We start from the raw sequence: 114,913 nt of genomic DNA on the forward strand, positions 1-114,913 counted from the left end.
ATGCTTCGCCCAGCGACCGAAGTTTGCTGACGATGAGTGCACTAACGCGATTCTCCCACTGCGCCCGAGCTTGCCTTGCAACCGAATACTTTAAAAGTCCAATTCAGCGCTATTGAGTTCTTCGGCTACGGCGGGGCCGGACATCCGCAGTTCCGAATCCACTTGTCGCCGGAATCGCTTTGCTTCCTGAACAGTTTCATGCGGGACGCGGCCGGGCGTTCTCTCCAGATGGTTGTCTATGGACGGTTGTTGACCACCATCTTCGCGGGCCCGCCACTGACTTTTCCCCATTTCACTGCCACCGTGGCGGATGAGGCGCTGGCCGGAAAGTTACATGCGGTCGCACTTGGGCTCGTGCGGGTGCCGAGCTGTTCCCTCTCGTCAGCTTAGCCAATAGCTCCCATTTTTAGGTGCTCACTTTGCAACACTTGGTGTTCCTCTGGGGGAGAGGCGAGGTTTGTTGCCATGCCTTTGCCTTGATCTGCTGAACGCTTCATGCCTGCGACGCCGGTCTGAGGCCAGGGAGTTCTCCTGCCAGGGAGGGGCCAGCAACCGATGGTCGCCGTCGTGTTTTGTAGCAAAGCCTCGGCGCACCCTGCGGCAAACCCCTCTTTGCGGGGAAGGCAGACCACAGCAGCGGCCATTCCCCATGTGGTGCTGGCATCGGTCCCCTCTTCACACGATAGTGCAGCGACGCCTGCAGCTAACACACCCTATTGCTATCCACCGCCCCCAGTGCAATGCTCCTAGAGTGATGTAATTTCGGGCTCAATGAGCCGGATGGCGGAGCGCGACCATGACAGGAAGCATTGGGGTAGCGTTTCTTATCAGCATTAAGCAGCTTGCCGACAGATTCGCGAGTGGTGTAAGGAGTGCACTGCGGGAGTGATGTTGGAGGGCTCGTCCAGGCACGAACAACATGGGTAGTCAGCAATCGGACGATCGTCATTTCAACGTGGTCTTGGGCCTCTTTGATACCAGCTACACCGCAGAGGTCTGGCAAGAGTCGGTGGACGACTGGATCCTTCTTAGTGTGCGCCTCGAGTCCGGGAAAAGCGAAACGGTTCAGCGAACATCTTTTGCAACGTTGGAGGCCGCGCTGTTTGCAGCGGAGAACGTCGCTAAAAGTCTAATTGTTGGATAGCTGTCGGTAGTGAGGTTCTAGATGGCAGCAAAAGGCTTACTGCTGTGGGTGCACGTCAGGTTGCGGGTCCATGGCTACGCGTCGTTCATTCAGCCGGCCACGGTGTCAGTCGATCTAGGGCAAGAACAGGTTATGTCCTAACCAAAAAGCACGTCATCGATATCCGCTGACGCAGCCGAAGCTACAGCTGAAAGCCTTTGTGTCGTTCTGAAGCACTCAGCCCCCAGGCGCAGGCTTTGAGTCAAGCGTTACGACAAGCGGCCGCACACCCGAGAGACGATTCAGTGACGCTCCCTCGATCGACAGTTGGCTTCGCCCTAGGTCACTGGAGCGGCGCGGACGCCTGCAAAGATCCGGGACCGCCTAGCACGCCGGTTGGAAATCGTTTTACGAACTCCTCGAACCGCACTCGGCTAACCCCTTGCCGCGCCCCGCAGGTGTTGCACGTCAGGATGCCTGCGCCCCCCAGATCTACCAGGCCATTGCCCTCGGAGAGACTCGACACCGTAGAACAAGCGGCGCACTGCACTTCGACACAGCGTAGTGCTCGAATCGTCTCTGGACCGTCCGCCTCTGCGGAAACCGATCGGAGATGAAAGACACCGGTATTGGGCACGACACAATCCTCTTCAGTAACATTATCAGGCTTGGCAAGACTCTCCATGCGGGCTCAGCGGAACCAAGACCAGCGATGCCTAGTCTTTGCCAGTGGCCCGCGTGACTGTGGGAGTAGAGCCCTGAGAAATGATGCTCACGGCACGGTCACTCGCGCGTGAAGACAAAAGGTCAAGGCGCGCGCAGCTTCAGAGAGCAACGCACGCCGGAAAGGATTGAGCGGGCACCTGAGGGTCGCTTCTCTACCGATCACAGCGCTTGCCGCACCGAGTTGAGCAATTCATGCAAGGTGAATGGCTTGCGCAACAGGCCGGTGGCGGGTGGAAGATGCGAAGTGGCATCTGCATCTGCGCCCGCATAGCCCGTCACCAAGACAACGCGCAAGTCGTTCTGATTGGCCTGGGCCCGCTGCGCCAGCTCCCGGCCATCCATCCCCGGCAGGCTAAGGTCGGTGAGGAGCAGGTCGAAGCGGCCGTGTGTCTCGATGGCCGTCAGGGCCGTCTCGGCATTGCTGGCTGCGATAACGTCATAGCCGCTGGATTCGAGGATGTCTTGGGTCATCTCTCGAACCGCCTCATCGTCCTCCACGTAAAGGATCTTCGCAACGGGCTCGCTGGGCACCACTAAAACCTCCGGATGGGGATCGCCATTTTGTTGGTCGACACTTGCTGTCCAGGTGCTGGGTTGGCAATGACCTCTGGCAGCCGCACTTCTGGTGTAGCTTGGGATCTCGGATGGATCGCGTTGCAATCCGGACGTGCATCGTCCAAGCCCTAAGATACAACGACGTGACAGGAGACTTGCAAGCATCTGAGTCATGAGGCCCAGTCACATCGACCACTCGTTGCGCAGAAGTGGCATCATGGACCCACCCCGGGGTCCGCCAACCCCGGGTAGTCCTAAGTGATGCGATCACTTGCGATGCCGGGACTCACCGATGGCTTTGAGAGCGCGAGTGCTCCCTATTGTTGAGTCGACGCCCCCGCTTGGGGCACCGTCGTGACCGGTTCTTTCCTCAACGCGCATGTTGTTACGCAGACGGCCAACGTCAGCGATGCTCGTTTGTGCCTGCGCCAAGCGGAAGGCAGCACCGCATCTCCCTGAGGTCGAGCGGGCGGTAGGACGTCAATCCACAATGCGCTCGTTGCTAGCGCACGTGCAGGTGAACGAACGCCCGAACTTAGAAGGCTGGGCGCCCGTTGGTCGAAAGGTGCTTGCTCACCAAAGCATCTAGGCAAAAAATCCCCGACGAGGGATCTGGGTTCTCTAAATCAACGACGTCAAAGGGCGCCCAGGTGGCAGCGGCCACACGGGAGGTGTCCATGGTCGCGACGGAAATCATGTGCATCCCCCAGTAGGGAAAAAGACGCTGATGGACAGTGCCGCTGGCCAATTCCAGAAGCGCTGTGTGACTTCTCGACGCTTGGACCCTTGCATAGACGGCACTAACGCCGTCTTCAGGCCCTTCAAAGTATTGAAGGAATCGCTGGCCGTCAGACAGCAGCACGCCGGTGACTCCGGCTAAGCGGTTGAAGCGCTCCGCGTCGGCGGCCAAACGGACGGCCTGTTCTTCTGTGACACCTTCTGAACGTTCACTCGTATAGACGACAGCCCGTAAGGGCATAGCTGTTCCTAAAGATGAGCGCGTGGGGGGGCGCGTGAAGACTTTAGCAAACCGCCAACACCAATTGAGCTTTGAGTCTGAACGGTTAATTTTTCGCCTAGGGGCCCGGAGAGGGTAGGTTGAAGGGATGAAGCATGGAGAGAGCAATGGATCACATGGAGCAAGCGGGAATACGTTGGTTGAGCTTCCGTCTTCGAAACGGTCAGTCGATCGCTCCCGGGAAACTGAAAGAAGCCTGGTCAAACGCTGCGCAAACAAGCAGATGTGCTGTAAGGCGGGATAACGTGGTTGGAGGTGCGTGCGTCTACGGACTCTACGCGCCGGAACGCTTGGCTGCACCGCGCAGTGCCGAACTACGAATGCGGGAATTTTTATCCAACGAAGGCTACGTTTTCACCATGGGCACGATCCGCGGCGATGGAGCGCCGCCGGACGATGGGGCCAAGAAATAGTCTTCCCGCTGACCACGCCGGGTTCGCCGTTCCGAGGTCGACTTAACGCTTCAGCATAGCGCGTTGCTCGCCTTGGCCAAGGGCGTAAATTCACTCAGTGCTTCTGGAGTTAAGCGATGGCAACTAGGCGTGTCGTTAGCTGCGTCACCCTCTCACCGGAACCTTCTTCTCGCCTGGTGACGACAATCGGAGGGATGCATCCGCACGGGCGTCGGTGGTCTTTGTCTGCCGAGGCGGCGATTGCGGGTATTGACAGGGGCGAGTGGACCTTCCACATCGAGCTGGTCGCGGGCCTGGTGCCCCTCACTGTCGGGACGACAGAAGCTGGCGAACGATGCCTGACGATGGATTGCGGTCCAGCCGAGTGCGGCGACTTGCTCCTGTTGCCTGGATGTCCGGCGGCAGAAGCGTTCAACTGAGACGTCGGCAGGGCGGCGCCGAGACGCATGGTTCTGCGGAGCCAAGGCGGGACAGGCAAGGACGTTGGCCTTAAAATGGGACGGCTGAGCCTGGGTCGAGGTGAAGCGTAGCGCTCCTCCCCGCACCGGTGGGGACGATTAGGAGTGGAAGAGTGCCTTACGAAGCCCTTGAGACGATTTTCAGCCTGCGAGAGCAGATCCCGGGCTTCTGCTGCATCGTGGGCTGTCATGACTGCTGTGGTCCGGTGACAGTGTCGACCGACGAGATGGCGCGGCTGCCTCGCAAAAGCGACGCGGAGCGCGATGCGGCACTTTCTCAGTTGAGTTGCCCGCACTTGGGGGCGGGCGGGTGCCAGGTCTACCAGGAGCGGCCTCTGATCTGTCGGCTGTTCGGCACTACTCCGAACCTCCCGTGCCCGAACGGCCGCCGACCGGTCTACATGATCGAGGAAGATGTTGAGCAGCGCATCCACCAGTTGCTTCGCAGCACTCGCCAAGTCCTGCTGTGAGGTAAGGGCTCGTTGGTGCCAGCAGCCGGCTCGATGCCTAACGGGGCGTCCAGCTCAAGGTCGGAATCTGCGCCATCCGCGTCATGCTTCACTTGTCTAGTCGCTGCCGATGCCAGGGGCGTTTGGTTCTCCCGCTTCTGGACTCTTGCCCGCAGCCGAATCCGCCAAGGGCGGGGGCGGCGGGGGTTGCCGGTGGCAAAGCCAGAATGCAAACAGCGCCTCATCGACGCTTGGGATGACCCGGGTCCCTGAACGTGCTTCGGCTTCCAGAGTGTCGAGAAATGCCGATCCCGCCGTGAACTGCTTGACCGAAGGCGTGAACTGCTGCGCTGACGAGAAAAGGTCTGTCGAATTGATTCCGGATCCATCGCACAGCAAAGACAAGAAGACCGCCTTGCCTTCCTCCGTCATGCCGGTTACAGGTGGCTTAGATGGGTGAAGCCACATCAAGCCTAGCGAGGTCAGCTGGACCAGCCGAGCCGGTGAAGGACGAAATCCCTGAGCCGCCATGCTGAGGTCCGCCAGCAAATCCAGCCGTTTTTGAAGTTCCATGAGCTCACGCTCCGATCGCCTGCCACACCCGCAATGTGTCACCTCATGAAAGAGCATTCAAGCGGACGCCGACAGGGCGCCCCACCGAGGGGCAGGCGCCAGGTCGCCCGAGCTCAGGTTTGCAGCGCGGCTGGACGAAGATAAATCCAAAGCCCGATCGCACAAAGACCGACGATCGCCGAGGGCAGGAGCAGTGTGAGAAATCCCAATCGGTGGAAGGAGGTTGCTGCGACCATGCCCCCCGTTGAAAAGCCGAATAGCACAAGCGCCCACATGGCCAAACGGCGGCGGGGAACGGGATGTCCCCGACACACCTGGCCGAGCACGAGGCCAAAGTCGGTGAAGAAGCCCGTCAGATGGGTGCTGCGGATGGACGAGCCGCTGTAAAAGGACGTCATGGCGTTTTGCAACCCGCAACCCGCTGCGGCGAAACAGGCACCGAAGGCATTTTCACCGGCCAGCAGGGCTGCGGCAGCGATGAAGAGCATGGCTTCGACGGCGAGCAGTCCCACGTAGGCGCCAGAGAGGCTCCTGTCCCGAAGCAGCAAACCGGCGCCGAACGATCCAATCACGAAGCTGATAATCACTGCGAGCAGTTGTTGGGCATTGCCCCAGTTGCTGCTCTCGATGGCAATGCTTTGCAGGCTCACCGTGCCGGTCATGTGACTGAAGGCTTCATGTTCATACCCGAGGTAGCCCACCGCGTTCACCACCCCGGCAGCAAAAGCAAGCAGGCCAGTTCCTACCCAAACAACTCGCGGCACCTCTATGCCCACGTGACGACTCCTTTTCTATGAATTGGCGTGCGCCAACCGCCGGGCGGCCGGCAGGACGCATCCCCACCGAGCACCACAGGCCAAGGCGACTGGTGCTGCCTGCTGAGTATAGAATCTCCAGAGGCCCGCCTAGTGGGCCAAGTTGACCAGCTAGGAGATTGGGTGATGGATGCGTTGCCAAAGGCCATTGCGCTCGGGTGGGGCAAGCTCTACATGACCGTCCCCGAGTTTCGCGAGGCGTTTAGACACGCGATGTCGGCCATTGATCGTCTGCCACCCAAGCTGGTTGAGCGAGGGGGTGCGCTGGACTATCCGCCCCTACACCACGCATGTTTTGCGAGGTGAAGTGGAACTGGTCAGGGGCCTCCTGGAGGCAGGAATTGGTCCAAATTCTTACCCGTTCACCGAAGACGAAACGGACGAGCCTCCTCTAATATGGGTGATCACCGCAGACACCTTGGACACGGACACCAAGATCGCAGTGGCGTCCCTCCTGCTGGAGTTCGGGGCGGATGTTGGGGAGCGGGAGGCCCTGGCGTTCGCGATGCAGTCCTCGGACAAAGCCTTCGCAAACTATCTAAGGGATGCAACCCAGCGTTGACTGGGTCGTTCCGACACTCATATCCCCATCCGCAATGAGTGGTCTGCCATCCATCCCGCACTGTGTTTGGACGACTAGGAATGCCCGGACTCACCTGCGCCGAGTCGGAGTTGTGGACCAATTGTCGACCGCAGGAAGTAGGCAGCGCGGCGCAGCGTGAAGGCGACGACGATGCCGCGCTAACACCGCGTTGGCTGTTTTATCACCATTCCCTTAGCAACCCTTGCGGAGAATCCCAGCCACCTTGCTGGATTGGACCACGGTGGTGGTTCCCAGAATTTTTAAATCAAGCGTGGCCTGGTAGAGGCTAGCGAGGGGGGGGAACTTGATAGGCCGGTTCTTAATCACCGATGTGCAGGCGGACATGGTTGACTCGACGACCGTGCGATCGTTAAGAGCAGTAGGGGTGACGTGCAAGGCGTGTGGGCGCAGCGCTGTCCTCACCTTGAATCAAGGGCTGGAAGAGATCGACGGCGGAGGCGTGCTGACCTGCCCCGGATGTGGCTGCCGCCAAACGGTGAGCCGGAAGCGATTCGAAGACATGTTGGCTTCGCAGCTTCGGGGTCAGTCGCGAGAGGATTTGTGAGGCAAGCGCCGGACCCGAACGTCTAGAACAGGCGGGGTTCCTCAAGGATGAGAGGAGGGTGGATTGGGATCAGCGTCTACCGCTTGATGATTTGGGTTGGGCGGGCCACACTCGGGGCGCAACGGCCTAAGGATCTAGCAATGGCCCCAAGACCAGCCAGTGGGATTCGCCGAGTCACCTTGTCAGTCGGGCGTCATGTTTACACGTCCGAGATTTGGCGCGAAACGGAGACAAGCTGGGCTCTGCTAAAGGTGCAAGTCCACAGGGTCGGTGTGGTTGGCGGGATCGAGTTTCATGGAACCTCCTGTCTGGAGGTTCTTCGACGCGCGGAGGCGATTGCCATGGAAATCATCTCGTTTGAAGTCAAAGACTTGGATGACGAAACACGGCTGAGCCATCCGGGCCGGTTAACAGGCGGATGATCAACGCGCACTAGCCAGGCTTTCGCGTGGATATCGCCCTCCCTGCCACCTGGAAGTGCGCCCACGATCCAGGCACCCGCGGGCTGTGACGTTTGCAACGTAAACCTTTGGCATGGCAAAGCTTCTGCGCGGGCGCCCAGTGCCGGTCGCCGATTGCTGCTGTCCCGCGCCCGCAAGTCAGCGGGCAACGGGGGAGCGCACAGGCCAAGCCTCCGTTTAACGCTTGAACAAAAAGCCCCCTGGCGGTGCTCCGCTCGGCGCCGCGGGTGGGTTCCACAACGTGGGAGCAACCCGTGAGGGCGAATCGTTGGACAGCCCCCTGCCGTGGTGCTTGCCTTGCCTTCGACGGGGCTAATTTGGCCTGGGCGGTGCTCCGGCTTAGGCAAGAGGTGGATCGCCGACGCCGGTGGGGAACCTGGCCATGAAGTCCGCCAACATTTGGCCAGAGACGACTTGCCTGCAGGAGCAGTTAGGGCACTCAAGCAGCGCCCCTCCAGTGGGAAGATTCACCACGTCAGGCGGCGAGGTGCCCATAAAACTTCGGCGACACCGCCCGCACCGCGCGTGGACCCACTCCACCGTGAGTAAATCGGGCCCTGACTTGGGCGGGGCGGTTGCAATCGACCTCGAACAGGTAAAACTCATCGGTGTCTGGCACGATGGACTCTTGGTCTAGCGAGTGAACCTTTAGCTCCTGTTCCTCGAGCCAATACCGCCTTGTAGGTCGTGGCTAGTTCTAGGGGCCGCGTGGCGCGCGCTTCATGCTGGTTCTAAGTTTACCTCCACGGAAACCCGCCAGGGACAGCTCTGCACATCAAGGAACCGGCTCACCATCACCATTTATGAAGGAAAAGGCTGTTGCGTCCCTTAGCACCTACTGGGGCCCCGGGCCGGCGGCGCTGCCGGAGACGACAGCGCGAGAAACAGCGTTCGGTTTCATTTGTCCAGGACACCCCGGACGACCGTGGCGATGCGGCTGGGAACAATCGCTATCGCTTTGCTTCGGCGTCCTCCGCTGCAAGGGTCACCTTGGCAGTCCTATGGGCCTCGACGCTGCTTATCATTGCAGCGCAAGCCACTTGACGATCCTTCTGGCGGCGGCCCCCGTCCTCTTCAAACAGCTTCAGCTGACGCTTCAACTCGTTGACTTCCCTGTCCCGGGATGATGTGTAGGACGGGTCCGCCATTGTTCGCTTCGCCTGGATCAGCAGCTCCTGAGTTCCTGCTGCTCCGGTCTGGACAATGCCGTCCCATTCCTTGTCTGCTTCGAGTGCAAAAATCTTATGACGAAGGTCTGTTTTCTCAGCGGAGTCCCTCGACTCAAGGTCTTGTGCTTGACGACATTGGTCGCGGTCTTTGTTGGCTATCGCGGCGAGCTCGGTCACCTCTTGGCGAAGCTTTCGGTTTCCGTCGCAGCCTGCGAGGGTAATGGTGATCAAGGCGGTGGCTGCAACGAAGACGACGGTAGAGTGGGTAGACATCTTATCCTCGGAAAAAAAACAAGCGGCGACTGCTCAGGGGCGCGGACAATCTATTCCACCTGAGCTCTCGCAACAGACCCTCGTAGTTCCAGGTGAGGGGCGCTTATGCGGCAGGTGAAGCCACCGTGGGAGTCTCTTCGGTGATGAAGAGCTTCACCGCGATGTTTCCGACAGCGTTGGTGGTTGCCAAGTCCACTGCGCCACCGATCAGCCCCCGAGGATTGGCACCATCTTTCCGAGGTTGACCGCGCCGGTCGTTCCCGCCTTAGTCAAGAGGGGAAGCCCACAGCCTTGTTGATTCGGATCAGCGTGGCGCCAGTGACGCGATTGATGCTGGCCTGGGCCAACTTTTTGCCCACTTGAATCCCAACGTCTTTCAACACCTCCTTGGCGGCGTTGCCAGTGAGGCACGCATAGACGGTGGTCTTCACCTTATCGTCCTTGATGTCGTATCCGCCCATGTGGGCGATCGCGGCGATCGCGGCGATCATGCGAGCCTGGATGAAATAGACGCTGGCAAGGTTGGCAGGAATGGTCACAGGCACGACCAGCAGGCCGCCCAAACCGGTGACGAAGCCCGATGTTGCTGATTTCGCGTTCTGCCAGCGAACCAGTGAGTTGGCCTTGTCTTCCAAGGATCCCGGCTCTTTCATATAGCCCTCTGCCATCTCGATGGCCGAATCGAAGCCCGGCAAGCCCGTCATCGCTTTCTCATAAGCGAAGTCCAAGGCGTGCATGATCTTGCTTTCAGTCAATCCCGTTGCCACCGATACGTCCTTTGTTGGGTGCGATAGTTTCGGCCGGGCTAGCGCAGGCACGGTTTGATATCAATCAGCGAAGTGGTCATCCGTCAGGATCTGCTCAATGAGTAGCCGTAAGGGGGATACTTATGGTCTCCTCCGTGACACTGCTGGCATTGAAGTACCGGCTTCACTATCGGCAGTGCCCAGCGGAACTTATGGGGCTAAGTTCGTGAGAATGCCCGTCAGAACGTCCGTCGCATTCGCTTGGCTCGGCGGGTGCTTTAAAGCGACCTTGCCCCGGTAGGCCTCCCCTCAAGCCTGGCGGCTGCTCCACTGCGTTCCGGCCCGGCTACGCACCGCTGACGCGGTCCTCGCCTTGGGTGCGGAGAGACCCGAGCCCGGGGCCAACGGTTCGCGAGCAATCCGCTCTGTCAGCCGGAAACATCGCATGAACGACCAACAGCACTTTAACGCCGCCAACGCCGAGTTCCTCCATTGCTTCGGGTTGACCTTGGAGGACGCCGGGTTCGAGCCGGACCGGTTCTTCCACACCTACGGCGATTTGTCTCCCCGCGAAGCTGCCGTTCAAGCCGGCGAGGACTACGACCTGGACCGCGTGGACCTGGGGTGGCGATAGCCGCCCCAGTCATTCTTGAGTCGCTTGCGCAACCCATAAAAACCGCTGAGAAGCGTCTAGCCGCCATGAACCACTTGAGTGGCCCGGCATGCGGAGCTGGGGAGGTCTGATATGCGGTCCTTGTCGCAATGCCAAGGGTTTCTGTGGACAGCTTCGCGGATTCGACATTTAGTCAAATACCAACGGGTGGTTGCATCTTGCGAACGTCAGGTTTCGATCAAGGATGAATGTATGGAACATTCAGGCGGGAGGGTTTTATGGGGTTGTCGTATGAGTGGGCCAACAGATTTCGTCGATGTGTGGACGCGATGGATCAGCGTTGCGTTGACGCGCTGCGGGCAGTGGTCGAATCAAGAAGGGCGAGGGGTCTGGTAGCGGGAGGGGTGGTAGTCGTGTTGTTGGGTGTAGTGGCTTGGTCACTACGCCCACTGCCTGACGACGGGGAAGGACTCTCGCAGTTCTGTCGAAGCACTGCAGGTGGCAACACCTTTCGAGCGAACGCTTGTTACGACCGATTGCTGCCGGTGCTTGAAGAGGTCGTTGAGAGTCGCAAGGTCGGGTATGACGTTCAACAAATCGGTGAAGCCTGTTTGCGCGTTGCAGAACGCTCAGGCTGGGATGGCTGCTCGGTCACGGTGACGGGTCTGTTCTCAAGGAGCCGGACCACGGTTGAGTTTTCCAAGGGCGTTGCTGAGCCATTGGCTATAACGAAGCCTGGAGAGGAACAATGAATGGCCATCCATGCGATCCGCGTCAGAAGGCGTCGGAAATGGGGCTGTTTTGATGCCGCGTCTTATCAAGCCTCCATCACCGCAGCACCTTCCTAAGGTCATGCTTCCAGAGGCCATGCATCAAGCGCTCCAAGTGCAAGCCAGCACTGCTGGCGTGACCATCGCGGAAGCCGTGAGGCAGGTGCTGACCCGTGCCATTGCTAAACCTTTTTCCCAATCAAAACCGTTCGAGCCAGGTGCCCGCGTCGCGTTGGCTCCGGTGTCTGCGCCTGCGGACTTGGTGGGAAAGGTGAAGGCGAGGGCAGCGAGGGAGCAGGTCAGCGTTGCTGAGGTGGTGCGGCGTGCCTTGAACGATTTCTTGAACTTGAACGAGGGGAGAGAGTGATGAGTAACAACGTATCTTGCAAGCGTGGGCGTCTCACACTCTTCCATTGGGACGAGGAAGGCGCACCGGATGTGACTGATTCAACCCAGGAGCAGGCGGGGTCTGGAGGTGTGCTCAAGCACAAAGTCACATCGGAATGGCTGATCCCGTTCGTGAGGGAACACCTAAAGCTAAACCAAGAGCCTGTCACGGGCGATCAGGTTGCGGGGTTGGTTCGAGCCCTCCATGAGAACGATGCGGGCTTCTACAAGGCGAGCGATTACATGGAGCTGGCCGGGGTCTTGCTCCAGGAGCTGGTCAGGCACGACCGCACGCAGAGGCAGCGGGAGGGGTGGGATTGGTCGGTTTACAGTTACGAGCAGGTCGTAGGGATGATTGAGCGGGGTGTGTTGCTCGCAGGCATCCCGGAGGTCTCGACCCCATTCCTGCACAAGCATGTGCACCGTCGTGAGCCGACCAAAGAAGAGGCATTGTTCGCTTTGATCAAACGAGCTGTTCGCGAGGTGCTGGCAGAGAGCAAGGCGTAATGCGCCCCTGGCCGCGCTGCGCAACCCAGTGGGTGTTCGCCCCAGTCCTCGCCCTCCTGCTCACCGCTCCATCGCACGCCGAATCCCAGCTCACGGATGGCGAGAAGGCATCGGCCCACCTGGATTTCCGGATCACCATCCCCGCGGTGCTTCATCCCCAAGCACTCGACCCGCAAGAGCCGTTGCGCTGGGGCGTCCAGCGGCGGGTGGAGCATCTGCCCGATGCCCGGGAACAGGTGACCCTGGCCTGGCCGTGAGCCACAGCCCGGCGAAGAGAAAAGGGGCAGGTGCCCCTTAGTGCCGGACTTCAAGGAGCTGAGTTCGTAGCCTTTCGTCACCAACTGACGAGGCAACAACCCATGACGAACGCAACCCCGTTTTTCCCTTTGTCCACCGAGCAGCAGCACCACGCCATCGTGGGATTGGCCTGCCACGGCACCCCCGCCCCGGCCATCGCCGCCGCGGTGGAAGTGGAGTTGCTCACCGTGTGCGAGGTGCTCAACCGCGCCAATATTCAGCCGATCCTCCTTCCCCGCACGTTCCGCATTGAAAACATCGAGTGGGACACCGACGGCGAGGTGATTGAGCGGCTCCCGAGCGAAGGAACGATCACGGTCAAAGACTGGGAACACTGGGAGTTTTCTGACCCCGAAGGCGCCGAATACCGGGCCTTGAGCGAGTTCAGCGACCTGCACGGCTACTGCATGATCGGGAGCAAGGTCACCGAAGTCACGGGCGCCGCGTGGCCCACCACGCCGCAGGAAGCCGCTGGCCTGGTGGAGTCGGCAAACCGGATGGGGGAGTTGCGCATGGGCGATGGGCGCTATGCGTTGGTCACCCATGAAACGCTGGCGCATTGCTATCCCGAGCACCTGGCCAATCACAAGCGGGTGCTGGGGAATGACTTTCACGAGGATTGGGGCAACTGGAAGTTCATGGTCATCGACACGCAAGACGCGGCTGGGCTTCGCGTGATGACTAGCGACATTGTGGATCTCATCCCGCTGCTGCTCAAACTCCATAAAGATCGCGGGCACAAGGGTTTCATGGTTTTCGTTGCGATGCTGATCGCTATGGGGCTGAAGCGTCCGCAGGCCATGGAACATCGAAACGAGGTGTTCCATGTCTGATCTCATCCCGGGCATGAACCTCCCCGAGTTCCTGGCTCGCCGCGATCAGGTGTTGGACGGCTACCGGCGCGCCTTTGAGGCGTTGCTAGACGCCGACGAGCAGGCCAAGCGGGAGGGGCTTGATGACTTTCCGACGCTGGAAGGCTACAGCGCAGGCGAGGGACGGTTGTGGGAGCGCGTGAGCCAGGCCTTGGGTTGCGTCAATCGCCGGTATTCCAAGGAACGCGAGCCCGATCCGCGTCATGTCCTCATGGAGCGCATCACCCCAGCCGTGGACGCCGCGTGCTGGGCCCGGTTGATGGCCCTCTCCGGGCTGTGGTCCTTCATCGACAGCAAGCGTCGGACGGAATGGAACGAGGCGATTCGCCTGGGGGCTGGTTTGCACGGCACCCGCAAGGCGACCACGCCGCCCCCAACGCTCACCGCTGAAAACGTGGCTGCCACGTTTCAGGCCATCCACGAGCAGCGGGCGCAGATGCTCAACGAGGGCTTGCTGGCACTCTTCCGGGGATTGTCTTGGGACTACAAGTCCAACCTGCCCGTGCGCCTGGGTCCGAAGCTGATTCTGGACGGGCACTTCGAGGCGCAGGACCGTTCAAACAAGGGTTGGTATGCCTACAGCAGCAGCGCCGACAAGCTGGACGATCTGGTGCGGGCACTTTGCCTGGCCGATGGCAAGCCCGAGCCGGATTCCCGGAACGGCGCAAGCAGGTTTGCAAAAACCGAAGACATGACCGGCGCCCCTGGGGAACCGTATTTCGAGTTCCGCCGTTTCAAGAACGGCAACGCCCACGTCGTTTTCCACGAGCACGCCATGGGCCTGGTGGACAAGCTCAATGCCCGGATCGCGCAACTGGTGCCCGGGGCACTGCCGGCCCCCCGGTAGTCGCTTTACTTCCGTCGATTGCACGGTAAAACCTGGGGATGAACACACCAGCATCCCCCAGCATCACCCAGCTTCTCGACACCTTTGAGCCCGAGGCCTGGGCCTCGCCCCCAACCTCGATCATCGCTCACCACGTCCAACACACGTTGGGCGAAGGCGACCATCACCCCGCTCAGGTGCTCCAGGCGGCCGTGGCTTTCCTCCACCGGTCGGTGGAAGGCGTGGACGGATTTGGGGACCTGACGTGGATCGCAGGCCCCGCCGAGCAGGGCTGGCCTTGGGTGAAGCTGGAGCTGGATTACGACGGTGAGAAGGCCGAGCTGCTGATGCTGGGGCCCATCACCCCGGAGAGCGTGGATACAGCGCTTCACGACGAGCGCAACGAAGGCATCAGCGGGATCGTCCTGGACTACCTCGATGAGCAACTGGACGAGCAGGACCGCGCCGACACCCTTGCAGCCATCGCGATGGACGGGATGGCGTTTCGGGAGCGGCAGCACCACGCCGAGCACCTCCAGCAGACCTGCGGGCGGCAAGCCTTCCTGGAGGAGGCGTTGCAAACCGGCGATGAGAGGGTGTTGAACGCCGCGTTGGCGTTGGGTGCCGCGGTCAATGCGCCCCGTCTAAGGGGGCAACACAGCGCTGCATCAAGCCATTGAGAACGGGCACTCGGGCTTGGTGGCCCTATTGCTGGACGCAGGGGCTTGGCGGGAGAGCTTCAACCATGCAGGCATGACCCCGCTCCACCTCGCGTCCGCAAAAGGAGACACGGAGAGCTGCCTGCGGTTGATCGCCACGGGCGTGGAGGTATCCCTGAGTGACTTCCAGGGGCGAAGCCCCGTGTCGCTGGCCAAAGCGAAGGTAAAACCCGATCTGAGCCTTTGAGGGTTTACAGCGGCTTAGCAAAAGGGCAGGATCAGGGTTTAACCAACCACATGGGGAAACCATGGTTTTGACGCTCGAAGAAATCCGAAAGAAAAAGGCCGAGGCCGAGGCCTTGGTGGCAGAGATGGAAAGGGCTGAAGGCGACGCCCTGGCGGCTGAAGCCGGGGCAAGCTTTGCTGGGGTCTACGAGACCTTGGTTCAGTTCGGGCGGCACTACTCCACGAAGCAAAAGAACGATTTGCGGGCTTTGCTGGAGCAGCGCCCTGTGGCTCCTGCAAAGACGGGCGCCAGCCGTGCCCCGAAGTTCCAGATCCCCGATGGCACAACCTGGGCGGGCACCGGACGTCAGCCGAAGGCATTCCTGGCTTGGTCTCAGACCTCCGAAGGCAAGGCATGGAAGAAAAAGCACCCGGACCAAGAATGGCCGGCTCATCCCTTTAAGGCCTGATTGGCAGTTGAGAGTTGAGTGGAAGCCCCGGTCATCCGGGGCTTTTTTGTGGTCCATAGGGAAGGGAAGAAACAAGTCCCGAGCAAAAGCAGCTCAAGGCAAAAGCGTTGTGAAGGAATGGGCTCAGTGTCAGTAACGGGCCCAGTGCTCTTGACAATAGATGATGTAGTTCAAGGATTCTAAGGATCTGCTTTGAAGGCGTCAGATTTGATGTTTAGTCGATAAATCACAAGCAATATGTGTTGCGATTTTATTTGCCTGTCGTAGGTTGGGGTTGTAAGCCGTCAACCGCAACTGAGAGAGAAAAGAACATGGGATCGATAGAGCGCCGCCGCCGTTATTTTGCCTATGAGCGCCGCTCTGGGGGCACTTGCTACTGGAACAAGGAGATGCACGAGCACCTGCAGCGATACCCGCACACCATTGGCCACTACCAGCTCACGCGCTTTCTGGGCACGTCTGCATTGCTAACGCTTGAAGAAGCAGCTGCTCAAGCCTGGCTATCCAGAGCGAACCGGAGCAGCGCATGACGAGCCGCTACACGCTCTCACCCAAGCAAAAAGCCAGGCGTTTGGCAGAGACCATCCACGAGGTGTGGATCGATCCTGCCAGCAAAGGAGTCTTTCAGCGCTTGGCCGCAGCGCAAGGCCTAAGCATGCGCGCAGCGCTAATCCAGCTCTTAGAACAGCATGCACAGATTCGGGAACCGTTTTCCCCTCGACGTCCGAAGCCTTGGACGGCGGTGCCGGCGGACGAGCGCGTGCGCTACACCGCAGCGCTGCCAAGCGTTGATGTGGCTCCCGATGTCGCCATGGCCCTCCTCATCGATGCCAACCGAGCGGGCATTCGCCTGACCGAAGCGACGCGGCAGCTGGTGTGGCGATGTATCCGGTCAAGCACGTGAATCCATGCAGGCGGCTCTGCCGCCTTTTTTGTGCCTGGGGCTTTGCGGTTCACGGGGACCGAGGCCGTGGCCGGGGCGGAAGCCCAGGCCCAATCCTCTCTTTCCCATGCTGCTTCTAGAGGCGCGGCGAAGCCGCGTTCTTTCGATGCTTTTGAACCAAAGCAACGTCAAAGGCGGCTCAAAGAAAAAAGCGGTTGGGGAGGAAAGACCTGGTTAGCGCCTCGTCCTTCCGTAGGCGTTGGTAAGTGAATGTGAGGCTGTTCAATGTTTATTGGACTTCTGCTTTCCATCAGTCATTTTTTATCTTTAGTCAATATTTCGCAACGAAAATCTATTGCGAAAATATGGTTTTCTCATACCCTTAAATCAGAGAAGGGCGATGGTGCTCTTCAAGCAAAGGGAATCCCATGTTGACGTTTTTCGCTTTTTGCCTCCTGGTTGGCTTGATTGCTGGCATGGCCATCGCTGATCGATTGGGAGGGATTTGATGAAAGCCGAGCACTCCAAAAAGACTCAATCGACCACCAGTTCAGGCGCCGAAACAACCCTGGCACTTATGCGGTTCATGTTTGATGGGATTTCTGGCATGGGGGCTGCCAAGCTAGGGTGGGAGATGGTCACTGATTCCCGATCAACCTTTTCCGAAGTGGGCGTCGGAGCGATGCTCTGCTTAGCCCCGTTGCTCATCGTAGCGGTATGGGTGGGCTGCCTTTATGGCATAGCCCAGCACCTACAACTGATCTGAAACCTGAAACGCTGAAAAACGGAGGAAACCGACCGTGCGAAAAATCTTCAACAAACTGCTCAACATTGCCTTGTTCGGCATGGTCCTTTTCGCCTTGGATAAGGTGCCGGACCGCTTGGACCGTCTCACGCAAACCACCCAAAACTTGGTCAAGCAAGTTGGCTACTCGGGACCCATGGCAGACATCCCGTCGGGGGTTCCTGACGATTACGAGTTCTGATGAGCGCTACGTGGTCGAAAGCGGAGTTGGTCCGCCTGGCCTGGGCGGCACGCAGGGACAGCCTGGCACGAGGAGAGCTGCTCCAAGCCTTTCAAGCCGGGGCTGATTTATACGCGCCCCTATCCAGCGAGGATCTAGGTGACGACTTCTTTGCTGTGCCTGGCGATTGCGTGGCTGCGATTGTGATGCGCGAGCTTACGGGCGTTGAAGAGGCCAAAGAATGGCTGCGGGTGTTCAGTCGAGTCCGTGATTTGCAACTTGACCTTCCGGCGACCGCAGAAGCACCCAAAAGGCGCCGCTTTTGATGCGGAGACGTCTGTAGGCTGAATGCCCAAGGCCAGGACACTTGACTGCACCAACGGCCCCTTGAACTGTGCAGGTATTCAACCCGAGGGGAAAACCATGGCCTTCACCACCCAGTCGCTTCATCCGCCGACCGGTCCGGCCGGCATGATCCTTCCACTCCTGATTCTCGGACCCATCGGACTTCTTTTTTTGGGCGGCGGACAGGAGGCCATGCGGTCCAGCGCCTTACTCGGCTCGCTCTATTGCGCAGTGGGTCTGCTGATCTTCGGCTTTCTGGCGTTCTTCCTAGCCCTCCACGTTCGCGCTCAGCGGGTATGGGAGTGGCACGTTCGAACGGGAGGGGTGCCGCGTTTCCGAAAGCACGGATTCTTGAAAGGGGCGCTGCTGGGGGGAGGTTTTGGCTTTGTAGTAGTGGTTGCAGCCGCTTGGCTGGGCTTCTCGTATGCCGAGCATCCCGAGTTTGGTCAAGTTGCCACGGCTGCGTTCTACGGGGCTTGGCTGTATGGCGTATTCCTGAGCGTGGTGCTGGCCTTGGTGATGGGCTGGGCAAAGCGAGCCTGGGACCGAACAGCGATCCCTGCCGCTTACTGAGCAGTGGGTCCACGGCAGGTCAACGTCATGGCCTGATACACGGTTCTCGTTGGGTTGTAGAAGTTGCGATACCAACGATGGGCCATCGTCTGACCGACGTTGGTATCGTTGCATGCAGGCAACGCAAGTTGGCTTCCATACCCTTGCCCATTGGGAGTGCAGCCCGGTTCCCCTGTGCAGGTCACGTATGGAATGGACGCAAGCACCGTGCTGCTGGGCCACTCCCAGCGATAGGGGTTGTTCGTCTTCCCCACCAGGTCGGACGCGCAAGCTTGGCGGCACACGGCCAGCGTCGTGCCGCCACTGGTCCAGTTGTAGTCGCAGTAGTGCATGCCCATGTTTGAGACGCACTCGAACTCGTAGGAATAGGCGTAGTTGATGTTTCCAACGTCTCCCAACGTGTTGCATTGCTCCGCATAGCTTGCGGATTCGCTGATGTTCGCCGGCCAGTTCCCAGGAATCGGGGCTGGGGTCTCGATGCGGGTCACCGGCACGTTGTTTACTGCCCATTGCAGCCGTGCTGTCTCCGCTGGAGTGAGGCGAACCACCGCGTCCGGATACCAATACTGGATTGCTGAGGAGCCCGAGGGCAGCGGAAGATCCTCGTAATCTGAGGAATACCATGCCGCCACCTGGAGGCTCCCGTCGCTGCAGCGCGGGGCCGTAGAAACGCATGTGTTGATTGCCTTGCGAACGCTGCCGATATCCGACCATGCCGTCCAGCCGCCCACGTTGGGCACCGGGGCAGTCGTTCGCCCTGCCGGACAGGCGTAGGTCACATCCCGTGTGTGGACTTGCTCCCACTGCTGGGACACCGTTCCGGTCATGCCAGACGGGCAGGTGCCCGCACGCGTCACCCATTGGGTCTCCGTTTGCCGCTCAGTGCCTGGGCACGCTTGGCAGTTGCTCGCAATCGTTTTGGTTACGACAACAGGGCTTGCCCACGCCTCGGGATGCTCCCACGCCGCGTCGGTGTTGGGGTCAACGCCTCCATTCGGGCAGACAGTGCGGGTCCGAAGCGTTTCTGTCCCCCACGTGCCCGCTGAACAAGTGGCGGTTTGGGTTTGCGACTCCGCCTGCTGACAGATCTCCAACGCAGGCGGCAAGATCGGTGGAAGTTCGGACGGTGAGGGCTGGGGGACCAACGGGGTCGCTGCTGCAGGCGGAAGGGCAGGGACCGCAGGAGTCGCGGGAGGCAGCCCCGCAGGAGAGAGCGTGACGGGCGTTCCAGGGAGTGCATCGCCCACGGCGGGCGCGCCAGCCGCCGGGCCTGCCGGCGTCCCCGTCGGTGGATCAGGGAAGGGAGTGGACACGGGCGCAACCGGATCGATGACAGTAGCCACTGAACCTCCGCTTGCCAGCCCCGAGTAAAAAACCACCTCCAACACGTTCCCGCCTTCCTGACAGGCCGCGGCCAACGTTGGCACATCCAGCTGGCCTCCCGTGTTCCATTTCGCCGATGTCGCGTCCACACGAACGTCCTGGACGTATGCGTCTCCTGCTACTGCGCTGAGGAACGGCACGCAAGCTCGGCGGGGCACGCCGGAGAGCGCCACGGTGAAACTGTCTCCGAAGCGGCGAACCGTGGAGGGAGTGATGGCAATGGGACCGCCCCAGGCGTTGGTCAGCGCCGACACGGACGACGCTTTCCGGAAATCGACGGGCGCGAGGTTGTCCTCCACCACGCTTGAGGCACTCACGTTTCGAAACGTGCCCACAACGCCGTAAGAACGATCAATGGCGCTCGCCATCGCGCGGAGGTTCTCAACGTCCGTTGCCACATGCACCCGGGTTTGGACGCGGGGATAAAAGAACAACGCCGCTACGCCCATGGCTGCGGTAGCACCCAAGGCCAACAGCAACTCGACCAGGCCAAAGCCTGGGGCGGGCAAACGTGGGCGAGGGTGCGCATGCGGTGTCATGCACTTCAGAATGCGACGAAAACCGGTTTTGACAAGCCCTCGCGCGCTCTTGGATTTTAGTCAAAAATCTTTCAAATCAATGGGTTGACATCGGTTGGAGATGTGGTTGGATCGTGGTGTAGGAACGATTTAATGGATAAAGCGACCTACCCACAAAAAGAGAGTGAAGACATGAAGATCCATCCCGTAGAGCCCGCTAGCAACGACCTGACGCACTTCCAGCTCCACACCGCCATGCAGTTCCTGGACCGCACCAACGGGTTGAACCAACTGGCCGACAAGCACCGCCGAATCCAGCGCCTCGCCACCCGGGCCCGCCGTGAGCGACGCTGGAACAAGAAAGAGGAGCGTTTCGCATGAGCACCTTGACTATGACCTTGCTTTTAGTCGGCATCCTGAGCACTGCGGTGTTCTACCGCGACCTGGTCGCCAAACCCCTTGATGCCGGGCGTGCCCTGGTGCGCTTCTATCAACTGCCGGCTGAGCATCGCCAAGGAAGCGTTCTGCAAGAGGTTTCCAAGGTATGGTGGAACATCGTGCTGGTGCCTTTCTACGCGCTGGTAGCCTTGGTGCTCATCGGGGTTCTGGGAGGTGGGCAATGAGCGCCGGGACCGAAAGCCTGATCCGAGCCATTCAAATCAACGACGCTCTGGCGTTCTATGGGTGGCTGCACACACTCAAGGGGGCGCCCGACCTCGACGCTGGCGTGGCGGGCGATCCTGGGATCACACCGTTGGCCGTCGCGAGCGTCATGTATTCCAAGGCTATCCAGTCGGACCGGCTCCTGGCTGCGCGCTTGGCTGGGATGATTGAGGCGCTTTTGGACGCCGGGGCCAACCCGTTGGTCCGCGTCGGGGAGCGGTTCGTGGTTCGACGGGGACTCAGTGGAAAGCTAGAACGTCGTCAGGTCTCAGAAGGTCGGAGCGTCGCTGAGGTCTGTGGAGGCGTTCTGTGCCCGGCAATGCAGGCATGGTTCGCACGTCATACCGCAGATTTGATGAACACCCACCTTCACCGCTACCACCCAGCGTTCATCAAGACTCAGCAACCGGTCGCTGAAGAGATTTGAAGCACGTGCCGACGGCTGCTCGCCGCCGAAGAGCGTAGGGGACAAAAGGCAGAGAGGGCCACGGCTCCCCGCCGGGCCCAGGCTTCGCTGAACCCAAGACGTCTAAATGGCTAAAACCCTCTAGCTGCACGGGGCTTGCGGGATTAGGTTTGCAGCCTAGTGTGTTGCATGACCTACCCATAGAAGGAGCCAGTCTCATGCGTCTCGTTGTCTGTTGCTTCAAAGGGGGGGTGGGGCGCACCACGCTTTCGCTCAACCTCGCCGCCGCGTTCGCAGGCCAATCCCGCGTGCTTGTCAACGACCGTGACCCTCAGTGCGGATCGGTCGCGTGGTCTGCGATGAGCGATGGCGAGATCCCGTTCACCGTGAGCCGCGCTTCCTCGCCCGGGTTTGACCTGGAGATCCAGGACATGCCCCCCAGCGCACCTGTGAAGGATCAGTTGCCGGACGCCGACCTCTATATCGTCCCAACGCTGCTCGACGGGGGCAGCTACGTTGTATACCTGCGGACCATCGACACGCTGCGACGCCAAGGCAAGCCCTTCCTCCCGGTCGCCAACCGGGTCAACCTCAAGCGGGCGGAGCACCGCCGCCGGCTCGAAGACCCGAATCTTGCAGGGGCCATCGTCATCCGAGAACGCTCGGCGCTTGGGAGCTACTACGAGCTCGGCGAGACCGTGTTCACCATGCGCGGCGCGGGCGTGGCTAAGGCGCGGGAGGACATTTTGCGGGTAGGTCAGGCTATCCAAAAAAGGTTGGCCAACCCGGACCGGGGGCATGCATGATGGAGTTCCCAATGCTGCCCCTCCCGGACCTCATGGCTGCCAAGAAGACCCCTCCCAAGAGCGCTGTTGCCACGAAGGCCCCGGCTCGCAAAGACCTGTCCAAGGCCGCGAAAGTGGTCCACGCCAAGCCGCAGCGGGAATATGCGCCGCTCATCGAGCTAGGGCAGTTCTCTGAGGAGGAGCTCGCCGAGCTCATGGTGGCCGCGGGGGATGCGGCAGAGCGAAAGACCTACTTCGATTTCCAAGAGGAACGGCCCTACCTGCGGGACGGCCAGAAGGTCCACTTGGAGGTAGGGCGCGATTCAACGATGTTTGACTACCGCGACGAGAACGGGGCGCGTGTGGAGCGAACGATGGTCACCGTGCCGCCGAAGCTCCGCGAGCAGATCCAGGACGTCACCGGGGAAGAGCAGCCCATCGTTACGACAGCCATCATCGCGCTGGCGTCCTGGGCCTGTCATGAGCTCAAAAAGAGCAAGCGTCGCCTCGTCGTGACCACGGCAATCGACGACCTGGACCCGGTGCGGAAGCGGGTCAGGAAAGCCATCGTGGGGCGGGCGAGGAAACAACGGTAGCCGTGGGTTGGTAGTGAACGACAGGCGGCCATGGGCCGCCTTTTTTATGGCTGAGGGTGGGTGGAAAAAGCAACGTCAAAAGCGGCTCAGAGCAAAAGCGGCGTGGGAAAAAAAGCGGGTGGGGCCTCGGCTTCCGCCGGGCCCGGCGCTTGGCTGGAAATGTGAGGCGTTTCAGGGTTTTTGTGTTTTCTGCGGTTTCCCGTCAGTTTTGCGTTGTAGTCAGAAAAAGGTTGGGTTTTCCGGTTTACATTTTCCGGCCCTGTCGTAACCTGGATTCATAGGGGGGCAATACCGCTGGACTGAAAACCAAAAAGGTAGCCATCATGCAAAACAACACTTTCATCATCCAAGCCAACTACTCCAACGGAAACTGGGAGCCCATCGACAACGCGGAATACCCGACGCTCGCCGAAGCCGAGGCAGGTATGGAAGATCTTGAGCAGAACTTGGGCTGGCGCAACATGCGCATCGTGGATGAAACGCGTTTTGTCTGGGCCTACGGACAAGAGGGCGAGGAAGAGGAGGTTGCTTAACTCCTACGCCATCCAACCCGAGCAACCGGCTCCGCGCCGGTTGCCTACGGTCCGCATTGCCCCAGCCAAGGCCGCCCAGTTCCGGGCTCTGGCTCGCCAGAACGGGCTTACGCCCATCGCCGCCCTTGCTGCCCTGGTGGCCGCCCATTGCGACATCCGCCAGCCGTTCGGGCCCCGAGTCCGTGCCCAGCATGGGCCTGATGGGATGCGTTACGGCGCGATTTTGCCGGACCCGAAGGTGACCGAAAAGGTGGCCAAGGGCTTGGTGGAGGATGCCCGGAAAGCAGGGATCTCGTTGGGCGAGGCGATGCGGCAACTGGTGGAACGGTGCCTGGAGCAAAGCCAGTGAGCCGGATAGGGTGCTGGGCAAAGAGGCGGCCAGGGGGCTGCCTTTCTTTTGTCTGCTCCCCCGTCACCGCTCACCCCATACGCTCCGTGCATGGATCCCCTCACCACCCCAGACGGCCGCTACCTCATCGTCCGCGGGCGCCTCTGGCGCACGACCAACTCAGCCCTTAGCGAGCCAGAGAGGGCGCGTCTGGTCCACGAACTGATGGACTCGCGACGTGCCATCAAAGCAGCGAAGGCCAACGGGGATGGGGAGGCGCTGGTTGCTGCCCGGCGCGCCGTGGACAGCGCGAAGAGGGGATTGGGCGAACGTGGGCCGGTGTGGTGGATCGACGGGGATCGGGATTGGAACCGGCACTTGGTGAAGAGCTCCCCCTATGCGGGGTGGTTCTACCAACAAGCCAATGGCGAGGCGGAGGCCGGCGAGCTGTAGGATGTGGGCTCACACCGACTTCCGCCTCATGCGTCAGGGATGCTTTAGCCATGGCAAGGAACAAGCCCATCGATTTTCCCGTGCTCCTGGTCGAGTGCGACACAACTGGCGTGACGCGAGACGACCCGATCATTCACATCATGTGCGTGCTGGTCGATAAGGGGCAGGACGGCAACGCGCATCCTGCTGCCATTTATACCGGCTACCAGGAGGTGGCCAGGCCATCTTCGGAAGAGGCCTTCAAGGCACACGGCATCCCAAAGGAGCGGCTGAAAGGGGAGAGCCTCGACTTGGAGCAGATCCGTGGTCTAATCGCCCAAGCCGGCTCCATTGTTTCGAGGAGCCCACGGTTCAACGCTAAAAAACTTCACGCGCTAGTGCCCGAGTGCTTGGAGAAGCGTTGGTTCCCCTATCCCCACAGGATTCAGAACTGGCGCTGGGAGCATTTCCCGGCCGTGGCTCGCATGGCGATCATGTGTGGTGAGGTGGAGAACGACGGCTATGGAACCATCCATCACCTGTCCGAGCTCCTTAAAATCGAGGCAAGCTCATACGAGGTGGTGTTTGACGAGGACGGGCCGCCGACGCTGACCGTCAAGTTCGGGAGGCGCAAGGTCCTGGAATGCTTCCCAGAGGCCTTGCTGAAGTGTGTAGAAGGGGATCGGTTCCGTTTCCACGGGAAGGACGGCTACGACTTCATCACCGCCTACTGCGACTCGGGCGATGCCTACCGTGATCGCGCCTTCCGCTTGCAAACAACCCCCTCGAACCTGGCGCTGTCTGGCACATGGGCCTACTTGCAGAAGATCAAGGGCAACGAATACGTCATTGGTGCATAGGCCCGCATTCCGCGCCGAGCGTCAGCCCGGGCTCTCGTTTACCAAACGCGCCCAGGCAGTCTGTAGGGATCTAACCTGATCGGCCAACGCCTTGTATTCGTCCAGCGGCATAGGCTCTTCCAATCCGCGTTTCACACGGGCCAGGTATTTGCTCTTCCGAGACTGGGCTTCTCGGAAAAGGTGCTCCGCCTCCTCCAACCGGTCAGCCCGCTTTGCGGCCTGCAGCTGGGCCAGCCGGCGAACAGAATCCGGTTTCGTAGACAGCACGCGGGGAGCGTGAGGCAGCGCCTTCCCACCAGTCATCGGAATCCGCTTTTGATTCGTCACTGGGTCCATCGCCCGGTGGCGCCAGCACTCGCGCCAGTCCTCTACATCTAGCGGGCCACCGCCTGGCACGTCCAACTCCACAACGATCCCATGGGCATCAATGAGCGCCCACACGGCCCCCAAGAACGCGTCCGCCGGGAGCCGTAGAAGGGTCACCTGGCCTTCTGCCAACACCTCGGCACCGTCCCTCAGCCGTAACGCCAGCAGGGTCTCGCCGACAGCATGGGGATCCCCGGCACGGGTGCTCCAGCCCACCAGGCCGACACTCTCCCCATCCACCACACCGGACCATGCATAGACCCGGGAGCGGGGCTTGTCGAAACGAAAGCTCAGGTGGGACAGCAGCCGCTCGCGCTTCGAGTGCCGCGATAGAGGGGTGAAGTGGTTCTCTGCGTAGAGCAACGCGGAACGACGCCGCGCCAACAGCAAGGCCACCCGGTTAGGGGCCGCTGACGCTTGCCAGTCAGACCAGCTCACGACATCGCGCAGGCCCTTTGCAGCAGTGCAGGGACGGCAGGCAGGCACCCAGTTCTCCACCACGTTAGCGGGGCCGCCCAGTTGCGCGGGGACCAACGCGGCTGCGGTCCAAGACTTGGGAGACGACAGGTCCAGAGGATCGGAGCAGAAGGCGCAGGTGTTGCCGAACTCCGCCAAAACGGCATTGCGTTGCCACCCATTGGCCTTGCCTTCCAGCGGGGCGTCGGCTCGGGCGATGGCATCAAGGAAGGGGGCGAGCTCAAGCATGGGAAGTCCCCCAGCCGCTCAACGCAGACCCACCAAGCGGTTCGCAAAACGGAGGAAGAGGGGCGTTGCAGGGGCTTGAAAAAGATTCGACTAAAACGATTTGCCAAGCCTGTTGAACCAACCCAGTCAGCGCCGATCTCAAACAAAGAACCCGCTTCGCTGATCCGTTCTCAGGCCAGCACTCAACCCCCAACCGCAGATCGAATGCCGGGGCGCAGTGAACGAGAGCCGGGGCAGCCCGCTTGACTAAAACAGATTGGGTCAGCGCTCTCCAGGCACCCGAACCGACCGCAGGAACCCAAGCACTCGACCATCCGAACCCCCGAGCAGAGTTGACTAAAACGGATGGAGGCAGGGCTTTCCGAACACCCGAGCAGCGCGTCCGAACTCCAGCACACGCCATGCCAAACCCAAGGAATCGCTCAACGGAAATAGAGGGTGACAGGGAGGCGGGGACATGGGGGCTATCGGTGTTGCTGATACGGAAAGAGGCGGGGGGCTGATCGTTAGAGAGCAGGGTGAAGGGGTGCTGCGCTGGATGAACTGCAGGGGGAAAGTGAAACGGATTTGGGCGATGGAGTGAAGTGGGGGCGAGGGGCATTGGGGTCTCCGGGTAGTAAATGACTTCGGCTCTCCTTTACTTCTACCTGGGGAAATCGGAAGGGCAAGAGCGGCGAAGCGAAAACTGGGGGCGATTGCGAGAAACCGATTTGTCTCCCTAGTCACCGTTAAGGGCTTTCCGGGGGTGAAGGGAGAGTGGGGCATACACAAGTCGCACTGAAGTGTTTTTCCTGCTTGGCTAGAAACTCTGCGCGTTTCCAGCCTAAACGCCTTACTGCGCCTTGTGTTCGCTCTTGGCTAACAACCTGGCCAAAGATCGGATGAAAAAGTGCCAAGAAGCAAGCAAATCCAAACTATTTCGACTTAGCCCGCTTGCGCTTCCGAAAACTCCTGCTAATCCATGGGGTATGGATTTTCATTGCAGGGGGTTAAGTGGGTCGTCCGTCGCTTCTAACCAAGTCTTTCAACATCGCTCCCGATGAGTTGGAGAGCGCGCGGTATTGCGCGAAAGAGCAAGGCGTTTCGCTCAACAAATATTTGCGCCTTGCGGTGGTGGAGAAGAATCGAGGCGTGGTCCTGGGGCTTGAAGCGATGGACACGCTCAACGACATCAAAGCCACGGTGAGAGAAGCAGAAGCCCGAAACGCGCTCGCTCTCGAATGCCTGCTGGCGGACCTGAGGGCCGAGCACAGCTCAGCAATCCGGGACAACGAAAAAATGGTGATCGATGTCCTGAAGGGGTTTTCCCAGTTCCTTGCTCAGGCCGAACCAGATTCCCCGCAGGCGCCGGCACGCAAGGCGTCATCGGCTTCTCCTCCCTCTGAATCAAGCGCGAACTGGCAGCGTCACGCCAGCCGCTCCTAACCCCTTTCCCAACCACCTCATAAGGAGGCATACCCATGAAACGTTTCATTCTCGCAATCTCCATCGCCGCTTTGCTTGCACCCGGGCTTTCGTTCGCCCAGGAAGGCGCCCCGGCGGAGCCGCAAAAGAGCAACAAGCTGCGCATGTTCAAGGCCGGTGGCATCGGTTGCTTGGCCGGCGGTGGCCTAGCCTATCTGACCGGAAAGAAAGACAAGGCGGCAGCGGCATGTGCTGCCGGCGCCGTAGTGGGTGGCATTGCCAGCTACCGCGCCCAGGTCAAGGAAGCCCAGGAAGTGGCGGAGGCAGCCAGGGCCGCGGGCTTGGATGCACGGGTCCAGACCAAGGCGGTGGAGACCAAGGACGGCCAAGCCGAGGCGCTGGACAAGCTCGTCATCAAATACCCGCTCGCAGACATGAAGTCCCTGAATCCAGCTACGGCAAACACGCTCGACAAGCTGGCCGCGCTCCTGAAGGCGAGCAAGGAAAAGCTGACGGTCAGCTTCAGCGGTGCGGACACCGCCGTGTGCACGGTGCCCTTGGTTGAGCTGGCCAAACGGGGGGCGTTGGCAAACGCCACCGTCCAGGACGTCTGCGGGACCGGCGACTACGCCATCACCGTCAGCCCCATCCCTGACGTTCGTTGATGCCAGCGGTGGACCGGGGGCGCGAGCCCCTGGTCCAAATCTTTCTCAATCTCCTGGAGGAACCATGAGCAACAACCCATCCCCTGAAGAGCTCCGCCGCCTCCAAGAGTTGGCTGAAATGTTTGACGACGGCCCAGCAATGCCAGGGACGCCGAGCCCTGAGCAGTCCGCTCATTCGCCAGGCGCAAGCGAGGTCATGAACGCTGCCAAGCATTGGGGGCGCGTGTTCGGGAACAAGGCCAAAGAACTCTCAGAGAAGGCGGTCGAAAAATCCAAGGAAGCCCAGGACGCCATCGCACGCCGGGCAGCAGAGGCCAAGGGGAAGAAGGAAGCAGAGCGAGCGCAAAACGCCGCCGCCGCGATTCCAGCCGCTGCGCCAACCGAGCTGCTGCAGGTCGAACCCGAGGCGATTTCTCTACCTGTCGTGACGGAAACCATGGTCGAGTCGGAGGACGAGGCAGCGCGGCTCGAGCGACTGGCTCCGATGAAAGCCAATGCGAAAAAGGCAACCAAAGCGGTTCGTGAGAACCCCGCTGTCGCTGCATTGATCTACGACGGGATGGGCGCGCTCCCGCAGTTGTGCGACCTGCCCGATGAAGTGGTGGACCCCGTCCCCCCTTATCAGCAATCTCCATCCGTGCCCGAGAGTATTCCCCAGGGGGCGCCTGGCGCATCAGCAGTGCCGGACCATGCCCCCAACAACGGGCTGAGCCGGACGAAGGCTTGGCAAACCTTGGCCGGGGCTGCGCTTGTTGTCCTGGTGCTTGCTGGCGCTACGGCATGGTGGGTCACTCGCCACGATTCCGAAACGCCGACCGTGCCTGCGGCCACGTCAACCGCAGCGGCAATGCCCCCGGTTGTTGTCACCCCGAGCCAGGCTCCCGTCATTGATCCGCTGCCGGTGGCCGTGCCGATTGAGCGCGGGCCTGCGCCGATCAAAGACGCAAAGGCTGCGCCCCTGCCGGTCGCGATGCCCCCTGTTGAAGCACCGGCCGCAAAGCCCGCCCCCGTCGTCATTGCCGGTGCCAAGCCCACACCCAAGGTTTCGATGCCCCCGGTCCGGCAAGCAACAAAACCTAAGGCCTCCGTCGTTCCCGCGCCCCAGCCAAAACCCAATGAAACAGACGGATGGCAGGAAAAAGCCGAGGGCGACATGGACGCTTGGGCGAAGAAGGCGGGAATCAACTGATCCCCCTTGATCAAACGTAATGATCGGTTACAAATAAATAGAAGTCATTTAACTGGGAGGTTTTTATGTTGGGATGGTTTTTCTTGCCGTATCGAGGGGTGGGTGTTTCATTCACTTCCCGTTTCATGCGGTGGCATGGGGAAAAGTTCTTGGGACGCCCCGAGCAGTTGGGCTTAAAGAACGTCCTGGACGACGTAAAAACCACTTACTACGACTTGGCTGTTGATCGCCCCATCGAGTTGCACCATCACGACCTGAAAGCATGGTCTCGGGGCCAGCAGCAAGCCGAAGAGGCCCGGCAAGCCAGCAGGGCTGAGATTCCCAAGGCCACGTTCTTGGCGGTGATTGCGGTTTGCATGGGCTGCGCTCTGATTGCAGCGCCGTTTTCTGGGTCAAGTGGTTCCTCAGTAAACATTGGTTCTCCGATGGTTACTGGCCTTGTTGGGTCATTCAAGAAGAAGGCGGTAGACATATCCATAGACCCTTCCGAGTCTTCTGCGGCCCAAGCTGCTGCAAAGCCGAACAAAGGATTCTTTGGAGTCCTACAAGTAGAGCCGACCCCGGAAGAGGCCGCTGCGCTTCGCGCAGAGTGCGAGGAGAAATGGAAGGCCAATAACAATGACGGTCTGTCAGACGTTCGTCGTTGCGGCACGATTTGGACCGAAATAGCTAAAAAGGAGCTTAAACAACAATGAACATTTTCCGATTGCTGGATCTCGCCTACCAACTCAAACACCGCATCCTGCTTCGGCCAGCCCCTCAAGGGGTGGTGGAAGCCCTGCGCCTCAAAGCCGCAGCGAGCTACAAAAACGTGCAGGGCCAGGTCAATGCCCACAACCGCGTTTCCAGTCGCAGGCTGGTGGTCCCGGCAGGGCGGGAGAAGAATGCCATTGACTTGGGCGCGCAATACGACGCTGAGAGCGGGTGCTATGTCGTCCCAGAGTCAATGGATGAGAAGGACGAACGTTTCGCCATCTTCTGGCCATCGGCTCCATTGGATCTTCAGAGCCAAGAGGGGCGAGCGGAGCTGACGAAAGACGGCCGGCTGATCGAAAGTCGCGTGCTGCCCAGAGACAAGTTCCAAGGGGGCGACAGCACGGCGTTGTTCCTGATGTATGCAGCGCTTCCGATCCTCGGTGCGCTGATCTCAGCTCTCACGTCCATCCCCCGCGTTGGAATCCTGGGGTGGTTGCTGCTTCCCGCCGTGGTGCCCTACGTTCGAGCCATTCAACGCAGTGAAGGGGCTGCAGAAGCGTTGCGCTCCTTCATGCTCACCTTCGCACTGCCGCTCCTCGTCGTCAAAGGATTGGCGACCTCCGTGGGGTCCAGCAACATCGTGCTGGGCTTTGCCTTATCAGCGGTGACCCTCTTTTTGATGGTCGGCTTCCTCTATTGCTTGATTGCTCCCGTCCAGGACGATGAGGAAGCATGGGGGGGAAGGCTGGCCCGGCTGCGGGGGTTTGTTCTCTGGACTGGTGCCGCATTGGGGGCGTTGGCTCTGACGATGATGTTCTCGCCGTTGACCGGTGGCTTTGCCTGGTTCGCGTTGGCTGGTTCCTATGGGTTTGTTTACTACTCGCGGGACTACAAGGAGCGCACGCTGGCCCTTCAATCCCAAAGCGCACGGTTCAACCTGGGCAAGCAAGGCTTGATGGAGCGGGCCACATCGGAGGCGTTGGAAAGCCAAGTTCGGAAGGCCCTGGCCGACAAGACCCCATTCATTGCGTGGGGCACCGCCACAGGTCACTTGAAGAAGAAGGGCGCCAAGTTCTGCTACGACGCCGGATCGCCTGCTGGCATCAGCATCGATGACATGTTCATGCACGCAATGATTTGGGCGGAGAGCGGTATGGGGAAATCCTCCTACATCCGGTGGCTGATGGCCGAGATCCTCAAGTCAGGCTACCCGTGTTCGTTTGCTGTCTTCTGCGGCAAGGGCGCGTTGGCCGGAGAAGTCCGCGGCATGCTGGACTATGTGGTGGAAACCGGTGTGCACCTTGGCTTGATTGAAGGGCTGGACGCACAGGGCGTAAAAGCAGCACTGACCAACACGCGGATGGAAGACGACGAAACGGACATCTGGAAAGGCATGTCTGCGGACATCATCGACCATGCCACCGTCGTCCTGGAAGCGTTGCACCACCATGAGCTGAAGATGCGCTCTTTGGACGCCGCCGAAAAGCTGGGCCTGGAGCTTGAGATCGAAGGGTTGCTGCAGCAGCAAGATTTTGAAGTGGCCGCTGGCGGCGATGGCGTGGAGCTGGGTGCCCTGATCGCGGAACTGGAAAAGAAGGTGTCCTTGCGACAGAAAGAGCTGAACAAGGAACGCGAATGGCAATGGACGCTGGAGCGCTTGAACAAGGTTCTCATCGCCATCAACGACATTCGCACCACCCAAACCAGCAGCCTGCCCGGCGAAAGCTTGCTGGCCGCCGCCAACTTCCTGGGGCTGCAACCGCTGCACTTGGGGAACGACGAGGACTTCGCAGCTCGAAAGAAAGATTGGGAACTGCGCATGGAGACCGCACGGAAGACCATTCATCCGGATCTTCTCGTGGGTGGCTCGCTGCTCCAAATGTCGTTCGAGTTCGTGTTGAAGAAGTGGCCTACCTATCCCGCAGAGACGCGCGGCAGCTTTATGGCCAACGTGGACCGTCGAATCAATCCCCTAATGCGAGGAAAACATCTCGTGGATGAGAACGGCGTGCCTTGGAGCAGCATTGAGCGCGGTCAGGTTGATGTGGGCCAGATGCTGAAGGGCACCTCCATGGGCGTCAACCTGCCCGACACCCGTCACGGCACCGCTGGCGTGTTGGTGCAAAACCTCATCTGCCAACGTCTGAACAACGGCATCAAACTGCGAAATGAAGTCAGCGAGCAAGAGTGGCGCCAGCGTGGCGAGCTGCCAGTCATCCTCATCAAAGACGAGTGCCAGAACCTCATTGGGCGTGAAGATCAGATCATCCTGCCGATCTGCCGCTCAACGAAGATGGGTTGCATCTACGCCACCCAGAACGTGGACGGCATCCGCGTGAAGTTGCCTGGGGATTCGGCTGAACAGTTCCTGGGAAGCTTCCAGAACTACGCATTGGGCCGCACCACTCCGAAGAGCTACGAGTATGCGGCCAGCCGCTACGGCGTTGAGGAGATGACCGTGTTCAAGCAGAAGGCTGTTGGCCTGGACTACGCCGGCGGGATCGAGATGGCGTTGGACAACTCGTTGTTCGATCCCAACCACCCCATGGCCGCGGGCATGAAGCAACTTCGCAAAGCTGGCGCTGGGCGTCTTGTGGCGACCCACATTGACCCAGTTACCAAGATGCGCTGGACCGGTCAAAAGCTCACCGGGGTAAAAGCCGTCAAGGACATCGAAATCCCGGCGTCTGGCCACCGTGAGGCCCAACCGTTGTTCTCGCAAGCGGAGTTCACCGGTCTTCTGAACCAGCAGGGACGAACCATTCTTTGGTTCAACCGCGCCGGCGTTCGCCGAGCCGACGTCTGCACTACCCCCTTCCTGCCGCTCAGCCAAGTGGATGCAGTGATCGCGGAGATCAGGAAGGAGCGCGAGGCTCGTGCTGTAACCAACCCACCCCATCAAGAGGAGAACAAGCAATGAACAGCACTGACAAAGACCAAAAGTTCCGTGATCAGATGTCATCGAGCCAGGATCCCGCCGCTAAGAAGTGGACTGAACTGGACCACAAGGCGCAAGAGCAGAAGACCGAGGTCGACCGCATGGAGCGCTCCCTGGAGCGTCGCCTGGACCCGCAACGGTTGGTGATGTTGGAAGAGCGAGCGGCGGATTTGGCTCAACAGCGCCACGAGATGGAGGTGCGGGGGAGGCCAAATCTCTTCCTGGTGAAGCAACGGGCAGAGTATGACAAGCAGATGGGGGACCTTGAATCTGGTCTCAAGGAGACACGAAAGGACATTCGCAGTTGGCTGCAGCGATCAGAGCCAGCCGAGATCGCGAAGCACCAGGAGCGTATGGCAGGCAAGCAGGAAGAGCTCGCCAAAACCATTGAGCAGCGTCAGGGATCTGGCCAGATGCCTTCTGAGCGCGCAAAAGAAGAAGGGCAGCGCGAGGGGCCCCTGGAGACACCGCTGATGCGTCTCGATGAATGGCGCAAGCAACGTCAGCAGAGCGCAGACGTGCAGGTGGACTATCCGAGCTACGGGGCCGGAAAATGGGGCGGTGCCACCTTTGCCGCCACCGCCATGGCGGAGCAGAAGAAGATGCGCCTTCACGAAGAAGAGTTCGACTGGCAGAAACAAGATCGCGAGCGGCAGCCCAATGTTTTTCGACAATAAGCCGGTAACAGGGCACGGATCGAGGGCCCTTCGGGGCCCTTTTCTTTATTTGGATTTATAGGTTTTGGATGGGGCGATCTACCCATTAAAGCAAAATCAAAATCGGCTTGAAGCAAAAGCGTTGGGGGAGGGGTTTGACAAAGGCCAAAGCACGTCCATGCTAAAGGGATGAGCGAGCGAAAAAAACCTTGGCGAATAAAACCCCTTCGGCCCGACACCATCAACGCAAGGCTGGAACGCCCTTGCAGGCTGGCATTGGAGGCCTATGCCAGAAACCATGGGGTTTCGCTTTCAGAGGCAGTCAATCTCTTGTTGCTGAAAGCCTTGCCGCCACTCAAAGATCTTGACTAAAGAGTAAAACTGTCGAGCAGTCGATATTTTTTGGCTTGCCAATGTAATGACTTGTGTTTAACTGTAATGAGTTAACACAACCGGGGGAGGTCCCTATGTTTATTTTCGCTGACGCTTACGAATACGCTACGGACAACGTTGGAAACCTGTTGTTCACGCTGGGTGGGTTTTGTGTGGTGAGCTACGTGGCCGCAAACATCGTTGGCTTGATGGCATGATTGCCTGGATCCGTGCGGATCTAGAGCAAATGGACCTGCACAACGTCGTGTTTGTGCTTCAAGTCGCTTTTGTGGTCGGGACTGCGCTTTTCCTCAAGGTTTGCGGGTGATTGCCAAACCGGAAAAAACCAGTATGCAATGGTGATGGAACCCATCATCGAAAACGTAGCAGACCCAAACGGGGGTGATTTCTTGAATCGCCCCCATGAGTCGTTGGTCCACTCAATCATCCACCCTCTGACCCTTGCCCGGTTCTACGGCAAGCATCACGAACAGCTGGCCACCTCCAACCCCAGGCAAGCACTGACGTTGGCCGAGCAGTTCTGCCGTCAGGCCCAAGTCGCCGGCTTGGACACCTGCACGGATGTGGGGTTTGACTGGTTGATGACACCCAGCCGATTCTCCAATCGAGTCAACCTTGAGCTGGGTCAGGGCGGCCACGCTACGCTGGTCCAGGTCGAACCCGCCCTTTCTCCACACCAGTTGGACGCGACGATCCATGCGGGCGTCATGGGCCATAAACGGCTTGCCGAGGTTTACGCCTTGCTGCCAAGTGATCAACGGGACGGCCTACTGTCCGAGCTCCGCGACTCCCTCGAGCAGGTTCAAGCCAACCGCACCGCCGCCCATCGTCTCCAGGCCCTGCTCGCCCAATCCGAGCTGCCTTCGCCACCCCAACCGCGTTTGGACATTGCCAGGCTGCTGCAGCGCTTCGAGGTGCCCGAGCAGCAGGCCAAGACGACAGAGGAGCATCTCATCGCGACCTACGGGGACGCGTTGCCGCGGATGCATGGGAGCCAGGTGATTGCCGAAGCCCATGCGCGTTCTCCGCACTTGGGCCTCTACGGAGCGCCCTGGCAGACGTGGCTTTGCGAGCACACAACGACCGGAAACCTGGAGGGTGTCAATGCATGCTTGGGCATGAAAGCCGAGCCCAACGTCCCCAGCGCGAATGGGGACATGCCCCTTCACCTCGCAGCGCGCCATGGCCACCACCATATTGTCCGGCGTTTGGTTGAGGCGGGGGCGGATCCAGCCTTGGGTAACCCCCGTGGAGAAACACCGCTTCACGTAGCCGCTCAACACAAACATGCGCGTTGCTGCTTGGAGCTCATGGCTGCAGGGGCGGACCCGGGGCAGTTTGATCGTGAGGGGCGCAAACCGGGCGACGTGCACCGGGGAAGGGAGAAGGGACGTGAGCAAGCCTTCGGTCTATGACTGCTGGAGCTGGACGGTCCCATCGAGCATCGAGCCGAGCCGCGAAGTCCGATATTGGCCCCAGGCGTTGCTTTCTGGTTGGGTCATCGCCGCGCTGACCTACCCAGCCGCGCTCTGGCTTGGGTGGCAGGTGCCAAGCAGCCACTCCCTCATGACCTACAGCCAGGCGCTCACAGGTAGCGTCACAGCGCTGGGCAACCTTGCCACCGCGACCATTTCCCTGCGTGAGCCGGCCAGCGCGTTCTGGGAGGTCGCCCGCGAGCAGGCCACCTTCGACACACTGACGAGGATTGGAGTTGCGGCAGGGTTAGCTGGGTGGGCGGCTGCGTGGGTGACCCGTAGAGGCCTCATCCCGCGCTCAAGCACCTGGCACGTATCCGGTGCTCAACTGCTGCAAGGGAAAGAAGCCTTGGCTGAAGCGCGCCGTCGGTCACTCACGAAAAAGGAGCAGGCAGATGAGCTGCATGCCTTGTCGCTGCATCCCGATTGGGTGGTCAGCAAGAAGCTGTTGGCCCGACACATGTTCCTATACGGAAGCGTGGGCAGCGGTAAGAGTGTCATCTTGAAGCATCTGCTGGAACAGGTAGTGCGGCAAAAAAAGAAGGCCTTCATTTATGACATCAAGGGGGATTTCAGCTCGATCTTCAAGCGGCCGGTAATCGTCTGTCCCTTCGACAAACGAAGCTTGGTATGGGACGTTGGCCGTGACGTGGCGACGCAAACCCAGGCCGCGGCTTTCTCCCAATCGATCATCCAAAGTGAAGAAGGTTCTGGAGCGTTTTGGGCTTCAGCGGCCCAGGCGTTGCTAGAGGGGTGCGTGCGTGAGCTACAAGCCACGAAGGGCAAGGAGTGGGGGTGGTCAGAGCTGGCGGCCCTGGTTGCCCGTCCTGCTGAACAGATGTTTCAAGCTCTCTCGCTTTACTATCCGAGAGCCGCTGCGCTCATTTCCAACCCAGACAGCAACACCACTTCCAGCTGCATGGCCGTGCTCGCCAACGGCACTGCGGTCATCGAGCGCCTGGCCCTGGCTTGGCCGGAGCGCAAGCCTGACCGCATGTTCTCGATGCTGGATTGGATCAAGGACGATTACACGGGGCGCAAGCAGGTCATCGTTCAGTCAGGGCCGGACGAGGTGCTGACCAAGGCTTACATCAGCGCGATGATCAACTGCGCGGTGCCGGAAATCATTGGGCCGAGCCTGCCAGATGACGAGGCCGGGCGATTCCTGGGGTTCTTCTTCGATGAGCTCACCTCCGCCGGCAAGCTCAACATCGAGCCGTTGCTGGCACTGGGGCGCTCCAAAGGCGTAGTGGCCTGCATGGCTGTTCAGGACTGGAGCCAGGTTGAGAAGGTCTACGGCGACAAGACCGCGCAGGCGTTTTCTGGGTTGGTCGGCACACACATTGTTTGCCAGCTCCAGGTCGGTGAGACCCGGGAAAAAATCTCCCGGAACCTGGGCAAGCGGACCGTGGCTTGGCGCACTCACGACGACAAGGCAACCGTCCACGAGGAGTCGAAAGCCATTGTGGCGCCAGGTCGGCTCACGGACGACCTGGGCTTCCGCAAGGGCAAGGCCTACGGCACCGAGCGCTGGGGCATCCGTGCAATCGTCCAGACCGAGGGCGACTTGCTCCTGCTGGACTGGCCCGGTGTGAGCTACCCGAAGGTTCGAGAGGGGCAGAAGCGGGCTCGGTGGACGAAGCAGGGCGCTCGCGCGGTGGAGCAGAAACCCTTACCTCCGAGCGATGCTCAAAGTGACGCAGAGGTCCAGCGCGTGCTGAAGATGACAGCCTACCAGGCCAGCGCGGAACTTCAGAGACGCGGGGCAACGCCGCCCAAGCTTCGCGCCGTCAGTGACGATGAGCTGGAAGCCATCTTCCGCAAGTAATGGGGGTTGTGGAGTCGCTGGGTTTTGGTAGATCTGAAGGGATAGCCAGGACCTGGAGGACTCATGATCAACACCACACTGCTGAAGCGAAACGCCGGGGGAACCAAGGGTGGTTCCGCGTCGATTCACTACTTGTTGGCCCAGGAAAAGCTCTCTGAAGAAGCCGAGCAAGCAAGCATGGCCGTGGGCTACTACAGCCGTTCCGCACCCAGCAAAGAGGCGCAGTCAACGTTTTACGGCGGCATGGCCCAGCACCTGGGGTTGGCAGGCGTCCGCGCCACGGAAGAGCTGATGATTCCGCTGACGGATGGGTTCGACCCCAAGACCGGTCGAGCGCTATGCCACGGAGCCGGGGATCGCGGTCAGGTCAAAGTCCGCTTTGATAAGACGGGCAAGGCCCCGTTGCGCAACAAAGACGGATCGGTGGTGACGTATCTGGCCGGCGGACACCGGATCGGTTTTGACCTGACAATCAGCGCACCGTTGGATATCAGCGTGGCGTTTTCCCTGGCGTCCGACCCCGCAGAGCAAGAATCCATCCATGCCGCGCACCGCAACGCGGTTCAGCGGGCAATGCAATCCTTCGAAGCCATGTCCGAAACACGGCGCAACAAGGCCGGGAAAGACGTCATTGGGGTGGATGGGTTGATCTGGAGCAGCCATCACCACTACGCCTCCCGAGCCGATGAAGCGACCGGGGAGATGGGGCCAAATCTTCATACTCATAACTTGCTTTACAACCTCTCCCTCGGCGTCGATGGGGAAGAGGCCAGCCTCTCTGCTGAAGAAATCTACCGCTACCGAAAAGCCATGGATGAGGTCTACAAAACCGAGCTCTACGAGGGCATGAAGGCGCTGGGTTATGGGGTGGACCGAATCAGGGAGTTGGACGACGACGGCCAGGAAACCGGCCGCACCTATGCGCGCATCGCGGGTCTGGACGAAGAGGTCACGGATCGCTACGGCAACCGCCGCAAGGAAATCCTCGCTTACGCGGCCAAGCACAACGTGTCTAATCAGCAGGCCACGTTGGCCACGCGCAAAGACAAGGACGAGCCGCCTTACCGGGAGCTCATCGCGCACTGGCAGGACACGCTGAAAGGCTTCGACGTATCCACGGAAAGCCTAAAGCAGGCCAAGGGCAACGCGCACGAAATGGAGCAAAAATCCCCGGCAGAACTGCTGGAGCGGCTCCACGAGACGGACGCCATTTTCTGCGACCACAACCTCTTGGAGGTCCTGGGCCAGGAATACGCCGGCAGCGTCACCGTGCCAGAGCTCTACAGCTTGGTTGAAGCGTTCAAGAAGGAGCACGGCCTGGTGCTGGTCAACCCCATGCGCCTGCACGACGACGACAAGGGCGACTCGCTGGCAAGGCGGCATACCCAGGAGCGCTACTGCGCCCCGTGGATGCTTCAGATCGAACAGGAAGTGGTGGGTTTCGCGATTGACCGAGCCAAGGAAACCCATCACCACGTGCCCCAAGCCGACGTGGACCGGGTGGTGGAAGACTACGAGAAGGCCAAGGGCTTCCAACTCTCCAAAGAGCAGCGCCACGCGCTGGACCACATCACCCAGGGCAGCGGGGGCGTTTGCAATCTCTCGGGGCTCGCCGGAACCGGTAAAACGACGATCAGTGAGTGTTTTCGGGCAGCTTACGAAAGCCAAGGATTTGAGCTGCTGGGCGTCTGCGTTTCCAACGCCGCAGCCGAGAAGCTGGAGGCGGAAAGCGGAATGAGCAGCGTGTCCATGGCCCAAATGCTCTACGAGCTAGACGCAGGGAAGATGCAGTTCCGCAAAACCGATGTCATCGTGGTGGACGAGGCGGGCATGGTCGATGCGCGCAACACGCACAAGCTTTTCAGCTACGCGGCCAAGGCAGGGGCAAAGGTGATCATGCAGGGGGACGTGGAACAACTTCAGCCTATTGGCGCGGGCTCGGGCTTTCAGCTAACCAAGAGCGCTGTAGGCGATGCCAAACTCACCGAGATCCGACGCCAGGGAAAACAGGAAGACCGAGCCACCGCACTGTCGTTCTACGAAACGGACGAGCACGGCCAGATCATTGACCTGAAGAAGGCCAGCCGTTCCCGGGCGCAGACCCTCAACAAGGGCAACGCTATCAAGGCCCGGTTGCTCGACACCATCCGCGAAACGGCGACGGAGAAGGAAGCCCGCGAGCGCTTGTTGCACGAATACTTCGAAGACCCAACCCCGATGCAGGAGAAGTTGGTCATCGCTCACACCCGAGCCGACGTGGCCGCCCTCAATGCTGGCATCCGGGCTGGGTTGAAGGAGCGGGGAGAGCTGGACAAGGAAGAGGTGGTGATCGAAGCCCGGGAAAAAGGGCGAAAGTTCGATCTAACCCTGTCCAGAGGCGATCAGATTGTCTTCACTTCGAAGAACAAGGACCTGGGGGTCATCAACGGCACCCAGGCCGTGGTGGAGAACATCAAGCCTTCAAGGAAGGGCGGCTACGACATCACGGCTTCCATTCGCTCCGAGACGAAGGGGGACGGCCGGCGATTGACGTTCAATAGCCATGAAATGAAGGCTTTGACGCACTCGTATGCCGGGACGGTCCACAAGAGCCAGGGCCAGGGCAAGCGGGAGGTCTACCACTTGGTGGCGAACCTTGGGATGCTTGACACGCATTCGGCCCTGGTGGGTTTTACCCGGCTCACGAAGGGTTCCTACCGCATGTTTGCAACGTCCGAAGACGTGGAGCGGTTGAACGAGCGGCTAGGGCTGGAACGCTTGAAAGAGACCGTGCTGGACGCGGGCTCGGTCAAGGACACCAAAGCCGCACAACAGGAGCTGCCCGCAGGCATCTCCGAGCGTCCTCAAGCTCAACGCCCAGCCGCGCAGCGCAGCAGCGCCAAGGTGACGTTGGACGACTTGCTCAAGGAGCAGGGCGGGGAACACAAACAGAAGGCCTCCAATCGCCCAGGGAATCAGCGCAGCGGCGCGATGGTCAAGCTAGACGCCTTGCTGAAGGAGCACCAGAAGCAGAAGCAAGCGAAGTTAGCGGCGGCCAAGATGAGCGAATCCGAGCGCAAGGCACGCCAACTGCTGGAGGTGTTCGAGCAGGCGCGGGGCCGGAAGGTTCGACTCCCAGCACCCGGGGTTCAGTCGCCTGCCCAACAGCCCCGCCAGCGGCAGGGCCTTGAGCGGTAGCAGTCAGGCGCGGCCTTTTACGATGCGGTGGTTGAGTTGCGGGCGGACGAAGCTTGGCGGCGAAGACTTGTCCAAGGGCTGCACCCTGATCTGGTAAAGGCCGCTTTCGCACTTGCGAAGGAGGTCTGCCTCGTCCGTGACTTCAACCGTTCCATCCTTGGTGTTCCCTTGCTTTGCCACGCGGAAAGCGACGCGTCCCGTGTCCTTGTTCTTCATCGTCACGGGAACGACTTTCTTTCCATCGCCGCGGATCAGGTGGAAGGTCTGGGCAAAGCGGTCATCGGTGCTGCTGGTCATCGGGATGCTGTCCTTGGCGATGGGGGTTGGGGTTGGAGTGCTTGAAACGGTTTGGCGTGTGACCTTTGCGACGTCTACGACCGGTGCGGTTGCAGTCGGTGTCACAGGGTTTGAGCCGAGGGCCTGGAGTGCCAGCTGCAACTTGCGGCCCGAAGCTGATCCCATGTCTCCGCCGAGCCAGTGCTTGAACTCTCCGTTGGCGGGGCTCGGGTGCGCAGCGAAGACCCAGATCCGGCCCTGCGCAGTGAATGCCACCTCATTGATCTCTCGGTAGTCGGCGAACTGGTCTGCCATCAGGGCCTTGACGCCTTTGATGTAGGCATCCGTAGTTCCCAGCATCACGACCTTTTCGACACTGGCAGGCAGCGGGCTCAAGTGTTGTTCCACGCAGGAGCGCATGACCTGGCGGGTGAACGCTGCGGAGGCCGCCTTGGGCATGATGGTGCCGCTGGTGGTCAGCTTGCCGTCGATGTCCAGCGATAGGCCGCAGCGAATCAGCGACGCGGCACCCAGCCAACGGCTCGACGCCGAGAGGGCTTGATCAACAGATTCCGTTCCCAGGTCGATGCCCAGCGCATCCAGAACTTGGCGCAGGCGAGGACGCATCCCGGCGAAGGCAACCCCGTCGAAGTTGCCGGATTGAGAGGCGGAAATCTGGGTGGCGCCCTTGGAGAACCCCAGCACCAACACCTTGGGCTCGCTGGTGCCCCAGTAGCCTGGATTGGCGCGTAGATGCCATGGCCCCTCAACGCGCAAATCGCTGTTGGTAGAGTGGCAGTTTCGGCAAGCCTGCCATCCGTGTTGCAGTTTCATTGGAGCCCCCTGTTGTCCGTGAGGGCAATATATTTAGGGCACGGTTCGTAGGCGCGCAACAGATTTCTTTAGGCGCGTTTTAGGCGATACGAGTCGTTCTCATTTGGCCTGTTGGCTCAACGACCAATCCCCAGGGCCAGCAGAACAAGGCAGAGGATACCGGGGTAGACGAACCACCACTTGAACACCGTCCACCCAATCCCGCTGCTTCCCAATCTCGCGCTTCGAGCCGGCGTTGGCGCAGTCGCGGGCCACGTATAGGCAGTAGCCAACGACTTCATGTGTCCCGTCGTTCGGCGGCGCGGATCGCGGATGATGAGGCCTGGTGGTTTGCTGTAGATCCGCCAGCCCTTCTGAAAGGCTTTGTAGCGCCACGCGTATTCGTGCAGCTCCGCATCGGCTTGGGTGCCAGTCATGCTGGACAGTGGCACGAAGGAGAAGGGGCGACTATGCCAGCCTCCACGTGAACTCCGGTGCTGCTGTTCGCGCTGCTTCAGGTCAACGGTCTGCCCCACGTAGCAGCAGCCATTGCTGAAGAAGAGGGCATAGAGATACCTGGTTCGTGGCAGGTGTTTTTGATTGCGTTTCCAGTTCAAGGGCCCTCCATAAATGGATATACCCACATACCCATAAAAGAAAGGCGGGGTTCGTCAAGAGGCCCCACGAACAAGGGCCCCGAAGGGCCCTTGCCGAGACGATCACCTCCTCTTTTCGCCACGCAATCGTTATCAGCGCCCCAGGTTGATGCTCAACCCGAACCCGGCCACTGGCTTGTTCCCAGAGCCGAAGGAAACGCCCGCCGAGACACTGACCTTTTCCGAGACCCGAGCCCCCCAGCCAATGGACACCGCCGCCTCGCCACCGGAGAACCCAACGCCCGCGTTGAGGTTGACCTGGCCGACGGCAGCCCCGCCATTCGCCGCAGCAGCGGTTGCCATCTGGGTCATCGCGCCCATCTGGGCGCCCAGGGCATTGATGCGGCGATCCTGGTGGCGCAAGCGGCGGTCAGTGTCTGTCCACCGGTCGTTCCAAGCTTGCTGAGCGTCCCAAAACTGGCCGCCATTGACGGCATCGGTGGAGCCCCGCTCGATACGCCCACTGGCAACGTTGGTCACGCGCTGATTGCCTGCGTTGACGCCTGCCGTGGTGACCGAGGGACCGCCTTGAATCGTCATGCCTTGGGCGTTGACGGTGGTAGCGCCGACGCTCACCGATCCCGCGTCCGACAGCTGCACGTTATCGCTGACCGCAACGGTTTGGGTGCCGTCTGAGTTGTTGGTGACTTCGACGTTCTTGCCCGCCTTTGCAGTTGAGCCCGAGCCGGTCCCTGCGGTTCCGTCTACGCCATCGTTGCCAGCGGGCCCTTGGACCCCTGGCTCCCCTTTCAGGCTTGCCAGCCAATCTCGTTCATTGCCTTGGAAGCCGTTGGCCAAGGCCACCTCGTAGGCGCTTAAACCATCTGCGCCACGCGGGCCAGGCGTGCCCGAGCCGCTGCCTGGGTTTTGCTCAAGGGAGGTCACGCGCCCGTCCAGATCATCCAAGGCCGCTCCAACGGTTTGATGCGTGGCACCGCTGCGGAACTGATAAATGGGCGCGACAAAGTTGCCGTTGACGAACGTGGCGCCGCCGCCCAACGCTTGGGCCGCCTGACGGACCTGTCCGAGGTTTGCGACGTCGGTGTCCGAGGTGCCGGCGCGAACGTTGGTGATGCGACGAGTGCTCTGGCCCCCGTCCTCATAAATGGATCCCACGCTGACTTCGTCGCTGGCCCAGCAGCGGCTATGAGAGCCCAGGGCGACACAATCCTGGGCGCGAGCCTCAGCCCCAACGCCCAGTGCAAGTGACTGAAATGCATCGGCAACGGTGGACGAACCAATCGCAACCGCATGATTTCCGTTGGCTGGGCCTGATTCCCTTGAGCAATCGAGGCGTTGCCGCGCGAGCGGCTGAGGTATCCAAAGGACATGGACAGATCGCCGCTGGCTTGCGCCTGCACACCTTGAGCTACCGACTTAACGCCGGTCGCGACCGATTGTTGTCCAACTGCGACCGCATCTTCAGCACCAGCAAAACTCAAAGTGCCGATGGCAACAGTCCTCTCTGCCGCCGCATTCGCGGTCTGTCCAACGGCCATCGAGTTCTGGCCCGATGCTTGGGCGTTAGTGCCATATGCCTGCGCGTTCTCCCCAGAAGCGTTGGCCTGAATCCCGTTCGCGATGGCTCCGTTGCCCGTAGCAATCGCGTAGGCTCCTGTAGCAGTGGAGTTTGGTCCAGATGCCTGGGCGTATTCACCCGTTGCCGTTGAGTTAGGCCCTGATGCCGTTGCGCCCGTGCCCGTGGCGGTTTGAGCGTAAGCCGGCGCCACAAACAAAGCAGCGCCGATCAATGCGGATAAAATGGCTAGACGATGCGGAAACATTTAAACCCTCCCGAGTTTGGATTGATACTTAAATCCATAGCAGGTGATTTTGTTTGCGCAAGGCGATCAGGTGATCTTTTTCATCTTGTTAGGAAAGGTCGCCAAACATGCTCGTTTCGGTGTTTCCCATTGCCAAGCCAATGGCTTTGCGGTTCCCCAGGCCGCGCACGCCCAACCCGACCCATTGGGACACCACGTCGGTGGCAAGGCGCGTGCGAGGAGATAAGAAGCGGGTTCTAGCGGTGCCGCGAAGAGGGGGTGCTTTCGGCCTTGGCGATAAGCCAGCTTTGCCTGCCCGCATTCGGACTTGAGTTCCACGTGTGGGTAGTCCTTGGGGCTTGTCCACCGCCCGCCCCAGTTCAGGCCAACGATTTCTGACAGCTCCCCGAAGCGCAAGTAGCCGGCCATGACGTGCGGATCGTTCAAGTTCCAGCTTGGCTCCCCGTTGACGAACACGGCGGCATCCAAGGCCAAGCCGAAGTTATGGCAGCTGGAGAACGCCCCAACGCTGGTCACGCCGGACCCGGAGGCAAGCAGGGCAGCCTGGCGCTCGGGGGAGCGGTAGCCCTCAACAGGCCGCACATCAAACCCTTCCATGGACATCTGGATTTGGATGGATTCAACCTTTTCCCGCAGCGCTGGGGAAACCCCCTTCCACATCTTTTCGCTTTTCGGATGGAAGAGCCGGTAGATGGCGCCGTTCGGCTTAGGCGTTTGGTAAATCCGGGTGCTGCTGGGCTTGGGCTTGGGCTTGGGTTGAATGGTTGAACATCCGGCCAGGGCCAGACAAGCCAGAACGGCGGCGATGGTAAAACGGGGCTGCATGCTTTCCTCCCAGAAAGTTATGGATGCTTTCAGGGGTAGTGGATTTTTGGGAAAGCGCAAGAGGCGTGCATGAAAAAGCCCCCAGAATGGGTTTCCAGCATCCTGAGGGAGGAGGTCAGAAAGCCGGAGGCCTGGGGGCTTAGTGAGCGGGGAAGGAGTGAAACCCCGGCTCGGTTAAATCGATAGCATGCAAGCGGGATATGTCAATCCGTCGCTATCACTCGACAGAAGGAAAGGGGTGTAGCAGTGATGTAGCAACGGTGATCCTCAGCCCGCCATCCGCTAGAAAATATCTAATAAATACAAGTAGATGTGAACACGCGCCGCTGATGTCATCAGCGGGGTGTGTTCAGCGGGCTTCTGGGTCACGCGGGGTCCATCGGGCAGGGCAGGCCGGGAAGGCCGGGTAGTCCATTGTAGTTGAGGCAGCCCGGACGGGAGCGGCGCAAGAAACGATGGCAAACAGCGCGTGATGCGAAAAAACCGGAGCCGCAGACGAAAAAAAACCCGGGGCCCGTCACTCACGTAACGCGTGTGAGGAGGGGAGCTGATCCGGGTGTGCGTGTGCAGTGTAACCGAGTCACCTCTGCAACACGGTGATGCAGGGATGGGCGGAGAAGATATCCATGACAATCTGGAAGTAAATCTGGCCTTTTCCAGCGTCCAGCGCCTGCAACTGGGCGTCGATGACAGGGCTGTTGAACCTGTCGTTTCCGTCCAGCTTGGCCTTCAGCCATGCGCGGGTAGTTTCCTCGCCGAGAGCGTTGCGAGTCTGCTCGATGTCCTGCCAGATCACCGTCGCGCTTTCGTGCCCGGCCAACACGCCATAGCCGCCGTACAACATGTCATCCAGTGCATCCAGGCTGTGCCCCAGCTGCCAGTCTTCGCCGGCCATGAAGACCCGGTTGATCTCGGCATAGAAACTGGGGATGTCACTTACCGCGCTGCCTTGCAGCACCAGTACCAGTGGATCGGTGGTGGTCATTCAGTCCTGTCCCTCTATGCCTGGTCGGCACGACTCTAGCAGTGGCACCCCATCCGTCGAATCGCGGCGGCGTGGGGCATGTATATGGGAATTGCCAACGGTTATTTAAATGCGGCGATGCGACATGAAAGAGTGGGCTTCTATTCACGAACCCCTCCGGAGGCCGTTCTCCCATGTCCATCGCACGCTGCACGACGCCGTTCAAGGTAATCGGCACCACCGCACTGTCCGCCATGCTCCTGCTGGCCCCGCTGGTCTCCTCGGCCGAGGACCAGGCCTCGCCGCTGCGCACCTACCTGGCCGCCAAGCGCGAGGCCATCCAGGCCCAGTCGGCCAAGCCCGGCACGCCCACCGCGATCCACGCCAAGGTCACCGCCGAAAGCCGCTCCGGCGTACGCCGCCTGCGCATCGGGCCGACCGGGGAATTCCAGTACATCAGCGACAGCGGGCGCAACTACGCGGGTTACAACCTTGGCGCCGGCTCCTGGGATTCGCTGGTGGGCACGCTGGCCAGCTCGGTGGCAGATGAGTACATCGTGCAGGCGGCCGTGCAGGGCGTGCCGCTGGATGGCCTGGACGTGGTGTTCACCAGCATTCCCGAGCGCAAGAGCGAGACGCTGGCCTACCCCAACAATCTTTCCTATGTGGCCTACATCGATTCGCCGGCCACCGACGCCCAGCTGCAGGCGCTCAAGCGCGCGGTGCATGAGAATTCCTCGGCCATCGACCTGGTCACCCGTCCGCAGCAGGTCAGCCATGCCGATGTGGAATACATCCACAGCGCGGCCGAGCGCGACCCCAAACTGCCGCCGGGCCTGCGTGACTTCATCACCGAGGAGAAGCGCCCTGCGGTGCTCGCCAGGCAGGTGAAGCCGGGCGCCAAGGCCAAACCGGCCGAGCCGGAAACCCTGGTCGCGCGCGCCCACGTCGAGCCGCGTACCGGCCTGCGTCGGGTGTTCCTGGGCAAGGACGGTTACCACCAGCAGCTGCACGACAGCGCGCCGGGTCTGCTGGGCTATGGTCTTGCCCCGACGGTGGAAGAGCACCTGCTCGGTGTGACCGGTACCTGCCTGACCCACATCTTCGAAGTGCAGGCGGCCTCGCGCAACGTGCTGCTGGATTCGCTGGAGCTGACCGTCGATGGCAACGTCAGCCCGCGTTTCGGCAGCAACGTGCGCTCGCCGGCGCGGTACAGCGACATCCGGTACAAGGTGCGGATTGAATCGCCGGCCTCGGAACAGGAGATCGATGCGCTGCGCCAGTCGGTCGAGGCGACCTGCCCGCTGTACAACCTGGTGAAGGACGAGCAGAAGCTGGAAGGCAGCATCGTGCGAGGCGCATATGCGGAAGCCACGCGCTAAGCGCAGTCATCTGGCGCTGGCCCTGTGCACGCTGCTTGCGCCGGCCGGTGAGGCTGCGGAGGCCGCCGAGCCTGTAGAGACGGCAGAGGAGGCCGCTGCGTCGGCGTCGCAGTCACAGGGTTCCAACGCCCGCACGCTGGACAAGGTTTCGGTCCTCGGCTCGCAGATCGCCGGGGGCGGCGCGCAGGCAGCACTGCCGGTGGTCGCGGTGGACCGCGAGCAGATCGATGCCACCCTGGCCACCAACGGCAACGAGCTGTTCCGCAGCCTGCCGCAGTTTGGCGATGTGGCCATTACGGAAAAGGGCACGACCAACGCCGGCCGGAACTCCAACGTCGCACGCGGCGACGTCGGCTCCATCAACCTGCGCAACCTGGGCTCTAAGTACACGCTGCTGCTGGTCAATGGCCGCCGCACCGTGCAGCACCCGATCAGCAACAGTGGCGATGACACCACCTACAACGCCAATGCCATTCCGGTCTTCGGCCTGGAGCGGGTCAACCTGCTGCTGGACGGCGCGGCCTCCATCTACGGCTCCGATGCGGTGGCCGGCGTGGTCGACCTGGTGATGCCGAGCAACCTGGCAGATGGCGGCGGCGTTCGCCTGAACTACGGCAAGGTCACCGATGGCCACCGCGAAGAGGTATCGCTGGATGGGTACTTCGGCAGCGACTTCAGCGAGGGGCGCGGCAATCTCTCAGTGCTGTATGGCTTCTCCAGGCGGACCTCGCAGCTCAACTCCGATGCCTGGTTCACTGCCACCGACGGTCGCCGCCCACTGGGTGATGGCACCAGCGTGCCGGACCCGAACGGGACCACCGGCTTCAGCACCCGAACGCCGTGGGGGCATTTCGATACCTATACCGGAAGCCGCCGTACGGGCAGCTGGTACGTCAACCCCACCACGGGTGCGTTGACCTCGGGCACGGTGCCCACGCGCTATCACTACGATTCGGCGGCCGAGCCGGGCATCACCACGTCACCGGCCATCCGCAAGGGCAACGTGTTTGCCACGGGCCGCTTCGACGTCAACGACAGCGTGCAGCTGTTCGGTGAGCTGGGCTATTACCGCGCCACTTCCGAATCGTGGGTGAGCAGCGAGTCGGGCTTTGGCGGTGATGGCTTCCTGCTGCATATCCGCCCGGATGCCTATTGGGTTCCTGAAGCGCTGCGCGGTGCCGATGCGATCCGGCTGCTCAACTACCAGTTCGCCGATTCGGGCATCCGCCGGGTGAAGGTGGACAACGACCAGTCGCGGGTGCTGCTGGGCGTGCGTGGCTGGACCGAGGGCGGCTGGAACTGGGAAACCGCGCTGCTGTATTCACGCGCGCGCAGCACCGATACCCAGCAGGGCGGGCTGACCGATGCCTTCATCGAAGCGGTGAACCGCACCGACGCCAGTGCCTACAATCCGTTCAGCGGCGGCGACCCCACCAGCATTCGGGTGGGCGATGCCACGCCCTACGACACCTCGTCCTTCATCGGCGAGGCGACCCGCGAAGGCACCACGGAACTGGCGCTGTGGGACTTCAAGGTGAACCGCTCCGACCTGCTGACCTGGTACGCCGGCGACATCGGCATGGCGGCGGGCGTGGAGTACCGCTATGAAAGCCGCCGGGATGACCGCGACGAGAACATCGATGGCAGCAACCCGTATACCGACTGGTATACCGGCACGGTCGCGGCCAGCAACTTCTTCACCCACAGCCCGCGGCCGGATGTGCGCGGCAGCCGCAACGTCAAATCGGCGCTGATTGAATTCGCCGTGCCGCTGGTGTCTCCGGCACAGGGCATCCCGCTGGTGCAGTCGCTGGACCTGCAGATTGCCGGCCGCTGGGAGGATTACAGCGATGCCGGCAAGGTCGGCAAGCCGAAACTGGCGGCCGCCTGGAAGGTGGTGGACAGCCTGCTGCTGCGCGGCTCGGTAAGCGGTGGCTTCCGTGCACCGGGGCTGGAGCTGGTGAACTCGCCGCCGACGTATGGCTTTGGCTTCAACAACGATGCGGTCCGCTGCCATGCGTTGGTCACCAAGGGCGCGCAGCCCGATTACACCGCCTGCTTGAATGCCTTCAGCAGCGGTTCGTCGGTGAAGCCGTCGGTGAGCTCGGTGACGTCCTACGGCGACGACGTCAAACCGGAAACCACCCGCCAATCCTCGTGGGGCGTGGTGTTCGAGCCGCAGTTCCTGCCCGAAGGGCTGGGGGCGATCAGCCTGAGCGTGGATGCGTGGCGGGTGAAGGTGGAGAACCCCATCAGCACCATGGGCGAGGAACTGCTGTATGACGCCTACCTGCGCGTGGTGGAAGGCAGCAGCAACCCGAACGTGGTGCGGGCGGAGGTGACGGCGGAGGATATCGCGCAGTTCGAAGGCTCCGGCCTGGCACCGGCGGGCGTGGTGACGCATATCTACAACCGCTACCAGAATCGCCGGCCGCTCACCGCGTCGGGCGTGGACTACAACCTCGGCTGGCGCCTGCCGGAAACGTCGTGGGGCACCTTCTCGCTGCTGATCAGTGCCAGCCAGCTCAAGGAATACACCCAGCAGAAACCGGCCGAGATACAGCAGGTGGCCGCAGCCATCGCCAGCGGGCAGCTGAACATCCTCGTGCCCGACCTGGGGGCGGCCAACGAGGTGGGCATCAACGGCGCGAAGCCGGAATGGCGGGCCAGCGCGACGTTGATCTGGAACCTGCAGGACTGGACGGTGCGGCTGCGCGATGACTACATCGACAGCGTGACCGCCGGCGCCTATTCGGACCGCACGCCGTTCGTGGTCGGCTCCACGCAGCGCTGGGCGCTGTCGGTCAAGAAGGAGTTCACCCGCGGGCGGCTGAGTGGAACCGCGGTGGAAGTGGGCGCGCGCAACCTGTTCGACAAAGCGCCACCGCTGAGCGCCACTGGCAACTACCTGAGCGCGCTGCACGAATCCTACGGACGCTACCTCCACCTCGGTATCTCGAAGAACTGGTGAACATCATGAAGACGCATGCAGTCGTTTCGCTGTTCGTGGTCGCCCTGCTCGCCACCGCGTGCAGTCCGCAGGACCGGGCGACGGGGGTGCCATCGGCATCCGCGGCCGCAGCCGCGGCGCTGGATTTCCAGGACGAACACACGCAGTGGGTACGTCAACGCAGCGCGGACCTGAGCAAGCCCGACGGCTGGACCAGCCTGATCGGGCTGCACTGGATCGAAGCAGGCAAACGCAGCGTGGGAGGCGGCGCCGACAACGCCATCCGGCTATCCATCGCGCCGGATCGACTGGGCGAGGTGGAGCAGCGCGCCGATGGCCTGTACTTCCAGGTCGCCGCAGGGGTGCCGGTGACCGTTGACGGCAAGCCGGTACAGGGCGAGGTGCGCCTGGATCCAGAAGGGGCGGGCGGTGGTACCAAGCTGGCCTATGACGAGGGCAGGGGCCAGATCACCGCGATCAAGCGCGGTCAGCGCCTTGCGCTGCGAGTGCGCCACGCCGATGCACCGGCACGGCGGGATTTCGCGGGCCTGGATTTCTTCCCGGCCGATGAGGGCTGGCGCGTGCCGGCACGGTTCGTGCCGCACCCGGCCGGCAGGACGCTTCCCATCGTCAACGTGCTCGGCGAGGTCGCCGACAACCCCAACCCGGGCTATGTGGTGTTCGAGAAGGAAGGGCATGAGTGGCGGCTGGAAGCGCTGGGCGACCCGGCCAAGGGCCTGAACCTGATGTTCCAGGACCAGACCACGGGCCGGCTCACCTACGGGGTGGGGCGCTACCTGCGCACCGACCCGGTCGCGGCGGACGGCACGGTGGTGGTGGACTTCAACCGTGCGCACAATCCGCCCTGCGCGTACACGGAATTCGCCACGTGCCCGCTGCCGCCGCCGGAGAACCGCCTGGCCCTGCAGGATGGCAGCGGCGAACGCACGCGGCTGGCGGTGCTGGCCGGGGAGAAGAAGTATGCGGGGGGCAATCACTGATCGTTGCCGACGACGCGCCAATGGCTGCCGGCTGAACAGCGCGTGCGGCGTTGACGCGACATCCACGGCTTTTCACAGGGGGTTGCCAGCACCGCGCAGACACTGGCGCTACGTCATGAAGCGAGGAGCCAACCATGAATCTCTCTACCCGAAACGTGCTGTGTGCAGCCGCCCTGATGGCATCGGTATTCAGCGCCAGCGCCCAGACCTACGGGCCGAAGGATGAAGGGCGCCGCTTCAACGATGGCACCAAGGTGGTCTGCAAGAACGTTGAAGTGCAGCGCAACAGCAAGGATCCGAACCGCATTGCCGGTACCGCCACCGGCGCGGTGGTGGGTGGCCTGCTGGGTAACCAGGTGGGTGGCGGCAGCGGCAAGAAGATCGCCACGGTGGCGGGCGCAGTGGCGGGTGGCGCGGCCGGTCGCCAGATCCAGGGCAACTCGCAGAGCAAGAACGGCGACCGCGTGGTGGAGCGCCAGTGCTATCGCCGCTGATGCGAACGCGCGCCAAGCGCGCTGAGTGATACGAAAGGGCTGGCCGTGCGCCGGCCCTTTTTCTTTAACGCGTCGGCGGATATCCGGCAATCGTGCGGGCCCCGGTGATGATCATCCGCAGCATCTGCGCGGTCTGTTCGATCATCTCCGGGTCGCGCTCGGGCGGCTGGTCCAGCGCGGTACCGCCCATGGCGAACACCAGCCGGGTGATCGCCTTGGCCACCAGGTGCGGCTCATGCAGCAGCGCGCCGTTGTCGGCGTGCGCCAGCCGGATCAGGTCGACGCAGAGCTCTTCTTCGAAGTAGTTCAGTTCGCGCTCGACGGCTTGCTTGAACGCATCCGAGCCGGCGCTGCCTTCGCGAAGCAGCACGTGCAGCAGGCGGTCGTCCGCGCGCAACTGTTCGAAAAACGTTTCCACGGACAGGCGGATGACACTGCGGTCCGACGATGCCGCGCGCTGCCGCGACTCACCGATGATGGTGCGCAGCGAGCGGCCGGCCAGGTCGATCAGGGCCACGGTCAGTTCGTCCATGTCGCGGAACTGGCGGTAGAACGAGTTCGGGGCGATGCCGGCTTCGCGGGCGACCTCGCGCAGACTCAGGGTCGACACGCTGCGGTGCGGGCCGATCAGGGTCAGGGCGGCAGCCAGCAGGTCCTCGCGTGAAATCGAGGCTTTGCGGGCCGGCAGGGCGTCATCGTGGACGGTCAGGTGCGAATCGGGCGGGGTCATCCAGAGGCCAGACGGTCAAGTCCCTGAATCATAGCCGGTCTGGGCAATATACAAGTGTATACACACCTGTATGCTCGGTCGTATAGTGGCGTCATGAGCGCACTCCCTCGTCCCGCCGCCCGCCGTTCGTCCCTCTCGCCCCGCCAATGGGTGTCCGAGGAGCTTTTCGACTTCTGGGCCGGCCGGGTGCATCCGCTGTGGACCCTGCGCCGCGCGCGGGCACGGCTGGTGTCGCGCACCGCGGCCAGCGCCGACGCGGTCACCCTGGTCCTGCGCCCGAACCGGCATTTCCGTGGCGTGGCCCCGGGCCAGCATGTGAACCTGGGCGTGGAAGTGGACGGCCGCCGCCTGTCGCGCAGCTACAGCCCGACCCTGCTGGATGACGGCTGCCTGGCGATCACCGTCAAGGCGATCGCCGGCGGCAAGGTCAGCCAGCACCTGGCGCAGCACGCGCAGGTGGGCGAGGTGTTCGAGCTGGGCCAGGCGTTCGGAGAGATGACCCTGGCGGCAACGCCTGCGGCGCGGGTGCTGCTGCTGGCCGCTGGCAGCGGCATCACCCCGATGCGCGCGCTGGTGCGCCAGATGGAGACCGCCGGCATGCCGGTACAGGTGGACCTGGTGTACTGGGCGCAGCAGCGCGAAGCGGTGTGCTTTGCCGACGAGCTGGCCGATATCGCCGCCCGCCATCCCGGTTTCCGCGTGCACCTGGCGCTGACCCGCGATCCGGCCGCGCCGGCCGCGCGCGTGGGCGACTACGATTTCAGCGCGCTGGGCGAGCTGTCCGGCGCACAGGTGATGGCCTGCGGCCCGGGCGGTTTCGTCGAGGCCGCAAACGCGCGCCTGCAGGGACGCGTGGCCACGCTGCAGTCCGAAGCCTTCACCCCGCCGCTGCTGCCCGATGCGGAGACCGGCACGGTCCGCGTCGAGCTGCGCCGCAGCGGCCGCACCCTGGAACTGCCGCGCGGTACTTCGCTGCTGCAGGCGCTGGAAGCCGAAGGGCTGCGCCCGGCCAGCGGCTGCCGCATGGGCATCTGCAATACCTGTGTGTGCGGCAAGGCGAGTGGCGTGACCCGCCACACCCTGACCGGCGAATACGCGGCCGAACCGGCCACGCAAGTGAAGCTGTGCGTGAACAGCGCCAGCACCGACCTGATCCTGGAGCTCTGAGCATGCCTGCCGTGCAGAACCGCGTGTTGTCCGCCGCCGAACTGGAAGCGTTCGGCAATGAACTCGATGCCGTGCGTGCGCGCCACCTAGAAACGCTGGGCACGGCCGATGCGCGCTATATCCGCCGCGTGGTTGCCGGCGTGCGCTGGACCGGCGTGGCCGGCCGCGCGTTGCTGTTCCTGGGCGCATTCGTGCACAGCGTGCTGATTCCGGCCTGGATTGCCGGCGTGGTGCTGCTGGCGCTGTCCAAGATCCTGGAGAACATGGAGCTGGCGCACAACGTCATCCACGGCCAGTACGACTGGATGGGCGACCCGCAGCTGCAGGGCAGCACCTACGAATGGGACATCGTCGGCACCGCCGACAACTGGCGCAAGACCCACAACTTCCGCCACCACACGTACACCAACGTGCGCGGGCTGGACGACGACATCGGCTATGGCCTGCTGCGGATCTTCCCCGAACAGCGCTGGCGCCCGTTCTACCTGACCCAGCCGGTGGTGGCGGTGGTGTTCGCGCTGCTGTTCGAATGGGGCATCGCCATCCAGGACCTGCGCGTGGGCCGCTGGTTCGCCGGCAAGATCACCTTCCGCCAGCTGCTGTCGCAGGCGCGCCCGGTCGGGCGCAAGATGGGCAGGCAGATGTTCAAGGACTACCTGCTGTTCCCCGCGCTGGCCGGCCCGTTCTTCCTGCCGGTGCTGCTGGGCAACGTGGTGGCCAACCTGATCCGCAACGTGTGGACCTACGTGGTGATCTTCTGCGGCCACTTCACCGCCGATGCGGAAACCTTCCCGAAGGAATGCGTGCGCGATGAAACCCGTGGCCACTGGTACCTGCGCCAGCTGCGCGGCTCGTCCAACATCGCCGGCGGCAAGGTCATGAACCTGATGACCGGCAACCTCAGTCACCAGATCGAGCACCACTTCTTCCCCGATGTGCCGGCCAACCGCTACGCGGCGATTGCGGTGGACGTGAAGGACATCTGCGCACGCTACGGCCAGCACTACAACAACGGCTCGCTGCCGAAGCAGTTCGGCCAGGTGATGTGGCGCATCGTGCGCCATGCCTTCCCCAGCCGCCCGGCGCGGGTGAAGCCGCTGGTCACCGCCGAACAGGGCGCATGACCGCACACCGCCTGGATTGACCCGGATCAACCGCCTTCACGGGTGGGGTGGGTACCATCGCTGCAGCAGCGAAGGTCCCATCCCCACGAAGGAGTGTTGATATGGAAAAAGAACCTGATGCCACGGCCGGTTACTGGTCCAACCAGCCGCTGAATACGCTGCCCCCGCCCGATACCATGGGCGCCTATATGCGCAACCGCCCCGTGGCCCCGGAAGGCATCGCCACGCGCAAGGCGTGGATCATCGGCACCGGCATCGCCGGGCTGGCCGCTGCCTTCTACCTGATCCGCGATGGCGGCATGCCCGCGGCCAACATCACCCTGATCGACAGCCTGGATATCGAAGGCGGCTCGCTGGATGGTGCCGGCAACCCGGAACAGGGCTACCTGATCCGCGGCGGCCGCGAGATGAACTGGAATTACGACAACTTCTGGGACATGTTCCAGGACGTGCCGGCGCTGGAACTGCCCGAGGGCTACAGCGTGCTGGACGAATACCGGTTGGTGAACGATGCCGACCCGAACTATTCCAAGGCCCGGCTGATGCACCAGCAGGGGAAGATCAAGGACTTCTCCAGCTTTGGATTGAGCAAGCCGCAGCAGTGGGAGCTGGTCAAGCTGCTGCTCAAGCGCAAGGAAGACCTGGATGATGTGACCATCGAGGACTACTTCAGCGAGGGCTTCCTGCAGAGCAACTTCTGGTTCTTCTGGCGCTCGATGTTCGCGTTCGAGAACTGGCAGAGCCTGCTGGAAATGAAACTGTACATGCATCGCTTCCTGGATGCGCTGGACGGCTTCAACGACATGTCCGCGCTGGTGTTCCCCAAGTACAACCAGTACGAAAGCTTCGTGAAGCCGCTGGTGAACATGCTGCGCGGGCAGGGCGTGCAGGTCACCTTCGGCACGCGCGTGGTGGACATGGAGATGCGCGTCGATGGCGGATCACGCACCGTCACCGGGCTGCGCTGCCGCGTGGGTGGCAAGGACACGCTGCTGCCGGTGGCCGAGGGCGACCTGGTGTTCGCGTTGACCGGCTCGATCACCGAAGGCACCGCCTACGGCGACCTGGATACGGCGCCGGTACTGAAGCGCGGGCCCAGCACCCCGGGCGAAGACAGCGACTGGACGCTGTGGCGCAACCTGGCCGCGCAGTCCCCGATCTTCGGCAAGCCGGAGAAGTTCTACAGCGACGTGGATGGCTCGATGTGGGAGTCGGCCACGCTGACCTGCCGCCCGTCACCGCTGACCGACAAGATCCGCGAACTGTCGGTCAATGATCCCTATTCGGGGAAGACCGCTACCGGCGGGGTGATCACCTTCACCGACTCCAACTGGGTGCTGAGCTTCACCGTGAACCGCCAGCCGCACTTCATCGGCCAGCCCGGCGACGTGCTGGTGGTGTGGGTGTACGCGCTGCTGATGGACCAGGACGGCAACCACGTGGCCAAGCCGATGCCGGCGTGTACCGGGCGCGAGATCCTGGCCGAGCTGTGCTACCACCTGGGCATCGTCGACCAGATCGACGCGATTGCGGCCAACACCAAGGTGCGCACCGCGCTGATGCCGTACATCACCGCGCAGTTCATGCCGCGCGCGGCCGGCGATCGTCCGCACGTGGTGCCCACGGGCTGCACCAACCTGGGCCTGCTCGGCCAGTTCGTGGAAACCCGCAACGATGTGGTGTTCACCATGGAAAGCTCGGTGCGTACCGCGCGGGTGGCGGTGTACACGCTGCTGGGCCTGGCCAAGCAGGTGCCCGACCTGAGCCCGGTGCAGTACGACGTGCGCAACCTGATCCGGGCCGCACGTGCGCTCAACAACAACGAGCCGTTCCCCGGCGAGCGGCTGCTGCACCGGGTGCTGGACAAGACCTACTTCGCGCACATCCTGCCGCCGTTGCCGGACAACCAGCGCAACCTCGGCACCGTGCTGGAAGACGAAGCGTCCTGGCTGGTGGGCAAGGGCAGCAGTGCCCTGAAGGACCTGCACGGCCGGCTGGAAACGCTGCGCGAGAACCTGGCCAAGCGCGGCAAGTAAGCGCCCCGGCTGACCGGCCTGCGAAGGCCGGTCAGTCTTCCAGGCCCATCTTTCCTTCGGCCAGCGGCACCCGTGAGCCATCCAGCAGGCCGCGGCTGACCGCGCCGTCTTCGATGAACAGCAGTTCGCCGTTCTCGCCGTTCTTGATGCTGCTGTCGATGGCGATGATGCGCCCGCCGTGGAAGCTGCTCACGTGCGGCATCGAGGTGTGCCCGACCACGATGCGCTTGAGATCGAGGTCCTTGAGCAGGGTGTCCACCTGGTCGGTGTCCATCTGCCCGTCGAAATAGCCACGGAACCAGATCGGGCTGGTCTTGCCGTCGAACAGGCGCGCGGTGTCCGGTGCGGCCTTGACCTGGTCTTTGGGCAGGCCGACCGAGGCCTGGTACAGGGTGTTGGTGGCGTCCAGCCCGCGCACCAGGTCCAGGTTCTGCGGCGCGATGCCGCCGTGCAGGAACAGCGTATCGCCGATCTGCAGCATCACCGGACGGGTGCGCAGCCACTGGCCGATCACCGAGTCGGCGCCGTACAGCGCCGGGTAGCTGCGGCCCAGCAGCTGGGCGCTCTTGAGGTACTTCGGGTTCACGTAGCGCAGGTCGTCGTACAGCACCATGGTTTCATGGTTGCCCAGCACGAAGTGCACCGCGCCACCGGCCGCGGCGGCCTGCTGCTGCAGGCTGTAGAGCAGCCAGAACGCTTCGGTCACCTGCGGGCCACGGTCGAACACATCGCCGGCCACCACCAGCGTGGCGGTGCCCAGCGACCAGTGGTCGTCGTTGTCGATGACATGATGAGCGCGCAGCAGCTTCACCAGCAGGCCGTACTGGCCGTGGATGTCCGACACCGCCACGATGCGCGGCGTGGCCGCGTACTGCGCGGTAGTGGCCTGCTGTGGCGCAGCCACCGTCAACGGATGCGGGTAGCCGCATTCGGGCAGCACCACGGTGCCGCCGCCGCGCGCCGGCAGGTCGCGCTCGACCACGTGGTCATTGCAGACCCACTGCGCCTGGTGGCCCTTGGGGGTCATGAACACGTAGGGGCCATCGGCATCCACATGTTCGGCCGGCGCGGGAACCTCGCGGGCGGCGGCAAGCAGGGGCGCCAGGACAAGCCCGGCCAGGATCAGGCGGGCGGCAGCGGAACGGACACAAAGCGGCATCGGAGACTTCCAGCGGAACGGGGCGGGCGGCAAGATGCCGCCCACCCGATCCTACCCGGCGTCAGTTCCACGGGGCATGCCCCATTGGTCAGCCCAATGTGCGCAATGTGGCCGCGACGACCAACGGTCGTCGCCTACCACGCCGCGTAGAGCCACGCCCTGCGTGGCTGCCCCTCAGAAATTGGCCCGCAGATTGAACAACACCCGCCGCGGCTCGCCCCAATACCCCGAATTGAAGAACCCGACATTGCGGTAGTACACCTTGTCGAACAGGTTGGTCACGGTCACCCCCACGCTCACGTTGTCGGTGATCCGGTACCGCCCCATCAGGTCGAACAGCACATACCCGCCCTGGCGCATCTTGCCGGTGGCCGTGATCGGGGCCCCGGCAGCGGTGTAGCGCCCGGTGGGGATCGGCTGCATCTGGTAGATCTCGCTCTGCACGCTGAACCCACCGCCGACCATCCACCGGCCGTGGCGCCAGGTGGTGTTGAAGCGCGCCAGCTGCATGGGGCTGGTACTGGCGAAGCGGCTGCCGTCCGGGTTGGTGCTGTAGGCGTAGGTGTAGCCGCCGGTCATGCTCCAGGTGTCGGTGATCGACCCGGACAGTTCGAATTCGGCGCCGTTGGTTTCAATGCCCTTGCTGGCGATGTAGGGCACGCTGCCGTCGGGCAGCACGATGTCGGCGCCGGCCGGGTCGCGCGTGGCCACGTTGTCCTGCTTCATGTAGAAGCCGTTGAGCGAGCCGTACAGGCGACCGCCGAAGAACTCGCCCTTGAAGCCATATTCGTAGTTGCTGCCGGTCACCGGATCCAGCAGCTGGTTGTTGATGTCGCGCAGCGCGGTGGCCTGGAACACATCGGAATAGCTGGCGAACGCGGAGATGTTCGCGCTGAGGTCGTAGATGGCACCCAGGTACGGGGTCGGCTCATGCGCGGTGGTGCGCGCGCTGCGCCCGGTGAACACACCGTTGACGTCGAAGTTGTCGGTGGTGCTCTTGTAATCCGAATAGCGCACGCCGGCGATGACCTTGAGCGGATCGATCGGATTCAGGCGCACCGCCGCGTAGTAGCCGGTTTCGGTGGTGGTGGTGGTGCTGGAGGGAATGCCGTAATTGAACGTGGTCGGCTTGCCGATGTTGCCGTCCCAGCTATAGATGCTGGGGAAGGCGGCGACGTTGTACGGGCGCGAGCTGATGCCGGCGCGGATCGTGTCCAGGTCGCGGTCGTAGTGGTTCACGCCCACCACCAGTTCGTGCTGGCGCCCGAACAGCTGGAACGGACCCGATGCATACAGGTCGAAGGCATCTTCGCGGGTTTCGGACACCGAATAGGTGTCGGCGATGCGCAGGCCCAGGCCGGTGACCGGGTCGGCCCAGTTGCCGGTGTTGGAGCCGGCCAGCAGCAGGCTGTCGGTGTCGGTGTTGCGGCGGTTGTAGGCCAGCCGACCGCTCCAGCCGGCCCCGAACTGCTGTTCCAGGGTCAGGAAATAGTTGGTGCTCTCGCGGTTCCATTCGTTCCAGCGCGCTGCGGCGCTGTAGGAGCGCGGCATCTTCGCGGTGCTGCCATCGCGGAAGAACAGCGGCGAGGCGCTCCAGGCGCCGCCATCGGATTCGGTCTTCAGGTAATCGATGCCGGCGCGCAGGCGGGTGTTGTCGGTGAGGTCGGCTTCGATCACGCCGTACAGGCTGGGCGATTTGTCATGCTGGAAACGCACCCAGCTTTCCTTGTCGGTGTAGGCGCCGACGAAGCGGCCGCGCACACGGCCGCTGTCGGTCAGCGGGCCGGACACGTCCACTTCGCCGCGCTTGTAGTCCCACGAGCCGGCGCTGAGGCTGGTGCTGGCCTGGAAGCTGTCGGTCGGGCGCTTGCGCACCATGTTGACCGTGGCCGAGGGATTGCCCGAGCCGGTCACCAGGCCGCTGGCACCGCGCACGATTTCGATGCGTTCGTAGATCGAGGTGTCGCTGAGGATCGAGTTGCCGCCGGCACCGGTGGTGTAGTTGGTCGGCACGCCATCGAACATGAAGTTGTTGATCGCAAAGCCACGCGCGGTGAACAGGGTGCGGTTGCTGTCGTACGACTGCACGGTCACGCCAGGCGTCTGCTGCAGCACTTCGGCGATGGTGATGAGGTTGAAATCCTCGATGCGCTGGCGCGTGAACACCGTGAGCGACTGCGGGGTTTCCCGCAGGGTCAGCGGCAGCTTGGTGGCGGTGTTGGTGCCGTACACCTGGTAGCCCTCGGTGCGCTGGGTGACCAGCACCTTGTCCAGCTCGGTGGTCTTCGGGGTATCGCCATCCGGCGCGGCCACCGATTGGGCCAGCGCCAGCGTGGGTGTCGTGGCGGCCAGCGCCAGGCACAGGGCAAGGGTGTTCCGGCGCGGGGCGCCAGCGGTGCGGAAACGGGACATGGGAAAACCTCGGTGGCAGCGAAGATCAGGAATCGGGCGCGCGCGATGCGGCGGGGCGTGGCGAGGGTCGCGCCGTGGGCGCGGTCCGGTAGCTGAGCCAGAGCAGGGGCAGCGCGGCACCAGCGGCGAGGATCCCGCAGCCGGCGATGACGCCGTAGGCGATGCCCCAGGCGCCGATGCTGCAGGCCACGGCGGCGGTCAGTGCGACCCAGCCGAGCAGCCGCAGCCGGCGGCGGGCCAGCGCAGGGGCGGCACCGAATACATCACGGTGGTGGCGTTCCATGGCCAGCGACAGGCACAGGAAGCCGAGCAGCGACAGCAGCAGCGCAAGTACTGTCATGCGCCGGGCCCGGTCGCGGTGGCCGCGCTGGCGCGTGGCGCACGCACGCGGCGCGCCACCGGCACATGGCGATTCACCTTGCGCGCGGCCCACAGCAGGCCCGCACCGATCAGCAGCAGGCCGACATCCATGCCGCCCTTGGCCAGGTCGCCTGCGGCAAACGCCGCGAACATGCCGCCGTGCCAGGCCGCCACGTTGAACATCGGCAGCAGCACGGCGAGCACGCCGGCACAGGCGAGCTGTTCCACCCACGCGCGGCGCGGCAGGCGCAGCGCTGCATGCAGCAGGCACAGCGCCCACGCGGCGAAGAACACGCTGATTTCAGCCTTGGAGCGCTGCTCCAGTGCGCTTGGCAGCAGCCGGTTGCCCCACAGGAACGCGAGCATCGCCACCGGCAGGCCGGCCACGAAGCCGATGTTGAGGCGTTCCACGATGCGGAAGCCCAGGTGCGGGCGGTCGGGATCGGGCAGCTGTTCGCGCCGTTTCACCGTCCACAGCACCAGCCCGGTGGCGACCATCAGCGTGCCCGCCACGCCGGACAGGAAGAACAGCCAGCGCATGGCGGTGGGGGCGAAACGCGCGGCGTGCATGCCGATCATGCCGTCGCGGGTGTAGACCGTGGCCGAGCGTGCCGAGGGGCCACCCAGCAGCGCGCCATGCGCGTCGAAGCGCAGCGGTTCGCCGTTGTCGGCGATGCGGTCGCCACTGTCGCGGCGCAGGGTGATGCGCATCGCCGCATCGCCGGGCTGGTCGACCACCACGGATGCGGCATGGCCTTCGCCCCACTGGCGTGCGGCCACCGGCAGCAGCGCCGCCAGCGCCGGTGGCGTGGCGGCCTGGCCCAGCGGTTCAACCTTGGCCTCGCGCGGGAACAGCTCGGCGAAGAACGCATCGCGCCCACCGAAGTTGGCATCCACCGCCCACGGCATGTACACGGTCATCAGCGTGATCAAGCCGGTGTAGGTGATCATCAGGTGGAACGGCAGCGACAGCACCGCCAGTGCGTTGTGCCCATCCAGCCAGCTGCGCTGGCCCTTGCCGCGGCGCAGGGTGAAGAAGTCGGCGAAGATCTTCTTGTGGGTGATCACGCCGCTGACGATGGCCACCAGCATGAACATCGTGCAGAAGCAGACGAACCAGCGCGCCCAGATCACCGGCACGTAGTGCAGGTCGAAGTGCAGGCGGTAGAAGAAATCACCACCGCGCGTTTCGCGCGCCTGCACCGGGGTGCCGTTGGCATCCAGCGTGGCCTGCCACGGGTTGGGTTGGCCGCGCTTGGGTTCCGGCGCATCCTTGGGCTGCCAGCGTACCGCGGTGGCGTTGCTGCGGCTGCCGGGCAGTTCAATGGACCAGCGCGTGGCATCCGGTGCGGTGCGTGCCAGGAAGGCCTGCGCCTGTTCCAGCGCGGTTCCGGTACTGGCCGGCAGGGTCAGTTCCGGCTGCATCCAGCGGGTCAGTTCCACCCGCCAGTAGCTGGCGGTGCCGGCGATGAAGATCAGGTACAGCACCCAGCCGACCACCAAGCCGGACCAGGTGTGCAGCACCGCCTGCGACTGGCGAAAGCCCTGGCTCATGCCACGCTCCCGGCCAGCAGGGTGGACAGTGCCATGCCGACGCAGGCAACCAGCGCCAGTCCAACCGCCGCCCGCGCGATGCTGCGTGCGGCATAGGCCCAGATCGCGGCCAGGGTGTAGATCACGAACGAGGCCATGGTCGCGACCAGTGCGGCGTCGGCGAGGCTGCCGGGCAGCAGGCGCGCCAGCGCGGCGGCCCACGTGGCCGCGACCGTGTAGCCGCCGAGCAGGGCCAGCCCACCCCGCGCCCAGAGCACGCCGTTGCCGGCCTTGCGCTTCGGTGCGCGGCGTGGGGTGGCACCGGCCGGTACGGTCGGGGACGGGGAGGGCGGTTGCGGAAGGGGCACGGGGGCGGCGGACTGCAAAGCAATTGAGAATCAATATTATTTGACCTCGGCGACCCTGTCGAATCCCTCGATCGAGGGATGCGCCGTGCCAGCCCTTGTGCTGCAGCGGTTTCCGGGCGCAACCATGCCCAGGCGGCGCGAGCTGCAATGTTATAAACGTCGTAATAGTCTCCCCGGCGCCTGCCGCAGTAGGCTTTGCCCATTGCACAGGAGCTGTTGCCATGGGTCACGACCACGATCACCTGCCGAGCGAGATCCGCCACGAGAAGCCGTTGTGGTGGGCGCTGGGGCTGACCACCACCTTCCTTATCGTGGAGGTGGTGGGCGCGTTCTGGACCAACAGCCTGGCGCTGTTGTCCGATGCGGCGCACATGGCCACCGACACGCTGGCGCTGATGATCGCGCTGGTGGCGGTGCGGCTGAGCCGGCGTCCGCCGGATGCGCGGCGCACCTACGGGTATGCGCGGCTGGAAGCGCTGGGCGCGATGATCAACGGCGGCATGCTGTTCGTGGTGGCCGGCTACATCCTGTGGGAGGCGGTGGCCCGGTTCCGCCAGCCGCAGGAGATCGCGTCGACCGGGATGCTGGTGATTGCGGCGTTCGGGCTGGTGATCAATCTGATTTCGATGCGTCTGCTGCGCGCGGGCAGCGGCGAGAGCCTCAACGTGAAGGGCGCGTACCTGGAAGTATGGGCAGACATGCTGGGGTCGGTGGCGGTGATCATCGGTGCGCTGCTGATCCGCTGGACCGGCTGGAAGCCGATCGATCCGATCCTGGCGGTGCTGATCGGGCTGTGGGTGCTGCCGCGCACGTGGGTGCTGATGCGCGAGGCGATCAACGTACTGCTGGAAGGCGTGCCGAAGGGCATCCAGGTGGAGGCGGTGCGCGCCCGGTTGTGTGCGCACGACGGCGTGCAGGATGTGCACGATCTGCATGTATGGGCGCTGGCGTCGAGCACGCCGGCACTGACCGCGCACGTGGTGATTGCCGAAGGGGTGGATGCGGATGGGCTGCGCCGCCGGCTGGGCACGGCGCTGCACGAGGATTTCGGCATCGATCATGTGACGCTGCAGATCGAGGCGGACCATTGCGGCGACGATTGCGGCGATGGAGCGCCTGCGGGGAAGGCGGGCCACGGCGACCATGACCATGACCACGCGGGGCACGCGGGGCATGCACACGGGCGGACGCATGAGCCGCGCCGCAGCAGTCCGGACGCGCAGGGGCATCACGGGCATCCACATCCCTGAACCGGCGGGTGCCGCTACAATGGCGGCCTGCCTTGCCATCCCCTCGGAGAAACCGCAGTGACCCGGAAACTCGTACTGTTGCGCCACGGCCAGAGCCAGTGGAACCTGGACAACCGCTTCACCGGTTGGGTGGACGTGGAACTGACCGAGCAGGGCCGCAGCGAAGCTGCCGCCGCCGGCCGCCTGATGCGCGAAGAGGGGCTGCAGTTCGATGTGGCGCACACGTCGGTGCTGAAGCGGGCGATCCACACGCTGCAGGGGGCACTGGCGGAACTGGACCAGGACTGGCTGCCGGTGAGCAAGAGCTGGCGCCTGAATGAGCGTCATTACGGTGGTCTGCAGGGCCTGGACAAGGCTGAGACGGCGGCCAAGCACGGCGAGGACCAGGTCAAGATCTGGCGCCGTTCGTACGACATTCCGCCGCCGGCGATGGACCGCGAAGACCCGGGCCACCCGATCCATGACCGCCGCTATTCGACGCTGGACCGCAATGCGCTGCCGGGCACGGAGTCGCTGGCGACCACGCTGGAACGCGTGCTGCCGTACTGGTTCGATGCGATCGCGCCGCAGCTGAAGGACGGCAAGACGGTGCTGGTCACCGCGCACGGCAATTCGCTGCGCGCGCTGTACAAGTACCTCAACAACGTCTCGCAGGAAGCGATCCTGGAGCTCAACATTCCGACCGGCATTCCGTTGCTGTTCGAGCTCAACGAAGACCTGACCGTGAAGTCGTTCCGCTACCTGGGCGACCCGGAAGCAGCGCGCAAGGCCGCTGAGGCCGTAGCGAACCAAGGCAAAGCGAAGTAACTGCCTGATTGCCTGATTGCAGGATGCCGTAGAGCCGGGCCCTGCCCGGCTGCTGTTGGATTCCGCGAACAGCCCTGGCCTGAGGATGACCCATGCAGGGCCGGCGGGTGCGGGGGTACGGGGGGCGCCGTGAACCCATCCTTGGGGGCTCTTGCGAAACATCCATGTTTCGCAAAGCCCCCGTACCCCCGCCCCCGCCGACCCTCGACGGTGTGTTGGTGGCCACGAGAAGTTCAACGGCAGCGCCGATCATTCTCATGCGTTGGTGGCGGTAACCGCGTAGGGACACGCCATGCGTGTCCGCCCCGTAACAACTGATACGCCAACGCTTTCCGCGCACAGCCAAGAGCCCGCCTGTGACCTTTGGCCGGTCCAAGTACAGCCCACCCGCGCTACGCTGCCTGATTGCCCGCATTGCGGGCGATGCTTCCCTGTAGCCGGAGAGTCGAATGAAGTTTTCCAAGCTGGTCCCGCTGGGCCTGACCGTTGCCATCGCCGCGTCGCTGGCGGCTTGTGGCAAGACCGATACCGCGCCGGCTGCCGCCGTGGCCGATGCCAAGCCGGCGTTCGATCTGTCGCAGATCAAGACGCCGCTGATCTCGCTCAACAGCGCTGACCTGGATCCGGCGATTGCTGCGTGTACCGACCTCAACGGGTTCGTCAACAGCAGCTGGCTCAAGGCCAACCCGGTGCCGAACGACCAGACCACCTGGGGCAGCTTCGAGATTCTGCGCGAGCGCTCGCTGGAAGTGCAGCACGCGCTGGTCCAGCAGGCCGCGGCCAGCCAGGCCAAGGCCGGCTCGGTGGAAGCCAAGATCGGCGATATCTGGAAGACCGGTTCGGATGAAGCCAAGATCGAAGCGGCCGGCATCGCGCCGCTGCAGCCGCAGCTGGACAAGATCGCCGCGCTGAACGATACCGCCGCCATCACCCAGTACCTGCGCGACAGTCAAGCGCAGGGCCAGGGCGTGCTGTTCTCGCTGTCGGCCAACGCTGATTACAAGGATTCGGCCAACGTCATCGCCTATGTCGGCCAAGGCGGCCTGGGGTTGCCGGAGAAGGGCTACTACTTCGACGAATCGCAGGCGAAGATCCGCGAGGCCTATGTGGCCTACATCGCGCAGGCGCTGACCCTGTCCGGCGTGGATCCCGCGCAGGCCAAGACGCAGGCGCAGGCGGTGATGGACTTCGAGACCCGCCTGGCGAAGGCGTCGCTGTCGCGCATCGAGCTGCGCGATCCGGCCAAGCGCTACAACCCGGTCAGCGCGGCTGAAGCGGACAAGCTGACCCCGAACTTCAGCTGGACCGCGCTGTTCGACACCCTCAAGGTGCCGGCCGCGCAGAAGTTCTCGCTGGCCCAGCCGGCGTTCTTCGGCGAAGTGGACAAGATGCTCAACGAGGTGCCGGCTTCGACCTGGCAGGCGTACCTGCGCTTCCACACCGTCGATGATGCCGCGCCGTACCTGAGCAGCGCGTTCGAGAAGGCCAACTTCGATTTCTACGGCACCACCCTGCGTGGCCAGAAGGAAATGCAGCCGCGCTGGAAGCGTGTGCTGGAGTCGGTCAACACCTCCATCGGCGAAGGCCTGGGCCAACTGTACGTGGACGCGGTGTTCCCGGCCGAGTCCAAGGAACAGATGCAGCACCTGGTGGAGAACCTCTCGGTGGCGCTGAAGGCGCGCCTGGAGAAGCTGGAGTGGATGGGCGAAGACACCCGCAAGAAGGCGCTGGAGAAGTGGGCCAGCTTCACCCCGAAGATCGGTTACCCGGACAAGTGGCGTGACTGGTCGGGCTTCGAGACCAACGCCGACAGCTACCTGGGCAACATGCAGGCCGCGCGCGCGTTCAACTACCGCTACATGCTCAACAAGATCGGCAAGCCGGTCGACAAGACCGAGTGGGGCATGACCCCGCAGACCGTCAATGCCTATTACAACGCGACCAAGAATGAGATCGTGTTCCCGGCGGCGATCCTTCAGGCGCCGTTCTTCGATGCCAAGGCCGATCCGGCGCTGAACTACGGCGGCATCGGTGCGGTGATCGGCCACGAGATGATGCACGGCTACGATGACTCGGGCAGCCAGTTCGCGGCCAACGGCAACTTCGACAACTGGTGGACCGACAGCGACCGCAAGGCCTTCACCGGCCGTACCGACCAGCTGGTGGCGCAGTTCGATGGCTACGAATCGCTGCCGGGCGTGAACGTGAAGGGCAAGCTGACCCTGGGCGAGAACATCGGCGACCTGGGCGGCCTGACCGTGGCCTACGACGCGCTGCAGATGGCGCTGAAGGAGAACCCCAAGGCCAACGTCGCCGTGGATGGCCACAGCCAGGACCAGCGCTTCTTCATGAACTGGGCCACGGTGTGGCGCCGCAACTTCACCGACGGCGAACTGCGCGTGCGCCTGAACACCGACCCGCATGCGCCGGCGAACTTCCGTGCCAATGGCGCGCCGTCGAACATGCCGGCGTTCGCGCAGGCGTTCGAGTGCAAGCCGGGCGACGCGATGGTGCGTGCCGACGACAAGCGCGTGGTGATCTGGTAACTGCCCGCGGTTCAATCAAGAAAAGCCCGGCGCAGTGCCGGGCTTTTTTTTGCCCGTCGACCGCTAGGGCTGGCCGTCCATCAGGCGCACGAACTGGGCGAACACGTCCGGGTCCACCTGGCCGCCCTGCAGCCCGGCAAGAATGCCCATCGCCTTGGCGTGCGGCATCGCGCCGCGGTAGGGGCGGGCCGTGGTCATCGCGTCGTAGCTGTCGACGATGCTCAATACGCGCGCACCCAGCGGAATGTCGTTGCCCTTGAGCCCGTCGGGATAGCCGCTGCCGTCGACGGCCTCGTGGTGGGCGCGGATCAATCGTGCCACCTCGTCCGCATCGGGGCGACCGGTGGCGGCGAAGATGCGCTCGCCGCGCTCGGGATGGGTGCGCATGATCGCGCGTTGTTCGTCATCCAGGCGGGCAGGGTGCAGCAGCACGTTGTCCGGGATGCCGATCTTGCCGATGTCATGGAAGCGTGCGGCCAGGGTCAGGTGCGTGCGCTGGGCCTCATCGAGATCGCACAGGTGGCCGAGCTGGTCGCCGAGCAGCTCCACCCGGTCGCAATGGAAGCGGGTGTACTGGTCGCGCATCTGCAGCGACATCGACAACGCGTCGATGGAGCACGCCTGGGGAGGGGACGGGTCGAACATGGCAATACATCGCGGGGGGGACGTAGGCGATATGCGCCGGGCGACGTTCGCCCGGCGTGAAATCAACCCGGGGTGAGCGTGGTCAGCAGTGCCTTGGCCGCGTTGAAGCGGTCTTCGGGCAACGGCAGCGGCACCTTGATGCGCAGCTTGTCCGGCCCATCCATGGTGTAGAGCTTGGGCTGCTTCTGGATCATCTGGATGACCGCCATCGGGTCGATGGAGGGCTTGGCCTCGAACACGATGCGGCCGCCGTTCTCGCCCAGCTCCAGCTTGCGGATGCCCAGCGCGTTGCACTGCAGCTTCAGTTCGGCCACCGCGAACAGGTGCTTGGCCGCATCGGGCAGCAGCCCGAAGCGGTCGATCATTTCCACCTGCAGTTCGCGCAGTTCGGCACTGTCGCGCGCGCTGCTGATGCGCTTGTACAGGGTCAGGCGGGTGTGCACATCCGGCAGGTAGTCGTCCGGGATCAGTGCCGGCACATGCAGCTCGACTTCGGCACCGCGCACTTCCTCGCCCGAATCCAGGTCGGGCAGCTTGCCCAGCCGGATGCTGCGCACGGCGCGCTCAAGCAGTTCGGTGTACAGGCTGAAGCCCACTTCGGCCATCTGCCCGCTCTGGTCTTCGCCCAGCAGTTCGCCGGCGCCACGGATTTCCAGATCGTGGGTGGCCAGGGTGAAGCCGGCGCCGAGTTCGTCCATGGAGGCGATGGCCTCCAGGCGCTTTTCGGCATCGGGGGTCATCGAACGCTTGTCCGGCACCACCAGGTACGCATACGCGCGGTGGTGCGAACGGCCGACGCGGCCACGCAGCTGGTGCAGCTGGGCCAGGCCGAAGCGGTCGGCGCGGTTGATGATGATGGTGTTGGCGTTGGGGATGTCGATGCCCGATTCGATGATCGTGGTCGACAGCAGCACGTTGTAGCGCTGCTTCTGGAAATCCAGCATCACCCGTTCCAGCTCGCGTTCGGGCATCTGCCCGTGGGCGATGCCGATGCGGGCTTCCGGTACCAGCTCGGCCAGGTCGCGCTGCATGCGGCCGATGCTTTCCACGTCGTTGTGCAGGAAATACAGCTGGCCACCGCGCGCCAGTTCGCGCTGGAACGCTTCGCGCAGCAGCGCGTTGTCCCAGGCGGTGATGAAGGTCTGCACCGCCAGCCGGTTCGGCGGCGGGGTGGCGATGATCGACAGGTCGCGCAGGCCGGCCATGGCCATGTTGAGCGTGCGCGGAATCGGCGTGGCGGTCAGGGTCAGCAGGTGCACGTTGGCACGCATCGCCTTCAGTGCTTCCTTCTGGCGCACGCCGAAGCGCTGCTCCTCATCCACGACCACCAGGCCCAGGTCCTTGAACTTCACGTCGGGCTGCAGCAGGCGGTGGGTACCGATGATGACGTCGATGGTGCCGGCCGCCACCTTCTCCAGCTCGGCCTTGATCTCCTTGGTGCTCTTGAAGCGCGACAGCACTTCCACCCGGAGCGGCCAATCGGCGAAGCGGTCGCGGAAGTTGCGGTAGTGCTGTTCGGCCAGCAGCGTGGTCGGCACCAGCACGGCGACCTGCTTGCCGGCGCTGGCGGCCGCGAACGCGGCGCGCACGGCCACTTCGGTCTTGCCGAAGCCGACGTCGCCGCAGACCACGCGGTCCATCGGCTGGCTGCTGGCCAGGTCGCGCAGGGTGGCGTCGATGGCGGCGAGCTGGTCGGCGGTTTCTTCGAACGGGAAGCCGGCCGCGAACGGCTCGTACATCGCCCGGTCCACGTGCAGCGCCAGGCCGGCACGCGCGCGGCGGCGGGCCTGGATTTCCAGCAGTTCGGCGGCCACGTCGCGGACCTTCTCGGCCGCGCGGCGCTTGGCCTTGCTCCACTGTTCGCCACCGAGCGAATGCAGCGGCGCGGTTTCCGGCGACGCGCCGGAGTAGCGGCTGATCAGGTGCAGCTGGGCCACCGGCACGTACAGCCGGTCGCCCTTGGCGTATTCGATTTCAAGGAACTCGCCGGGCATGCCGCCCGCATCGAGCACGATCAGGCCACGGTAGCGGCCCACGCCGTGGTCTTCATGGACGATGGGCGCGCCTTCGGTGAGCTCGCCGAGGTCGCGGATGATCGCCTCGGGCTCGCGCCCGACCCGACGGCTGCGCCGGGTAGTGCCGGCGCGCTCGGGGAACAGCTGGCGCTCGGTCAGCACCGCCAGCGGCGGTGCGTCCAGCGCGAAGCCGTCTTCCAGCGGCGCCACGGTGATGGCAAACCGCTGGTTCGCATCGGCCAGGAAGGTCGGCAGGTCGGCCACCACCGGCGGTTTCAGTTCCGCCGACAGCAGCACTTCCAGCAACGCCTCGCGGCGGCCCGGTGAATCGGCGGCGATCAGCACCCGGCCGGGGTAGTGGCCCAGGAACGACTTCAGCGCTTCGCCGGCCGGGGCATCGCGCGCGGCCACCGGTAGCGGCGGCAGCGGCTGGTCGCCGAGCGGTTTGGCTTCGTCGATGCGCGGGTGGTCGGCGCTCCAGACCTCGATGCGCGGCAGCGTGTTCAAGCGCGCGCTGAAGGCCTCGGGGCTCAGGTACAGCTCGGTGGGCGCCAGCAGCGGCCGCTCCACGTCATGCCGGCGCTGTTCGAATCGGTTCTGGGTCTGGGCCCAGAACGACGCGGCCGCTTCGCCCACGCCGGGTGCGATCACCGGCAGCGCATTGGGCTGCAGGTAGTCGAACAGCGTGGCGGTCTCGTCGAAGAACAGCGGCAGGTAGTACTCCACGCCGGCCGGCGCCAGCCCGGACTTGAGGTCCTGGTACAGCGCGCTGCGCCGGGTATCCACGTCGAAACGCTCGCGCAGGGTGGCCAGCACCCGCGATACGCTCAGTTCGTCCAGCGGTACTTCGCGGCCGGGCAGCATCCGCACCGCATCGACCTTGTCCAGCGAACGCTGGCTTTCCGGGTCGAAGGCGCGGATCGAATCGATGTCCTCGTCCAGCAGCTCGATCCGCAGCGGCGCCTCGGCACCCATCGGGAATACATCGAGCAGGCCGCCGCGAACGGCGAAATCGCCCGGGTCCATCACCTGCGGCACGTTGCGGTAGGCGGCGGCCTCAAGCCGGCGCTTCTCCGCATCCAGGTCCAGGCGCTGGCCGACCTTCAGGTCGAAGCTGCCGCCGATGATGTACTTGAGCGGCGCCAGCTGCTGCAGCAGGGTCTGCACCGGCACCACCACGATGCCACGGCGCAGCGTGGGCAGCTGGTGCAAGGCGGCCAGGCGCTGCGAAATGATGTCCGGGTGCGGGCTGAAGGCGTCGTAGGGCAGCGTTTCCCAATCCGGGAAGGCCACCACCGGCAGGTCCGATGCGCTGCCCAGCAGGGTGCGCAGGTCGGACTCGATCTGGTTGGCGCCGTGGTTGTCGCGCGCGATGACCAGCAACGGCCCGTCATGCGTTTCCGCAGCGCGGGCGATGTACCACGCCAGCGCCGTGGGCGATGCGGGAGCGCGCCACCAGGCGCGGAGCTGCCCGGAACGGGGCAGCGGCGGTGCGGGATATGAGGTGCGTGACATGAGCGGTCGATTTTAGCAGACCGCCACGTGATGACCCCTTATTGGCCCGGATCGAGTTCCAGCACCATGCGCACCAGGCCGGGCGTGCCCTGCGGATGCGGGATGGCCTTGAAGCCCAGCGATGCGGCCAGCTGCTTCATGGGTTCGTTCGCTTCCAGCACGTCGCCGTACAGGTGGTCGAGGTACTTGCCGCGCCCCCACTTGACCAGCTTGCGCATCAGCTGCCGGCCGAGGCCCTGGCCGATGAGGAACCGGCTGATCAGGATGGCGTACTCCGCATCCTTCGTGCCCGGGATGATCGAGGCGCGCGCCAGCGCACCGACCACCGCGTCACCTGCAGGCAGGTTCTCCGCGGCGACCAGCGTGATCTCGGTCTTGGCGTTGGGATGGGTCAGCCGCTGCATCGCTTCGTCTGACAGCTCCTTGACCGATTGCGTCAGGCGGTCGCGGACTTCCTCCGGCCCGAACAGGCTGAAGGCTTCCTTCAACGGCGGACCGTCTTCCGGACGAATCGGGCGGATCAGCAGCTCATGGCCGCTGGGCGCTTTGAAAACTTCGTGCCAGGGCGGCATGCGGTTACGGGTAGCCATACCGGTGATTCCTTGGTGGTCTTCGGATTCTCGCATCCCCGGGGGCGCGTTCCGTGAACGAAACGCTCACGCCGTTCAGCCGGCGGTCGTGGCGTTACTCGGCCTGCTTGAGCCACTGCAGGCGGGTACTGGCGCCGGCTTCGCCCAGGTACTGCTTCAGCGCGGGCATGGCTGGAGCCAGCACCTGGTCGAACTGCCAGGGCGGGTTGAGCAACAGCATGCCACTGCCATTGAGCCGAAGGGGAGAGTCATCGGGCCGAACCAGTAGTTCTACTGTAAGCACCGACTTCACCGGCAGGGCACAGGCCTTGCGCAGGAAGTGCAGGATGGTGCGGCGCTGCTTGATCGGGAACCAGATGGCGAAGCTGGCCTGCGGCCAGCGCGCCAGGATCTCGCTCACCGAAGCGAGGATGCGCTGGTACTCGGCATCCTGGCCCTCGTAGGGCGGGTCGATCAGGACCAGGCCACGGCCGATCTTCACGCCGTTGGCCTTGGGCGGCAGCAGCGCCTTGTTCTGGGCGTAGCCGTCGGCGTGCAGTACCGCCACCCGGCTGTCGTGGGCGAACAGCGCCTTGAGCGAGGCCGCTTCGGCATCCTGCAGCTCGCACACGGCCATGCGGTCCTGCTCGCGCAGGGTCTGCGCGCTCAGCAGCGGCGAGCCGGGGTAGCTGATCATCGCGCCGACCGGGTTGTCGGCCTGCACCGCCTTGAGGTAACGCTCGACCACGGCCGGCAGCTTGGGCTGGGCCATCAGCCGCATCACCCCTTCCTCGGCCTCCAGGGTCTTGCGGCTTTCCTCGCTGGCCAGCAGGTAGCGGCCAGCGCCGCCGTGGGTGTCCAGCACGAAGAACGGGCTGTCCTTGCGCTTGAAGGTGTCGAGCAGGGCAAGCTGGACGATGTGCTTGAGCACATCGGCGTGGTTGCCGGCATGGAAGGCGTGGCGGTAATTCATCGGCGCAGTGTACGGGGCGGCGGCCCCAGCGGCTATGCTGCGCGCATGAACCGCCCCCTGCACAACGTCCTGGTCGTCGAAGACGAAGCCGCCATCGCCGATACGGTGCTCTACGCGCTGCGCAGCGAGGGCTACGGGGCCCGCCACTGCCTGCTGGGCGGGCAGGCGCTGCAGCTGCTGCGCCAGGAGCCGGTGGACGTGGTGGTGCTGGACGTGGGCCTGCCGGACATGAGCGGCTTCGAGGTGTGCCGCACGCTGCGCACCTTCAGCGACGTGCCGGTGATCTTCCTGACCGCCCGCAATGACGAGTTCGACCGGGTGCTGGGCCTGGAACTGGGCGCGGACGACTACGTGGCCAAGCCCTTCTCGCCCCGCGAGCTGGTGGCGCGGGTGCGGGCGCGGCTGCGGCGTGCCGTGGCAGCCCCCGCGGAGGCGGCTGGCTGGCAGCAGCACGGCCGCTTCGCGATCGACCGCGAGGGCCGCCGGATCCGTTTCGGCGAACAGCTGCTGGAGCTGACCCGCTACGAATACGCGTTGATGGCCGCGCTGCTGCAGCGCCCCGGCGCGATCCTCAGCCGGGGCCAGCTGATGGATCGCGGCTGGGATACCGATGCCGACAGCGCCGACCGCACCGTGGATACCCACGTAAAGACCCTGCGCGCCAAGCTGCGCGCTGCCGGCGCCGATCCCGACCCGATCCGCACCCATCGCGGCGTGGGTTACGCGCTGGAGGTGTAGCGTGCGGCTGGGGCTGAAACTGTTCCTGGGCTTCTTCCTGATCGTGGGCATCGCCGCGTTCTTCGTGATGCGCATCTTCGTCAACGAAGTGAAGCCCGGGGTACGCCAGGCGATGGAATCCACCCTGGTCGATGCAGCCAACGTGCTGGCGGAAATGGCCGCGGCCGACCTCAAGGCCGGGCACATCCGCAATGGCCCGTTCGTAGCCAACCTGGCCCGCGCGCAACGGCGCGACCCGAAGGCCATGGTGTGGCGCTTCCCCAAGCGAACGCTGGACTACCGGGTGACCATCACCGATGCACGCGGCATCGTGGTGTACGACTCCACCGGGCAGGACATCGGCCGCGACAACTCGCGCTGGAACGATGTCTACCGCACCCTGCGTGGGGAATACGGCGCGCGCTCCAGCCCGGAAACGCCCGGCGATGAAGTGCATTCGGTGATGCACGTGGCCGCGCCGATCCACGACCCGGCCGATCCCACCCGACTGATCGGCGTGCTCAGCCTGGCCCAGCCCAACCGCAGCATCGACCCGTTCATTGCCGCCAGCCAGCGCGCCATCCTGCAGCGCGGCGCGTGGCTGATCGGGCTGTCGGCGCTGATCGGGCTGTTGATGACCGCCTGGCTCATGCACGGGGTGAACCGGCTCAACCGCTATGCCAAGGCGGTCAGCGCCGGCGAACCGGTGCCGCCGCCCAAGCCGCGCCGCGATGAGATCGGCGACCTCGGCCAGGCGCTGGAAACCATGCGCCGCAAGCTGGAAGGCAAGGCGTACGTGGAGCAGTACGTGCAGTCGCTGACCCACGAAATGAAAAGCCCATTGGCGGCGATCCGCGGTGCGGCCGAACTGCTGCAGGAACCGCTGCCCGATGCAGACCGCGTGCATTTCGCGCGCAGCATCCAGGGCCAGGAACAGCGCCTGACCGAAACCATCGACAAGCTGCTGGCGCTGGCCGAAGTGGAACAGCACGGCTGGCTGCAGAAGCGTGAACGCATCGCGCTGGCACCGCTGCTGCAGGCCGCTGCTGATGCGGTAGCGATGCGTGCACAGGCGGCCGATGTCGAAGTGGACATCGAAGTCGCCGACGGCCTGGAGATCCACGGCGATGCCTACCTGCTGCGGCAGGCCCTGAACAACCTGCTGGAGAACGCGCTGGCCTTCTCCCCCCCGGGCAGCCGCATCCAGCTGGGTGCCTCGCGCGAAGGCGACGGCGTGGTGCTGCGCGTGGCCGACCGCGGCAGTGGCGTGCCCGAGTACGCACTGGAGCGCGTCTTCGAGAGGTTCTACTCGCTGGCGCGCCCAGCCACCGGCCAGCGCAGTTCCGGCCTGGGCCTGTCGTTCGTACAGGAAGTGGCGCGGCTGCATGGCGGCCAGGCAAGTCTGCGCAACCGCGAAGGCGGCGGCGCCATCGCGTCACTTCACATTCGCTTCAAATACACCACAAACCCCGCACACCGGCAGCGCTGAAGCTGGCACCCTTCCCAACCGAGGACGGGTGATGAAATCCCTGAAGATGCTGTTGCGGTTCGCCATCGTGGGCGGGCTGATCCTGTTGCTGCTGATTCCGCTGATGATGATCAAGGGCGTGATCAGCGAACGCGAGGCGTACCGCGACCAGGCCTACCTGCGCGTGGCGCAGAGCCGGGCCGGCGCGCAGACCCTGACCGGGCCGATCCGCGTGGTGCCGTGGACCGACACCCGCCAGGTCGAAGTCGTGGACGCGGCCGGTACCAAGAAGATCGAAACCCAGGTCGAGCAGAGCTACTGGCTGCAGATGCCGTCCAAGCTGGTGGTCGACGGTGGCATGCAGCCGGACGAGCGCCGGGTCGGGCTGTTCCGCGTGCCGGTCTATACCTGGAAGGCCAAAGTCAGCGCCGAGTTCAGCGACGACGACTACCCGGTGAAGGTGGGGCGGGTGTACGGCACGCCGTACCTGGCGGTGGGCATCGCCGATGTGCGCGGGTTGGTCGGCTCGCCCGATCTGAAGGTCGATGGCGAGGCGCTTACCCTGCAGCCGGGCATCGGCGATGTCACCGGCATCGGCAAGGGCCTGCACGTGCCACTGCAGGGCTTCACCGACAGCACCGGCGGCATGCTCAAGGGCAGCAAGGTGGACCTGTCGCTGGTGCTGGATGGCACCCGTTCGCTGGCGGTGGTGCCGGTGGGGGATGACAGCCGCATCGCCATCCGCTCGCCGTGGCCGCACCCGCTGTTCGGCGGCAGCTTCCTGCCCAATGAGCGCCAGGTGGGTGAGAAGGGTTTCGACGCGGAGTGGGCGGTGTCCTCGCTGGCATCGGAGGCACAGCGCCAGCTGCGCGACAACCGCGACGTGGAGCCGGAAACGGTGAGCGTGGAACTGGTCAACCCGGTCGACATCTATACCCAGGCCGACCGCGCCAGCAAGTACGGCATCCTCTTCATCGTGCTTACGTTCGTGGGCTTCATCCTGTTCGAGCTGATCAAGCGCCTGCGCATCCATCCGCTGCAGTACCTGATGGTGGGCCTGGCACTGGCGATCTTCTTCCTGCTGCTGCTGAGCCTGTCCGAGCACATTCCGTTCTGGGTGGCGTATGTGGTGTCTGCGGTGGCGTGTATCGGGCTGCAGGCGGTGTACCTGTCTGGCGTGTTGCGCAGCTGGGTGCGGGGGATGGGCTTCGCCGGCATGCTTACCGTGCTGTACGGCGCGCTGTATGGCTTGCTGGTGTCGGAGAACAACGCGTTGCTGATGGGGTCGCTGCTGCTGTTCGCGGTGCTGGCCACGGCGATGTGGATCACCCGCCGGATCGACTGGTACGAACTGGGCGCAAGCCTGAAGTGACGGCGATGACGACGAACTGGCATCGTCGCCTGCAGCAGCGCGCCAGCCGGGCCTTGCCAGCCCGGCTGGGGCGCTGTGCGCTGTTGGGGGGCGCCGAGGCGGCGCGGGGCTGGCCATCACCGCTGATGGCGTTGCCCGGTGCGCGTATCGCACCCGGCCTGGTGCGGTTCGCCTTGGCCGCGGAAACCCGTGACGCATTGTTGGCAGGCGGGCTGGACTATCTGCGCGATGCCCGCCATGCGCGTGGACCGCTGCATGGGGACGGCCCGCTGGGCGACTACGAAACCTGGCATGAGGGAACGGCTGCGATCGAGCGGGTCACCGGCAGCGTGTCGCTGGCATGGCCGCTCGGTGCACGGATCTACAGCAGCGTGTCCTGCGATGGCACCCGATGGCTGGCGGCACTGCCGGTCCAGGGCGAGCTCTGGTACGGCTGGCAACGGTGACGTAAACAACCGATGTGGACGTCGCTTCCGGCATCGAGATGCGCGGGGCGAAGTAGGCGGCACAAGGGGACGCTGGTATTGGCCACGGATCCGGTTAGGTTCCAACCCCTCGTCACCTCACGACACGACCATGCCGAACCTGACTCCGATCTGCATGGGCCACGTGGACAGCGGTGATGCGCGCGCGAGCACCCTGTCACTGTCCAGCGACGTACGCAGCGCCGGTCCGTCCACGATCCGCAATACGGATGCGTGGTGCCCTGACAGAACCTTGTGGCTCGACGGCGTACCCGGTCCAGCGTTGGATGCACTGTCGGCCGCGTTGCGGGAAGGCCCGCTGGATGCTCACTTTTTCCTTACCCTGGAACCGCGCTTCCACCGCACCGCCATGGCCGCGCTGATGGCGCAGGGGCTGGTGGATGATGCATTGCCCGGATTGCTGCCACGAGCATTGCCGGGCGCGCAACGCGCTGCGTGGCGCACCTGCCTGACCGCGCTGCTGACGCTGCCGCGCACGGCATGGGAGGTGGAGTGCGCCGGTCTGCGCGCGCAGCTGACCTGGGCGGCTGCCAGCACGAATTCGCTGCTGGCGGCCATGCGCGATGCGCTATACCGGCCGTTCGACATGCCCCGGCGCGAGTGGAATGCGCTCCTGCATGCCCAGCAGGCCCGCGGCGTGCACGACAGTCGCGAGGTGGCACGGCAGCTGCAGCCCTCAACGCCCGCCCACCGCGCGATCCAGCGCGACGATGCGCGTGGGCAGCTGTCGCGCTGGTTGCCGGCGTTGCCAGGCGCGCATCGGGAACGCGTCGTCGCGCAGGCTGCGGCCAAGGCCGCGCGCGATAGCACCCGGATCGATCCGCGCGCGGCCCTGCCTGATCTGTTCGACGCGGTGGACCTGGACCATTGCGCGCTGGTCACCGATGCACAGCGGGCGTCGGTGCTGGCGGACCTGGAGCGGCTTGCCGGTGGGCACGCCGATCCGTTGCTGGCGACGAGCGGCGGTCCGGGGGATCGATTGGGGGGCTGGCTGCTGGCGGTGGCCGAGCACGTGGATCCCGCCGCGCAGCGGGCAGCAAGCCTGCGCGCGGCACTGGCCGATGCGTTGCTGTTCGTCGCATCGGCGGCGCCGCGCGTGCAGGGGTTGATTGCAGAACGCCTGCAAACCCCTGGAACCGCCGCGTCCGTCGCATCCCTGCGTGCCGCGCCGTGGCCAGCGCCCATTGTGCCGCCACCTGTCGCTGCGGTTGCATCCGGCGCCGCTGCGCGGGGCGGCGGGCGCGGCCTGCTGGCCTTGGCCGGCGGTCTGGTGGGTAGCGGGCTGGGCCTGGCCGGGCTGGGCTGGCGATGGGCATTCGGTGAGGCGCCAGGCGCTGCGCCGGACGCGGTAGCGAAAACGGTGGACCTGCTCGACGCATTGATCGAACGGGATGGTGGCGACTCGATCTGGCACGGCATCTGGCAGCGTGTGCAACGCCCACCGCCTGTATCGACGCTGGCCGCCAGCGTTGCCGACCTGCTTGAAGCAAACGATGTCGCGCACGAAGTCATCGCTGCCTTGGCGCCGCCACATGGAAATGTGGCGGCGGAGGTTCCCAGCCGTTCGCGCCGATCCGTCGCCAGCACCGAAGCCAGCCACGCGGGCGCGCTGGAGGCGGATGCGCGCGCGCAGCTGGAAGTCGCCAGCCGCTCGCTGATCGACATGGCCGGACAGGTACCCGAGCCTGGCATGGGCGATCTTGGCGCGCCCGCAGGACTGGATGTCGAGCTCACCCGCTCACGGATGTTGACCTGGGTGCAGTCCATGGGCCGCAACGCCAGCGCGCAGCACCACCGGTTGACCGCGGCGTGGCGGGACATCGTTGCATCGGAGCAGGCCCTGACGGCCGCCTACGAGGCGTTGCCGCAACTGGATGCCCACCTGGCGCAGCAGGTAGCGGCCGACCTGCGCAACGTGACCGGCAAGGCCATCGATCCGACCGGGATCTACCGCAACACCTTCCTGCTCAGTGAACCCTGGCCGGCATGGGAGGCCCACCAGCTGCGTCCTCCCGGTGCCACGTTCCGCAACCTGCACCACCGCCTTCCGTACGAACGACGCGTGCGCAGCGGCCTGGTCAGCGCGCACACGCTGGTCAGCGCGGCGCTGCTGCCGGTGGAGGCAGACAGCGTGCATACCGCCCTGTATTACCGGGGCGCGCCGGAAACCTATTTCCCCGTGCAGGAGTGTCGTGAGCTCACGCTGGCGCAGTTCACCCAGGCGGTGCGCGGCCGCAACTACCTGGGCGCGTTCCGCAGCTACTACGACAGCTGCGTGGAACAGGCCTGGCACGGCCACCCCAGCACGGGGTCGGAGCGCTTCCTGGCCGGGATCGGGCGCCGCCTGGCAGGCGCGGCGGTGCTGTTGAACGCCGCCGGGCACCTGAGCGACGAAGCTGCTTCAGTGATCAACGTGCTGGTCGGATTCCCCGCGCGGTTCGATCTCAACGAAGCCTCCAACGGTCGCGCGCTTGCGATGCCGGGGCGGCAGATCGACGTTCACGCGTTGGCGGCCAACGCCAGCGGCCACGGCGTGCCGCTGCACGGGGTGCTGCTGGTGACGGCCAATGCAACGCCCGAACAGCGCGAGCCTGTCACCCTGGTGATCAGTACCACGCGGACCCCACTGGTGGAGGCGTTCGGGTCCAGCGCCCAGGCGCTGCAGCAGCTGTCCAGCGAAGTGCCGCACCAGCTGTACGCACGGGTCGCCGCGAGCGAGCACGCGCGTTGGCAGAACGGCAGCCTGCCGGTGGTGCAGGCCTATGTGATCGAGGGCGACTTCCGCTGGGCGATGTTCCTGCAGGCACTGGAGCTGCGGCATGCGCAGCTGCGCCTGCCGGAGCGCACGCCGGCCCAGCTGCGTGAAGCCTTCAATGCATTGGATGCGTCATTGGCGCTGCAGCACCTGCCGGTGCCGGTGCCGGTCCTGGCCGGGGCCGGGGAGCTGGTGGCGCTGGATGTGGCGGGGCTGACCGCGCGGCGTGCGGCGCACTGGACGGCCCGCTTCCCGCCCGACACGCCCGGTGCGCTGCGCAACGCCGGCATGGAGGGCGCACGCTGGCTGCATGCGCTGAGCGTGGGGCGCGGCCTGCTCGAACGCGAGTACCCGATGCTGGTGCCATTCGTGCAGCAGCGGCTGGACGATGAAATCATGCGCCGTTACCGCATCGCCTTCGACAGCAGCTGCTGCTACGTGGTGGCCTTCAGTGGGGGCGTTGCCAGTGAGCAGGCCCAGAGTGGCTGGGTGCACACGCGTGCCCAGCGGCTGCAGGCGGCCAGTTTCGCCGAGTGTGCGATGAGCCGTGCCGACGGATTCGATGAAGCGTCGCCGCAGCGGCTGGGGCTGTACACCGCCGGGGACAGCGCCTACTTCGACGAGAACAGTGAAGTGGTCGGCCTGCAGGCGGGCCAGTTGCTGTCGATGGCGCGCGAGCTGGACGTGCAGGGCGACTACCTGGCCGCACTGGCTGCCTTCTGGCAGCGCCACGAAACCGAGGTGCTGACCACGTTGCGTGGCGGCTACCTGTACGCGTGCTGGCAGCAGCACGCGGAGGGCTCGCTGTCGCAACGGGGCATGCAGCTGGCGCTGGGCGTGTTCGGCAGCATGACCGCGGGCCAGTCGCAGCAGCCAGGCTACGTGCCGGTGCCGGCCAACGGCACGCACGCCGGCTGGCTGGAAATCCATGGCACGCCGTCGAGCGTGCTGCATATCGGCGACAGCCGTGGCCCGGAAGTGCTGCTGTACTTCGCGCACGACCGCAACCGCTTCCACGAGTTCGCCAACACGGCCGACATGACCGGCTGGATCGAGCGTGCGGTGGCCACCGAAGTGGGGCGGCGGTGGCTGGAAGGCGCGTTCGACCTGGCCGATCTGCAGGATGGCTGGATCTCCAACGGCGTGCATACGGCGCTGGGCAACGGCGCGCGGGCGATGTTCGGCACGGGCCGCGTGGCGGTGCCGATCGAAGGCGATGCCTCGCAGGCGCTGGTGCGTCGCCTGCGCGAGCGCTCACGGCGCGATGCGCAGACCTTGATGACCTCGCCGTGGGAGGCGTTCCGGCGCCGATGGCTGCCGCGGCTGGAACGCTTTGACGAGGCGGTGGGGGTGGCCAGCATCTTCATTCCCGCGCTGCTGCCGGTGGTGGCGATCGGCTCGGCGGCCGAGCTGGGCTTCGGGCTGGAAGAGGCCCTTCGTGGCGACACCGTCGAGCAACGGCGTGCGGGCGCCGGCGCGGCGGCCGGTGGCCTGCTCGGGCTGGCCCTTTCCGCGCCGCTGGGCACCCGACGGCTGGTCGCGCTCGCCGCGCGCGACGGCGCACGCCTGCAACCGGTGCTGCAGGCGCCGGTCTGGGAGCAGGCGGCCGACCCCCTGGAGCACCTGGCCGAGCGGTACGCACAACCGGTGGTGCTGGCCGGGTCGCGGGCCGCCGACAATGGCGTGCACGACTACCTGGGGCGGCAGTACATCGGCCAGGCCGGACACGCATACGAGGTGGCGTTTGACCGGGCCCACGGCACCTGGCGGCTGCAGAACCCGCAGCCGGGCAACTTCTACCACCATCCGGTGCGACTGAATGCCGACGGCGTGTGGGAACCGCACAGCGATGTGGGCCTGCGTGGCGGCGCGCCCAACAGCGGCGCGCGCCGCAAATCGGTGGAGCGCAGCTACCGGGGCTCGTTGAACTCGCTGGTGGAGCGGGCGCACTCGCGTTCGGTGGACAGCAGCTCGCAGGACTTCAAATGGGGCGTGGACCACTGGGAACGGGTGATGACGCCCGAAGAGGCCCATGAAACCGTGTCGCTGCAGCAGATGAAGGAGCTGTTCGTCTCCGGCTACCTCGACCCGGTGCAGCAGGGCGCGCTGTCGGTGATCATCGAGCGGCTGGACAACACGCTGCGCGCCGAGCACTACATCGTGGTCAACGAGGTGGTGCACGATTCGGTATACATCGCCGGGGGCGACTTCATTCCCGCTTCGCAGGCCCTGCTGGGCGAAGGCAACGGCCTGTCCGCGTCGGGGATGTGCACCGGCCTGTCGCGGATCATGGCCACGGCGATGGGGCAGGGCGAGGAAGTTCACGTGCTGGACCAGTTGCGCCTGGCGATCCGGGAGCCGGACACCGCACATGCCAGTGCACTGCGCGCAGTGGTCCGCGATGCGCAGGGGGCCGCATTGCAGCCGGGTTCGGTGTCGGCGGCGTCGTTGATCGGGGTCGATGCGCTGGCCGATTTCCTGGCCAACACCGCGCGCAGCAGCCAGTTCATCCTGAGCGGGGCCAAGCACAGCATGGCCTGCGCGGTAGTCGTGCTGGCCAATGGGCGGCGCGAATACCTGCTCTACGACCCCAACTTCGGCCTGATGCTGTTCAAGAAGCTGTCCAGGTTCAACCAGTGGGTGAACAACCTGTTCGGCTCGCGCTACTTCAGCCGGGCGGCGGCCCGCGCCCCCGGGGCCGGGGACAGCCGCGCCGAAACCCTGGCCGAGATGTACGGGGCGGTGGCCACGCCCGGCAGCACGCGGATGCAGTTCCACCTGCGCCAGATCAACCCCGGGCGCATGCAGGAGCAGGCGGCGGCGCGCGGCTGGGCCACGCTGTTCGAGCATGTCCGCTGACCCGCCGGGGCCGGGAACGCCGCCCCGGCCCCCTTTGCCGGCCGGGGCAGGTAAAATTGCCGGGATTCCCGTTCCCCCGAGCCTTCCATGACCTGCCGCACCCGTTTCGCCCCCAGTCCTACCGGCTACCTGCACATCGGCGGTGCCCGCACCGCGCTGTACTGCTGGCTGGAAGCGCGCCACCGCGGCGGCGAGTTCGTGCTGCGCATCGAGGATACCGACCGTGAACGCAGCACCCAGGGCGCGATCGACGCGATCCTGGAGGCGATGGAGTGGCTGGGCCTGAACTACGACGAAGGCCCGATCTACCAGACCCAGCGCGTGGCCCGCTACAAGGAAGTGGCCGAGCAGCTGATCGCCGACGGCAAGGCTTACTACGCCTACGAAACCCGCGAAGAGCTCGATGCGATGCGCGAAGCGGCCATGGCGCGCCAGGAGAAGCCGCGTTACAACGGCGCCGCGCGCGAGCAGAACCTGCCGTACCGCGACGATCCGAACCGGGTGATCCGCTTCAAGAACCCGCTGGAAGGCACGGTGGTGTTCGACGACCTGATCAAGGGCCGCATCGAGATCGCCAACAGCGAGCTCGATGACATGGTGATCTTCCGTCCTGATGGCTTCCCCACCTACAACTTCGCGGTGGTGGTGGACGACTGGGACATGCGCATTTCCGAAGTGATCCGCGGCGATGACCACATCAACAACACCCCGCGCCAGATCAACCTGTACGAAGGCATCGGCGCGCCGGTGCCGAAGTTCGGCCACATGCCGATGATCCTGGACGAGCAGGGCGCCAAGCTGTCCAAGCGCACCGGTGCGGCCGACGTGATGCAGTACAAGGACGCCGGCTACCTGCCCGACGCGCTGCTGAGCTACCTGGCCCGGCTGGGCTGGTCGCATGGCGACCAGGAGCTGTTCAGCCGCCAGGAGCTGATCGACCTGTTCGACGTGACCAACTGCAATTCCAAGGCCTCGCGCCTGGACATGGCCAAGCTGGGCTGGGTCAACCAGCACTTCCTGAAGAGCGAAGACCCGGCCGCCATCGCCCCGCACCTGGTCTACCAGCTGAACAAGCTGGGCCTGGACCTGGGCGCCGGCCCGGCCCCGGCCGACGTGGTGGTGGCGCTGCGCGACCGCGTGCAGACCCTGAAGGAAATGGCCGAAAAGGCGGTGGTCTGGTACCAGCCGCTGGTCGAATACGACGAAGCGGCGGTGGCCAAGCACTTCAAGCCGGGCGCGGAACTGGCGCTGGGCAAGACCCGCGAGCTGCTGGCGGCGCTGGGCGAGTGGACGCTGGACGGCGTTGCGGCCGCCCTGCACGACGTCTCGGCGGTGCTGGAGATCGGCATGGGCAAGGTGGCGCAGCCGCTGCGCGTGGCCATCACCGGCACCCAGGTCAGCCCGGACATTTCGCAGACCGTGTTCCTGGCCGGGCGTGAAGAGGCCTTGAAACGGATCGACGTCGCACTCACTAAAGTACCGACGGCCTGACCACAGGAGACCGCGCATGTCCGCCAAGACCGCTTGTACCGCCCCACACCATCACGTTCACGACGCTTCGGACTTCGTGAAGGTGGTGGAGCGCGTGTGCACGGAACGCGGACTGCGGCTGACGCCGATCCGCGCCAACGTGCTGCGGCTGATCGCCGAGGCCGGCAAGCCGGTCAAGGCGTACGAGCTGCTGGAATGGGTGCGCAGCGGCAAGGGCGTGGGCGCTGACGCCCCGCCCACCGTGTACCGCGCGCTGGATTTCCTGATGGCCAACGGCTTCGTGCACAAGCTCGAATCGGTGAACGCCTTCGTGGCCTGCCACCACCCCAGCAGCGCGCAGCATTCGGTGCCGTTCCTGATCTGCAACAGCTGCCACAGCGCGGTGGAGCTGGAAGACCGCGACATCGTCAGCCAGCTGGAAAAGCGCGCCAAGGAACTGGGCTTCCAGCCGCAGGCACAGACCCTGGAAGTGCACGGCCTGTGCGCCCGCTGCGCGGGGTAAAGCCGCACCCGATCACGGCGTGCGCGTCGGCTCCGCTGCGGTATCGACCCGTACGACGACCGACATGCCGGGACGCAATCGCGGCGCCAGCTCCTGGTCCGGATCGATCGCGATCCGCACCGGCAACCGCTGCACCACCTTGGTGAAATTGCCGCTGGCGTTGTCCGGGCGAAGCACGCTGAATTCCGAACCGGTGGCCGGGGCAATCTGCTCGATGTGGCCGTTCAACCGTTCCCCGTCGAAGGCATCCACCGAAAACGACGCCGGCTGGCCGATGCGCATGCGCCAGGTCTGGCCTTCCTTGAAATTGGCCACTACCCACAACGTATCCGGCACCAGGAACAGCAGCTGCGAACCGGCGGTGACGTACTGGCCCAGCCGCACCGAGGCTTCGCTGACCTGACCGTCGCGCGGGGCATGGATGACCGTGTTGGCCAGGTCGATGCGGGCCAGTTCCAGCTGTGCCTTGGCGGTTTCCACGCCGGCTTCCAGGCTCTTGCGCGCCACCTGGGTGGAGGTGAGCGTTTCTTCGGCAATGCGGATCTGCGCCTGCGACTGCTGCACCGAGGATTGCGCGGCCTGCGCGCTGGTGCGGAACTTGTCGCGGTCATTGAGCGCCACCAGTTGCTGGTCGGCGAGTTCCTCGTAACGCTTGAGCTCCACGCGCGAGCGCGCCAGTTCCGATTGGCCCGCCGACAGCGCCGCCTGCGCCGCACCGATCTGCGCGCGGTTCTGTGCCTGCGCCTGGTCGGAGTTGGCCAGCGCGGCGATCGCGCTGTCCAGGTTCGCCTGCGCCTGCGCCACCTTCTCCTTGTAGATGCGGTCGTCGATGCGCAGCAGCGTCTGGCCCTGCTTCACATGCTGGAAGTCCTTCACCAGCACCTCGGTGACATAGCCGTTGACCTGCGGCGCCAGCACCGTGATCTGCCCGCGCACATAGGCGTTGTCGGTGCTCACCCAGCTGCTGTTGAACGGCCACAGCGACCACGCGCGCAGGATCAGCGCGATGCCGATCAACGCCACCACGATCATCACCACCACGCTGCGCCGGCTGGGCTTGAGGTACTTGGGGGCACTGCTGGGCGCCGCGGCGGCGGCCGGCGCAGCCTGTGCGGCCACCGGCGCGGCATCGGTGGGCACCGGCGGGTTCACGTCATCAGGATGGTCATCGCGCGGAGGCGTAGTGGACATGGAAAGACCTATTGCAGGGAAACGGGGCGGGGATGGCGCTTGCGCCACTGCTTGAGCACGGCGGTGCGCACCGACAACAGCAGCAGCCAGCCCAGGAAGATCAAGGCAACGCGTCCGCTCAACGAGAACACGTCGTTGAAGCCGCGCACGTTGGCCTCGCGCCGGGTGATCTGCGCCAGCTGGGCGGTGCCCTGCGCACTGCGCTGCACCGGGTCGGTGAGCAGCGGCGTGTACAGCTGCTGTTGCAGCTTCAGGCGCTGCGCGACCACGCCGTCGGAGGGATCGAGCTGGCTGACCAGCGCGCTGGAATAGACCTGCTCACGGTGCACCTGGTAGGTACCCAGGACCGCCGAACCGGCCAGCCCGCCCAGCGTCTGGGTGATCGACACCGTGACCAGGAAGGTGATCATGTGGTCGGTACCCTGTTTCAGGGCCTGGGTGATGCCGAGCATGATCAGTGGGCCCATGAACATGCCCGACCCCATTGCCGCCAGGAACTGGCTGAGGAAGAAGTCATGCGGCCGGTCCTGGCTGGTGCGACTCTGGTCGAGCAGGGCGGCACTGCCCAGCAGCAGGATGGCCATCAACAGTTGCGCGATGATGCGCTTGGGCCCGAAGGTGAGCGAACTGGTGGCGATGCCGGTGATCACCCCGGCCAGGATCACCGCGAACAGCGGCCGCATCTGGTCCGGACCCATGCCCAGCTGGCGCATCAACCCGACCACGCCATAGGACTGTTCAGTGGTGAGGAAACGCAGCAGGAAGGCGCCGACGATGAAGTGCAGCATCGGCAGGCTGGCCAGCCAGCGGATCTGCAGCAGCGGATTGCGCCGGTAGTGTTCGACCACCAGCCCGGCGGTGCCCAGCGTGATCGATGCGATCATCGCCCAGCCCAGCCAGGGTGTGTCCAGCCACCAGCGCAGCGTGCCCTGGGCCAGCACCACCACCAGCAGCGCCACCGCCGGGGCAAACAGGGCGAAGCTGAGGAAGTCCATCGGCTCGAAGACTTTGATCTGCGCGCCCGGCGGCAGCTTGAGCATCACCACGGCGGCGAAGGCGCACAGCGCGAGCCCGGCTTCGAACAGGTACAGATTGTGCCACTGGCCGGTGTCGATCAGGCCGGGCGATACCAGCCAGGCAATGGGCACCGCCATCTGCGAAATCCCCACGCCGATCACCAACAGGTTGCCGGTATAGCGCCGCGGCAGCGACTGCAGCATGTACAGCGTGCCCAACGTGCTGCACGCCGCACCGGCGAAGCCGCTGGCCGCACGCATCATCAACGTGGTCTCGAAACTGCCCACGAACAGATGCAGCACCGCCAACGTGGCGTACAAACCCAGCCCGATTTCGGCGAACAGGCGGATGCCGTACTGCTGGCGGAACTTGAAGGCCAGCAGGTTGGCGGTGACGTTGACCATCGCATAGGCCGCCACCAGCCAGCTGCCCTGGGTCGGGGTAAGCCCGAGCTGGCCCTGCAGGAACGGGAGGTTGGCGGTGACCAGCGCGCTCCCCAGCCCGCCGGTGATGCCTACCAGCAATGCGACCAGCGCATAGGCGACGCGGCGGTGCGGCGGGTGCCACGGCATCGATGCCGAGCCAGGCAGGGTCGGCTTTTCGTGTTCCTCCCAGTCCGGGATCGGCTTGAGGTACTCCGGCATCAGCGGCCCCCGTCGACCTGTCCGCCCAGCCCTCCGCGCAGCAGTTGCAGGGCGCGCCCGGCCAGGCGCGCGCGTTCTTCGCGGGTCTTGCCGCGCAGTGCGGCGCCCAGCATGCTCGAAATCAGCGAAAAATCGGCCGCCTGCAGGTCCGGGCGGCACAAGCCGGCGTCGATCGCGCGCTGTATCGGCGCCTTGAGCAGGCCGTGCACGGTCTGCCGCGCGGCCTTGATCGTGGGTTCGTCGGGGTCTACCGCGCGCCAGTAATCGGCCAGCGCCGGCGACTGCACGATCCGCGAGGCCATGCCCTGCAGTACCTCGAACAAGGCGTCGTCGCGGTCGCCCAGGGTTTCCACCTGGCGCGCGATGCGGGCCACGGTGCGGTCCAGCAACGCTTCGATGAGCGCGGTGCGGTCGGGGAAGTTGCGATAGAGGGTGGCGCGACCAACCTGGGCCTTTTCGACCACCAGGTCCAGCGGTGCGGTCACGCCATGCTGGCCGAACACGCTGTCGGCGGCATCGAGGATCAGGGCGCGGCGGGCAGCCGCATCGGCACGTTGACTTTGCATGGGCTATTTTCGGACAGGAATGTCCGCAATGGAAGCCGGTCGGGCGATACCGGTATGAGGCCGCTCTGCTTGGTCAACGAGGCGTGAAGTCAGCGCGTGCCCGGAACCGCATGGCACCCGTAGCGGGCCTCGCGGATCGGCAGGTTGATCACCGCCGCCAGCGCGGCCAGGGCCATGTCGGCGTACCACATCCACAGATAGTTGCCCGAGTGGGCCAGCGCCAGCCCGCCCAGCCACGCGCCGAAGAAGCCGCCGAGCTGGTGCGAGAGCAGGGTCAGGCCGAACAGGGTGCCCAGGTAGCGCGGGCCGAACAGCTTGCCGACCAGGCCGGCGGTGGGCGGCACCGTGGCCAGCCAGGTGAAGCCCAGCGCGGCGGAGAACACATAGAAGGTGAGCGCGGTGGGCGGGGCCAGCAGGTAGGCGCCGATCATGGCCGCGCGGCTGGCATACATCCAGAACAGCAGGTACTTCATGCGGTAGCGCTGGCCGAGTGCGCCCACCAGCAGGCTGCCGGCGATGTTGAACAGGCCGATCAGGGCGATGGAGGTGGACGCGACCGTCGGCGACAGCCTACACAGTGCGATCTCGCCGGGCAGGTGGGTGACCAGGAAGGCGATGTGCAGGCCGCAGGTGAAGAAGCCCAGGTGCAGGTACCAGTAACTGCGGTCGCGCGCGGCCACGTGCAGCTGGGCGCGCAGGCCGCCCTCATCGGTGGTACCGGCGAAGGCATGGTCGCCGGGACGTCGCCGCAGCGGCCAGGCCAGCGGCAGCGACAGCAGCGCGGCGGCGGCCATCACCCACATCGCGCGCGCCCAGCCGGCGCTGCTGATCACCCACTGCACCAGCGGGGCGAACACGAACTGGCCGAGCGAACCGCCGGCGTTGATCAGGCCGGCGGCGAAGGAGCGCTTTTCGGCCGGCAGGCGATGCGCGGTGGCGCCGATCAGCACCGAGAAGCTGCCGGCCCCCGCACCGGCGGCCATCAGCAGGCCCAGGGTAAAGCTCAGCCCCAGCGGGCTGGTCAGCAGCGGCGCCAGCACCAGGCCCGCAACCAGCAGAAGCGTGCCGCCCAGCAGCACCGGCCACGCTCCGCGCTGGTCGGCCACCGCGCCGAACACCGGCTGCACCGCGCCCCAGACGAACTGCCCGATGGCCAGCGCGAAGCTGATCTCGACGATGCTCACCCCGGTGCTGCGGTGGATCGGGTCCACGTACAGCCCGGACGTCTGCCGCACGCCCATGGTCACCATCAAAATGGCCGAGGCCGCCACAAGCAGCCCCCAATGCATGCGCGGGGCAGGGGACGCTGGATGCATGGGCCGTTCCGGGTCGGTGGGTTTTCCGGATTGTACGACCAAAAAAACGGGGGCCCTGGGGCCCCCGAAGGTCAGACATGGACCCCAGTGGGGATCAGAAGTAGGCGCGGATGCCGAACGCAACGCCGCGACCCGGCAGCGGCGAGTAATCCCGCAGCAGCGAGGTGTGCGCACGCGCCTCGCGGTTGGTCAGGTTGTTGCCGTCCAGGAACACCTCGTAGCTGTTGCTGTCCGAGCGGTCCCAGCGGTAGGCAAAGTGCGCATCAACCAGCGTGTAGCCGGCGCTTTCCGCTTCGTTCTGCGCGGTGTCCTTCTGGCTGCTGTAACGCACCGCACCCACCGAGGCACGCCAGCCGTCACGCGACCAGCGCAGGTCGGCGCCGACGCGGGCCGGGGAGATACGCGGCAGGTAACCGCTGTTGGCCAGGTCCACGGTGTAGTTGTGGTCGTGATCGCCGTGCGGCACGGCGATGTCCACGCTGCGGCTGCCGCTGCCATCCAGTTCGGCCTTCACGTAGTCGCCGAACACGCGCAGGTCCCAGTCGCCGCTGTTGCCTTCGAAAAGGTGCACCAGCGCTTCGGCTTCGGCGCCCTTGAAGGTGGCGTCCTGCTGCGTCCACAGGCGCACCGGCAGGCTTTCGACAACGCCGGTGTCGGCCAGGTAGATGAAGTCCTTGAACTTCGTCTGGTAGATGGACGCGGAGAAGTCGAGGCGGTCGCTGTGGGTGTGGATGCCGAGTTCGACGCGCTGGCCGCGTTCGGTCTTCAGGTTGGCATCGCCGATTTCCAGCGAACGGGTGGCAATGTGCGCACCGGCCGCGTAGAGCTCTTCATTGGTCGGCGCGCGCTCGGAACCGTCCACGCCGAAGCGCAGGTCGACGGCGTCGTTGAGCTTCCAGATACCGGCGGCCGAGAGGTTGGTGGCATCGAAGGTACGCGCGCGGTAGTCGCCGGTCGGGTCCAGCTTGACCTGGTCGTGGCGGCCGCCCAGTTCCAGCTTGAACGGGCCGAACTGCTTTTCCTGCAGCACGAACAGGCCCACGTTGCGGGTGCCGGTATCAGGCACGAAGGCTTCTTCGCCCTTGGCGCCGAAATCGCTGTTGCCGAACTGCAGGCCGAACGCGCCGTCCCAGCCGCCGATCTGCTGCTGTACGGCTTCCAGGCGGGCTTCGACGCCGCGGTTGGTGAAGCGGGTGGACGGGGTGCCGGCTTCCAGCTCGACGTGTTCGTAGTCGGTGTAGGCGGTGCGCAGGTTGATGTTCTTCAGGAACGAGACCGGGTTGTAGATGCCGCCCTTGGCTTCGAAGCGGTTCTGCACCATGTCGATGCGCACGTCGTGCTCGTCGCCTTCTTCTTCCTCGTCGCCATGGTCATGATCATGGTCATCGTCGGCATGCACGTGGGCGCCGTTGGGAATGCCGTAGTTGGTGCGGTAGGTGCTGGCCGACGCACCGAAGTAGCCGCCTTCGCCCAGCCAGGTCGCGCCGACGCCGCCGGCGCGGGTGCGGATGGAGCTGTTGTCCAGGGTGCCGCGGCGCGGCTCGTCGGTGTCGCCTTCTTCATGGTCGTGGCCGCTGTGGTCTTCCAGGCCGTCGATCACGGCGTAGCCGGGAATGCGGTAGTCATCGCCGTTGCGGACCAGGCCGTCGACATGCAGCACCCAGTTGCCGTTCACGCCATCGAGCCGGAACATGCCGCTGCGTTCGTCATTGACCGAGTTGCCGCGCACTTCGGCGCGTCCGCTGAGCGGGCGGTCGGGCAGGTCGCGTGCGATGCGGCCATCGACCACGTTGACCGCGCCGCCGATGGCGCCACTGCCGAACAGCAGGGTGGCCGGGCCCTTCAGGACTTCGATCTGGTCGGCCAGGAACGGTTCGATGCTGGTGGCGTGGTCGGCGCTGACGGTGGAGGCATCCATGTTGCCCATGCCGTTGGAGAGCACGGCCACGCGCGGGCCTTCCTGGCCGCGGATGATGGGGCGGCCGACGCCGGGGCCGAAGAAGGTGCTCTGCACGCCGGGCAGCTTGGCCACGGTATCGCCGAGGGTGCCGGCCTTCTGTTCGTCCAGGCGCTCGCCGGCGAGCACGTCCACGGGCCGTGCCAGCGATTCGGCATCGCCCTGCAGCGGGGTGGCGGTGACCTTCACTGCGGACAGCTCGGTCAGGTGGTGGTCACGCTCGGCGGCATCGTCGGCGGCAAAGGCCAGGGTGGGGAGCAGCGCAGCGGCAAGCGCCAGGGACAGGGCGTGCGGCTTGAGGGAACGGGAAGAGCGCATGGGCAGAGGGTCCGTCGGTCGAATTGTTACAATGTATCAATGGTGGGGCGCGCCAATCCCGTCAAATCGGGAGGGTGGAACCGGGTGGGGCAGGGGGAGGGAGTGCGCGTCGGGATTGATGTTATATTATTCCATAACGCTTCGCCGACCCTGCTGGAAGTCATGCCCCTGTTCTCCCGCCTCCGTCATCTGTTGGATCGCTTTGGTGCCACCGGCTCGCTGCTGTGTGCGGTGCACTGCGCCGTGTTGCCTGTCCTGCTGGCGGCGGCCCCCTCACTGGGGCTGTCGGTATGGCTGGGCGACGGGGTGGAACTGGCGCTGGTCAGCTTCGTGACCCTGCTGGGGCTGTTCAGCCTGGTGTGGGGCTATCGCCGCCACGGGGCGCTGCGCGCGCTGGGGTTCCTGGTGCCGGGCCTGACGGCGCTGTGGGCGGGGCTGCTGTACGGGCCGCTGCACCATTCGGCGGTGCCACATGCGGTGGTGATGACGCTGGGCGGGGTGCTGGTGGGTGTTGCGCACCTGGTCAACCTGCGCCTGAACCACGGGCACGTCCATGATGCGAGCTGTGCGCACTGAGGCGCTGTGGTAGGCTTTCCGATCGTGCGCGGGGGCGTCTGCAAGGGCGGGCCCGCCGAACCCGTGTCAGCACGGGGTAATCAGATTTCAGACTAAGGAGTTGACGACATGGGTAAGGGTGACCGCAAGACCGCCAAGGGCAAGCGCTACAACGCCAGCTACGGCAATTCGCGTTCGCACGCGGTGAGCAAGGTGGCCGTGGGCGCAGCTGCGCCGGTCGCCAAGAAGACCGTGGCCAAGGCCCCGGCAAAGAAGGCCGTGGCCAAGAAGGCTGTTGCCAAGGCCGGCTGAGTTTCGCCAGGTCTGACGAAAAACGCGGCGCTTGCGCCGCGTTTTTTTTTGGTCTTTTGAAGCGGCGTGATTGCGGACAACGGTGTGATTGCGGTCAACCCGGTAGTGCCGGGCCCTGCCCGGCAGCTTCATGCATTTGTGCGAACAGCCGGTGGTCATCGCATGGCCTGAGCTGGGCCGGCGGGTGCGGGTTTGCGGGACACGCCGTGAATCCGTCCTTGGAGGCTTGGCAAAAACATCCATGTTTTTGACAGTCCCGCAAACCCGCCCCCGCCGACCCTCGACGGTGTGTCGGTGGCCACGGAAGATCAACGGCGGTGTCGATCATTTTCATGCGTTACCGGACGCTGGCGCGTTCCGTGCGTTCGTTCGGGAACCGAACCTACCAGCAACACCGCGTAGGGACACGCCATGCGTGTCTGATTTTCGTATCCGCACGCGACCATCTGTCGGGGCGGCCCGTCGGCCTCCCCGGCTCGTAGCAACTGAAACGCTGCCGTTCGCTCCAACCCATCAGCAATCGAAATCACTTCAACGCAGGAACCAGCGTCTCGGGATTGCCATCGTTCGGGGCGGCCGGAATGCCGAGCAGGCGCGTCATCAACGGGTAGACGTCGACGTTGTCGAAACCGCGCAGGTTCGCCCCCTGTTTGAAGGACGGACCCCGGGCGATGAAGATCGCGCGCATGGAGGGTAGGGCGTTGTCGTAGCCGTGCGAGCCGCGGCCGCCCGGTTCGCGCTTGGCCAGGCGCTCGCGGCTGAGTGCGTTCCAGCCTTCGTGCATCTGGCACACGATCGGGGGGATGCGCGGGTTGCTGCCGTATTCCCAGCGCTCGGGCAGGGTCTGGCGGGTCCAGCAGTCGTAGGTAGCATGTGCGCCCAGCAGGATCTTCTCGGCCTGCTGCTGCTTGCCCGGCAGCGGCGCGAAGCCGATCGACTGGCCCAGCGATACGTCCTTGGCGATGGACGGATCGACCATGTCTTCCACCGCGATGGTGTGGCCGTCCGGCACGCTGGCCATGCCGTGGTCGGACAGCACGATGAGGTTGGTGGTGGCGTCCAGCCCGCGTGCCTTCAGGCCGTCAAGCAGGCGGCCGATGGCGGTGTCCACGGCGACGATGGCTGCGGCGTATTCGGGCGAATCCGGGCCGTTGTGGTGGCCGGCCTTGTCGACCTGCTCCATGTACAGGGTGACCAGGCGCGGTGCATCGGCATCGGTCTGGCCGAGCCAGCCCAGGACCTGGTCGACGCGGTCGGCGAGTGGAACGTCGGCGTCGTACACGCGCCACTGGCTGGGGCGCACGCCCTGGATCGCCGCTTCGCTGCCCGGCCACGACCAGGTGGCCGTGCGCAGGCCGGCCTTTTCCGCGCCGACCCAGATCGGTTCGCCGCCCCACCAGCGCGAATCGGTCACCGCATCGCGCAGGTTGAGCTGAAACCGGCCCAGCGTTTCTTCCTGCATGCTGTTGTGGATGATGCCGTGGTGGTTCGGGCGCAGCCCGGTCACGATCGTGTAGTGGTTGGGGAAGGTCAGCGACGGGTACGACGGCGTCATCCACTGCGCGCGCACGCCGTCGTGCACGATGCGCTGCAGGTTCGGGGTGATGCCACGGTCCAGCATGTCCGCGCGCAGGCCATCGATCGACACCAGCAGCAGTTTCGGTGCGCTGGCCGCCACGGCGGTGGCGTCCGCTGCGGCTGCGGTCGGCGGGGTGGGCGGGACGCTGGCACAGCTGCTCAGCGCGAGGGCGGCGGCAAGCGCCAGCGACAGGCGGACGGAAATCATCCGTCCATCATAGTTCGCCGCGGTGACGTGGCGAAGACAACCAATGGCAGGGTCAGGCGAACAGCGGCTGCGTGCGCGATTCGAGGTCGAGCAGCGCGGCCTTGGTTTCGATGCCGCCACCGAAGCCGGTCAGTGCGCCGCTGCTGCCGATCACGCGGTGGCAGGGCAGCACGATCGGCAGCGGGTTGCGCCCGTTGGCTGCGCCGACCGCGCGGCTGGCGGTGGGCTGGCCGATGTGGCGTGCCAGCTGCACGTAACTCCAGGTATCGCCGAACGGAATGTCGGCCAGCGCCCTCCATACCCGCAACTGGAACTCGGTACCGTGCGGGGCCAGGGGAAGTTCGAATGCGCTGCGCTCGCCGCGCAGGTATTGCAGCAGCTGCGTGCGTGCATCGCGCAGCGCATGCGCATCGCGCTGCCACTGCGCGCGGCCCTTGGCGTCGTAGCGGTTGTTCTCGAACAGGATGTGGTGGATGCCCTGGCTGTCGCCGGCCACGGTCAGCGCGCCGATGGGGCTGTCGAAGGTGTCGTAGAGCAGGTTCATGCGGTTACTCCGAAGCGGACGTGGCCAGATGCCACAGGTGCAGCACGGCGTAGGCACGCCAGGGCCGCCAGGCCTGCGAGCGGGCCTCGGTGGCGCGCTCGCTCAAGCGGGTATCGCCGCCGAGTACCTGCTGCAGCACCAGGTCGCCGGCGGGGAAGGCATCGGGCAGCGCCAACGCACGCAGCGCGATGTAGTGCGCGGTCCACGGCCCTATTCCGGGCAGGGCCACGCAGCGTTCGATGAAGGTGTCCAGGCGCTGGCCGGCATGGAAATCCAGCCTGCCGTCGGCCACGGCGGCGGCTACCGCGCGCACGGTGGCCGCGCGGGTACGCGGCAGGCCGATGCCTTCCAGCGGCGCCTCGGCCAGCTGTTCCGGCGTGGGGAACTGGCGGTCCAGCCCCTCGGGCATGCCTTCCAGCGGGGTGCCGAACCGGTCGACCACGCGCCGCGCCAGGGTGATGGCCGCCGCCACGCTGACCTGCTGGCCCAGCACCGCGCGCACCGCCACTTCGAAGCCATCCCAGCCGCCGGGTACGCGCAGCCCGGGGCGTTGCGCGATGCCGCGCGCAAGCAGCGGGTCCTGGCCAAGCGTGGCGTGCACGATGCGCAGGTCCGCATCCAGGTCGAAGATGCGCCGCACCCGGCGCACGATGCCGGGGATCGCGCGCGGGTCGACCTGGCCCAGCTGCAGCAGCAGCTCGGGCCGGCGCGGATCGGCGCTGACCCGGATCACCGAGGGGCGCTCGGCCGGGCCGATCACGCGCTGGTAGCTGCTGTGGTCGATCTGCTCGATGCCCGGGATGCAGCGGCGGCGCAGGAAGTCCAGCATCGCGGCGAAATCCAGCGGCGGCCGGTAGCCCAGGCGCAGGGTCAGCGCGCCGTCGGCCAGCACGCCGCGCTGGCGCCGGATCGCGGTGGGCGGCATGCCGCAGCCTTCCACGAACGCGGCGTTGAAGCGGCGCAGGCTGTTGTAGCCGGCCGCCATGGCAACGTCGGTGACCGGCAGCGCGGTTTCGGTCAGCAGCTGCTTGGCCAGCAGCAGCCGGCGGGTGGCGTGGATCTGTGCCGGGGCCGCGCCCAGCCGCGCCACGAACAGCCGCTGCAGCTGGCGCGCGCTCAGGCCGAGCCGGGCGGCCAGGTCGCCCACCGCCGCATCCTGCAGGAAGCCATCGTGGATCAGCGCCAGGGCGCGCTGCAGGGTTTCGTTGCTGAGTGCGTCCTGCGCCTCCGGGGCCAGCTCCGGCCGGCAGCGCAGGCAGGGGCGGAAGCCCGCCGCCGCGGCAGCGGCCGCCGTGGGGTAGTAATCGACATTGACCGGCTTCGGCGCCGGCGCCGGGCAGACCGGCCGGCAGTAGATGCCGGTGCTGCGCACGGCAGTGAAGAACACGCCGTCGAAGCGCGCATCGCGGGCCAGGCGGGCGCTTTCGCAGGCGGCGTAATCCAGGGGCAGGGCGGTGTCCATGGGGCCCAGTCTATGCGCCTGGCCGGGGCCCGGCTCGCCGTTTTCGGACAGCAATGCCGGGCACGCCCGGTGCGGTTCAGGGCAGGTTGCCGCGATGCCGGCCGGGCGCACTAGACTGTGCCTTCATGTGCCGTTTTCGGCACGCCCTTTGTCTGGAAGCCGGGTGTCCATGCTGCTCAAGTCGTGCGGGTTGTTGCTGTTGTGCCTGGGGCTGGCCGCCTGCAGCCAGCTGGAGAACCCCGGCAACGTCACCGCCGCCGACAAGGCGGTGCGGGCGCAGACCGCCGACGGCGACCACATGGTGTCGTTCAACGCCGCCGATGCACCGCCCGCGCCGCCGCCGCCGCCGCGCAAGGGCGAGCAGGGCTGGCCGACGGTGGCGCTGGACAACGGCAAGGCCTGGCTCAGCTGCGACACCGAGTACGCCAACGAAGGTGGCGATGGCGCCGCGCTGGAGGCGCTGGACCGTGCCAGCCTGGAAGCGGCCATCGCCCCGTGCGTCGAACGTGGCCTGTTGCGCGTGCGGTACGCGGGCAAGATCAATCCCGGTTTCGCCGAACTGGTGACCCGGATCGCACTGGTGGCCGATGCCCAGCGCGTCTCGCGCCGCATCCTGGACCTGGATTCCAGCGGCGGCCAGGTGGAGGCGGCGATCGTGGCCGGCGACCGCATCGGCGAATCCAACTGGACCATCTGGGTGCGCGAAGGCTCGGTCTGCCACAGCGCCTGCGTGTTCGTGCTGGCGGCCGGCGACAACCGGCTGGTGTCGGGCAAGGTCGGCATCCACCGGATGATGCGGATCAGTTCCAAGGCGACCTCGCGCGCCGAGCTCAACCTGGAACTCCACGAGGTCTACGACAACGTCAAGGATTACCTGCAGCGCAACGGCGTGGCGGTGGGCGTGGCCGACCTGATGATGACGGTGCCCAACCGCAGCCTGCGCCTGCTCAGCAGCGACGAGCTGCGCCAGTTCGGCCTGGACGGCACCAATGCGGTGCAGGACGACCTGGAGCGGATCAAGCAGATGCGCAAGTGCGGCGACGATTTCGTGCGCCGCAAGGATGCGTTCCTGGTCGCCTTCGACCAGGAGTGCAAGCGCGAAGGCAGCGAGCTGGACGTGATCACCCGCTGCGGGCAGACGCTCAAGCAGCGCTTCGGCTTCCCGGATGTGGCCTGCCCGGACGAAAGCCCGTTGTCGGAAATCGATGTGTCCACGCTGTTGCCCACCCGCGAGAAGCCGCGTGATGCGGTGGCCGAACGCACCGCCAGCGATGCCGACCAGCCGCCCGCGGAGGCGGCCGAACGCAACTGACGGCCTGCTCACGGGGTTCCCGTAGACTGGTGTGACATCCACTGCTGCCTACGGTGCCCCGATGCGCGTTCCGCTGCTGCTGTCGCTCCTGCTTCCCGCTGTTGCCCTGGCCCAGACCCCGCCGCCGGCCACCCCGGCACCGGCGCCCGCGCGCCCGGCACCTGCCGCCCCGGCACGCCCGGCATTGACCCCGCAGCAGCAGGCGCAGGTGCAGAAGCAGGACCAGGAAATGGCCGCTGCCGGTTTGAAGGTGGCGACCCTGGTCGACGGCGGGCGCGCCGGCGAGGCGTGGAAGGGTGCGTCCGAAGTGGCCCGCAAGTCCGTTACCGAGCAGGCGTTCGTGGCCCAGCTCGACGGCGACCGCAAGCGGCTGGGTGCGCTGGTATCGCGCGGCCAGCCGGTGGTGACGCGGGTCAAGTACAAGGCAGGCGCCACGGTGCCCGAAGGCCTGTACATCAACGTCAGCTTCCCCACCAAGTTCGCCAACAGCGCGCAGCCGGTACGCGAGCTGGTGTCGTTCCGCTTCGATGAAGACAAGGTCTGGCGCCTGGCGGGCTACAGCGTCCGCGCCGCCGCTCCCTGACCGCAGGAGGAACATCGCATGGGTATCGAGATCCAGATGCTGGGCTGGGCCATCGTGCTCGGCCTGGTGCAGGTGATGATCGCCGCCGGCGCGGTCACCCGCGAACGCGGCATGGCCTGGAATGCTTCGGCCCGCGATGGCGTACCGCCGCCGCCGGGACCGCTGGCGGCGCGCCTGCAGCGGGCGCAGGCCAATTTCCTGGAAACCTTCCCGTTCTTTGCCGCCGCCGTGCTGGCGGTGGTGCTCACCCAGCGCCAGGACAGCACCACCGCGCTGGCCGTGCAGCTGTATTTCTGGGCGCGGCTGGTCTATGTGCCGCTGTATGCCGCCGGCATTCCCTACGTGCGCAGCCTGGTCTGGGTGGTGTCGCTGCTGGGCATCGTGCTGCTGCTGTGGCGCCTGCTGCACGGGCTGGCGTGAACCGGCGCCGACGCGGCTGATCCAGATCAAGGGCGCGCCTGGCTGGGAGCGGTAAGCTCGGTCGTGGACACGCAACGGGAAGGGAGCATGCCGGACGATCGCGCAATGGCAGTGGATGTGCTGGTGGTGGGCGCCGGGCCGACGGGGCTGTGTTTCGCCCGCGCGCTGGCCGGCAGTGGCCTGCGGGTGGCGGTGGTGGAGCAGCAGCCGCGCGCGGCGCTGGCCGAGGCCGCCTTCGACGGGCGCGAGATCGCGCTCACCCATGCCTCGCGGCACATCCTGGAGCAGCTGGGCCTGTGGCAGCGGCTGGACCCCGCTGACATTTCGCCGCTGCGCGATGCCAAGGTCATGGACGGCGGCTCACCGTTCGCGCTGACCTTCGCCGCGCGCGACGCGCAGGGCGGCGACCTGGGCTGGCTGGTGCCCAATCACCTGATCCGCCGTGCGGCATGGGACAGCGTGCAGGGCCAGGCCGACCTGGAGATACTCGACCAGTGCAGCGTGCGCGGCATCGTGCCCGGCGCGCGGCACAGCGCCGTCACCCTATCCGATGGCCGCCTTCTGCAGGCGCGGCTGGTGGTGGCGGCCGACAGCCGGTTCTCGTCCACCCGGCGCATGCTGGGCATCGGCGCCCGCATGCGCGATTTCGGCAAATCGATGCTGGTGTGCCGGATGCAGATCGAGGTGCCGCACCAGCACACCGCATGGGAATGGTTCGGCTATGGCCGCACCATGGCGCTGCTGCCGCTCAACGGCGACCAGGCCTCGGCGGTGATCACGCTGCCGCCGCGCGACATCGAGGCGCTGCTGGCGCAGGACGCGGCGACCTTCGGGCGCAGCATCAGTGACTGTTTCGAACACCGCCTGGGGGCGATGACGCCGGTGGCGCGCCCCATCGCGTACCCGCTGGTGGGGGTCTACGCCAATGCGTTCGTCGGCGCGCGCTGCGCGCTGATCGGCGACGCGGCGGTGGGCATGCACCCGGTCACCGCACACGGTTTCAACCTGGGCCTGCAGAGCCAGGACCGGCTGGCCGCGGTGCTGCGCCGGGCGGCCGGGCGGGGCACCGACATCGCCGCGCCGGGCGGCCTGGCCGCCTACGAGCGCGGGCACCGGCTGGCCTCGCGGCCGCTGTACGAGGCGACCAATGCGATCGCCACGCTCTACACCGATGACCGCCTGCCGGCGCGGGTACTGCGCCGGGCGGGGTTGCGGCTGGCCCGCGGGGTGGCGCCGTTCCGGCAGCTGATCGCCGCACACCTTACACAGCGCTGAGGTGTCACGACCAACGGTCGTGACCCACCGGTTACGGGGCGTCGGTATCGGCGATGACGTTGATCACGGTGTCGCCGAACTGGACCTGCTGGCCGCCACGGATCTTGCAGGCCTTGCGCAGCTCCACCTCGCCATTGACCAGCACCTGGCCATCGCTGATCACGGTCTTGGCTTCGCCGCCGCTGGTGACCAGGTCGGCCAGCTTCAGCAGCTGCTTGAGTTCCACGTACTCGCTGTCCAGTTCAAATTCGAGGGTCTGCATGGGGTGGGGTATCCTGTGAAGGGGCGCGGACGCGGGGCCGGGCCGAAAGCGGGCGCGTATTGTGCGCCAGCACGCGGCGTTTACAGCCTCCATGCTGAAATCTGTACACGTGGTTCAGGATCCATGCGGTATCATCGCGCCCTGAGCGAGTGAATTCTCCTCCGACCGAGCAGCGCCAGGGCACGCGATAAGAAAGGGCGCCCAAAGCGCGGACCATCCCCTTTTTTATGCCACTGCCACGTAAAACGGTAGTGGCTTCGGAGTTCCCCATGTCCCAAGAATCCCCCACGCCGCTGCTGTTCGCAGACCTCGGCCTGTCCGACGCTGTGATGAAGGCCGTTGCCGCCGTCGGCTATGAAACCCCGTCGCCGATCCAGGCCGCCACCATCCCGGCGATGCTGGAAGGCCGCGACGTGCTGGGCCAGGCCCAGACCGGCACCGGCAAGACCGCCGCCTTCGCGCTGCCGGTCCTGTCCAACCTCGACTTCAACCAGACCAAGCCGCAGGTGCTGGTGCTGGCGCCGACCCGTGAACTGGCCATCCAGGTCGCCGAGGCGTTCCAGACCTACTCCTCGGGCATCCCCGGCTTCCGCGTGCTGCCGGTCTACGGCGGCCAGCCGTACGGCCAGCAGCTGCAGGCCCTGCGCCGTGGCGTGCACGTCATCGTCGGCACCCCGGGCCGCGTGATCGATCACCTCGATCGCGGCACCCTGGACCTGTCCGAGCTGAAGACCCTGGTGCTGGACGAAGCCGATGAAATGCTGCGCATGGGCTTCATCGACGACGTCGAAGCGGTCCTGAAGAAGCTGCCGGAAACCCGCCAGGTGGCGCTGTTCTCGGCCACCATGCCGTCGCAGATCCGCCGCATCGCGCAGACCTACCTGAAGAACCCGGCCGAAGTCACCATCGTCAGCAAGACCACCACGTCGGCCAACATCCGCCAGCGTTACTGGTGGGTGAGCGGCATGCACAAGCTGGACGCGCTGACCCGCATCCTGGAAGTGGAACCGTTCGACGCGATGATCATCTTCTCGCGCACCAAGGCGGCCACCGAAGAACTGGCCGAAAAGCTGCAGGCCCGTGGCCTGGCCGCTGCCGCCATCAACGGCGACATGCAGCAGGCGCAGCGTGAGCGCACCATCGGCATGCTGAAGGAAGGCAAGCTGGACATCCTGGTGGCTACCGACGTGGCCGCACGCGGCCTGGACGTGGAGCGCATCAGCCACGTGCTGAACTACGACATCCCGTACGACACCGAAAGCTACGTGCACCGCATCGGCCGCACCGGCCGTGCTGGCCGCACCGGCGATGCGATCCTGTTCGCCACCCCGCGCGAAAAGGGCATGCTGCGTGCGATCGAGCGCGCCACCCGCCAGCCGATCGAAGAGATGCAGCTGCCGAGCGTGGACGCGGTCAACGACACCCGCATCAACAAGTTCATGAGTCGCATCAGCGATGCGCTCGATGCCGGCGGCACCGACTTCTACCGCGACCTGCTGCAGAAGCTGGAAGGCGAGAAGAACGTGCCGGCGATCGACATCGCCGCCGCGCTGGCCAAGCTGCTGCAGGGCGATTCGCCGTTCCTGCTGACCCCGCCGGTGCGCGGTGCCCGTGAAGAACGTGCGCCGCACCAGCGCAATGATCGCAACGACCGTGGCGAGCGCCCGGCGCGTTTCGAACCGCGCTTCGAGCGTGGCCCGCGCCGTGAAGACGACCGTGGCCCGCGTCCGCCGCGTCCGGAAGGTGATTTCGGCGGTAACGACGGTGGTTTCGAGCGTGCCCCGCGGCGTGAGATCGCCCCGCGTGGCGAGCCGGAACCCGGCATGGAAACCTTCCGCATTGAAGTGGGCCATGTGCACGGCGTGAAGCCGGGCAACATCGTCGGCGCGATCGCCAACGAAGCCGGGCTGGAAAGCCGCTTCATCGGCCGCATCGACATCCGTGACGACTTCTCGATCCTGGATCTTCCGGCGGAAATGCCGGCCGACCTGCTCAGCCACCTGAAGAAGGTGTGGGTGTCGGGCCAGCAGCTCCAGATGCGCAAGGTCGAGCCGGGTGAAGACACCGCCGGCTCGGGCGCGGCGCGCCCGGCGTTCAAGCCGAAGTTCGGCCGCGGCGGCAAGCCGGGTGGTCCGGGTGGTCACCGTGGCCCGGGTGGCCCGGGCGGCAACGACCGTCCGCCGCGTCGTGATGGCTTCAAGCCGCGCGGCCCGCGCAACGGCTGATCGCTTCACATCGCAGCATCCCAACAACGCCAGCCTTCGGGCTGGCGTTGTTGTTTCAGGAACCTGAGCGGGTGTGATGGCAAACTTCGCGCCATTTCAACAGAGCTGGACCTAGCCTGCAGTGGCAGGGGACTATGCCAAGCACCCATGGGCACCGGAGGGATCTGTGATGCTGGGAGGCAGCAGGGATGTGGGTAGCACCGCCGTACCGCATGTAACGCGGGGTTTGACGCTGCGGTTCGTATTGCTTACCGGCATGGCGGTCGGGCTGGTGGCGCTGTCGGCGCTGATCCAGGAACTGCAGGGCGCGTCCACCGCCTGGATCGTGGGGCAGAGCCATTGGTCACGCAGCCAGCAGCATGCTTCCTTCGCACTCGAGAGATACCTCACATCAGGCAATCCGGCCGCACTGGCCGAAGCGCGCGCGGCGCTGCAGGTGCCGCTGGGTGATCTCGACGCACGCCGCGCGCTGGAACAGGACGATGTGGATGTCGCGCGGGCACGGCGCGGCTTCCTGCAGGGCGGCAACCAGCCGGGCGACATCAACCGGCTGATCCTGTCGTTCCGCTACCTGGGCCATCTCGGCTACTTCCGCGATGCGGTGCACCTGTGGCAGCAGACCGACCACGGCCTGGCTCAGCTGCAGGCGATGATGGACACCGCCGAAGCGCTGCATGCCGACGGCCGCGTGGAGCCGCCCATGCGCGAAGCGTTGCTGGTGCAGCTGCAGGCGCTGGACCGCAGCCTGCAGGCACAGGCCCGCGCATTCTCGCTGGCGCTGCTCAACACTGCCTCCATCGTGCGCATGGCCACGCTGATCGTCGGTGGCCTGTCGGTACTGCTCATCACCCTGGTGGCGGTGCTGCTGTCGCGGCGCGTGCGCAATGACCTGATCGATACCGAAAGCCGGTTCCGCGCCGCGTTCTACCAGGCCACGGTGGGCATGCTCAAGCTGGACCATGCCGGGGGCATCGTCGAGGCCAACCAGGCCATGGCCGATATCCTCGGTTATCGCCGCGACGCGCTGCTGGGCATGGAACTGCCGGAACTGCTGGTCGATGGCGAGCTGGTGCTGGACGAGGCCGGCGACATCGACTGGCCGCGCCAGCTGCGCCCGGGCGAACTGCGCTTCCGGCATGCCGACGGCGGCCTGCTGTGGGGACGCTGGAGCGGCACCCTGGTGCGCAGCCCCGGCCGCGATGTCTCGGTGTTCGCGATCATCGAAGACGTGTCGCAGAACCACGCGCTGGCGCGCGAAGTGGAGCACCACGCCAGCCACGATCCGTTGACCGGGTTGATCAACCGCCGCGAGATCGAGCGCCTGCTGGAGCTGGCGCTGCTGGATGTGCGTGCCCACGGCGGTACCCACAGCCTGTGTTACCTGGACCTGGACTACTTCAAGCTGGTCAACGATGGGCTTGGCCACGCCGCCGGTGACCAGCTGCTGCGCGGTTTCGCCGACTACCTGGAGGGCGCCGTGCGCGAGGGCGACTGGGTCGGCCGCATGGGCGGCGACGAGTTCGCGATGTTCCTGTCCGATGCCCGCCAGGAAGAAGCCAAGCAGGTGCTGCAGCGGATCGCACGCAACCTGGGGCAGGCCGGCTTCCAGCGCGACGACGGGTTGCCACGGGTCAGCTGCAGCATCGGGGTGGTGGAAATCACCGCGGACGTGGCCGACGTGAACTGGTTGATGAGCGCGGCCGACAGCGCGTGTTATGCGGCCAAGCAGGCCGGGCGCAACCGCGTCCATTGCTTCAACGAAAACCGGATGGCGCTGGAAGAGCGCCTGCTGGAGGCAGACCGGCTGGCCCATGTGTCCAGCGCGATCGCCGAAAACCGCATGCTGCTGTACGCCCAGCGCATCGAACAGGTCGGCGATCCCGGCTTCCTGCATTACGAGGTACTGGTGCGCATGCGCGATACCAACGGCCAGCTGCAGGGCCCGGGCGATTTCATGCCGGCGGTGGAGCGCTATGGCATGGGCATGGCGCTGGACCGGCACGTGCTGGGGCTGCTGTTCCGCCACCTGCAGCTGTGCCCGGCGCACGTGCAGCGGTTGGGCTTGTGCAACGTGAACATCTCGGCCCAGTCGATCGCCGAGCCGAGCTTCCTGGCGTTCGTCTGCGACCTGCTCGAGCGCAACCGAGGGCTGGCGCGCAAGCTGTGTTTCGAGATCACCGAGACCGCGGCGATCAGCAACCTGGACCAGGCGCGCAGCTTCGTGGAAGGGGTCAAGGCGCGCGGGTGCCGGGTGGCGCTGGATGATTTCGGTGCCGGGTTGTCCTCGTTCGGCTACCTGCGCCAGCTGCCGGCGGACATGCTCAAGATCGATGGGGTGTTCGTGCGCGACATGGATATCGACCCGGTCAGCCGTGCCACTGTGCGCGCCATCACCGAAATCGGCCGCGAGCTGCACATGAGCGTGACGGCCGAGTGGGTGGAGTCCGAAGAGATCGCCGCGCAGCTGCGGACCCTGGGCGTGGACGGCCTGCAGGGGTATGCCATCGAACGGCCGATGCCGCTGGAAAGGCTCACCCAGCCCTCGTTGTGGCGGGAGGCCCCGGTGCCGTCCAGCCGCCTTTCCTGAACTGTCACGTGCACCGGCGCGCCTTCTTGCGATAATCGCCACGGGGACGCCACGCGGTGTGCGTGGCGGTGCAGGGCGACAGGGTGATGGTGTGAGGCGCAGCGACAGCAGGATGCAGGGGATGAGCAGGGCCATTGGCTGGCTGGCCGGCCTGATGTGCCTGCTGCTGTCGGCCACGGCGTTGGCCGGCACGGCCCAGGTCGGGCGTGATGTGCTGCTGCTGGGGGCTGCCACCGACCAGCAGGCGCCACAACGCGCCTGCACCCCGGAAATGCTCGCCCACCACCAGGACATCCTCTCGATCCCGGCCCCTGCCGACGGCTGGTCCGGTGCGCCACAGGCGGTGGATGTGTTCGGAGTGCTGACCGGCGAGGTGCGCATCAGCCACGGCGACCGCCAGATCTGCGGCAACATGCACGATGCCCGCACCCGTGATTCGCGCTTCCGCGCGGGGGTTGGCATGGTGGTGGTGCCCAAGGCCGGCGAGCGCGAACCGATCGTGGTGTCCTGGGCCACGCCACTGAAATCGCGCTGGATTCCCACGGTACGGCTGGGCGCGCCCAGCCCCGTGCAGCAGAACGATACCGCCCGCCTGCTGGTGCGCGCGGCCTGCATCGCGGTGGCGATCGCGCTGGCGCTGTCGGCGCTGATGGGGTTCGTGACCGCCCGCGACCGCACCTTCCTCTACTACGTGGCGATCTGCGCGGTGTTCGTGCTGTGGCAGGCGGTGCTGGGTGGGTTGAGCGGCTACCCGGAGCCGTGGCTGCCGGTGCACGACCGCGCCTCGTGGTGGCTGGTGGCGCTGAGCGCGTTCGCGCTGGCGCTGCTGCTGCCGATCCTGTGGCGGCTCAATGGCGGGGCCCGGTTGTGGCCGGGCTCGGGCACCGGCCAGCGCGCGGTGCTGTGGGGGCTGGTGCTGGCCGGGTTGTGCGTGCCGTGGATGGGCACGGCCGGGCTGGCCTGGATGGCGGCCGCGCTGGAGGCGGTGTACGTGCTGGGCTGCGTGGTCTGCCTGGGGGTGGGCCTGTGGGCGCTGGTGCAGCGCGATGGCTATGCGGCGGCGGGGCTGTTCGCGCTGGCACCGTGGTGGATCCTGATCATTGCCGATGCGCTGCACGCGCACTGGCTGACCGCCTACCGGATCGAGGCGCTGCAGCTGTCGGCGACCTGGTTCCTGATGATGGCCGCCTACGCGCTCAACCTGCGCCTGGGCAAGCTTCGCCAGCAGCGCGACGAGATGCGCCAGCTGGCCGATACCGATGCGCTGACCGGGCTGCCCAACCGGCGCCACGGGCTGCACCTGCTGGCCCGCCACCTGGAACGGGCGGGCGCGGAGCAGCAGCCGCTGGCGATCGGCTTCCTGGACATCGATCTGTTCAAGGACATCAACGACCGCTTCGGCCATGAAGTGGGCGACCAGGTGCTGGTGGCGGTGGCGCGCGGCCTGCGCGGGGCGGTGCGGGTGCAGGACGACGTGATCCGCATGGGCGGCGAGGAGTTCCTGGTGCTGCTGCCCGGCGCCAGCCACGGGGCGGCGCTGGCCCGGCTGGAAAGCGTGCGCCGGCAGATTCCGGCGGTGACCGCGCCGTTGGGCATTTCGGGGCTGGCGGTGACGGTCAGCATCGGGCTGGCGGTGCTGCGCCCGGGCCGTGATGACCTGGCCGGGCTGCTGCGGCGCGCGGACCATGCGATGTACCGGGCCAAGCGTGCCGGCCGCGACCAGGTCTGCGACGGTGAACAGCCGCTGCCGGCGGATGATCCGCTGGTCGCCTGATGCCGCGCCGGACGGGGTTTTGCCGGATAATGGCGCGATGACAACCCGACTCAACAAGTTCATTGCCGAAACCGGCTTCTGTTCCCGGCGTGAAGCCGACCGCATCATCGGCGAGCGCCGCGTTACCGTGAACGGCCACCCGGCCGGTACCGGTGCGGTGGTCGGCGAGGGCGACGTGGTGCTGGTCGACGGCCAGCCGCTGCGCGCGCGCGAGGCGAAGAAGGCCGGCGGCCGCCGCCATGTGTACATCGCGCTGAACAAGCCGGTGGGCATCACCTGCACCACGGAGAGCGCGGTGAAGGGCAACATCGTCGACTTCGTGGGCCATGAGCAGCGCATCTTCCCGGTCGGCCGGCTGGACAAGGATTCGGAAGGCCTGATCCTAATGACCAGCAACGGCAACATCGTCAACCAGATCCTGCGCGCGGAAAACAACCACCAGAAGGAATACCTGGTGGCGGTGAACAAGCCGGTCACGGACGAGTTCCTGCGCGGCATGGCGCGCGGGGTGCGCATCCACAATGAAACGACGCTGCCGTGCCGGGCGTCGCGCATCGCCAAGTTCGGCTTCCGGATCGTGCTGCAGCAGGGCCTGAACCGGCAGATCCGGTTGATGGCGGCGGCGTTCGATTACCGGGTGACGCAGCTGCGCCGGGTGCGGATCGACAACGTCAAGATCGGGGCTCTCAAGCCGGGCCAGTGGCGCAACCTGACCGATGCGGAATTGAAGGGGCTGCTGCCGCAGCAGCAGGACTGGTAGGCCTGCACTTGCGGGTAACCAACGGCTAAGTAAGCTGGGCGCAGTTCCCGGATTCGACCTTTGCATGATCAAGCCCGAGAAGCCCGTCAACGAGGCCATCCGCCTGGCGGCGTTGTACCGATACCGCATCCTGGATTCGGAGAAGGAAAAATCCTTCGATGACCTGGTCACCATCGCCAAGGCGGTGTGTGGCGCGTCGATGGCGGCGGTGACGCTGATCGACGCGGAACGGCAGTGGTTCAAGTCCATCGAGGGGGTGGACGCGCGGGAGTTGCCGCGCTCGGAGTCGATGTGCGGGCACGCGATCCTGCAGCCGTGGGAGGTGATGGTGGTGGAAGACGCGCGCACGGACGTGCGCTTCCATGACAACCCGAACGTGACCGGGGATCCGAAGGTTCGTTTCTATGCGGGGGCGCCTCTGGTGAGTACGGAGGGCCTGCCGCTGGGCACGCTGTGCGTGTTCGATCCGCGGCCGCAACGGTTGGATGCGCAGCAGACGGAGGCCTTGGCGGCGCTGTCGCGGCAGGTGATGCTGGTGATGGAGCTGCGCCGTTTCGCGCTGGACATCCAGACGCACATGGTGGAGCGCGACGATTACGAGCGGTTGCTGAGCGAGTACCACGATGTGCTGCTGGCGCAGAACGCGGACCTGGCGGAGCAGAGCCGGACGGATGTGCTGACGGGGCTGCCGAACCGGCGGGCGATGGCGGTGGCACTGGATGCGTCGATGCTGGATGCGGACGGGCAGCCACGGCAGACGGCGGTGGCGCTGGTGGATATCGATCATTTCAAGCAGATCAACGATTTCAACGGGCACGCAACGGGCGACCGGGTGCTGGCGGAGTTGGGGGTGCTGCTGCGGGCGCAGTTCTCGGGCCGTGGGCTGGCGGCGCGCTACGGCGGGGAAGAGTTCGTGGTGCTGATGCCGGATACGGACCTGCGGACGGCGGAGCTGCAGTGCGATTTCCTGCGGATGGCCGTTTCCGACTTGCCGCTGGGATTTCCGGTGACGGTCAGTATCGGGGTCGCGGCGCATCGTTCAGGTGACACCGTGGAGCAGACGCTGGAGCGGGCGGATGCCGCTTTGTACCGGGCCAAAGGAAACGGGCGGAATCGGGTTGAGTTGGCGCCCTGAGGTCTAAAGCCCTGGGCTTCGGGCTTCCCCGGTTTGGCTGGCGGGTGCGGGTTTGCGGGACACGCCGTGAATCCGTCCATGGAGCAACTGTGTTGCTGAGAGGTCGGGCCGCTCCTCCAGCAGACGGGCATGGTAGTGCCGGCCGCTGGCCGGCAGCCTCTTGATGTCCCCCGTTGGCTGGCTTCAGGCTGGGATCGGTCCGCTTTCAGCGTCGCGCACACGGGCGTTGAGGATTACCAGCATCTTTCGCATCACCGCCACGATGGCCACCTTGCCTTCCTTGCCGCGAGCCCGCAGCGACCGGTAGAAATCCTTTAGCCGAGGCTCATGCCGCATGGCCGACATGGCAGCCATGTAAAGCACCTGACGGATCTCGGCTCTACCACCGTGGATACTTCGTTTCCCGCGCATCGTGCCGCTGTCGTGGGACATCGGTGCCACGCCGACCAGGCTGGCGATGGCCTTGCCGCTGATTCTGCCCAGCTCGGGCAGATAGCTGGCCAGCACCGCCTGTAGCGCAGGGCCGACGCCCTTCATCGACTTCAGTACGGCCAGTCGAGGCTGCTGTGCAACCTGTTCGCCGATCTGCGTTCCCAAGCGTGCGACCAGCGTCTGCAAGCGCGTAATGTTGGCCTGCAGTAGCCGACGCAATTCACGATCACCGACCATTTCCTGCTGCTGTCGCGCCACGGTCAGCGCCTGCATCGCCTGCCGGCGAGCCCGCACGAATTCCCGCATTCTTTGTTGCCAAGGCTCCAGCGGCTGGTAGGCGCGCAGCTTGACCAGCACGGCCATCTTCGCCAATGCGTAGGCATCCAAGCGATCTGTCTTGGCCACGTGGCCCATGCCCTGAGCCAGCCTACGGGCCCGCAGGGCATTGGCACGGACCACCGGACGACCGGCCTTGTGCAGGAAATCCAGCACGCGCTGCTCATAGCCACCGGTAGCCTCCAGCACGATCTGGTCTGCCGGGTGTTCTTTCAGCCAGACCTCCAATTCAGCAAAGCCAGCGGCGGTATTGCTGACCTGCAGAATTTCCCCGTCAGTCGTACCAACATCCAGCTGACGCTTGCTCACATCAATCCCGATCCCGTTCATCGCCAAACTCCGTATAGTCTGGAAGGGTCGAGAGCTCCCCCGCTTGCCCAGTCTTATCACTGCGAGTGTCAGCTCCAGCAACTGTTCGGGCGGATCAAGGGAGATTCCGGCGTGGGCGCCAAGCTCCATGGCGATCGTCGAGATCCAGGCTCTTACGGCGGCCCACGCCGGCTCTCGACGCCTACGCTGCCAGATTCCGAACAGATAAGGCTTGTCAAAAACATCCATGTTTTTGACAGTCCCGCAAACCCGCCCCCGCCAGCCTTTGACGCTTGGCCGGTGTGCCGGCAAAAAACATGACGATTGACTGGGTCAATCGCGTCATCAATCGCAATATCTGCGACCTATCGCTGCCATCCTGCACGGCCGTTTCCCTGCGGATTCCGCCCATGCTGCAGACCCTCGCCATCTCCAACTACCGCTCCCTGCACGATCTGGTCGTGCCGATGGGATCGCTGAACCTGGTCACCGGTGACAACGGCAGTGGCAAGTCGAGCTTGTATCGCGCGCTGCGGTTGCTGGCCGATACGGCGCGGGGCGGGGTGACGCCGTCGCTGGCACGGGAGGGCGGGTTCCAGTCGGCGCTGTGGGCCGGGCCGGAGACGCTGGACCGGCGGATGCTGTCGGGGGAGGTGCCGGTGCAGGGCGGGCCGCGGCAGAAGTCGGTGGCACTGCGGCTGGGTTTTGCGGCGGAGGATTTCGGGTATGCGATCGATCTGGGCTATCCGCTGGGCGATATCCATTCGATGTTCAACCTGGATCCGCAGATCAAGTGCGAGAGCATCTGGGCCGGACCGTTCCTGCGCAGCAGCACGGTGCTGGTGGAGCGGCGGGGGGCAATGGTGCGGCGGCGCAACGGGCGCAGCTGGGAGGTGCTGGAATCGAACCTGTCGGTGCACGAAAGCCTCTTCACGCAGGTAGCCGATCCGCAGCGGATGCCGGAGGTGCTGCGGCTGCGCGAGACGCTGCGCAGCTGGCGCTTCTATGATCACTTCCGCAGTGACCGGGATGCGCCGGCGCGGCAGGCGAGCCTGGCCACGCGCACGCCGGTGCTGAGCCACGATGGGCATGACCTGGCGGCGGCGTGGCGGACGATCGTGGAGATTGGCGATCCGGAGGCGCTGGCGGCTGCACTCGACGATGCGTTCCCCGGCGCGCGGGTGCATATCGAGCCGAACGAGGATCAGTTGAGCCTGAAGTTCCACCAGCCCGGGTTGCTGCGGCCGTTGGGCGCGGCGGAGCTGTCCGACGGGACGCTGCGCTATCTGTTGTTGATCGCGGCGCTGCACACGCCGCGCCCGCCGCCGTTGATGGTGCTCAACGAGCCGGAAACCAGCCTGCATCCGGACCTGTTGCCGGCGCTGGGGCGGTTGATCATCGGGGCGGCGGCGCGCAGCCAGGTGTGGGTGGTGTCGCATGCCAGCCGGTTGATCGCGGCGCTGCGCGAGGCGGAGCAGTGCACGTCGATCGCGCTGGAAAAGCAGATGAGCCGCACGACGCTGGTGGGCCAGGGGGTGCTGGACGTCCCGGCATGGTATTGGCCAGCGCGCTGATCAACCGATTCTGCATTGGCCCACCGGGTGGCTACCCACCGTTGGTGGGTACGCCCGTCAATCGGCGATGTTGCGCGCCTCGGAGGTGCCCAGGATCTCAGGGTGCTGCACCTTCCTGCGGCGGTTCAACAGCGGGTGCAGGAACACCGCACCGACGATGATCGCCACGCCGGCGTAGAACAGCGGGGTCAGTTCACGCTGTTCGCTGAGCAGGACCATGGCCAGCAGGATCGCGTAGACCGGTTCGAGGTTGGTGACCAGCTGCACGGTGTAGGCGCTGAGGTGGCGCAGGGCGACCAGCGCGAGGGCGAACGGGAGCAGGGTGCACACGCCGGCCAGGGCCAGCAGCAGCATGCTGTCGCGCAGGTCGGGTATTACCCACAGCGGGCTGGCCAGCGCCGGCAGCAGGAACGGCAGCAGCGGGGCGAGCAGGGTGAGGGTAAGGGTGCCTGCGCCCAGTTCGACCGCGGTAACGGTGAGCGGGTCGGCGTGGCTGACCAGGCGCTTGTTGAGCGAGCCGAAGATGGCCACCAGCAGTGCGGACATGGCACCGACCAGCACGCCCAGGCGCATGCCGTCGGGTACGCCGCCCACCACCAGGCCGACGCCGGGCAGCACGGCGATGCCGAAGGCCAGTTCGCGCAGCTGGAAGGGGCGCTTGGCCACCCACGGTTCAATGACGGCGGTGAACACCGGGGCCAGCGCGATGCAGGTGGCCGCGACCGAGGCATTGGCCAGCTTCACCGCGCCGTAGAAGGTGAGCCAGTGCAGGGCCACCAGCGCGCCCACGCCGCAGTAGCCGGCGAACAGGGCGGGGGAGAGCTGGCGCAGCCCGCGCCAGACGCGCGGCAGCAGGGCCAGCATGGCCACCACCAGCAGCATGCGCCACCACACCAGCGGCAGCGCGGGCAGGCTGATGAGCTTGCCGAGGATGGCGGTGACGCCCCACAGCAGCACGCAGAAGTGGATTTGCAGCAGTGCTTTGCGGGTGTCGGTCATCGGCATCCGCATATTGTGCGGCAATCGGCATCATGCGCCTACCTGCATCAACTGCCTGCGCAACGCCACGGCGGCGCCCGGGTTGCGGTGCTTGGCGGCGCCGATGAACAGCATGTAGACCTCGCGTGGGCCACGGGTCGGGGCATCGGTGGTGACGTGCGGCAGGTCGGGGTTGTCTTCGCCGCGTGCCCAGCGCATCGCGCGCAGGCACCACTGCTCCAGCGTGCGTTCGGGGTAGCCGGCACGCAGGTTGGCGCGCGACTGCATCAGGCGGGCGTAGACGAAGCTGGCGGTGGGGTCGGCGAAGCTGGGGTAATCCGGCGAGCCACTGAACACCAGCGCGGCGTCGTGCGCGCGCGCCACTGCGATCAGCTCGGGCGTCCACGCGGCGGCATTGCGGACTTCCAGTGCGTGCTGCAACGCCCGCCCGCCGACCTTGCGCGGCAGCGCGTCGAGGAACCGATCGAACTCCTGCGCACCGGCCGGATGCTTTTCGCCGAACTGCCACACCAGCGGCCCCAGCCGGTCCTCCAGCGCGCTGATGCCCTGGATGAAGCCGTCGGCGCGCGCGCCGGCGGCGGCCAGGTCGTGGCTCTGGGTGACCGTGCGCGGCGCCTTGGCTGAGAACCGGAAACCGGGCGGGGTCTGCTCGCGCCATTGCGCGTACACCGCCGGCTTCTGCGCGCGGTAGAAGGTGCTGTTGATCTCGATGCAGCCCAGCTGCCGGCTGGCATGGGCCAGCTCTTCGCGCTGCGGCAGCCCGGCCGGGTAGAAGGTGCCGCCGCGCCAGCCCGGGAACACCCAACCGCCGATGCCGGTGAAGATCGGCCCGGGGGATGCGTGCTTCAAAGGCCGGCCTCGCGCCACGGATCGTAGCTGCCGAACCACCAGAGATGCCCTTCGGGGTCGCGGCAGGCGTAGCCGCGGCCGCCGTAGTCCTGGTCGGCGATGTCGATGACCAGCTCGGCGCCGGCAGCGACCGCGCGCTCGTAGTGGGCATCGGGGTCGGTGACGATCACGCAGGCGCTCTGGGTTTCGCGGCCCTGGATTTCATCCGGCTGCACCACCAGCTTGCCCCACTCGCCGCCGTTGTCGACCGAGCCGAGCATGATCATGCCGGTGCCGTACACCAGTTGGGCGTGGTACACGAGGTCGCCTTCGGCGTACACGGCCTGCGCCGTGAACCCGAACGCCCGCTCCAGCCAGGCGATGGCCGCGCGGGCATCGCGGTAGCGCAGGCAGGGAATGATGGTGGAACCGGACTCGGTGGGTGCGGTCATGCGGGTGCTCCGGGGTGGGCGGCTTCTGGCACAGGCGAGCCTGCAACCGGCCGCGTTACCATCGCGCGAAACCTGGCGTAACCGGCCCATTGGTGGCCTCGACGCCCCTGCAACATGCAACCGGAGACACTGTTTGAACACATCCTGGATCGGAGGCCTTGTGCTGCTGGCATGCGCACCCCTGGCGTCGGCAGCCGTGCCGACCGAGCTGCAGCGGCTGGATGCCACGGTGGAACGCGTGCGCAGTCAGTTCGACATTCCCGGCATCGCGGTGGCGGTGGTCAAGGACGGCCAGATTGTCTTCGAGCGCGGCTATGGCGTACGCGAGCTGGGCAAGCCGGCACCGGTCGAGGCCGATACGCTGTTTGCCATCGCCTCCAACACCAAGGCGTTCACGGCGACCTCGCTGAACCTGCTGGCCGAGCAGGGCAAGCTGAAGATGGACGACCGGGTGATCGACCACCTGCCGTCGTTCCGCATGTCCGATCCGTACGTAACCGGCGAGATGCGCATCCGCGACCTGCTCTCGCACCGCAGCGGGCTCAGCCTGGGCGCGGGCGACCTGCTGTTCTGGCCCACCACCAACTACAGCAATGCCGAGGTGGTGCAGCGGCTGGGCAAGGTGCCGCTGAAGGCCGGCTTCCGCGACCGCTACGCCTACGACAACATCCTGTATGCGGTGGCCCAGCAGGTGATCGAACAAGTCTCCGGGCAGTCCTACGCGGACTTCCTGCAGCAGCACATCTTCACCCCGGTGGGCATGGCCGGCACCCGCTTCAATGCCGACCACCTGAAGCCGGGCGACAAGGCGGCCACCGGGCATGCCAAGTTCGATTTCACCGAGCTGCGCACGGTGGCGCCGCTGACCTGGTCCAACAACGCCGGTGCCGGCGGGGTGTATTCCAGCGTGCACGACATGGCGCGCTGGATGAACGTGCAGCTGGCGCAGGGCAAGCTGGAGAATGGCACGGCGCTGTTCAGCCCCAAGAGCCAGCAGGCGATGTGGCAGATGATCACCCCGCAGGTGGTGCCCGAGCCGAGCGTGCCGGCGCTGGCTGTGGCGCGCCCGAATTTCGCCGGCTACGGCGAGGGCTGGAGCCTGAGCGACTACCGCGGGCAGAAACTGGTGTGGCACACCGGCGGCTGGCCGGGCATGGTGTCGCGGGTGACGTTGGTGCCGGAGCAGAAGCTGGGCATCGTGGTGCTGACCAACCAGGAAGTGGGCGCGGCGTTCAACGCGGTCACCATGGACGTGCTGGATGCGTATCTCAAGGCGCCGGCCACCGACTGGGTGGCGGCGTATGCCGCTGCGGTAGCCAAGGCGCAGGACAAGGCCGATGAGGGCTGGGCCGCGCACCAGGCCGCACGCGATCCGAAATCCACCCCATCGCTGCCGCTGGCCCGCTACGCCGGCACCTACCGCGACCCGTGGTATGGCGAGGTATTCGTGGAGCAGCGCGCCGGCACGCTGCGCCTGCGCTTCGGCAAGACGGCGCAGCTGGTGGGCACGATGGAGCACTGGCAGCACGATACGTTCATCGTGCGCTGGGACGACCGCTCGCTCAACGCCGATGCGTTCGCGAACTTCAGCCTGGATCCGGACGGCAAGGTGCGCGAGGTGCGCATGCAGCCGGTGTCGTCGCTGACCGACTTCAGTTTCGATT

At 64.9% G+C, this 114,913-nt stretch carries 102 protein-coding genes and 2 pseudogenes (1 of these 104 only partly in view); 66 read left to right on the forward strand and 38 right to left on the reverse strand.

The window, feature by feature from the left end; genetic code table 11:
- Positions 1–75: 75 nt before the first annotated feature.
- Complete coding sequence (locus tag NMB40_RS04125) at positions 76–390, forward strand: hypothetical protein (RefSeq protein ID WP_494360227.1); 315 nt, start codon at positions 76–78, stop codon at positions 388–390.
- Between the two features lie 1,618 nt (positions 391–2,008).
- On the opposite strand, the gene NMB40_RS04130 is transcribed toward NMB40_RS04125, so the two are convergent.
- Together NMB40_RS04130 and NMB40_RS04135 are read right to left on the reverse strand one after the other, a co-directional pair.
- Positions 2,009–2,578 carry a response regulator gene (locus NMB40_RS04130; RefSeq protein WP_494360228.1) on the reverse strand — a complete coding sequence of 190 codons (570 nt, stop codon included), beginning with the start codon at positions 2,576–2,578 and terminating at the stop codon, positions 2,009–2,011.
- A 361-nt stretch (positions 2,579–2,939) separates the two neighbouring features.
- Positions 2,940–3,383, reverse strand: a complete 444-nt coding sequence (locus tag NMB40_RS04135) for a BLUF domain-containing protein (RefSeq protein WP_494360229.1) — start codon at positions 3,381–3,383, stop codon at positions 2,940–2,942.
- Positions 3,384–3,529: 146 nt separating this feature from the next.
- Between NMB40_RS04135 and NMB40_RS04140 the strand changes: the two genes are divergently transcribed.
- Both NMB40_RS04140 and NMB40_RS04145 read left to right on the forward strand, forming a co-directional pair.
- A complete protein-coding gene (locus NMB40_RS04140; RefSeq protein WP_494360230.1) occupies positions 3,530–3,835 on the forward strand; it encodes a hypothetical protein in 306 nt (101 codons plus the stop codon).
- Between the two features lie 571 nt (positions 3,836–4,406).
- Positions 4,407–4,763, forward strand: coding sequence for a YkgJ family cysteine cluster protein (locus tag NMB40_RS04145; RefSeq protein WP_494360231.1), 357 nt, complete (start codon positions 4,407–4,409; stop codon positions 4,761–4,763).
- A 96-nt stretch (positions 4,764–4,859) separates the two neighbouring features.
- Here NMB40_RS04145 and NMB40_RS04150 read toward each other — a convergent pair whose 3' ends face one another.
- Positions 4,860–5,315 carry a hypothetical protein gene (locus NMB40_RS04150; RefSeq protein WP_494360232.1) on the reverse strand — a complete coding sequence of 152 codons (456 nt, stop codon included), beginning with the start codon at positions 5,313–5,315 and terminating at the stop codon, positions 4,860–4,862.
- Positions 5,316–5,428: 113 nt separating this feature from the next.
- Positions 5,429–6,091 (reverse strand): YoaK family protein, encoded by a 663-nt coding sequence (locus NMB40_RS04155; protein WP_494360233.1) that lies wholly within the window; start codon positions 6,089–6,091, stop codon positions 5,429–5,431.
- Positions 6,092–6,437: 346 nt separating this feature from the next.
- On the opposite strand from NMB40_RS04155, the gene NMB40_RS04160 reads away from it, so the two are divergent.
- Positions 6,438–6,692, forward strand: coding sequence for a hypothetical protein (locus tag NMB40_RS04160; protein WP_494360234.1), 255 nt, complete (start codon positions 6,438–6,440; stop codon positions 6,690–6,692).
- A gap of 1,997 nt (positions 6,693–8,689) precedes the next feature.
- Here the strand turns inward: NMB40_RS04160 and NMB40_RS04165 are convergent.
- Entirely contained in the window at positions 8,690–9,181 is a 492-nt protein-coding gene (locus NMB40_RS04165) for a hypothetical protein (RefSeq protein ID WP_494360235.1), read from the reverse strand.
- A gap of 269 nt (positions 9,182–9,450) precedes the next feature.
- On the reverse strand, positions 9,451–9,948 hold the full coding sequence (locus NMB40_RS04170; protein WP_494360236.1) for a hypothetical protein: 498 nt from the start codon (positions 9,946–9,948) through the stop codon (positions 9,451–9,453).
- A 424-nt stretch (positions 9,949–10,372) separates the two neighbouring features.
- Between NMB40_RS04170 and NMB40_RS04175 the strand changes: the two genes are divergently transcribed.
- The 14 genes from NMB40_RS04175 (at position 10,373) to NMB40_RS04240 (ending at position 18,319) form a co-directional block, all read left to right on the forward strand.
- On the forward strand, positions 10,373–10,561 hold the full coding sequence (locus NMB40_RS04175; protein ID WP_343312199.1) for a hypothetical protein: 189 nt from the start codon (positions 10,373–10,375) through the stop codon (positions 10,559–10,561).
- A gap of 783 nt (positions 10,562–11,344) precedes the next feature.
- Positions 11,345–11,677 carry a ribbon-helix-helix protein, CopG family gene (locus tag NMB40_RS04180; RefSeq protein ID WP_343326638.1) on the forward strand — a complete coding sequence of 111 codons (333 nt, stop codon included), beginning with the start codon at positions 11,345–11,347 and terminating at the stop codon, positions 11,675–11,677.
- Positions 11,677–12,204: a hypothetical protein gene (locus NMB40_RS04185; protein ID WP_343312198.1), complete on the forward strand. Its 528-nt coding sequence runs from the start codon at positions 11,677–11,679 to the stop codon at positions 12,202–12,204. The genes NMB40_RS04180 and NMB40_RS04185 overlap by 1 nt, the downstream gene beginning before the upstream one ends.
- Positions 12,204–12,461, forward strand: coding sequence for a hypothetical protein (locus NMB40_RS04190; protein WP_343312197.1), 258 nt, complete (start codon positions 12,204–12,206; stop codon positions 12,459–12,461). Before NMB40_RS04185 ends, NMB40_RS04190 begins: the two co-directional genes overlap by 1 nt.
- Before the next feature lie 102 nt (positions 12,462–12,563).
- Complete coding sequence (locus tag NMB40_RS04195) at positions 12,564–13,334, forward strand: hypothetical protein (protein WP_343312196.1); 771 nt, start codon at positions 12,564–12,566, stop codon at positions 13,332–13,334.
- Entirely contained in the window at positions 13,327–14,220 is an 894-nt protein-coding gene (locus NMB40_RS04200) for a DUF4942 domain-containing protein (RefSeq protein ID WP_494360237.1), read from the forward strand. Before NMB40_RS04195 ends, NMB40_RS04200 begins: the two co-directional genes overlap by 8 nt.
- A gap of 38 nt (positions 14,221–14,258) precedes the next feature.
- Entirely contained in the window at positions 14,259–14,879 is a 621-nt protein-coding gene (locus NMB40_RS04205) for a hypothetical protein (protein WP_494360238.1), read from the forward strand.
- On the forward strand, positions 14,875–15,105 hold the full coding sequence (locus tag NMB40_RS04210; RefSeq protein WP_494361032.1) for an ankyrin repeat domain-containing protein: 231 nt from the start codon (positions 14,875–14,877) through the stop codon (positions 15,103–15,105). The genes NMB40_RS04205 and NMB40_RS04210 overlap by 5 nt, the downstream gene beginning before the upstream one ends.
- A gap of 61 nt (positions 15,106–15,166) precedes the next feature.
- Positions 15,167–15,553, forward strand: a complete 387-nt coding sequence (locus NMB40_RS04215; RefSeq protein ID WP_343312193.1) for an H-NS family nucleoid-associated regulatory protein — start codon at positions 15,167–15,169, stop codon at positions 15,551–15,553.
- Positions 15,554–16,079: 526 nt separating this feature from the next.
- Complete coding sequence (locus NMB40_RS04220; RefSeq protein ID WP_343312192.1) at positions 16,080–16,457, forward strand: hypothetical protein; 378 nt, start codon at positions 16,080–16,082, stop codon at positions 16,455–16,457.
- 487 nt (positions 16,458–16,944) lie between these two features.
- The gene (locus NMB40_RS04225; protein WP_494360239.1) at positions 16,945–17,202 is read left to right on the forward strand and encodes a hypothetical protein; all 258 of its coding nucleotides are present in this window, start codon (positions 16,945–16,947) and stop codon (positions 17,200–17,202) included.
- Between the two features lie 34 nt (positions 17,203–17,236).
- Complete coding sequence (locus NMB40_RS04230; RefSeq protein ID WP_343312190.1) at positions 17,237–17,422, forward strand: hypothetical protein; 186 nt, start codon at positions 17,237–17,239, stop codon at positions 17,420–17,422.
- Positions 17,422–17,727, forward strand: a complete 306-nt coding sequence (locus tag NMB40_RS04235) for a hypothetical protein (protein WP_343312189.1) — start codon at positions 17,422–17,424, stop codon at positions 17,725–17,727. Before NMB40_RS04230 ends, NMB40_RS04235 begins: the two co-directional genes overlap by 1 nt.
- Before the next feature lie 97 nt (positions 17,728–17,824).
- Positions 17,825–18,319 (forward strand): hypothetical protein, encoded by a 495-nt coding sequence (locus NMB40_RS04240; RefSeq protein ID WP_343312188.1) that lies wholly within the window; start codon positions 17,825–17,827, stop codon positions 18,317–18,319.
- On the opposite strand, the gene NMB40_RS04245 is transcribed toward NMB40_RS04240, so the two are convergent.
- Together NMB40_RS04245 and NMB40_RS04250 are read right to left on the reverse strand one after the other, a co-directional pair.
- Positions 18,313–18,951: a hypothetical protein gene (locus tag NMB40_RS04245; RefSeq protein WP_494361110.1), complete on the reverse strand. Its 639-nt coding sequence runs from the start codon at positions 18,949–18,951 to the stop codon at positions 18,313–18,315. The two genes, NMB40_RS04240 and NMB40_RS04245, sit on opposite strands and share 7 nt — an antisense overlap.
- Positions 18,952–19,719: 768 nt before the next feature.
- A pseudogene (locus NMB40_RS04250) lies at positions 19,720–20,241 on the reverse strand (type 4 pilus major pilin); the annotation flags it as partial.
- Positions 20,242–20,373: 132 nt separating this feature from the next.
- Between NMB40_RS04250 and NMB40_RS04255 the strand changes: the two are divergent.
- The 9 genes from NMB40_RS04255 to NMB40_RS04295 all read left to right on the forward strand — a co-directional run bounded on the left by NMB40_RS04255 (position 20,374) and on the right by NMB40_RS04295 (position 24,823).
- Entirely contained in the window at positions 20,374–20,601 is a 228-nt protein-coding gene (locus NMB40_RS04255) for a hypothetical protein (protein WP_494360240.1), read from the forward strand.
- Positions 20,598–20,843, forward strand: coding sequence for a hypothetical protein (locus NMB40_RS04260; protein WP_494360241.1), 246 nt, complete (start codon positions 20,598–20,600; stop codon positions 20,841–20,843). The genes NMB40_RS04255 and NMB40_RS04260 overlap by 4 nt, the downstream gene beginning before the upstream one ends.
- A complete protein-coding gene (locus tag NMB40_RS04265; protein ID WP_494360242.1) occupies positions 20,840–21,310 on the forward strand; it encodes a hypothetical protein in 471 nt (156 codons plus the stop codon). Before NMB40_RS04260 ends, NMB40_RS04265 begins: the two co-directional genes overlap by 4 nt.
- Positions 21,311–21,507: 197 nt before the next feature.
- Positions 21,508–22,095, forward strand: a complete 588-nt coding sequence (locus tag NMB40_RS04270; RefSeq protein ID WP_494360243.1) for a ParA family protein — start codon at positions 21,508–21,510, stop codon at positions 22,093–22,095.
- Positions 22,096–22,106: 11 nt separating this feature from the next.
- Entirely contained in the window at positions 22,107–22,670 is a 564-nt protein-coding gene (locus NMB40_RS04275; protein WP_494360244.1) for a hypothetical protein, read from the forward strand.
- Positions 22,671–22,993: 323 nt separating this feature from the next.
- The gene (locus NMB40_RS04280; protein ID WP_494360245.1) at positions 22,994–23,203 is read left to right on the forward strand and encodes a hypothetical protein; all 210 of its coding nucleotides are present in this window, start codon (positions 22,994–22,996) and stop codon (positions 23,201–23,203) included.
- The gene (locus NMB40_RS04285; RefSeq protein WP_494360246.1) at positions 23,196–23,552 is read left to right on the forward strand and encodes a hypothetical protein; all 357 of its coding nucleotides are present in this window, start codon (positions 23,196–23,198) and stop codon (positions 23,550–23,552) included. Before NMB40_RS04280 ends, NMB40_RS04285 begins: the two co-directional genes overlap by 8 nt.
- 90 nt (positions 23,553–23,642) lie before the next feature.
- Positions 23,643–23,984 carry a hypothetical protein gene (locus tag NMB40_RS04290; RefSeq protein ID WP_494360247.1) on the forward strand — a complete coding sequence of 114 codons (342 nt, stop codon included), beginning with the start codon at positions 23,643–23,645 and terminating at the stop codon, positions 23,982–23,984.
- A 50-nt stretch (positions 23,985–24,034) separates the two neighbouring features.
- Positions 24,035–24,823: a hypothetical protein gene (locus NMB40_RS04295; protein ID WP_494360248.1), complete on the forward strand. Its 789-nt coding sequence runs from the start codon at positions 24,035–24,037 to the stop codon at positions 24,821–24,823.
- 21 nt (positions 24,824–24,844) lie between these two features.
- On the opposite strand, the gene NMB40_RS04300 is transcribed toward NMB40_RS04295, so the two are convergent.
- The gene (locus NMB40_RS04300) at positions 24,845–25,894 is read right to left on the reverse strand and encodes an HNH endonuclease (RefSeq protein WP_494360249.1); all 1,050 of its coding nucleotides are present in this window, start codon (positions 25,892–25,894) and stop codon (positions 24,845–24,847) included.
- A 993-nt stretch (positions 25,895–26,887) separates the two neighbouring features.
- On the opposite strand from NMB40_RS04300, the gene NMB40_RS04305 reads away from it, so the two are divergent.
- The 9 genes from NMB40_RS04305 (at position 26,888) to mobF (ending at position 40,315) form a co-directional block, all read left to right on the forward strand.
- Positions 26,888–27,319, forward strand: coding sequence for a hypothetical protein (locus NMB40_RS04305; protein WP_421100554.1), 432 nt, complete (start codon positions 26,888–26,890; stop codon positions 27,317–27,319).
- A gap of 35 nt (positions 27,320–27,354) precedes the next feature.
- A complete protein-coding gene (locus tag NMB40_RS04310; RefSeq protein WP_494360250.1) occupies positions 27,355–27,963 on the forward strand; it encodes a hypothetical protein in 609 nt (202 codons plus the stop codon).
- Positions 27,964–28,027: 64 nt separating this feature from the next.
- Positions 28,028–29,152 (forward strand): hypothetical protein, encoded by a 1,125-nt coding sequence (locus NMB40_RS04315; protein WP_494360251.1) that lies wholly within the window; start codon positions 28,028–28,030, stop codon positions 29,150–29,152.
- Positions 29,153–29,217: 65 nt separating this feature from the next.
- Positions 29,218–29,847 carry a hypothetical protein gene (locus NMB40_RS04320; protein WP_494360252.1) on the forward strand — a complete coding sequence of 210 codons (630 nt, stop codon included), beginning with the start codon at positions 29,218–29,220 and terminating at the stop codon, positions 29,845–29,847.
- Complete coding sequence (locus tag NMB40_RS04325; protein WP_494360253.1) at positions 29,844–32,768, forward strand: hypothetical protein; 2,925 nt, start codon at positions 29,844–29,846, stop codon at positions 32,766–32,768. The genes NMB40_RS04320 and NMB40_RS04325 overlap by 4 nt, the downstream gene beginning before the upstream one ends.
- Complete coding sequence (locus NMB40_RS04330; protein ID WP_494360254.1) at positions 32,765–33,463, forward strand: hypothetical protein; 699 nt, start codon at positions 32,765–32,767, stop codon at positions 33,461–33,463. The genes NMB40_RS04325 and NMB40_RS04330 overlap by 4 nt, the downstream gene beginning before the upstream one ends.
- 713 nt (positions 33,464–34,176) lie before the next feature.
- Positions 34,177–35,250, forward strand: a complete 1,074-nt coding sequence (locus NMB40_RS04335; protein ID WP_494360255.1) for an ankyrin repeat domain-containing protein — start codon at positions 34,177–34,179, stop codon at positions 35,248–35,250.
- Positions 35,228–37,138: a type IV secretion system DNA-binding domain-containing protein gene (locus tag NMB40_RS04340; RefSeq protein ID WP_494360256.1), complete on the forward strand. Its 1,911-nt coding sequence runs from the start codon at positions 35,228–35,230 to the stop codon at positions 37,136–37,138. Before NMB40_RS04335 ends, NMB40_RS04340 begins: the two co-directional genes overlap by 23 nt.
- A gap of 63 nt (positions 37,139–37,201) precedes the next feature.
- Entirely contained in the window at positions 37,202–40,315 is a 3,114-nt protein-coding gene (gene mobF / locus NMB40_RS04345; RefSeq protein ID WP_494360257.1) for a MobF family relaxase, read from the forward strand.
- A 3-nt stretch (positions 40,316–40,318) separates the two neighbouring features.
- On the opposite strand, the gene NMB40_RS04350 is transcribed toward mobF, so the two are convergent.
- The 6 genes and pseudogenes from NMB40_RS04350 to NMB40_RS04375 form a co-directional block, all read right to left on the reverse strand.
- Complete coding sequence (locus tag NMB40_RS04350; protein ID WP_494360258.1) at positions 40,319–41,425, reverse strand: hypothetical protein; 1,107 nt, start codon at positions 41,423–41,425, stop codon at positions 40,319–40,321.
- A gap of 116 nt (positions 41,426–41,541) precedes the next feature.
- Complete coding sequence (locus NMB40_RS04355) at positions 41,542–42,021, reverse strand: GIY-YIG nuclease family protein (protein WP_494360259.1); 480 nt, start codon at positions 42,019–42,021, stop codon at positions 41,542–41,544.
- Between the two features lie 132 nt (positions 42,022–42,153).
- Positions 42,154–43,176 carry a YadA-like family protein gene (locus NMB40_RS04360; protein ID WP_494360260.1) on the reverse strand — a complete coding sequence of 341 codons (1,023 nt, stop codon included), beginning with the start codon at positions 43,174–43,176 and terminating at the stop codon, positions 42,154–42,156.
- Positions 43,177–43,385: 209 nt separating this feature from the next.
- Positions 43,386–43,844, reverse strand: a pseudogene (locus NMB40_RS04365) (hypothetical protein); the annotation flags it as partial.
- A 66-nt stretch (positions 43,845–43,910) separates the two neighbouring features.
- Positions 43,911–44,669, reverse strand: coding sequence for a M15 family metallopeptidase (locus NMB40_RS04370; protein ID WP_494360261.1), 759 nt, complete (start codon positions 44,667–44,669; stop codon positions 43,911–43,913).
- Between the two features lie 580 nt (positions 44,670–45,249).
- Positions 45,250–45,654, reverse strand: coding sequence for a barstar family protein (locus NMB40_RS04375; protein ID WP_494360262.1), 405 nt, complete (start codon positions 45,652–45,654; stop codon positions 45,250–45,252).
- 173 nt (positions 45,655–45,827) lie between these two features.
- Between NMB40_RS04375 and NMB40_RS04380 the strand changes: the two genes are divergently transcribed.
- The 4 genes from NMB40_RS04380 to NMB40_RS04395 all read left to right on the forward strand — a co-directional run bounded on the left by NMB40_RS04380 (position 45,828) and on the right by NMB40_RS04395 (position 51,460).
- Complete coding sequence (locus NMB40_RS04380; protein WP_282247125.1) at positions 45,828–47,015, forward strand: OsmC family protein; 1,188 nt, start codon at positions 45,828–45,830, stop codon at positions 47,013–47,015.
- A complete protein-coding gene (locus NMB40_RS04385; RefSeq protein ID WP_494360263.1) occupies positions 46,996–49,986 on the forward strand; it encodes a TonB-dependent receptor domain-containing protein in 2,991 nt (996 codons plus the stop codon). The genes NMB40_RS04380 and NMB40_RS04385 overlap by 20 nt, the downstream gene beginning before the upstream one ends.
- Before the next feature lie 5 nt (positions 49,987–49,991).
- Positions 49,992–50,966: a DUF1684 domain-containing protein gene (locus NMB40_RS04390; protein ID WP_494360264.1), complete on the forward strand. Its 975-nt coding sequence runs from the start codon at positions 49,992–49,994 to the stop codon at positions 50,964–50,966.
- Between the two features lie 134 nt (positions 50,967–51,100).
- Positions 51,101–51,460: a glycine zipper 2TM domain-containing protein gene (locus NMB40_RS04395; protein WP_494360265.1), complete on the forward strand. Its 360-nt coding sequence runs from the start codon at positions 51,101–51,103 to the stop codon at positions 51,458–51,460.
- Between the two features lie 64 nt (positions 51,461–51,524).
- Here NMB40_RS04395 and fabR read toward each other — a convergent pair whose 3' ends face one another.
- A complete protein-coding gene (fabR, locus tag NMB40_RS04400; protein ID WP_068850302.1) occupies positions 51,525–52,190 on the reverse strand; it encodes an HTH-type transcriptional repressor FabR in 666 nt (221 codons plus the stop codon).
- A 93-nt stretch (positions 52,191–52,283) separates the two neighbouring features.
- On the opposite strand from fabR, the gene NMB40_RS04405 reads away from it, so the two are divergent.
- From NMB40_RS04405 to NMB40_RS04415, 3 genes are all read left to right on the forward strand, one after another.
- The gene (locus NMB40_RS04405; RefSeq protein WP_494360266.1) at positions 52,284–53,357 is read left to right on the forward strand and encodes a ferredoxin reductase; all 1,074 of its coding nucleotides are present in this window, start codon (positions 52,284–52,286) and stop codon (positions 53,355–53,357) included.
- A gap of 2 nt (positions 53,358–53,359) precedes the next feature.
- The gene (locus tag NMB40_RS04410; RefSeq protein ID WP_494360267.1) at positions 53,360–54,481 is read left to right on the forward strand and encodes a fatty acid desaturase family protein; all 1,122 of its coding nucleotides are present in this window, start codon (positions 53,360–53,362) and stop codon (positions 54,479–54,481) included.
- A 101-nt stretch (positions 54,482–54,582) separates the two neighbouring features.
- Complete coding sequence (locus NMB40_RS04415; RefSeq protein WP_494360268.1) at positions 54,583–56,517, forward strand: oleate hydratase; 1,935 nt, start codon at positions 54,583–54,585, stop codon at positions 56,515–56,517.
- Between the two features lie 31 nt (positions 56,518–56,548).
- Here NMB40_RS04415 and NMB40_RS04420 read toward each other — a convergent pair whose 3' ends face one another.
- The 5 genes from NMB40_RS04420 to NMB40_RS04440 all read right to left on the reverse strand — a co-directional run bounded on the left by NMB40_RS04420 (position 56,549) and on the right by NMB40_RS04440 (position 62,349).
- Positions 56,549–57,676, reverse strand: a complete 1,128-nt coding sequence (locus NMB40_RS04420; protein WP_494360269.1) for a metallophosphoesterase — start codon at positions 57,674–57,676, stop codon at positions 56,549–56,551.
- Positions 57,677–57,850: 174 nt separating this feature from the next.
- Positions 57,851–60,088, reverse strand: a complete 2,238-nt coding sequence (locus tag NMB40_RS04425) for a TonB-dependent siderophore receptor (RefSeq protein WP_494360270.1) — start codon at positions 60,086–60,088, stop codon at positions 57,851–57,853.
- A 25-nt stretch (positions 60,089–60,113) separates the two neighbouring features.
- Positions 60,114–60,428: a DUF3325 family protein gene (locus tag NMB40_RS04430; RefSeq protein WP_494360271.1), complete on the reverse strand. Its 315-nt coding sequence runs from the start codon at positions 60,426–60,428 to the stop codon at positions 60,114–60,116.
- Positions 60,425–62,002: a PepSY-associated TM helix domain-containing protein gene (locus NMB40_RS04435; protein ID WP_494360272.1), complete on the reverse strand. Its 1,578-nt coding sequence runs from the start codon at positions 62,000–62,002 to the stop codon at positions 60,425–60,427. The genes NMB40_RS04430 and NMB40_RS04435 overlap by 4 nt, the downstream gene beginning before the upstream one ends.
- Positions 61,999–62,349, reverse strand: a complete 351-nt coding sequence (locus tag NMB40_RS04440; protein ID WP_494360273.1) for a hypothetical protein — start codon at positions 62,347–62,349, stop codon at positions 61,999–62,001. The genes NMB40_RS04435 and NMB40_RS04440 overlap by 4 nt, the downstream gene beginning before the upstream one ends.
- Before the next feature lie 221 nt (positions 62,350–62,570).
- Here NMB40_RS04440 and NMB40_RS04445 point away from each other — a divergent pair, with 221 nt between their 5' ends.
- The 3 genes from NMB40_RS04445 (at position 62,571) to NMB40_RS04455 (ending at position 66,952) form a co-directional block, all read left to right on the forward strand.
- Positions 62,571–63,599: a cation diffusion facilitator family transporter gene (locus tag NMB40_RS04445; RefSeq protein WP_494360274.1), complete on the forward strand. Its 1,029-nt coding sequence runs from the start codon at positions 62,571–62,573 to the stop codon at positions 63,597–63,599.
- A gap of 57 nt (positions 63,600–63,656) precedes the next feature.
- A complete protein-coding gene (gene gpmA / locus NMB40_RS04450; protein ID WP_448142311.1) occupies positions 63,657–64,406 on the forward strand; it encodes a 2,3-diphosphoglycerate-dependent phosphoglycerate mutase in 750 nt (249 codons plus the stop codon).
- Positions 64,407–64,855: 449 nt separating this feature from the next.
- Entirely contained in the window at positions 64,856–66,952 is a 2,097-nt protein-coding gene (locus tag NMB40_RS04455; RefSeq protein WP_494360275.1) for a M13 family metallopeptidase, read from the forward strand.
- Between the two features lie 63 nt (positions 66,953–67,015).
- On the opposite strand, the gene NMB40_RS04460 is transcribed toward NMB40_RS04455, so the two are convergent.
- From NMB40_RS04460 to NMB40_RS04475, 4 genes are all read right to left on the reverse strand, one after another.
- On the reverse strand, positions 67,016–67,603 hold the full coding sequence (locus tag NMB40_RS04460; RefSeq protein WP_494361033.1) for an HD-GYP domain-containing protein: 588 nt from the start codon (positions 67,601–67,603) through the stop codon (positions 67,016–67,018).
- Between the two features lie 56 nt (positions 67,604–67,659).
- Positions 67,660–71,127: a transcription-repair coupling factor gene (gene mfd / locus NMB40_RS04465; RefSeq protein WP_494360276.1), complete on the reverse strand. Its 3,468-nt coding sequence runs from the start codon at positions 71,125–71,127 to the stop codon at positions 67,660–67,662.
- A gap of 38 nt (positions 71,128–71,165) precedes the next feature.
- Positions 71,166–71,717 carry a GNAT family N-acetyltransferase gene (locus NMB40_RS04470; protein ID WP_282247503.1) on the reverse strand — a complete coding sequence of 184 codons (552 nt, stop codon included), beginning with the start codon at positions 71,715–71,717 and terminating at the stop codon, positions 71,166–71,168.
- 94 nt (positions 71,718–71,811) lie between these two features.
- On the reverse strand, positions 71,812–72,669 hold the full coding sequence (locus tag NMB40_RS04475) for a 23S rRNA (adenine(2030)-N(6))-methyltransferase RlmJ (protein ID WP_068850330.1): 858 nt from the start codon (positions 72,667–72,669) through the stop codon (positions 71,812–71,814).
- Positions 72,670–72,714: 45 nt separating this feature from the next.
- Between NMB40_RS04475 and creB the strand changes: the two genes are divergently transcribed.
- The 7 genes from creB (at position 72,715) to NMB40_RS04510 (ending at position 84,318) form a co-directional block, all read left to right on the forward strand.
- On the forward strand, positions 72,715–73,407 hold the full coding sequence (creB, locus tag NMB40_RS04480) for a two-component system response regulator CreB (protein ID WP_494360277.1): 693 nt from the start codon (positions 72,715–72,717) through the stop codon (positions 73,405–73,407).
- 1 nt (position 73,408) lies between these two features.
- Positions 73,409–74,875 (forward strand): two-component system sensor histidine kinase CreC, encoded by a 1,467-nt coding sequence (creC, locus tag NMB40_RS04485; RefSeq protein ID WP_494360278.1) that lies wholly within the window; start codon positions 73,409–73,411, stop codon positions 74,873–74,875.
- A gap of 31 nt (positions 74,876–74,906) precedes the next feature.
- Entirely contained in the window at positions 74,907–76,226 is a 1,320-nt protein-coding gene (gene creD, locus NMB40_RS04490) for a cell envelope integrity protein CreD (protein ID WP_494360279.1), read from the forward strand.
- Positions 76,227–76,231: 5 nt separating this feature from the next.
- Entirely contained in the window at positions 76,232–76,672 is a 441-nt protein-coding gene (locus NMB40_RS04495; protein WP_494360280.1) for a hypothetical protein, read from the forward strand.
- Positions 76,673–76,802: 130 nt separating this feature from the next.
- On the forward strand, positions 76,803–82,325 hold the full coding sequence (locus NMB40_RS04500; protein ID WP_494360281.1) for a dermonecrotic toxin domain-containing protein: 5,523 nt from the start codon (positions 76,803–76,805) through the stop codon (positions 82,323–82,325).
- 87 nt (positions 82,326–82,412) lie between these two features.
- Positions 82,413–83,816 carry a glutamate--tRNA ligase gene (gene gltX, locus NMB40_RS04505; RefSeq protein ID WP_282247860.1) on the forward strand — a complete coding sequence of 468 codons (1,404 nt, stop codon included), beginning with the start codon at positions 82,413–82,415 and terminating at the stop codon, positions 83,814–83,816.
- Between the two features lie 16 nt (positions 83,817–83,832).
- Positions 83,833–84,318, forward strand: coding sequence for a Fur family transcriptional regulator (locus NMB40_RS04510; protein WP_068850345.1), 486 nt, complete (start codon positions 83,833–83,835; stop codon positions 84,316–84,318).
- A gap of 12 nt (positions 84,319–84,330) precedes the next feature.
- Here NMB40_RS04510 and NMB40_RS04515 read toward each other — a convergent pair whose 3' ends face one another.
- From NMB40_RS04515 to NMB40_RS04535, 5 genes are all read right to left on the reverse strand, one after another.
- On the reverse strand, positions 84,331–85,509 hold the full coding sequence (locus tag NMB40_RS04515; protein WP_494360282.1) for an HlyD family secretion protein: 1,179 nt from the start codon (positions 85,507–85,509) through the stop codon (positions 84,331–84,333).
- A gap of 8 nt (positions 85,510–85,517) precedes the next feature.
- On the reverse strand, positions 85,518–87,173 hold the full coding sequence (locus NMB40_RS04520; protein WP_448143975.1) for an MFS transporter: 1,656 nt from the start codon (positions 87,171–87,173) through the stop codon (positions 85,518–85,520).
- A complete protein-coding gene (locus NMB40_RS04525) occupies positions 87,170–87,736 on the reverse strand; it encodes a TetR/AcrR family transcriptional regulator (RefSeq protein WP_494360283.1) in 567 nt (188 codons plus the stop codon). The genes NMB40_RS04520 and NMB40_RS04525 overlap by 4 nt, the downstream gene beginning before the upstream one ends.
- 89 nt (positions 87,737–87,825) lie before the next feature.
- A complete protein-coding gene (locus NMB40_RS04530; RefSeq protein ID WP_494360284.1) occupies positions 87,826–89,052 on the reverse strand; it encodes an MFS transporter in 1,227 nt (408 codons plus the stop codon).
- 94 nt (positions 89,053–89,146) lie between these two features.
- Positions 89,147–91,327: a TonB-dependent receptor gene (locus tag NMB40_RS04535; protein ID WP_494360285.1), complete on the reverse strand. Its 2,181-nt coding sequence runs from the start codon at positions 91,325–91,327 to the stop codon at positions 89,147–89,149.
- 162 nt (positions 91,328–91,489) lie between these two features.
- On the opposite strand from NMB40_RS04535, the gene NMB40_RS04540 reads away from it, so the two are divergent.
- Both NMB40_RS04540 and NMB40_RS04545 read left to right on the forward strand, forming a co-directional pair.
- Entirely contained in the window at positions 91,490–91,903 is a 414-nt protein-coding gene (locus tag NMB40_RS04540; protein ID WP_068850361.1) for a MerC domain-containing protein, read from the forward strand.
- Positions 91,904–92,011: 108 nt separating this feature from the next.
- The gene (locus NMB40_RS04545; protein ID WP_068850363.1) at positions 92,012–92,194 is read left to right on the forward strand and encodes a 30S ribosomal protein THX; all 183 of its coding nucleotides are present in this window, start codon (positions 92,012–92,014) and stop codon (positions 92,192–92,194) included.
- A 526-nt stretch (positions 92,195–92,720) separates the two neighbouring features.
- Here the strand turns inward: NMB40_RS04545 and NMB40_RS04550 are convergent.
- Genes NMB40_RS04550 through NMB40_RS04560 form a run of 3 tightly spaced genes read right to left on the reverse strand, consistent with a single transcriptional unit; the run spans position 92,721 to position 95,986 of the window.
- Positions 92,721–93,980, reverse strand: a complete 1,260-nt coding sequence (locus NMB40_RS04550) for an alkaline phosphatase family protein (protein WP_494360286.1) — start codon at positions 93,978–93,980, stop codon at positions 92,721–92,723.
- Positions 93,981–94,032: 52 nt separating this feature from the next.
- The gene (locus tag NMB40_RS04555) at positions 94,033–94,524 is read right to left on the reverse strand and encodes a methylated-DNA--[protein]-cysteine S-methyltransferase (protein WP_494360287.1); all 492 of its coding nucleotides are present in this window, start codon (positions 94,522–94,524) and stop codon (positions 94,033–94,035) included.
- A gap of 4 nt (positions 94,525–94,528) precedes the next feature.
- On the reverse strand, positions 94,529–95,986 hold the full coding sequence (locus NMB40_RS04560; RefSeq protein ID WP_494360288.1) for an AlkA N-terminal domain-containing protein: 1,458 nt from the start codon (positions 95,984–95,986) through the stop codon (positions 94,529–94,531).
- A 172-nt stretch (positions 95,987–96,158) separates the two neighbouring features.
- Between NMB40_RS04560 and NMB40_RS04565 the strand changes: the two genes are divergently transcribed.
- The 4 genes from NMB40_RS04565 to ubiM all read left to right on the forward strand — a co-directional run bounded on the left by NMB40_RS04565 (position 96,159) and on the right by ubiM (position 99,576).
- Positions 96,159–97,298, forward strand: a complete 1,140-nt coding sequence (locus tag NMB40_RS04565; RefSeq protein ID WP_448143976.1) for a COG3904 family protein — start codon at positions 96,159–96,161, stop codon at positions 97,296–97,298.
- Positions 97,299–97,359: 61 nt separating this feature from the next.
- The gene (locus tag NMB40_RS04570) at positions 97,360–97,881 is read left to right on the forward strand and encodes a DUF4019 domain-containing protein (RefSeq protein ID WP_494360289.1); all 522 of its coding nucleotides are present in this window, start codon (positions 97,360–97,362) and stop codon (positions 97,879–97,881) included.
- Between the two features lie 18 nt (positions 97,882–97,899).
- Entirely contained in the window at positions 97,900–98,301 is a 402-nt protein-coding gene (locus NMB40_RS04575; protein WP_494360290.1) for an MAPEG family protein, read from the forward strand.
- A gap of 87 nt (positions 98,302–98,388) precedes the next feature.
- A complete protein-coding gene (gene ubiM, locus NMB40_RS04580; protein ID WP_494360291.1) occupies positions 98,389–99,576 on the forward strand; it encodes a 5-demethoxyubiquinol-8 5-hydroxylase UbiM in 1,188 nt (395 codons plus the stop codon).
- 31 nt (positions 99,577–99,607) lie between these two features.
- On the opposite strand, the gene NMB40_RS04585 is transcribed toward ubiM, so the two are convergent.
- On the reverse strand, positions 99,608–99,838 hold the full coding sequence (locus tag NMB40_RS04585) for an RNA-binding S4 domain-containing protein (protein WP_448142326.1): 231 nt from the start codon (positions 99,836–99,838) through the stop codon (positions 99,608–99,610).
- Between the two features lie 269 nt (positions 99,839–100,107).
- Between NMB40_RS04585 and NMB40_RS04590 the strand changes: the two genes are divergently transcribed.
- From NMB40_RS04590 to NMB40_RS04610, 5 genes are all read left to right on the forward strand, one after another.
- Positions 100,108–102,063, forward strand: coding sequence for a DEAD/DEAH box helicase (locus tag NMB40_RS04590; protein ID WP_494360292.1), 1,956 nt, complete (start codon positions 100,108–100,110; stop codon positions 102,061–102,063).
- 169 nt (positions 102,064–102,232) lie between these two features.
- The gene (locus tag NMB40_RS04595) at positions 102,233–104,650 is read left to right on the forward strand and encodes a putative bifunctional diguanylate cyclase/phosphodiesterase (protein WP_494360293.1); all 2,418 of its coding nucleotides are present in this window, start codon (positions 102,233–102,235) and stop codon (positions 104,648–104,650) included.
- A 154-nt stretch (positions 104,651–104,804) separates the two neighbouring features.
- Positions 104,805–106,424: a sensor domain-containing diguanylate cyclase gene (locus NMB40_RS04600; protein ID WP_494361034.1), complete on the forward strand. Its 1,620-nt coding sequence runs from the start codon at positions 104,805–104,807 to the stop codon at positions 106,422–106,424.
- Positions 106,425–106,461: 37 nt separating this feature from the next.
- The gene (locus NMB40_RS04605) at positions 106,462–107,184 is read left to right on the forward strand and encodes a pseudouridine synthase (protein WP_093533149.1); all 723 of its coding nucleotides are present in this window, start codon (positions 106,462–106,464) and stop codon (positions 107,182–107,184) included.
- A gap of 64 nt (positions 107,185–107,248) precedes the next feature.
- A complete protein-coding gene (locus NMB40_RS04610) occupies positions 107,249–108,319 on the forward strand; it encodes a sensor domain-containing diguanylate cyclase (protein ID WP_494360294.1) in 1,071 nt (356 codons plus the stop codon).
- 183 nt (positions 108,320–108,502) lie between these two features.
- Here the strand turns inward: NMB40_RS04610 and NMB40_RS04615 are convergent, their stop codons facing one another.
- Entirely contained in the window at positions 108,503–109,417 is a 915-nt protein-coding gene (locus NMB40_RS04615) for an IS110 family transposase (RefSeq protein WP_494361035.1), read from the reverse strand.
- 389 nt (positions 109,418–109,806) lie between these two features.
- Between NMB40_RS04615 and NMB40_RS04620 the strand changes: the two genes are divergently transcribed.
- Positions 109,807–110,970 carry an AAA family ATPase gene (locus NMB40_RS04620; protein ID WP_494361036.1) on the forward strand — a complete coding sequence of 388 codons (1,164 nt, stop codon included), beginning with the start codon at positions 109,807–109,809 and terminating at the stop codon, positions 110,968–110,970.
- 57 nt (positions 110,971–111,027) lie between these two features.
- Here the strand turns inward: NMB40_RS04620 and NMB40_RS04625 are convergent, their stop codons facing one another.
- From NMB40_RS04625 to NMB40_RS04635, 3 genes are read right to left on the reverse strand one after another with little or no spacing between them, the layout of a single operon-like run.
- Entirely contained in the window at positions 111,028–111,975 is a 948-nt protein-coding gene (locus tag NMB40_RS04625) for a DMT family transporter (protein WP_494360295.1), read from the reverse strand.
- A gap of 24 nt (positions 111,976–111,999) precedes the next feature.
- Positions 112,000–112,818, reverse strand: a complete 819-nt coding sequence (locus NMB40_RS04630; protein WP_494360296.1) for a DUF72 domain-containing protein — start codon at positions 112,816–112,818, stop codon at positions 112,000–112,002.
- The gene (locus tag NMB40_RS04635) at positions 112,815–113,249 is read right to left on the reverse strand and encodes a VOC family protein (protein ID WP_494360297.1); all 435 of its coding nucleotides are present in this window, start codon (positions 113,247–113,249) and stop codon (positions 112,815–112,817) included. The genes NMB40_RS04630 and NMB40_RS04635 overlap by 4 nt, the downstream gene beginning before the upstream one ends.
- Before the next feature lie 160 nt (positions 113,250–113,409).
- On the opposite strand from NMB40_RS04635, the gene NMB40_RS04640 reads away from it, so the two are divergent.
- A protein-coding gene (locus NMB40_RS04640) for a serine hydrolase (protein WP_494360298.1) crosses the window boundary here: on the forward strand, positions 113,410–114,913 show its 5' portion. It continues 47 nt past the right edge of the window; 1,504 of the gene's 1,551 nt are visible here — the first part of the coding sequence; it begins with the start codon at positions 113,410–113,412; its stop codon lies beyond the right edge, outside the window.

The organism is Stenotrophomonas sp. FBCC-B152 (assembly GCF_059134105.1).

Bases quoted from the DNA above. Each gene is read 5' to 3' on its own strand.
- NMB40_RS04330 (WP_494360254.1), top strand. From the start codon at position 32,765: ATGAACAGCACTGACAAAGACCAAAAGTTCCGTGATCAGATGTCATCG.
- NMB40_RS04550 (WP_494360286.1), bottom strand. From the start codon at position 93,980: ATGATTTCCGTCCGCCTGTCGCTGGCGCTTGCCGCCGCCCTCGCGCTG.
- NMB40_RS04560 (WP_494360288.1), bottom strand. From the start codon at position 95,986: ATGGACACCGCCCTGCCCCTGGATTACGCCGCCTGCGAAAGCGCCCGC.
- ubiM (WP_494360291.1), top strand. From the start codon at position 98,389: ATGCCGGACGATCGCGCAATGGCAGTGGATGTGCTGGTGGTGGGCGCC.
- mfd (WP_494360276.1), bottom strand. From the start codon at position 71,127: ATGTCACGCACCTCATATCCCGCACCGCCGCTGCCCCGTTCCGGGCAG.
- NMB40_RS04570 (WP_494360289.1), top strand. From the start codon at position 97,360: ATGCGCGTTCCGCTGCTGCTGTCGCTCCTGCTTCCCGCTGTTGCCCTG.
- NMB40_RS04590 (WP_494360292.1), top strand. From the start codon at position 100,108: ATGTCCCAAGAATCCCCCACGCCGCTGCTGTTCGCAGACCTCGGCCTG.
- NMB40_RS04295 (WP_494360248.1), top strand. From the start codon at position 24,035: ATGGCAAGGAACAAGCCCATCGATTTTCCCGTGCTCCTGGTCGAGTGC.
- NMB40_RS04320 (WP_494360252.1), top strand. From the start codon at position 29,218: ATGTTGGGATGGTTTTTCTTGCCGTATCGAGGGGTGGGTGTTTCATTC.
- NMB40_RS04205 (WP_494360238.1), top strand. From the start codon at position 14,259: ATGAACACACCAGCATCCCCCAGCATCACCCAGCTTCTCGACACCTTT.
- NMB40_RS04540 (WP_068850361.1), top strand. From the start codon at position 91,490: ATGCCCCTGTTCTCCCGCCTCCGTCATCTGTTGGATCGCTTTGGTGCC.
- NMB40_RS04625 (WP_494360295.1), bottom strand. From the start codon at position 111,975: ATGCCGATGACCGACACCCGCAAAGCACTGCTGCAAATCCACTTCTGC.
- NMB40_RS04635 (WP_494360297.1), bottom strand. From the start codon at position 113,249: ATGACCGCACCCACCGAGTCCGGTTCCACCATCATTCCCTGCCTGCGC.
- NMB40_RS04350 (WP_494360258.1), bottom strand. From the start codon at position 41,425: ATGAAACTGCAACACGGATGGCAGGCTTGCCGAAACTGCCACTCTACC.
- NMB40_RS04615 (WP_494361035.1), bottom strand. From the start codon at position 109,417: ATGAACGGGATCGGGATTGATGTGAGCAAGCGTCAGCTGGATGTTGGT.
- mobF (WP_494360257.1), top strand. From the start codon at position 37,202: ATGATCAACACCACACTGCTGAAGCGAAACGCCGGGGGAACCAAGGGT.
- NMB40_RS04310 (WP_494360250.1), top strand. From the start codon at position 27,355: ATGAAACGTTTCATTCTCGCAATCTCCATCGCCGCTTTGCTTGCACCC.
- NMB40_RS04390 (WP_494360264.1), top strand. From the start codon at position 49,992: ATGAAGACGCATGCAGTCGTTTCGCTGTTCGTGGTCGCCCTGCTCGCC.
- NMB40_RS04395 (WP_494360265.1), top strand. From the start codon at position 51,101: ATGAATCTCTCTACCCGAAACGTGCTGTGTGCAGCCGCCCTGATGGCA.
- NMB40_RS04265 (WP_494360242.1), top strand. From the start codon at position 20,840: ATGAGCGCCGGGACCGAAAGCCTGATCCGAGCCATTCAAATCAACGAC.
- NMB40_RS04510 (WP_068850345.1), top strand. From the start codon at position 83,833: ATGTCCGCCAAGACCGCTTGTACCGCCCCACACCATCACGTTCACGAC.
- NMB40_RS04270 (WP_494360243.1), top strand. From the start codon at position 21,508: ATGCGTCTCGTTGTCTGTTGCTTCAAAGGGGGGGTGGGGCGCACCACG.
- NMB40_RS04595 (WP_494360293.1), top strand. From the start codon at position 102,233: ATGCTGGGAGGCAGCAGGGATGTGGGTAGCACCGCCGTACCGCATGTA.
- NMB40_RS04165 (WP_494360235.1), bottom strand. From the start codon at position 9,181: ATGTCTACCCACTCTACCGTCGTCTTCGTTGCAGCCACCGCCTTGATC.
- creB (WP_494360277.1), top strand. From the start codon at position 72,715: ATGAACCGCCCCCTGCACAACGTCCTGGTCGTCGAAGACGAAGCCGCC.
- NMB40_RS04455 (WP_494360275.1), top strand. From the start codon at position 64,856: ATGAAGTTTTCCAAGCTGGTCCCGCTGGGCCTGACCGTTGCCATCGCC.
- NMB40_RS04605 (WP_093533149.1), top strand. From the start codon at position 106,462: ATGACAACCCGACTCAACAAGTTCATTGCCGAAACCGGCTTCTGTTCC.
- NMB40_RS04235 (WP_343312189.1), top strand. From the start codon at position 17,422: ATGAGCGCTACGTGGTCGAAAGCGGAGTTGGTCCGCCTGGCCTGGGCG.
- NMB40_RS04300 (WP_494360249.1), bottom strand. From the start codon at position 25,894: ATGCTTGAGCTCGCCCCCTTCCTTGATGCCATCGCCCGAGCCGACGCC.
- gltX (WP_282247860.1), top strand. From the start codon at position 82,413: ATGACCTGCCGCACCCGTTTCGCCCCCAGTCCTACCGGCTACCTGCAC.
- NMB40_RS04585 (WP_448142326.1), bottom strand. From the start codon at position 99,838: ATGCAGACCCTCGAATTTGAACTGGACAGCGAGTACGTGGAACTCAAG.
- NMB40_RS04470 (WP_282247503.1), bottom strand. From the start codon at position 71,717: ATGGCTACCCGTAACCGCATGCCGCCCTGGCACGAAGTTTTCAAAGCG.
- fabR (WP_068850302.1), bottom strand. From the start codon at position 52,190: ATGACCCCGCCCGATTCGCACCTGACCGTCCACGATGACGCCCTGCCG.
- NMB40_RS04180 (WP_343326638.1), top strand. From the start codon at position 11,345: ATGCCGCGTCTTATCAAGCCTCCATCACCGCAGCACCTTCCTAAGGTC.
- NMB40_RS04275 (WP_494360244.1), top strand. From the start codon at position 22,107: ATGCTGCCCCTCCCGGACCTCATGGCTGCCAAGAAGACCCCTCCCAAG.
- NMB40_RS04435 (WP_494360272.1), bottom strand. From the start codon at position 62,002: ATGAGCCAGGGCTTTCGCCAGTCGCAGGCGGTGCTGCACACCTGGTCC.
- creD (WP_494360279.1), top strand. From the start codon at position 74,907: ATGAAATCCCTGAAGATGCTGTTGCGGTTCGCCATCGTGGGCGGGCTG.
- NMB40_RS04410 (WP_494360267.1), top strand. From the start codon at position 53,360: ATGCCTGCCGTGCAGAACCGCGTGTTGTCCGCCGCCGAACTGGAAGCG.
- NMB40_RS04600 (WP_494361034.1), top strand. From the start codon at position 104,805: ATGTGCCTGCTGCTGTCGGCCACGGCGTTGGCCGGCACGGCCCAGGTC.
- NMB40_RS04215 (WP_343312193.1), top strand. From the start codon at position 15,167: ATGGTTTTGACGCTCGAAGAAATCCGAAAGAAAAAGGCCGAGGCCGAG.
- NMB40_RS04290 (WP_494360247.1), top strand. From the start codon at position 23,643: ATGGATCCCCTCACCACCCCAGACGGCCGCTACCTCATCGTCCGCGGG.
- NMB40_RS04375 (WP_494360262.1), bottom strand. From the start codon at position 45,654: ATGACCACCACCGATCCACTGGTACTGGTGCTGCAAGGCAGCGCGGTA.
- NMB40_RS04240 (WP_343312188.1), top strand. From the start codon at position 17,825: ATGGCCTTCACCACCCAGTCGCTTCATCCGCCGACCGGTCCGGCCGGC.
- NMB40_RS04515 (WP_494360282.1), bottom strand. From the start codon at position 85,509: ATGTCCACTACGCCTCCGCGCGATGACCATCCTGATGACGTGAACCCG.
- NMB40_RS04420 (WP_494360269.1), bottom strand. From the start codon at position 57,676: ATGCCGCTTTGTGTCCGTTCCGCTGCCGCCCGCCTGATCCTGGCCGGG.
- NMB40_RS04335 (WP_494360255.1), top strand. From the start codon at position 34,177: ATGGAACCCATCATCGAAAACGTAGCAGACCCAAACGGGGGTGATTTC.
- NMB40_RS04385 (WP_494360263.1), top strand. From the start codon at position 46,996: ATGCGGAAGCCACGCGCTAAGCGCAGTCATCTGGCGCTGGCCCTGTGC.
- NMB40_RS04185 (WP_343312198.1), top strand. From the start codon at position 11,677: ATGAGTAACAACGTATCTTGCAAGCGTGGGCGTCTCACACTCTTCCAT.
- NMB40_RS04610 (WP_494360294.1), top strand. From the start codon at position 107,249: ATGATCAAGCCCGAGAAGCCCGTCAACGAGGCCATCCGCCTGGCGGCG.
- NMB40_RS04535 (WP_494360285.1), bottom strand. From the start codon at position 91,327: ATGCGCTCTTCCCGTTCCCTCAAGCCGCACGCCCTGTCCCTGGCGCTT.
- NMB40_RS04555 (WP_494360287.1), bottom strand. From the start codon at position 94,524: ATGAACCTGCTCTACGACACCTTCGACAGCCCCATCGGCGCGCTGACC.
- NMB40_RS04525 (WP_494360283.1), bottom strand. From the start codon at position 87,736: ATGCAAAGTCAACGTGCCGATGCGGCTGCCCGCCGCGCCCTGATCCTC.
- NMB40_RS04255 (WP_494360240.1), top strand. From the start codon at position 20,374: ATGGATAAAGCGACCTACCCACAAAAAGAGAGTGAAGACATGAAGATC.
- NMB40_RS04500 (WP_494360281.1), top strand. From the start codon at position 76,803: ATGCCGAACCTGACTCCGATCTGCATGGGCCACGTGGACAGCGGTGAT.
- NMB40_RS04380 (WP_282247125.1), top strand. From the start codon at position 45,828: ATGTCCATCGCACGCTGCACGACGCCGTTCAAGGTAATCGGCACCACC.
- NMB40_RS04150 (WP_494360232.1), bottom strand. From the start codon at position 5,315: ATGGAACTTCAAAAACGGCTGGATTTGCTGGCGGACCTCAGCATGGCG.
- NMB40_RS04545 (WP_068850363.1), top strand. From the start codon at position 92,012: ATGGGTAAGGGTGACCGCAAGACCGCCAAGGGCAAGCGCTACAACGCC.
- NMB40_RS04225 (WP_494360239.1), top strand. From the start codon at position 16,945: ATGAAAGCCGAGCACTCCAAAAAGACTCAATCGACCACCAGTTCAGGC.
- NMB40_RS04405 (WP_494360266.1), top strand. From the start codon at position 52,284: ATGAGCGCACTCCCTCGTCCCGCCGCCCGCCGTTCGTCCCTCTCGCCC.
- NMB40_RS04175 (WP_343312199.1), top strand. From the start codon at position 10,373: ATGAACGACCAACAGCACTTTAACGCCGCCAACGCCGAGTTCCTCCAT.
- NMB40_RS04370 (WP_494360261.1), bottom strand. From the start codon at position 44,669: ATGCAGCCCCGTTTTACCATCGCCGCCGTTCTGGCTTGTCTGGCCCTG.
- NMB40_RS04220 (WP_343312192.1), top strand. From the start codon at position 16,080: ATGACGAGCCGCTACACGCTCTCACCCAAGCAAAAAGCCAGGCGTTTG.
- NMB40_RS04325 (WP_494360253.1), top strand. From the start codon at position 29,844: ATGAACATTTTCCGATTGCTGGATCTCGCCTACCAACTCAAACACCGC.
- NMB40_RS04200 (WP_494360237.1), top strand. From the start codon at position 13,327: ATGTCTGATCTCATCCCGGGCATGAACCTCCCCGAGTTCCTGGCTCGC.
- NMB40_RS04130 (WP_494360228.1), bottom strand. From the start codon at position 2,578: ATGACTCAGATGCTTGCAAGTCTCCTGTCACGTCGTTGTATCTTAGGG.
- NMB40_RS04530 (WP_494360284.1), bottom strand. From the start codon at position 89,052: ATGCATCCAGCGTCCCCTGCCCCGCGCATGCATTGGGGGCTGCTTGTG.
- NMB40_RS04430 (WP_494360271.1), bottom strand. From the start codon at position 60,428: ATGACAGTACTTGCGCTGCTGCTGTCGCTGCTCGGCTTCCTGTGCCTG.
- NMB40_RS04425 (WP_494360270.1), bottom strand. From the start codon at position 60,088: ATGTCCCGTTTCCGCACCGCTGGCGCCCCGCGCCGGAACACCCTTGCC.
- NMB40_RS04475 (WP_068850330.1), bottom strand. From the start codon at position 72,669: ATGAATTACCGCCACGCCTTCCATGCCGGCAACCACGCCGATGTGCTC.
- NMB40_RS04195 (WP_343312196.1), top strand. From the start codon at position 12,564: ATGACGAACGCAACCCCGTTTTTCCCTTTGTCCACCGAGCAGCAGCAC.
- NMB40_RS04190 (WP_343312197.1), top strand. From the start codon at position 12,204: ATGCGCCCCTGGCCGCGCTGCGCAACCCAGTGGGTGTTCGCCCCAGTC.
- NMB40_RS04260 (WP_494360241.1), top strand. From the start codon at position 20,598: ATGAGCACCTTGACTATGACCTTGCTTTTAGTCGGCATCCTGAGCACT.
- NMB40_RS04445 (WP_494360274.1), top strand. From the start codon at position 62,571: ATGGGTCACGACCACGATCACCTGCCGAGCGAGATCCGCCACGAGAAG.
- NMB40_RS04620 (WP_494361036.1), top strand. From the start codon at position 109,807: ATGCTGCAGACCCTCGCCATCTCCAACTACCGCTCCCTGCACGATCTG.
- NMB40_RS04315 (WP_494360251.1), top strand. From the start codon at position 28,028: ATGAGCAACAACCCATCCCCTGAAGAGCTCCGCCGCCTCCAAGAGTTG.
- NMB40_RS04575 (WP_494360290.1), top strand. From the start codon at position 97,900: ATGGGTATCGAGATCCAGATGCTGGGCTGGGCCATCGTGCTCGGCCTG.
- NMB40_RS04135 (WP_494360229.1), bottom strand. From the start codon at position 3,383: ATGCCCTTACGGGCTGTCGTCTATACGAGTGAACGTTCAGAAGGTGTC.
- NMB40_RS04415 (WP_494360268.1), top strand. From the start codon at position 54,583: ATGGAAAAAGAACCTGATGCCACGGCCGGTTACTGGTCCAACCAGCCG.
- NMB40_RS04495 (WP_494360280.1), top strand. From the start codon at position 76,232: ATGACGACGAACTGGCATCGTCGCCTGCAGCAGCGCGCCAGCCGGGCC.
- NMB40_RS04280 (WP_494360245.1), top strand. From the start codon at position 22,994: ATGCAAAACAACACTTTCATCATCCAAGCCAACTACTCCAACGGAAAC.
- NMB40_RS04140 (WP_494360230.1), top strand. From the start codon at position 3,530: ATGGATCACATGGAGCAAGCGGGAATACGTTGGTTGAGCTTCCGTCTT.